The organism is Longispora sp. NPDC051575 (genome assembly GCF_040681875.1).
In the GTDB taxonomy this organism is placed as follows: domain Bacteria; phylum Actinomycetota; class Actinomycetes; order Mycobacteriales; family Micromonosporaceae; genus Longispora.
Window position 1 is genome coordinate 115,344 of record NZ_JBFAZP010000001.1, and the last position, 114,615, is coordinate 229,958.

The window sequence follows — 114,615 nt, forward strand, 5'->3', positions numbered from 1 at the left end:
CCGCCACCCCCGCCGCCAAGCGCAAGCTGGTCGACAGCATCTGCTCGGAGCTGGTGACCCACGCGTTCATCGAGGAGACGATCTTCTACCCCGCCGCCCGCGAAGGCGCCCCGGACACCACCGACCACATCCTCGAATCCGTCGAGGAACACCACGTCATGGACTGGCTGCTCGCCGAACTCAGCGGCCTGGACCCGTCCGATGAGACGTTCGACGCCAAGGCCACCGTCCTCATCGAAAACGTCCGCCACCACGTCGAGGAGGAGGAGAAGGACTGGTTCCCGCTCGTGCGCAAGGCCCTCGGCCGCAAACGCCTGGTCGAGCTCGGCGAACAGATGACCGCCGCCAAGCCCAAGGCCCCCGCCTCTCCCCTGGCCCTGGCGTCCGCCAAGAGCTGACCTGATCGGTCGGGTCGACCCTGCCACCGTGCGTGCCGACGCGGCCCACCCCGTGATGGACACCGGGCCGTGGATCTTCGGCCACAACGTGCTGCCGCCCGCAGGCGTCATCGACCGGGTCGACCCGACCGACGAGAGGTGTACGTCACCCACGGCCGCGATGTGATCGCGGCCGAGCCGGAGTTCGACCCGGTCGGGTACTCCGAACTCCGACCGGTACCGCGAACCGGCTCGCCGACCTGCCCGAAGGAGTTCCGCCATGGCCACACTGCGCGCGCTCGTGCTCGGCTGCACCCTGAAGCCGTCCCCGGCCCCGTCGAGTTCCGACCAGCTGGGCCGCGAGGTCCTGGCCGCGCTGGGCGAGCACGGGGTGGAAGGTGACCTGGTGCGCATCGTCGACCACGACGTGCGCTTCGGGGTGTCCGTCGACGAGGGCGACGGGGACGGCTGGCCGGCGATCCGGGCGAAGGTCATGGCCGCCCACATCCTGATCATCGCCACGCCGATCTGGATGGGCCAGCCGTCCAGCGTGTGCAAGATGGTCCTCCAACGCCTCGACGCGGAGCTCTCCGAGAAGGACGAGGAGGGCCGGCTGCTCACCTACGGCAAGGTCGGCGCCGTCGCGGTCGTCGGCAACGAGGACGGCGCGCACCACACCACCGCCGAAGTGCTCCAGGCCCTCAACGACGTCGGGTTCACCGCCCCCGCCGCCGCCTGCACCTACTGGGTGGGTGAGGCGATGGGCAAGGTCGACTACAACGACGCCGGCCCCAAACCCGACACCACGGGGGCTACGACCAAGACACTGGCGGCCAACGCCGCACACCTCGCGCGCCTCCTGGCAGACCGGCAGTACCCGCCCAGCTGACACCGGTCGTCCAGCACGTCCGGCTCACGCCGGTCGCGTTCAGCTCCACCCGGGTCCCGGATGGAGCTGAAGTCCGCGCCTCGCCGGTCGGGCGCGGCGCCTAGACGCGCGGGGCGGTGTGCCACATCGTGCAGCACTGCCAGGTGTTGGCCCCGTCCCCGTCGGCGCGCAGCCACCGTACCTGTCCGGACAGGTTTTCCGCGCACTCCGGGCAGCGGTCGTCGTCGGGGGCGTAACTGGGCCAGTGCGCCGCCCATCCGCCCACCGGTCCGTCGATGCGGGTCCAGACCGGCACCGCCCCGCACAGTGCGCGGAGTTGATCTCCCGCCCACACCAGGGCCTCGACCTGCGCGGCCGGGTCGGCGTTCGGCGACGCTATCCAGGGCCGCATCCCGCTTCCGGCGTCGGTGCACAGCACCCAGCCGGGCTTGTCGTAGGCCCAGTGGAAGCACAGCACGTACTCGGCGTTCATGCCGGCAGTCCTCTCTTCTCGCGGTGTTCGGCGCATCGCCTCCCGCGCCTTCCGCCTGGCTGGCATCGACCGCGTCGGGATTCGTGGACCACGGCCGGGGCCGTCGCCACTGCTGCCGGAGTGTGGCCGGTGGGGGGTGCGGGCCGGCGGGTGGCACACGATGACGCGCACCGCGCCCGCCGGCCACACCGCCCCACCAGCCTGTGGCGGCGATACCCGCCGCATACCCGGGGCAAACACCCCACTACCCACGATTCTGAGGGCGTCCGCGGTCAGGGATCTGGACCTGCGGGTTTGGAACAGGGCGCAACGGGATACACAGCAGGTGGCCGTGAACACCTCCGGCCAGAGGCCGCCGAGGCGTCGCTCGTGGTTTGAGGGGGCTGCGGACGACGCGGTGGCCTCGCCGACCGCGCGTGGGGCGACACCTGGGCGGTGTCGCCCCACGAACCCGGCCGGGTCGCCCCACGAACCTGGCCGGCAACAGCCCCGGACCACGAGGGAAGTCGGATGTCGAGCTGGGTAGGTATCGCCGCCGCGAGCTGGGGCGTGGTCATGGGCGCCGCCCCGGCGCTGCAGATCCGCAAGATGATCCGGGCGGGCGGAGCCGAAGAGGTGTCGCCCAGCTACTTCGGTCTGTTGATCGTCGGATTCGTCCTGTGGATCGCCTACGGCATCAGCCTCGGGGACTGGGCTTTGATCGTCCCCAACACGGTCGCGCTCACCACCGCCGTGGGAGCGTTGGCGGTCGCCCTGTACTTCCGCCGCCGGCACCGCCCCGACGACTCGCGGCCCGCATAGCCAGCTCGACTTCCCCTGCGTGCGCGTGCTTCCAGGAGGGACACAGGTAGGTGCGGACCGACGGCAACCAAACTCGTCGCCCCGGCAAGTGACCGGTCGAGGGAAGCCAACTCCTCCAACGCATCCGGCCGGGTGCGGTCAGCAGGACACGCAGGTCCGCGCCGCCGGGAGGACCTCCAGGCGCGCCGCATCGATCTGTCGAGCGCACCGCTCGCACGCGCCGTAGGTGCCGGCCTCGAGCCGGTCCAGGGCGGCGCGCAGCTCGGCGACCCGGCGCGCGGCGCGGTCGATCTCGATGTTGCCGGTCTGCTGGGAGGCGGCGGCCTCGGCCAGGTCCGCGGCATCACCGGCGAACGCGACGGCGTGGTTCCCGTCGTGCAGTGAGCGGGTGGTGGCGTAGTCGGCGTCGGCGACGGCCAGCTGCGTCGAGAGCGTGACGCCGACCGTGGGGATGACGGGGGTGAGCATGGCGGTCATCGCGACTTCCTTCCATCGGAGATTGCAGATGCGATACCCGGCGTGGCCGACTTCACACCCTCCTCCAGAAATTATGGAAACGAGGACGTACGCCGCCGATGACCCTTGGGGACGGCGCGGTTGACTCACACGGCGTGGGATGGCGGTCGGTGGAGGATCCGGCTAGTCCTCGAGGAACCGACCGAGCGCGGCGGCGAGCTGTTCCGGTGCCTCCTCGGCCATATGGTGCCCGGAGACGATGGAGTGGCCGGTGACATCGTCGGCCCAGTTCCGCCAGATCGGCAACGGGTCACCGTAGAGGTCCTCGGTGTCGTCCCGCGTGGACCAGAGCATCGTGACGGGGCAGCCGATCCGGGTACCCGCCGCACGATCTTGTTCTTCGTGTTCGAGATCGATGGTGAGCCCCGCCCGGTAGTCCTCCAGCATGGCCCGCACGACGGCGGGATCACGGGTCGCCCGGCGGAACTCGCGGTGGTTCTCCTCCCCCATCGCGTCGGGATCCCCGGCGTACCACCGGTCGGGGTCGGCGTTGATGACCCGTTCGGGGGTGTCGGGCTGGGCGAAGAAGAACCAGTGCCACCAGCGGGTCACGAACATCACGGTGATCCGCGACAACCGTTCACTGATCGGCAGGGCATCGAGGAACGCCACCCGGGTCACGGCCGCGGGATGGTCCAGGACGAGCCTGAACGCGACCGCCCCACCCCGGTCGTGACCGGCCAGCGCGAACGTCTCGTGTCCCAGGGCGGCCATCACCGCGACCATGTCGGCGGCGACCGCCCGTTTGGAGTAGCCGCTGTGGTCGGCTGTCGGCGCCGGCCCCCGGGAACGGCCGTAGCCGCGCAGGTCGGGACAGACCACGGAGAAACCCTCGGCGACCAGCAGCGGGGCGGCCCTGTGCCACGTCGCCGACGTGCGGGGGTGACCGTGCAGGAGCAGCACGGGCGGACCCGTGCCACCGTACCGGACGAAGATAGAGGACTCCCCCAACTCGATCCGGTCCTCGGCGAACCCCTCGAACATCCCGCACCCCTCTCCGTGCGACCCCGGCCCTTGACGGGTCCGGCGTCCCCGGTCTCCTGATACCCGATCATGGCGGGAAAGACACTCCGTGCCATCGGGCGCTTTCCTTCCCGTACACGCGGCTGCGTGTTTGACAGGAAGGCATACGCGGTATGTAGGGGGGAATGCCCGGGTGAGGAGTGCCGGACGACAGAGCACGAGGGCGCCGCCCGGGTCGCGGACCCGGCGCCGTCAGCGACGAGGAAGGCCCGCCATGAAAGACAGACCCGCCACCGACAAGACCGGGACTCCGGACAGTACGAGCGTGGAACAGGCCGCCAGTGGCAACGATCTGGCCCGGCCGGACGGGCGGGAGCCGGAGGACATCCCGCGCCCGGACGACGTGCCGTCGGACAGCAGCGACGGCGACACGTGACCGGAACGGCCGTGGGGCGGACCCGGTGATCGGTCCGCCCCGCCGCCGTTCGCCCGGGTCCGGCTGATCCCGCCGCGCCCACGCACCGGTCCCGGTGCCCGGCTCCTCGATATCCCCGAACAGCGAACGCACCCCCAGGTGGCACGGGTTTCCCCCTGTCGGAACGAGGGTAGAGGTCAGGCAGATGTCGATCACTCGACACGACCTGTCACTGGGGGTGGAACGTGAGGTTGCCGACCGCGCGGGGTCCGCTGTCCGGGGCTCTGCTCACCACCCTGGGATCAGCTCCGGGCACGCACAGGCGCGGCTGGCCGGCCGTGGACAGCGCCGAGCCCCTGACGGACGAGGATCTCCAGTTGGCCCTGTTCGTCTGCTACGAGCTGCACTACCGGGGCTGGGACGACGTCGCCGAGGACTGGGAGTGGGACCCTGTGGTCCTGACGCTGCGCGCCCGGCTGGAGGCGCCCTTCGAGGCGGCCCTGAGGGCCGAGGCCGGCACGCAGCCGCCCGTCACCCCCACCGGGCTCGCCGACAGACTCACCGCACTGGTGGGTACGTCGCGGGGTCCGTCCCTGGCCGGGTACATGCAACGGCACGCCACCCTCGGGGAGTTCCGGGAGTTCGTGGCGCACCGGTCCGTCTACCACCTGCGCGAGGCCGACCCGCACTCGTGGGCCATCCCCCGCCTCGACGGCCGCCCGAAGGCCGCCCTGATCGAGATCCAAGCCGACGAGTACGGCGGCGGGCGGCTCGAGCGGATGCACTCCGAACTGTTCCGCACCACGATGGACCAGCTGGCTCTGGACTCCACCTACGGGGCCCACGTCGACGCCGCGCCGGCCGTCACCCTCGCGCACAGCAACGTCATGTCCCTCCTCGGCCTGCACCGCCGGCTGCGGGGCGCGGCGCTGGGACATCTGGCCGCGTTCGAGATGACCTCGTCGATGGCCAACCGGCGCTACGGCAACGGACTGCGCAGGCTCGGCGGCGGCCCCGTCGCCACCCGGTTTTACGACGAGCACGTCGAGGCCGACGCCGTACACGAACAGATCGCCGTGCACGACCTGTGCGTCGCGTTCGCCGAACGGGAACCGCACCTGGGCGGCGACGTCCTGTTCGGGGCGGCCTGCGCCCAGATCGCCGGAAGCGTCACCGCCACGCACCTGCTCGACCACTGGAAGGCCGGCCGGACCTCCCTCCTGCACGCCCTGCCACCCTGCCCGGACGACCTGCTCGGCGCGGCCGCGTGAACCGCGTCGGACGGATCCGCGAAGCCGCCGCCCGGGGCCTGCGCCACCTCGCGGCGGTTGTCGAGGCACGCCCGGGGTCCCGGCCGGAGCAGCGTCCGCAGCCGTCCGCAGGGGACATTGTGCCCTACACCGATGGCCCGCTCCTCGTCCGCGGCGACGTGCCGCTGCACAGCGTCGACGGCCGGGCCATCGACCCCGGCCGGGTCACGTACGCGCTGTGCCGGTGCGGCAAGTCCGGGACCAAACCGTTCTGCGACGGCACCCACAAGGCCGCTGGGTTCCAGGCCCCCAGCGGACGACAGGACCCTCGGCACCAGAACCGCCCGGAACGCTGAGAACGAGGAGGACGACCATGGGGCTCGGATACTTCCTGTCGAGCGAGGAGTTCACTCCCGCGGAGCTGATCGCCCAGGCCCGGATGGCCGAGGCTGCCGGGTTCGACCGGCTGTGGATCAGCGACCACTTCCACCCGTGGAACGACGCCCAGGGACAGAGCCCGTTCGTCTGGTCGGTGATCGGCGCCCTCTCCCAGGTCAGCACCCTGCCGGTGACCACGGCCGTGACCTGCCCGACCGTGCGCGTGCACCCGGCCGTCATCGCCCAGGCCGCCGCGACCAGCGCCGTACTCCTCGAAGGGCGTTTCGCTCTGGGGGTCGGCTCCGGTGAGGCGCTCAACGAACACATCCTGGGCGACGCCTGGCCGCCGGCCGACATCCGGCTCGACATGCTCGAAGAGGCCGTGCATGTCATCCGCGAACTGTGGGCCGGCGGGTTCGTCACCCACCATGGCCCGCACTACACCGTCGAACACGCCCGGATCTACACCCTGCCCGACACCCCGCCCCCGATCCTCATGTCCGGATTCGGCCCCAAATCCATCGAACTCGCCGGGCGCATCGCCGACGGGTTCATCAGCACCCGACCCGACGCCGACGCGATCGCCGACTTCGGCAAGGCCGGTGGCACGGGAAAACCAACCGAGGCCGGGTACAAGGTGTGCTGGGCACCCACCCACACCGAAGCCCTCGACATCGCCCACGAGCGCTGGCCCAACGCCGGCCTCCCCGGCGAACTCGACCAGGTACTGCCCTCACCCCGACACTTCGAGCAGGCCTCGACCCTCGTCACCCGCGACGCGCTCGCCGAAAAGATCACCTGCGGCCCCGACATCGACGCGCACGTCGAGGCCTACCGGACCTACGAGAACGCCGGATTCGACCGCGTCCACGTCAACAACATCGGCCCGTACCAGAAAGAGTTCTTCGACTTCTACCGCACCACAGTGCTGCCACGGCTGTAACCGGTCGTGTCGATCCAAGGGAAACGTTCACGAAGGAGTCCGATGACCAACCCTGCCGACCACGAGGCGGAGACCGGCGAGTCGCCCAAGGCCCGCGTCGACCGGGAGACCATCGAACTCCTCAACGGGCTACGGGTCATCCTCCCCGGCGTCCAGGTGCTCTTCGCCTTCCTGCTGGCCGTTCCGTTCGCCACCGGATTCGCCCAGGCGGATGCCTTCCAACGCGACGTGCTCCTGGTGACCGCGGTCGCGGCGGCCGTGTCCACCATCCTGCTGATCGCCCCCGCGGCCCAGCACCGGGTGCTCTTCCGCGCCGGCGCCAAGGAGGAGCTGCTGCACCGCGCGAACCGCTTCGCCGTCGCCGGCACCCTCACGCTCGGCGTCGCGATGATCGGCGCGCTCCTGTTGATCCTCGACTTCGTCTTCGCCCGCGGCATCGCCATCGGCGTGTGCGTGGCCGTCGCCGCGCTGCTGGTGTGGTCCTGGCAGATCCAACCCGCGATCATCCGACGCCGATCCTCGAGGACCTGACCGCCGCTGTTCGCCCACTCCGGTACTACGACGTGTCCGAGGTGTGGTCTGTCCCGGACCGGGCGAGCTAGCTGGTGTCCCCTGGACCGCCGCGCCGGCTGGCCCGCGTGCCACCTGGCCGCTCGGCGACGTGCGGTCAGGCCACCCGCGCGGGTGTCGCGTGCGAGGGCCGGACCGTCACGTCGAGCCTGCGGGGCCGGAGCCCCGTGGTGGCCCGGAACCGTTCGAGGCTCGCGTCGACGTGTGCCCGCACCTCCGTGATCCGCGCCCCGGGCGCGGTGTCCAACCGGATCCAGAACTCGGGTTCGGGGGCGTCTCCGGTCAGGGCGACGGACACGGCGGTCACGAGCCGGCCGGTGGCCAGGTCCCGTTGCAGCGCGTGGGCGAGCGCCCTGCTCCGGGCGGTGGTACGGCCGGGGAGCTGCTCCGCGGTGAGCCCCTCCGTCGGGGCGTGCGGACCGGGACCTGCGGGCGGGCGGTGGACCTGGACGTCGAGGACCGAGTAGACGCGGCCGGTGCGCTGCCCGCGCAGGACGAGGTCGTGCAGCGGCCGGGCCGCGCGGCGACGGAGTTGGGCGCGCAACAGCCACAGTCCGCCCAGGGCCAGGAGGACCCCTGCCGCGATGACCAGTACGAGCCCCCAGGTGGTGTGTCGTCGCCACAGGTCCAGGATCCGGTCGCCGAGCAGCGGGTGGTCCGGGTCGAGCGCGCCGAACCGGCCGGTGTGGGCGGCGATGCCAGCGGCACCAGCGGCGGTGAGGCCCACTCCGAGCGTCGCCCACAGCACCCGGTTCGTCGTGTCGGTCACGGTGTCCTCCAGCGGGTCAGGCGACGCGGCGGGGGCGCGTCATGCGGATACTGACGTGGTCGGTACCGGGGGCCGACAGGTGTGCCAGCTCCTCTTGTACCACCTTACGAACGGCCGGCCGGTCGTCTCGCCGACCGGAAGCGGTGACGGCGACCTTCCAGCCGCGCCGCAGCCTGGCACGGGTGACCGTGACCGCCGGTATCCTGCTGACCGCCTCGACGAGGTGGCGTTCCGTGGCGCGGCGCTGCACGTGCCAGCCGTCGGCGACGGGCAGCCGGTCGGGGGCCCAGCGGCGCAACTGGACGACGAGTACTGCCAGACCGAGTACGACGGCAGCGACGGATACGGCCAGCACGGGGGTGTCCGCCCAGTGGGTGGTGGTCGCGGTGTCGTACCAGGAACGGCGCGGCACGATCCACGCCGGCCGGTCGGCGGCCACCAGGATCCCCTCGACGGCCACGACGATCCCTCCGGCGAGGAGGGCGAGCGCCAGCAGGACGGACACGAGCCGGTTGAACAGGCGCATGGTTCCCCCGATCAGGAGTTGACGTACCGGCCACGGCGCCGGTCGGGACGGCCGGTCGTGCGCCCGACGGGAGCCGGGCGCTGACCGGGGGGCGCGTGCCGGGTCGCGCAACGCACCGTTTCCCGTGGTCAGGAATCGGGCAGGGATTCCAGTTCGAGGTCAGCGATGTGCACGAGCACCGTGCGGGTGTCGCCGTGCTCGGCCAGCACGGCGGCCGCGGCCCGGTGCACCTGTTCGGCGATGGGTCCGGCGGGGACCGCGTCGAGGACGACATGGATCCGCACCTCGTCGCCCGCCAGCCGGATCCCGGGCACGCTGCCACCCCGGAACTGGGTCGTCACCGCCACCGGCCCCGCCGAGGCGCACCGTGCGACCCCGGGCACGGCGGTGACGGCGTCGCGGAGCTGCCCGGCGAGCTGGCCCGGCGGAGTGGTCGAACCCGACCCGAACGACCCCGCCGGCGGAGTCCCCGCCGCCGGTGACGACGTGGACGTCCTCACTGGACGCGGGACTCGGGCGCCTCGTCGGCCGTGTCCCCTTCGACGAACACGTCGTCGACGTTGACGTTGACTTCGACGACCTTCAGGCCGGTCATGGTCTCCACCCGGTCGATGACGTTGCGGCGAACGGCGTCGGACACGTCGACGATGCTCTGCCCGTACCAGGTCACGATGTCCAGGTCCACGGCCGCCTCACGTTCGCCCACCTCGACCGAGACGCCCTGCGACGGCGCCTCGCTGGTGCCCGGCACCAGGGCCTTGAGCTGCCCCATCCGGCGCGACAGGCCCGAACCCATCGAGTGCACGCCCGGAATCTCCCGGGCGGACAGTCCCGCGATCTTGGCGACGACCCCGTCGGCGATGCTGGTCTTGCCGGTCTCCGTGATCAGCTGCGACCGCGACGGCGCTCCCTGCGGACGGCGGGCCAGCGTGCCGGTGTTCGTCCGGTCGAGCGCCCGGCCGTCCGGGGACCTCGGCCCGTTCTTGGCGGGCTCTTCGGCCCGGTTCTTGAGGTCGTCCCTTGCCTGCGTCGCTGCGTCGGTCATGGCGAAACCGTCCCCTCGTGTGTGGTTGTCCACTCGCGTGTGTTCGTCAACGGGCCTTGCTGCGGGATCCGAACCGGTCGACCAGTTCGGCGACGTCGACCTGGCCGTCGAGCACCCGGCCGACGAACCAACCGGCGACACCTACCCCGACTGCGGCGACGGCGGCGCCGAAGCCGGCCACCGCCCAGACCGCGACAGTGAGAAACCCGACCAGGAAACCGAACTGCTGGCGAGACATCACGCCCCCTCACGACGGGTCGCGGCAACACGATCGACAATGGCAACGGACCGCAACTCCACCGACACTAACCGTCAGGCCCGGTACTCATCGACGATTGGAAGATCTCCTATGGATCCGGTAATGCGCCGTCCACGGAGCCGTGACCGTGGTAATGCCGGCATCACACCCGGGGGTCGCTCCGAGGGAAGTTATCTGACGATATGCGCCCGTATGCCCTTCAGGGCGGGCGCGGGCGCGCGTCCGGTCAATCGGTCAGGAGACGGATCACGGCAGGACCCATCCGGCGGCGTACTGCCAGGTCCGCCGGGTCCTCGCCCTCGCGCAGCCGGGCCGCGACGACGGTGCCGGCGTGGTACAGGTCGACGATCCGCGGGTCCACGTAGGAACCCCGGGTGACCGCGGGGGTGTTGCCAAGCAGTTCGGCCGTCTCGCGCATCACGACTGTCACCAACTTTCGGCGGGCGGTGGCCGCCTCCGGGCGCGGCCGGATGGCCAGGAGCGTGGCGGCCAGCACCGTGGCGTGCCAGGTACGGAAGTCCTTGGCTGTCAACTCCTCGCCCGTACTTGCGCGCAGGTAGTCGTTGATGTCGGCGCTGCGGACGTCGGCCCACGTGCGGCCGGCGCGGTAGGCGAACAGCTCTTCGTCCGGCGCCGCCCGGCCCAGCAAGGTGCGCACGAGCCTGGCCAGCAACGGATCCTCGATGTCCTGGTCCACGGCGACGCCGCTCTTGGCGGGGAAGCGCAACGTGACCGTCGCACCGCGGACGCGGACGTGGTCGCGACGCAGGGTGGCGAGCCCGAACGAGGGTTCGTCGCCGGTGGCGTAGGACTCCCCTCCGATCCGCAGGCACGCGGAGTCCAGGATCCGGACGCAACCGGCCAGTACCCGGTCGCGGGTCGGACCACGTTCGGCGAGGTGGCGCTCCACGTCCGCACGCAGCCTGGGCAGGCGTCGGGCCACGTGGAGTACGCGGTCGAACTTCGCCCCGTCACGGCGGGTCCGCCACGCGTCGTGGTAACGGTACTGCCGGCGGCCGGCCGCGTCCGTGCCGACCGCCTGGATGTGACCGGCCGGGTCAGGGCAGATCCACACCTCCCGCCACGCGGGCGGAATCGCCAGAGCGGACAGGCGCTCCAGTACGTCGGGATCCCGGACCGGCGTGCCCGCCGCGTCGGAGTAGGTGAAACCCGAGCCGCGCCGCCGACGGGACCAGCCCTTCGTCCGCGGATCGCTCCGCCTCGTCCGCATAGGTCACGTACCCCTCTCGGCGTTGTTCCCGGGGCTCTAGGTTCTGGTGCCCGGCGTCGGGTCATCGACAGCGTCGGGCGACCCGGTGGCCGGGGAGTCCGGCCCCTGACCAGGGCCCGACCGGCCGCCGAGCACCGGCACCGCCGGGTCGTCCTTGTCCGCGGCGTTGGCCACATCGGGTCGGGGAAGGGGGCTGTGCTCTTCGCGCGGATCCTTGCTCATGACTCCTCCTGGCTGGTTGGTCTGCTCGGCCGAGACCTCCGCCGGCCGGGGTCTCACGCCCACCGACTACCCCGACCCGCCGTCCTCCACACCTGCGGTGCGACCCGCCCGATGGCCGCGACGCCCCGTCGTCGAGTGGGGCAGGCACCCCCGTCTCGTTCGACGCGGACGTACCGCTCACCCTGCGCGTCGCCCTCCCGCACCTCGCGAGTGCCCAGGTGTCGCGGCTCTGCGGCCCGCACGCACGGTCAGCGTCTGCCGGTGCTCGGCGGCTGGTCCTTCCCCTTGGAGGAACCGCCGCGCCCAACCCCGAAAACAAAAGCCTCCATAGGTGTACGCAACGGGCATTGCTGGTACTGCGGTTGGACCGACCTTCCGAGGAGGCCCGCCGTGACGGTGGCGCGTTCGGGTAGTCGCCGACGAGGGGGTTTCCGATCGCCGTTGGTCGGGTAGGGGGCAGCGGGCCGGCTCTGGCGGTGCTTCGAGTGCGCGCGGCCCGGTTAAGATCATGCCGGGGCCGGCGCGGACGCCGGGCGGCTTGACGGTGTTCGTCACAGGGGCGGGGGGAGTTCGGCATGGCGGGCCTTCCGGTCCTGGATCGCATGCGGCCCGGGGACCACGTCTGCTGCACCTTCACGACCGATTCCCAACGCCTAGACCTGACGGCCGCGTACGCCGACGCGGGGCTCCGCGATGACCACAAGATCGTCGTGTTGTCCGACGCGTGGACGCCCACCCAGGTCCTGGACGGGTTGGTCGCGCGCGGGGTGCCGGCGCGGGCCGCGGTCGCCTGCGGTCAGCTCGAGGTCCGTTCGGCGGACGACTACCTGCCCGGCGGGGAGTTCGACCCCGCGGCCAGCATCTCCGGCTGGAGAACACAGGCCGAGGCGGCGGCCGGCGCGGGCTTCCTCGGGTTGCGCGTCCTGGGCGACATGGCCTGGGCGGTCCGACCGGTGCCGGGCGCTGACCGCCTGGCCTGGTACGAGGCGCAGGTCAACCGGGTGTTCGCCGCCGGCTACGCGATGGCCATGTGCCTGTACGACCGGCGGCTGTTCGACCCCGCGCACCTGGACCTGATCGCGTCGGCGCATCCGGGCACCCACCATGCCGGCACATCGGAACCGGGGGTCGTGGCGCCGTTGATGCGGTTCGGTCACACCGCGAGCCCGCCCAGGTTGGCGTTGTCCGGTGAGGCCGACGTGTCCAACCGGCACGCCCTGTCCGCCATGCTCAACGCCCTCCTGGACGGCGCCGACGCGGCGTCGCCCACGCCGGTGACGGTCGACGTGTCGGGGCTGACGTTCGCCGACGCCTCGGCGGTGCGACTGCTGATCCAGGCCGCTGCCGCCGCCCCCTCGGGCATCCGGCTGGAAGGGTGCACGCCGCCGATGGCGCGCCTGGTCGACCTGGTCGGCGGTCTGGAGTCAGGCGAAAGCGGCCGGCTGGAGATAGTCTTCGGCGAGGGGGTGGCCGCGTGATGGTGACGCCCGCCAGCGCGATCGACGAGAGGCGAGGTGACCTGCGATGAGTTCCGGCCACCTGAGCCACGACGCGTTGTTCTACGACACCGCAGAGGACTTCGCCGCGGCCCTCGTTCCGTTCCTGTCCGAGGGACTCGCCCGCGACCACGCCTGCGTCGTGGCGAGCACACCCGCCAACACAGCACTCCTGCGCCACGCGCTGGGCGCCGACGCCGACGGGGTCGTGTTCCTCAACCGCGACGAGTGGTACCGCAGGCCCGAGACAACGGTCGCCGGCTGGCGGCGACTTCTCGACTCGGCGCTCGCCGACGGCCGCCCGCAGGTCCGCATCGTCGGGGAGGTGCAGTTCGGCGACCCCGGCCGACACCCGACCTGGACGCGGTACGAGGCCGCGCTCAACGCCCTGTTCGTCGGCACCCCGGCGTGGATCGTGTGCCCGTACGACCAGCGCGGCCTGCCCTCGGAGGTCCTCGCGGACGCCCGCCGCACCCATCCGCACGTGTGGACCCCGCGCCGCAACCGCAGCACCCACTACCTCACGCCGGACGAGCTGCTCGCCACGACCCGCGACGCGATGCCCGCCGTCCAGGGTCCGCCCCAGCTGATCCTCGACGTCACCGGCGACGGCGCCGGCCTGCGCCACCAGCTCCGCGAGACAGCGGCGCGGGCCGGATGGTCCAGTACCCCTCGGATCGATGAACTTCTGATCGCCGTCTCCGAGGTCGCGACCGTCGCCGCGCGCCACGGACACCGGCCCGGCACCCTGCGGGTCTGGGCGCACCCCGCCTCAGTGGTCTGTGAGATCGTCAGCACCGCCGGCGCGCCCACCGACGCGCTGCTCGCCTACCGGCCCCCGCCGGCGAGCCCCGGCCAGCACGGTCAGGACCTGTGGATCGCGCACAACTTCACCGACGCGCTCACGATCGACACCAGCGGGGACACCACCAGGGTCCGGCTGGCCATCACCGCCCGGTAGGGCGAGCCGGCCCCACTCGTCGTGGCATCTGGCCGGCTCCGGGCCGGTGGCTGTCGCGCGGCCGGGTCGCACCGGACCGCCGGGCGAGGCAGTTCACGCGTGGAGCGGGCGGGGCAGTTCAGGCCCTGGGTTCGAAGACGCGCACCGTCAGACCGCGGGGCGTGCTGGTCCATCGGGTGCCCGGGAACAGGGTGCGCACGAGCCACAGGCCCCGGCCGCTGGTCTGGCCCGGATCGGGAAGAGTGCTGGGCAGCGTCTCGGGGAGTCCGGGGCCGGTGTCGGCGACCTCGACGGTGAGGCCCTCGCGTCCGACGTGGGTGGTGAGGGTGCCGGTGCCGCCGCCGTGGCGGACCACGTTGACGACGAGTTCGTTGACCGCGAGCACCAGCTCCTGGCCCCGCGCCTCGGCCAGCCCCGCCAGCCGGGCGGCCTCGAAGACCAGGAGACGGGTACGCGCCAACTCGTCAATGGTGAACGGCGCGCTCACGACGATCGGGCCGACTTCGGAGACGAGGCCTGGCGGAGAGGACTGTTCGCCCCGGTCGTTCATGTCCGTACCGCCTCCGAGTCCCGGGCGAGCGCCCGTCCTGACTCTAGTACCCACCCGCCCGCCGCCCAGTCGAAACTTTCCGCGAACCGGTCCACGTTACCCGTTCGGAGCGGCGGGGAGAGGCGTTGCCCGCACGTCCCCAGTTCCCTCTACGCGGTCCCACTCGGATGGCGGGCGGCGGCGGCACTGCCGTCGCCCAGCGTCCGCAGTCCGGTGAGTTCCAGCAGCCGGGCGACGATCGGCTGAGGGTACTCCAGCCGCAGCCACCCACCGCGGCCCTCGGCGACATGCGCGGCGAGGACGAACGCGGTCAGGCCCGTCGCGTCACAGAAGTCCAGCCGGGCCAGGTCCACCACGATGCGGGGCTGATCCAGTTCCTGCCCCAGGGTGGCCAACCGAAGGCGTAGTTCGTCAGAGTTCACGTGGTCCAGTTCCCCGGACAGGTGCACGATGGTCACCAGATCGAAGCTGGCGACCGTGACAGTAAGGGACACGACTGCCTCAAAGAGGGTAGATCTCCGACAAAGGAAGCGACGTCGTCGGTACGCCGGGCGACCCCGGCGACGGACCGATCCGTCGTGCCGTCGAGACCTCACAACAACCCCGCTCACCCCGCGGGTGCGAACGTGGACTGCCCGCCAGCGTACGCCAGGAATCGGCTCCGAGGTCCTTGCCCCGCTGACCGCTCATGTGCCGCAGCCCAAGATCGCCAGTGAACATCCACTCTCCTGGCAGGCGGCTACTCGCTGAGGGCGTCCAGGACTCCGGTGACTGCTAGCACCCGGCGCACCATGCCCGACGCCCCGGTGATGACGACGCCGACGCCCAGGACCGCGGCGGAGCGGCGCGCGGCCATCAGGGTTCCGATGGCTCCGGAGTCGAGGAACACCGTGTCCGACAGGTCGACGACGACCCGCTGCACACCGGCGGTCCGCGCGGCCCGCCCGATCGCCTCGGCCAGCGCGCCGTGTACGGGCAGGTCCACGTCGCCCGCGACGACGACCACGACCTCGCCGCGCACACCTGGGCGCTGGCTCACCTCACCGTTTCGCACGACTCGACACTGTAGTGAGTCCAGCCCCGATCTTCCATAGTTCCGGCGAACATTTGTGACGCTACTCGCACCATATTTCCTCACCCTGTTGCTGGCGTGAATATGCCTTGGTCGCTGCATTATTTCGGTTGCGCGTAGGCGACTATTCCTGCACGCAGGAGGTGGGGTCAGGGAGTTGCGCCCCGGAGAGCGGGTAGGTGTCGCCACCGCCCAGGTGGGCGTCGCGCCGCCGGAACGGTCCTGGCCACTGGCCGGACCTCTGGCCTTGGCCCGCGCCGAGATCGCCGCCTGCGCGGGCACCCGTCGCCCGTGTCGAGACGGGCTATCACTAGCACCTGGACGGCGACGGTCCGGACTCCCATGACCACCTGTGGTGCCTGAGGCACGCGTTACCCGAACCTCACCGACGCCCACCACGGCTGTTGTGCGTCGGGGCGATCGCCGCTGGTTGGACCGTGCTCCGGGCCACACCACTCCCCTACCTGCCGGAACGTCCCGCCGACGTCCCGCCCCAGGACTTCCACCCCTGACACCCGGACCGCCCCCGACATGGCCAGCGGCCCGCCCGTACATGCCCGAGAAAATCTATAGACACTGGAGTAGATATGCATACGGTCAGGTGTTAGCTTTACTCTCGCTGAAGCGAGCAAGAGTCCATGTGGGGTGACAGAGACTAGTTGCCCGTTCGAGTGGATAGGCAGGTCGGGGGCGAAACACCCGGCCGGCCGAGCCGCCCGTCGGAGGAGGGCCGCGTGACCGGTCTGGCCATGTGCCGACCGGCTGCTCGCCATCCTCGACGCGCGTGGGAGACAGCCGAGGTCACACGGGCGGCACGCCGCCAGCCCCGCTCGCACCTACCAGCGGTGTCCGGGCGGGGCGAGGCCTCGGGTGCTCAGCAGACGAGCCTGCCTGGCGTCAGGTGCCCGATGACAACGTCACTCGACTCCTCGGGCGCCGATCCCGGTGACCTCAGGGATCGGGTGTCAGCGGTGGACGTACGCGGCGAGGCCGCCGAACTCCTCGCTGGCGATGAACACCGACCGGACGTTGATGAGCGCCTCTTCGACGTGGTCGGGGCATCCCCAGGCCGCGTCGCCCCAGGAGTCGGCGATCTTGATCTCGGCGGGTTCGGCGCAGCTGGAACCGCCTCCGAGCTGGCATTGCTCGGGGTGCGGCAACGTGGCCTGCGCGGCGGCGGCGGCGCGCAGCTGAGTGGTGAGTTCCGCGGCGGCCGTGGCGCGACGCTCGGCGGCGGCCCGCAGTTCCTGTTCCGCTCGTACGGCCCTGGCCAGGTCGTCGTGGGCCGACCTGGCGAGCGCTTCGGCGGTTCGTTGTGCCTGTTCGCTGTGGTGGCGTTCGATGGCCAGGGCTGCGGTGCCGGCGAAGAGGCGGGTGAGGGCGAGGTCGGTGTCCTGTGGGATGCGGGGGGTGCGGTGGTACATGGCGAAGGTGCCCAGTAGTCCGCCGTCGCGGGCCAGGATCGGTGTGGACCAGCAGGCGGCCAGGTCGGCCCTGGTGGCCAGGTTCTTGAAGTCGGTCCAGAGGGGGTCGGTGGTGATGTCGGTGACGATGACGGGTTGGCGCCGGTGGGCGGCGGTGCCGCAGGATCCGACGCCTTCGCCGGTGGCGATGCCGTCGATGGCCTGGTTGTAGAAGTCGGGCAGGCTGGGCGCGGCGCCGTGTCGTAGGTGCAGGCCGTCGGGATCGGCGAGGAGTACGGAGACGAGGATCTCCTGCGGGGCGAGGTTCTCGATGCACCGGGCCATCCCGTCGAGTACCTCGGTGAGGGGCGCCTGACGGGCGATCTGCTCCAGCAGGGCACGGTGCTCGGCCATCAACCGTTGGGCATGCTTGACCTGGGTGGTCTCCACTCCGATCATGCGGACCCCGGTCACGTGACCTTCGGCGTCCCGATACGGCTCGAAGGTGAAGTCGAAGAACGCCTCCCGCGCCTGGGCTCCGGCGTCCACAACGACCTGGACGTCGCTGGAGGTGCGGGGCTCGCCCGTGCGGTAGACCTGGTCCAACAGGGCGATGAGCCCCTGCTCCGCCAGATCTGGCATCAGGTCGACGAGCGCGACCCCGGTGCGTACCCGTTCCTCGCCGAAGGTGGTGACGAACGTCGGGTTCGCTGTCTCCACCAGATGCTCCGGCCCCGCGAGCGAGGCGAAGACCGCAGTGGATGGGCCGAACAACGACCGCAGGTCCTCCTGGTCTTCCTGTCCGGCAACCGCCGGCTTCCCAACGGTCGGCCGCTGGCCTGATACCGCTGTCATGGTGTCGCCCGCCTCTCAGCCGCTATGCGTGGATGGTCGAACGGGGGCATACGTACTTGGTTCGTGGCCAACTTTCAGGCCTCGTGAAACCGGAGGGAGACCCGGGACGGGTCCCCCTCCGGAGGTCGGAGTCCTCGGTCCAGTCAGGTGAAGATGCTGACTCCACCCGGACCGACCAGCAGGCCGACCACGATCAGGACCACGCCCCACAGCAGTTGGCGCCGGAACAGCGCGACGATGCCGGAGACCACGAGCACTACAGCCAACAGCCACAGGATGAATGTCATGGTCGTACTCTTCCCGAATCCATCCGGCCGTAAACACGGTTAACAGTGGCTGCCCCGTCGAACCGTGTGCAGCCCGAACCCCCGACGGGACGAGCCCTCCTTCTGTGGACGGGGAGTGACCCCGGTCGCGTCGGACCGGGCGCCCAGCCGGCGATCTCAGAGGGCGAACGACCAGACGCGCCTACGAGGTCGGCGACCCGTCGAATGGTTTTGTCAGGGGTGGGGGTTAGCCTGCCCGGACAGGATCGTCCCAGGACCAGGAAGGTGTCATGAAGCTTCTCCTCACGGACTCGGGCGTCAAGAACGCGAGCATCCGCGACGCACTCGTCGACCTACTCGGAAAGCCGATCGCCGAGTCCGGTGCCCTGGTCGTCCCGACGGCGTTGCACGCCCAGAAAGGCGGGGCCGTCCTGGCGGCCCGCGCGATCAGCGGCGACCTGGCGCCCATGGCCCAACTGGGGTGGAAGTCCCTCGGGGTCCTGGAGCTCACCGCGTTGCCCAGCATCGGCGAGGAGCTCTGGGTCCCCCTGGTCCGGGAGGCCGACGTCCTGCTGGTCCAGGGCGGCGATCCGATGTTCCTGTGCCACTGGATGCGCGAGTCCGGCCTGGCGGACCTGTTCCCCACGCTCCACGACACCGTCTACGTGGGGCTGAGCGCCGGGAGCATGGTGATGACCCCGCGGATCGGGCAGGATTTCGTCCGCTGGAACCCGCCCGGGGGCGGCGACCGGACCCTGGGGGTGGTCGACTTCGCGATCTTCCCGCACGTGGACTACCCGGGCATGGCGACCAACACGATGGCCCACGCCGAGAAGTGGGCCGCGACGATGCCGATGCGGGCTTACGCCATCGACTGCGAAACGGCCATCAAGGTGATCGACGGAGACGTCGAGGTCATCTCCGAGGGCAACTGGAGGCAGCTCAACCCCTGACGGGGCGCGCGGCGGATCGGCGCCTCCGACCCCGGTGGCGACGTCACGTCCGGTGTCGTCGCGTTCCACGATCCCCGAGCGCGCTGGCGCCATGGTCGGTGCCGGGTCGGGGCGGGTGCGCGAACAGGTCGACCAGGTCCTCGTAGCGCACGACGCACAGCGCGCCGACCAGCCCGGCGGTGGACGCGACCAGTACGCCGCCGAGCGGCGTCGGCCCGTCGCCGAGCACGGCCGCGCCGAGGCCGGCCCCCGCCGCCGCCAGCAGGATCAGGTTGCGGACCACGTGCCGGCGGGTCAGGGGCGTGTCCGCCGCGCCGAAACACCGGCACACGGCGCCGGTCCTCGCCCGCACGGCCCGCCACACGGCCAGGGTCAGCACGGCGAACAGCGTCGCGGCGAGCGCCTGACCGGCCACGACGGTCGTGGGCACCGCCAGCAGCACCGGGACGACGGCCTCCGCGGTGACCGTCGCGACCGCCGCCACGGGAGTCCACCTGCCGGGCACCAGGCCGAACGCGGGGATGGTCGCCGCGAACCGCCGGAACGCGGCCCGGCCGCGCACCTTGCCCGCCACGGACGTCAGCAGGACGAGCCCCACGAGCACCCGGGCCGCCACGGCCACGTATTCCATTGGTTCTCCCTATCGGATCGGTCGGACCACGACGCCGACGAGCGCGTCGGCCACGACGTAGCCCAGGCTCCGGGAGTCGTGGCTGCGACCGGGGTTGTCGCCGAGGACGATCAGCCGGCCGGCCGGCACGACCTGTTCGTCGACGGGGATGTCCGGCGGCACGGGATCTCCGGGCACGGCGACGGCACGTTTGACCAGCAGTCCGCCGGTCGGGTCCTGGGGATCGGCGGAGCCGGCCGTGGCGAACACGACGACGTCGCCCCGGCGGATCCGGCCCAGTCCGGTGCGCCGGACGAGGAGTCGGTCGCCCTGGTCGTAGGTGGGACGCATGCTCGGGCCGTGGACGGTGACGACCAGGAGGCTGGCCCGCAGCATCCAGCCGGCGGCGCCGAGAACCGCCGCGAGGAGGACTGTCACGACGGCGGGGATCACGGCGACACGTCCTGGTAGCCGGCCGCCTGCGTCCGGAACAGGCGCGCGTAGCCCGCGTCGGCGGCGACGAGTTCGTCGTGGGTGCCGTGTTCGGCCACCCTGCCCTCGGCGAGGACGACGATCGTGTCCGCGTCGCGGACCGTGCCGAGCCGGTGGGAGATCAGCACGCTCGTGCCGTGGGCGCGGTGTTCGCGCAGGCGGCGGTGCACCTCGTGTTCGGCCTGCGCGTCGAGTCCGGAGCTCGGCTCGTCGAGGATCATCAGGTCGCGCTGGTCGCGCAGGAACGCCCGGGCGAGGGCGAGCCGCTGCCACTGGCCACCGGACAGCAGTACCCCGGTGTCGGGGTTCTCCCGGTCCGACTCGTCGACGAACATCCGGGACAGCCACGTGTCGTACCCGTGGGGAAGGGTGTCGATCGTCGGGTGCATTCCCGCCCGGTCGGCCGCCGCCACGATGCGGGGCCGGTCGTCCAGGGCGGTGACGTCTCCGAGGCCGATGTTCTCGGCGACGCTCAGGTCGTACGCCATGTAGTCCTGGAAGACCGCGCCGATGTGTTCGCGGAACTCGGCCACCGGCAGTTCCCGGAGGTCGACGCCGTCCCACAGGATGGCGCCCCGGGTCGGGTCGTAGAAACGGCAGAGCAGCTTGACCAGGGTACTCTTGCCCGCTCCGTTGAGCCCGACGAGCGCCGTGGCCCGCCCCTGGGGGATGAGGAGGTCCACTCCGCGCAGCACCCACGGTTGGTCCTCGCCGTAGCGGAACCACACGTCGCGCAGCTCGATCCCGGTCCGCAGCCGGGGTACCGGGCCGGATCCGGTCGCCACCACCAGGTCGGGGACCGTGGCCTCGATGTCGCGGTAGTGGCCGAACAGCAGCATCGCGTGGTGGGCCATGCCGATCCGGTGGGCGATGCCCTGTGACGCGAGCTGTACTCCGGCGACGGCGGCGAGGAACACCGAGACGTCCCCGATCGACTGCCGGCCGGCGGCGGCCAGCAGCACGGCCCAGACCAGCCCGCCGCCCGCGACGGCGGCGGTGAGGCCCGCGAGCAGCCCCTCGGTGCGGGCCTCGCGCCGGTCCTGCCCGGCGATGGCCGCGTTGGCCGCCGACAACTCCACGAGCATCCGGCGGCGGAACAGGTCGCCCAGCCCGAGGAGCCGGATCTCCTGGGCGGCGGCCAGGCTCCCGAGCAGCTCCGCGTAGAAGTACTCCCGGCGCTCGTGGGGCGAGATGCTCCACAACACGTCGGCCCGTGACCGGCCGAGCCGGAGCTGCGCCCAGAGGGCGGGGGCGGCCGAGGCGACGACGACCGCGGCCATCCACGGGTTCACCACCAGGAGGGTGCCGAGGAAACCGACCATGGTCAGCGCCGACTGCGCGACGCCGAGGCCGTCGTCGACGAGGCGGCTCGGGCCCGACCTGCCGGCCTGCTGCGCCATCCGGAGCTGGTCGCGGAAGGCCGGGTCCTCCAGCCGGCCGATGCCGGACAGCCGGTTCATCGCCTGGTACAGCCGGTCCATGGAGAGCACGCCCACGACCCGGTCCAGTCGGGCGCGCAGGTACTGCCCGACCACCGGCAGCAGCCCGCCGAGCAGTCCGACCGCCGCGAGCCCGACCGCCACCGGGAGCAGCGACCACCGGTCCCCCGCCGCGCCGCCGTCGAGCCGGTCGAGCAGGACCTTGGTGCACCAGGCGGCGGCGACCGGGAGCAGCCCCGCGACGGCGGTCACGGCCGCGTACCCGAGCACGACGCCGCGCCCGGACTCCCAGGTGAGCCGGGCCGCGGCGGCGAGATCGCCGAGGACGCGCCGGCCCCCGACGGCCACGGTCATGAGGCCGGGACCGGAACCGGGAGCGCCTCGATCTGGTACCCGCTCGCCACCACCACGCCGTCGTCGACCAGGCACAGCGCCGGGTAGCCGCTGACGCCGAAGGCCTTGTTCACGGGTCCGTCGTCGGTTTCCACGACCACGTCGGCCACCGGGCGCAGGCTGGTGAGGAGGTCCGCCACGTCGGCGTCGGGGCCCACGGCGACGGCCAGCACCCGGCCGTCGAAGCTCCGGGCGTACTCCAGGAACTGCGGCAGCCGCTCCTTGCACGGCTCGCACGTCGGCGAGAAGAACCCGACCAGCGTCGGCCCGTTCAGCGTCGCGTCCGTCACCGTCGTGCCGGTGGTGGTCGTCGCCGCGAAGGCGCCGATCGCGGTGCCGGCCGCGAGCATGATGTCGCCCTGGTGACCGCCCGCCACCTGTTCGAGGGTCCGGGTGTGTTCCCGTAGCCGGCGGATCACGCCGAAGGTGAGGAAGAGGTTGAGCGCGGTCAGGAGGCCGACGAGGATGACGGCCGCTGCCAGGATTGCCATGCCAGTGCTCCTTTGCTCGGGGAGCGGCGGCCGCCACCGGGGTGCCGGCCGCCGCGGAGATCACTAGCAGTGGCGCGTGGTCCGGTAACAGGATCCGCAGAACGTCTTGCACGCCCCGTTCGTGGAGCAGTGCTTCTCGTACTGGTAGTTGCCGCTGCAGTAGCAGTACTTGTAGAACGGGTCCGGCGGGCAGCCCGCACCGACGTTGGCCTTCGGTACGAACGCGCCCAGCAGGCGGTCGCTGAACGTTCCCAGCATCGCGCGCATGCGTCGCTCCTTCCCTCGGGTGCCGTGGACGACACCGACCGTGGAAAAGCTAGGTTCGACGACAATGCATGTCAATGCGAGGACAGGCGGGTTGTTAGCGAGTTGTGAGCGCTCCGGGCGACCCTTTCGGTGGACCACTCCGCCGCCCCCGCTTGGCCTCGCCACCAGGTAGAACCCTCCACCACCCCACGGATCCGCGCGCTCCGACGGCACCGACGCGCCGGCCGTCCGCCTCGCCCGCCGTGGGCCCGGAGCACCATGGGCCCGGACCACCGCCCGGGGTCACCGCCCGGCGCGCGCGGGTGGCTCCAGACCGTGCGGCCGGTCGACGCCCAGCCCGGTACCCACCTTGGGCCACAGGTCGTCCAGCCGCTCCCGGACCCGGGGATCGCCGGCGGCGGCCAGTTCACCGATCAGGTTCTTCGCCTGCTCGGTGCGGCCCACGTCGATCAGCCAGCCGATGTGTTGCCACCGCGCGGTCGGGTCGCCGGACTGGGCCGCGTCCTCCCACATCGGATCGATCTCCCCGGCCCGGCCGCGCAGGAGCAGTACGTCGCAGAGTTTGAGGCGCGCGGCCGAGTCGCCGGCCCGGATGGCGGCGCGGCAGTGCTCCTCGGCCTCGGACAGTTCGTTGCCGGCGATCAGGAGGTCCACCAGTTGCTGCCGGCAGCGGTGGTCGCCGTCGGCCGCGCCGGCGGACAGCTGGGCCTCGGCCTCCTCCGGGCGGGCGGCGGCGAGGTACAGGGCCGCGAGTCTGCGCCGGGCCGGAGCCTCGCCCCGGGCCGCGCCGTCGAGCAGGACGCGCTCGGCCTCCTCCGGGCGCTGGGAGCCGAGTTCGAGGTCGGCGAGCTGGACCCGCGCCTCCGGGTCGCCGGCGGCCACGGCCCGGGCGAGCAGTTCCCTGGCGCCCCCGACCCGGCCGGTGCGGGCCAGGAGGCTGGCGTGCTGTCGGCGGGCGGGCAGGTGACCGAGGGCCAGTGCCCGGGACCAGGCCGACTCGGCGGCGGCGATCTCCCCCGCCCGTTCGAGGCAGGCGGCCAGGTGGGCGTGGGCGTCGGGCACGTCCTGCCGTACCGCCTCGCGCCACAGCCGGGCCGCCTCCCCGGGACGGCCGCGCGACTCCAGGAGTTGCCCGAGCCGCAGCCAGGGCACAGGGTCGGCCCGGTCGAGCGCCGCGCGCCACAGCCGTTCGCCGTCCTCGACCCGGCCCTGGTCGGCGAGCAGGTCCGCGAGCAGGTCGCGGGCGGCGGCGTGCCGGGCGGCGAGCGGGCCGAGGAGCGTTTCGGCGTCGGCGGCGCGGCCGTGCGCGGCCAGGTGGTCGGCGAGCCGGAGCGCGGACCTCACGGAACCCCGGTCGCTGGCGGCCGACCACAGGCGCTCGGCGTGCCCGTCGTAGCCGCGGTTGTACGCGCTCTCCCCGGCCCGGTGCGTGTCGTCGAGTTCGGCCAGCTCCTCGCAGGCCAGCCAGACGGAGGCGGGGACCGGGTGCGCGTCGCGGGCCGACGCGCCGTGCTGGAGGAGGTAGTCGGCCAGGACCAGGCGTCCGTCGGCGGACGGGGCCAGTGGTGCGACGGCGCCGTACACCCGGGTGGTCGCGTGCCGCAGCGCGGCGGGCAGCCACTGCGCGGGGGTCCGGTCGGCCTCCACCTCGGACAGGTACCCGGCCGCCGCGTCCCGGAGGAAGTCGCGGCCGAGCGGGGCGCGGACCCCGATCCGGGCCGCGTCGACGGCGGCGGTGATCACGGCCCAGCTGTACGGATCGGGCGCGTTGTGCCACCGGCTGGCCAGTTCCCGCCCGAGCGCGAGCACCTGGGTCAGCTGGCCCGGCTGGGTATGCAGCGCCTCCTGGACCCGGGGGTCGCGCTCGGCGACCGTGCGGGCCGCGCGCAGTTCCCGGGCCGAGAACCGGTCGGGGATGTCGATCAGGGTGGCCCGGTTCAGCAGCCGCACCTGGTGCGCGTACTGGTCGTGGGCGCCGTCCTCGGGCAGGGTGGTGATCGCGACCCGTTCGGTGGCCGACAGGGTTCCGATGACCAGGACCCGCCGGTGCGTGTCGGCGAGCAGTTCGAGCAGTTCCACGCCCTGGTCGGGCTGGTCTGCCAGCAGGGCGCCGACGCGGTCCAGCCACACGACGGTGCGCGGCGGGCAGGTCAGGGTCCGGAGTGCCTCCAGGCTGCCGGCCTTGCGCAGTCGCCAGCGGCCGACCCTTTCGCGCAGCACCTCGTAGGCGAGCCGGGACTTGCCGCTGGCCGCGCCGCCGACCAGGAGGACGATCCCGCCGTCGGCCGTGGCCTCCGTGACGGCCCGGTCCAGGGCCGCGTGCGCGTCCCGCCGGACGTAGCCGGGCAGCGCGCCCCGGGGTGTGGTCTGGATGCCGAAGTATCCCGGCAGGGCGCGCCGGACCCGCAGGTCCACCCCGGCGACCGGCACGAGGGTGGGCTCGCCCCGGCCCGCCAGCACCTGCTGACCGAGGCTCAACAGGACGGCGGAGGCGATGGCCGCCGCCCAGCCGGGCCAGGGCAGTTTGACCGCCGTGGCGGCCGTGCCGGCCGCGACGAAGAACAGCGGCGTGTACCGCCACCGCGAGCGCCACCAACGGGCCAGCACCGTGGCTACCAGCTGAAGATCTGCTTGAGCTTCGCCGTGGCCGAGCGGACCACGTCGGCGGACTTCTTGAAGCCGTTGCGGTCGAGGAAGTCCGCGACCCGGTTCTTGGCCTTCGCCTCGTGCCGCTCGCCGTCCCCCGTGATGACGCGGTTGCCCTTGTCCGCGTCGTCCTTGTTCTTCTTGAGCTTCTTGCGTTGCTTGCGCATCCGGTCGACCTCGTCGCGCATCGCACCCGTCAGGGCCGCGTTGCTGCGGGTCAGTTGGGCGATCTGCTTCTCGAGGTCCGCGACGCGCTGCTGTTCGCGGGCGGTGCGCTTGTTCTGGCGCTCCACGGCCTGGGCGGCGGCCTCGCTGACCGCGTTCTGCCAGGAGCGGATGGTGTCGCCCGGCAGGTTGGCGAGCACGGCATCGAGGAGGCCGAACATGTTCCAGCCGGTCAGCGCGTCGTAGGCGATGATCTGGTCCAGTTGGAACGCCGGGGTGCCGGACCCGTGCCGCAGGTCGCGGAGGAACGCCGCCCGGGCCTGCTGCACCGCCTCCTGTTCCTGGGGGCTGGCCGGGCCGAGGGTGGTGGAGATGTCCACCGGTTGGGTGACCCCGTCGACCTCGACGTTGAGCATCGACAGCCGGTTGAAGCCGATCACGATCCGGTTCGCGGGCACCCCGCAGTCCAGGAGCACCTTGACGGTGCGCAGGGTGGGCAGGCTGGCCGGGCGCGGCGGGGTGGTGATCACGATGAACCCGTGTGCCCGCTCCACCTGTCGGCGGTACATGTCGCGGTACTCGCGGTCGCGCTGTTTGGAGTCCCCGAAGCCCGGCAGGTCGACGATGTCGATGTTCTCGCCGCTGGCCCGCCACTGGTACAGCTGGTCCTGCGCGGTGCCCCGCTCGTAGTGGCCGACCGCGCTGACCTGCGAGCCGAACAGCGTGTTGATGGTGGTGGACTTCCCGACGCCCGTCCCCCCGCAGATCAGCACGCACGGCTTGCGGTCCGTCGGGAAGCCTTTCCGGTAGTCGTCGATGACGTCCGACCAGTCGGTGCCGCCGGCCATGAGCCTCTCCTTGTCCTCGGTGCGGTCACCGCTTCCGGCGGGTGACCAGGGAGTCGAGCGACGCGGCGACGAGCCGCCCCAGGTTCCACCCGGTACGGGCGTCGTACGGCAGCAGTTGGGCCACGGTGACGCCGCTGCCGGGCACCCCGGCCAGGAGGTCGCGGGCGACGGCTCGTCGGAGGCGCTCGATCACGGCCAGCGACTGTTCGTCGGGCTCGCCGCGGGTGGGCAGGCGCAGCGGCGTCATGCCCTCGCCGGTCTCCACGTTCACCGTCTCGATCCGGTTGAGCCCGACCACGATGCGCCGGGGGGCGAATCCCCCTCGGATCACGTCCTTGACGACGCGCAGGGTCGGCATGCCGGCGGGGCGGGGCGGCGCCGCGATCAGCAGGACCCCGTCCACTCTGGACGCCTGGTGCCGGTAGACCGGACGGTTGCGGTGGTCGTGCGCCTTGGAGTCGCCGAGGCCCGGCATGTCCAGCAGTCGGATGCGCCAGCCGTCCAGCGTGTACAGGTGGCCCTGGACGGAGGTCGTGCCCCGCGAGACGTGGCCCACGGCCCCCGCCCGCCGGCCCAGCAGGGTGTTGATCGTGGTGGTCTTGCCGGCGCCCACCCCACCGCCGACCATGAGGGTGATCTCGCGCCGCCAGGGGCGGCCCGGGGACAACCGGCGCAGGGAGTCGCGCACCGCGGTCAGGTCGACGTCGACTGTCTCCATGGCGCACCTCGCCAGCCCTGTCGGGAGGCGCTGCCGGGCCGGCGCCAGGGACCGTCAACCTAACAAGGGACCGCCGGAGGGGCCTATCGGGAAACCGACATCCGGGTACCTACGTCAGCGCGGCGACGGCGCCCCAGGTCGCGAATCCGAACAGGACCGTGCCGGCCGCCGCGCCCGTCACGGCGCTCTGGGTCAACCCCGACACCCTGCTGACGGGTACGGAGGCGAGCGCCACCACGGTCAGCAGCGCGCCGAGCGCGTACAGGGACGGGCTCCGCAGCACCGGGGCCATCGGCCAGAAGTGCACGCCGACCACCAGGCAGATCCACGGCGCGAGATAACGCTGCCGCCCCCACAGGGCGATCCCGGCGGCGCCCAGGGCGGCGATCCCGAACTCGACGCCCACGATGATCCCGTACTGCCGCATGGCCCCCGGCTCGCCGAGCGCGGAGCCCGTCGACCAGTTCCGCCACGCGACGACCGCGCCGACGGCGGCGACCAGCAGACTGGCCACCGAGCCGGCGGTCAGCGGGGCCTTCCACCGGGTCGGCGGCCGTTCCTGGGCCCAGCCGAACCAGCTGGACGCGAAGAAGCCCAGCACCGCCGCGGTCATCGCGCTGTCCCGCAGGTACGACATCTCCGACCCCCATCTGTTGATCTTGTTCAACAGGCTACAGGGGGCCGTCGGCACCGTTCCGGGGAGCCGGTCGCGTCCCGGCCGCCGGTCACGGCAGTTCGAAGCCGCCCAGCCGCGCGTGGTACTCGTGCCCCATGTACTCCGAGTCGCTGCCGACCAGCAGCCCCCCGGGATAGGCGACCAGCGCCTCCACCCCGACCCCCCGGTCCTTGGTCGGGTTCCACGGCAGCGCCTTGCCCGTCTCGGGGTCGATCGCGCCGATCCCCACCCGGGGCACCGCGCCGGGACCCTGGCTCTTGTTGCGCCCGTAGGTGTTGTCCAGCCACTGCTGGTGGCCGCCGACGTACACGGCCGTGCCGGTGACCGCCACCGACAGCAGCGTGTTGCCGCCCGTGTGGTTGACCCAGGTGGGCGCGTGCAGGCCGTCGCCCTCGGTCTCGAACCGGGCGGCCGTGTCGCACAGCTTGTGGGGTTCGTTGAGGTGCCCGCTGGTGACGACGACGAAGTACGAGCCGTCGGGGGCGAAGTCGAGCCCGCGCAGGTACGTGCTCGGCGACCAGATGCACGCCGAGTTCTGGTAGGCGTGGGTGTTCCAGCCGCGCAGTACCGGCAGGTCCTCCGACACGTCGACGAGCGCCAGGTTGTACCGGTCCTCGCCCTCGACCCGGGTGAACGACCCGTCGATCAGCAGCTGGGTGTCGTCCTCGGAGACGGCCATGTGCTCGACCCGGACCAGTCCGCCGGCCGGCCGCTCCAGGCCCAGTTCGAAGCCGCGGTCGGGCGCGCCGGTGGTGGCGTCGAGCCGGGCCAGCGCCGCGCGCCACACCCCGGAGATCTTGCTGAACCAGCCGGAGACGTACAGCCGGTCGCCCCGGGACACGAGGTTGTGCACCTCGCCGTCGGCGATCGTCCCCGCGAAGTCGGTGCGCACCGCGCCGGTCCGGATGTCGAGGCGGGCCAGGCCCCGGCGTTCGCCGCCGTTGACCGTGGTGAAACCGCCGCCCACGTACACGGTGCCGTCGGCGCCGGCCGCCAGCGCGTACACCGTGCCGTCGAGGTCGGGGGCGAAGTCGGGCAGGATCTCCCCGGTGCCGAGCCGGAACGCGAACACGTGCCGGCGGTCGAGCACCGCCTGGGAGAACGCCGTGCGGACCTGGGTGAAGTCCCCGCCCACGACGGCGATGTCGCCGACGACCGCGATGGCGAACACCGTGCCGTCCAGGACGTGCGGGGTCCACCGCATCGGGCGCTCGGACACCACCGAGGACTGGGCCTCGTCGGCGGTGGCCGGGCAGGGGGCCAGCAGGGCGGCGAGCGCCAGCGTGGCGGCGGTGAGCGCGCGGGGCGCGAGCCAGTCGCGATAATTCACAAAATGTACTTTATGCGAAGAGTCCTAGGGAGCGTCGGAGCCGCGCCGGGAGACTACGGGCGCACCGGCGGGGCCCGACTCCCCGGGCACCGCGCGTGACGGCGGACCGGGCGCGCCGGACACCGGGGCCGGGTCGCCGGGCACGCCGCCGGTGGACGCCGGGCGGGCGGGGATCAGCAGGGCCAGCGCCGCCCCCACGAACACGATCCCCGCGCCGAGATCCACGGTCGCCTGGACGCCCAGCACCTCGCCGAGCGTCGCCCCACCGAGCGCGCCGAGCAGCCCCGCGCCGGACTGCAGCGTCAGATACAGGGCGGAGACCCGGCCGAGGACCTCGTCGGACGTACACCGCTGGAGGTGGGTGTCGATCTCCACGAAGGCGCAGACCGCCGGCGGCCCGAACAGCGCGAACAGCACGCCGGCCGCGAGAACCCCCGGCGCGTTGAACGCCGCGAGGAACACCACGCCCAGGACGCCGAACGAGACCGCCAGCGACCAGCGGAGCGGATACCGGCCCACGATCCGCCGGCTCAGCGGCGCGCCGACCACGAAACCCAACCCCAGAGCCCCGAGCAGCAGTCCGAGGGTACGGGAGTCCGCGCCCAGCACCCCGCTCGTGTACGGCACCAGCAGCGCGGTCAGCACCGCGTTGCCCAGGAAGAAGGCCCCCGCCGCGCCGAACACCGCCGGCAGCCCGGCCGTGCGCCGGACGTGCCGCCAGCCCGCCGCCAGCTCGGCGCGGAACCGCCCGAGCACAGCGCCCTCGGCACGCGGCGGCCGCGCCGGGTCCGGCGTCCGGATGCCCGCGATCAGCACCGCCGACACCAGGTACGTGGCGACGTCGATCGCGACCATCCACCCGAAGCCGACCAGGACGTAGAGCGCGCCGCCCAGCGGGGCGCCGACGAGGCGGACGACGCCCCGGGCCAGCGCGCCGAGCGAGTTGGCCGACACCAGGGCGGAGCCCCGGCCCACGAGGGCGGGGACGAGCTTCTGCCGGGCCGGGACGAAGAACTGGCCAATGGCGCACTCCAGGGCCAGTACCAGGTAGATCAGCCAGACCAGGTCGGCGCTGCGGACCGTCAGGAGCAGGGCCACCGCGCCCGCCCGGAGGATGTCCGCGCCGATCATCACCAGTCGGGGGCTCCACCGGTCGACCAGCACCCCGGCCAGCGGCCCGACGAGCACGGCAGGGAGGGTCTCGGCGACGACGGTCAGGCCCGTGGCCAGGGCGGAGCCGGTGAGGTGCCAGACGAAGTACGGCGCGGCGATCACCAGCAGCCAGTCGCCCAGACTCGACAGCACCAGCCCGCCGAGCGAGAGCCGGAAATCCCGGTACCGCAACGCCTCCCACATGGCAGAACTCCCCCGTCGTTAGCACTCTCGTGTCGAGAGTGCTAACCATGCCACCCGGTTGGCGCGCGGACAAGACCCGACGGGACCGTGAACTGCGATGGATAGCGCGGGTTCGGAAAAGTGTTCTGAGTTCGCCCGAATCGCAGCCGGACATCGGACAGAGCCAGTCCGGCGACAACCGTCCATGATGGACTGTGTGGCCGGCGGGTCCGGAACCGTGCGGCCGCGCTCCTGGTTGAGGGGATCAGGGGCACGGCCGTACGCTGGACGGGAGCCGCCGAGCCGGCGAACCACGGATCCACGCAGCCGGCGGCGTCCGGCCCTCCTGCCCGACGGGGCTACCGCAGAGCGCTGATCGCGGTGGCGATCGCGGTGATCAGGGTGGCGATGGCGCTCAGAAGGCCGATGACGTGGCAGGGCGTGCATCGGTCCCAGATTCGGTGTGGCCTGTTCGGCGTGACGCTCATGGAGACTTCCTTCCAGGTACTCGGCGGATCGGTGGCTGGGCCGGAGGACGGGAACGCCGGCCGGGCGGATCCTGACCGCCCCAGCCGACGAGCAATGGACCCCTGGCCGCGCCGGTCCCGCTCCGACCGCCGCTCTCAGGTGTGCGGAGGCCGGTCAGGTGGGGTGCGGTCGTGTTCGGGGCACCGGTACCCCCGTCCCCCGCACGCGGAGCAGGTGGTGATCACCCCGCCTGTCCCCTCACATTCCGCGCACTCCAGCAGCGGTCTGTTGCATCCGATCCGGCGGCAGTTCATACCCGGCCCCTTTGCCCTCGCCGTTGGTGTCCTACCACCAATCTGGCGGTCGACCGGGCCGGCGGCCATGCCGTGCACCGGACACTTTCGCTGCCATATGTGGCCGGTGGCACCGATAGGGTGGGACACGGGGGCGAAGTCACCACACAGGAGGATCAACCGTGGCCAACACATTCCGGGAGTCGCTGCGCGAGTTCCGGAACCGCGCGGAGATCACCCAGGAGGACCTGGCCCTGCGCTCGGGGGTGAGCGTCCGCACGATCCGGGGGATCGAGCGCGGCGAGCGCACCAACCCCCGTGCGGACACCGCGCGTCAGCTCGCGGACGCGTTGCACCTGTCGGCCGACGAGCGCAGGGAGTTCTTCGCCCTGGCCGCCGGTCCCGAACTGGTCGACCCCGCTGGCGACGGCCCGGCCGTCCCGCCACGCCCCGCCGTGCCCCGGCAGGCGCGACAGCCCGACCATCTCGCGCTGGCCGCCGAGGAACTCGCGACCGGCGTGGGGATCCGGTTGCGTCGCGAGTACGAGCACCAGCAGATGCACGATCCGTTCCCGTTGCCGGTCCGCTGGACGCGGGTGCACGGCGAGGTCAGCGACCACCTCGACAACATCGACGCCCCGACGACCGGTGACCGCGCGAACCAGGTCGACCTGGTCGGCGACTTCAGCGAGATCACCGAGCTCTACCGGCGGTTGCCGACCGGCAGACTGGTGGTGCTCGGGCCCGCGGGCTCCGGGAAGACGATGCTGGCGACGCGGATGACCCTGTCCCTGCTCGAGGACCGCGAGCGGGCGCACCCCGTCCCCGTGACCGTGAACGTCGCTTCCTGGGATCCCACCAGGACCCGGTTCCGCGACTGGCTCAGCGGGTCCCTGATCCGGGACTACCCGGGCCTGGCCCGGACCACGCCCGGCGGCCTGACCCTGTCCGCCACCCTCGTGGGTACCGACGCGATCCTGCCGGTGCTCGACGGATTCGACGAGATCGCCCCGGGTCTGCGCGGCCCCGCGCTGCGGGCGCTCAACCGGGCCAAGCTCCCGATCGTGCTGACCAGCCGTCCCGCCGAGTACGACGAGGCCGTCAGCCTGGCCGACGTGCTCACCGCCGCCGCCGTCATTCGCCTGGACACCCTCACCCCGGGCGACGTGGCGCACTACCTGCCCCGCGCCACCCGCAGGAACCTCGGCTCGGCGCCCGGGGTCGACGCGCGGACGGTGTGGTACCCGGTGATCTCCGAGATGACGGCGGAGGGGCCCGGCTACGCCGGAGGGAACGTCGCCACGGCGTTGCGTACCCCGCTGATGGTCTCCCTCGCCCGTGCCGTCTACAGCGACACCCCGGGCCGGGACCCCGCCGACCTCCTGGACACCGGCCGGTTCCCCGAGTCGACCGACATCGAGGAGCACCTCCTCGCCAGCTACGTGCCGACCATGTACACCGACCGGCCCGCGACGGGAGCGCACCGCGACTTCGGCCTCGACCACGTTCTGCGGTGGCTCAACTATCTCGCCCGGCACGGAACCACCCGGCACGAGTCCGGCATCGCGTGGTGGGGACTCGGCAGCACCGTGCCGATCTGGGCGCGCGCCGTCCTCGTCGGGCTCGTGTGCACGGTCACCGTCGCGCTCACCGTGATCCTCGTCGGCGTGCCCCTGTCCCTGATCGCGTACGGCGCGACCGAGGAGAGCTTCACGAAGGCGGTATCGCTCCAGTCCGTCAGCGGGCTGCTCAACGGGGTGGGCGCCGGAGTTCCGCTGGGGCTGCTGTACGGCCTCGTGCACCGGTTCCGTGGACCCACCCCGGTGCCGTCACGCGTCCGCCTGCGGCTCGGGCGGGGAAGGCACCCCGGCGCGATCCCGCTCAGCCAGGTCCGCACCAGAATGGCCACCGCGTTCGCCGGTGGCCTCGCGCTCGGCGCGGCCATGGGACTCGTGATCGAAGCGGTCACGCGGACAGCACTGGTCCCCATCCTCCAGGCGACGGCCGCGTTCGGCGGCGTGTTCGCGGTCGCCGCGGCCGTCGCCGTCGGATTCGTCTCCTGGTTCGAGTCTCCCGCCGACGCCGACGCCGCCGCGAGCCCCGTCGACTCGCTGAAGGCCAACCGCGACGCCGTGCTCACCCAGATGCTGATGGGCGGGCTGACCTTCGGCCTCGTCGTCGCGGTGGGCACCTACGCGGTCGAGGACGTCACGCTCCCCGTCCTGCGCATTCTCGCCTCCCGGCTGACGAACGGCGAGTTCTCCTACTCGGGCGACCCCACACACGGCGCCGGCACCGGCATCGTCAGCGGCATCGTGGCCGCGTTCGCCTATGCCATGATCCTCACCGCCTGGGGACAGTGGCTGATCCTCGCCAGACTGTGGCTCCCGCTCACCGGACGTCTGCCCTGGCGGCTGCTCACCTTCATGGAGGACGCGTACGACCGTGGCGTCCTGCGCCGCTCCGGACCCGTGTGGGAGTTCCGGCACGAACGGCTCCAGCACCACCACGCCCAGACCGGACCGGAACCCGCCGGGAACCACAGCCACGATCCGCCGGTCGGAGCCTAGGACCCGGCGCCCCGGTCCACCTGGGACGGGATCGCGGCGTGCGCGGCAGCCAGCGCCAGGTACCCCTCGGCGTTGGCCTTGATCAGTGACCGCTCGTCCTCCGTCAGCTCGCGGCGCACCTTCGCCGGCACCCCCGCCACCAGCGACCCGGCCGGCACCCGCATGCCCTGCGGCACGACCGCCCCGGCGGCGATCAGCGAACCGCTCCCGATGTGCGCGCCGTTGAGCACGGTGGCGCTCATCCCGATCAGGACGTCGTCCTCGACGACACAGCCGTGCAGGACGGCGTTGTGGCCGACGGTGATCCGGTCGCCGAGCACGGTCGGGAAGCTCGGGTCGGCGTGCAGGGTGCAGTTGTCCTGGATGTTGGTGTCCGCGCCCACGGTGATGGCCTCGGAGTCGCCGCGCAGCACCGCGCCGTACCAGACGCTCGCGCCCGCGCCGAGCGTGACCGCGCCCAGGACCACGGCGGTGGGGGCGACGTACGCCGTGGGGGCGACGTCGGGCGTGCGGCCCGCGACGGCGGCGATCAGTGGGGTGGTCATGGTGCTCCATCCGGGGTGGGGTGGGCCGCGCGCGCGGCCGTGTCGGGACATTCTGCGGGCTCCGGGAAGCGGGCCGGGCGGCCGGGGTGCGGGTTCTATGCTGCGGGGGTGACTACCGCTCGGCGGCCAGCGTCGCGAGCACCCGGCGGAAGGCCGCCCAGTCGTCGGCCCCGACGGCGGACCGCCAGCGCGCCTCGGTCTCCTCGATGATCTCCAGGATCCGGCCCTGGAGCCGCAGGCCCCGCTCGGTCGGCCGGACGATCCGGGCCCGCCGGTCGCGCGGGTCGACCTCGACCTCGAGGAACCCGGCCTCGCGCATGGCGGCGACGAACTCCCCCAGCGACTGCTTGGTCATGCCCACCCGGGGGGCCAGCTCCGTGGGGCGCATGCCCTCGGGGGGCGTCAGCGACAGCAGGCGCAGGTGGGAGCCGCGCAGGTGGTGCGGCTCGTCGGCGACCTCGGCCTCCATGGCGCGTTTGCCGACGCTGAGCGCGGCACCGAGCAGGTCCAGGACGTGCGGGCGCGGTTCGCCATTGACCAAACTCATAAGGCAGCCTTACTATCGGCGTATACCGTCAGGTAGCCTTACCTTACTATCTCCCCCGGTGGTGCGCCATGGTCACTGAACTCCCCGAGTCCGAGCTGCGGTCCGCCGTCGCGACCCTGCTGGGCGGCGCGGTCGACCCCGGCCCGTGGTCCACCGAGCCGGTCGCGTACGAGTCCGGCTCCCCCGCCACCGGCGACCTGCTCCGGGTCCGGGGCACCGCCGCCGACGGCCGGCGCTGGTCGGTGTTCGTCAAGGTGCTCCAGCACGCCCGGCACTGGCCCCGGCTGGACCAGGTCCCCGCCGACGTCCGGGAGTGGTTCGTCCGGGACTTCCCGTGGCGCCAGGAACTCGACGCCTGGGCGGAACCGTTCGCCGGACGGCTGCCCGCCGGGGTCCGGGTGCCCGAGCTGTACCGGCTGACGGAGCTGCCCGACGACCGCGCGCTGCTGTGGATGGAGGACGTCGACGCGGTACCCGACGCGGAATGGACCCCGGACATGTTCACCCGGGCGGCCTTCGCGCTCGGCGGGCTCGCCGCCCTGCGCAGCACCCCCGAAGTCCTGGCCAGCACACCGCTACCCCCCGGGTTCGCCCTCCGGGTGTACGTGAACGGCAGGGTGCTCCAGGCCGCCGTGCCGGTGCTCTCCGACGACGCCGCGTGGCGCCATCCACTGCTCGCCGAGGTCGACGACCGGCTGCGGGCCGACCTGCTGCGGCTCGCCGACGCGCTCCCCGCCGTGCTCGACCGGCTCGACACCCTGCCGCGCGCGTTGCCGCACGGCGACGCCAGCCCGCAGAACCTGCTGGTCCCCCGCGACTCACCGGCGGAGTTCGTCGCCATCGACATCTCCTTCCAGTGCCCGCTGGCCGTCGGGTTCGACCTCGGCCAGCTGCTGGTCGGGCTCGCGCACGCCGGACACCTGCCCGCCGCCGCGCTGCCCGGCATCCACGCGACACTGGTGCCCGCCTTCGTCGCGGGCATGCGGGCGTCCGGCGTCGACGCCGACCCGGCCGACGTCGCCTACGGGTACGTCGGCGGCCTGGTCGCGCGGGCCGCGTTCACCTCGCTGCCGTACGAGCTGCTCGGTGCGCCGGTGACCGACGAGCTGCGGGCGCTGTTCCGGCAGCGCGCGGAACTGTGCCGGTTCATGGCCGACCTGGGCCTGGAACTCCTCGACCGCTAGAACACAAACCATGCGACGGGTACCGGGGCGGTGCCGGCCTGATCGTCCCCGGCAGCGCCAGCCCCGACCGGGTCGGTCAGGCCTGTTCCCAGTCGGCGACGCTGAGGGTCTCGCCGCTGTCGAGCAGTTCCAGCCCGCGCAGCGTGTTCGGCGACGTGTTCTCCGGCGGTTCCTCCATCGGGAACCAGCGGACCTCCGCGCACCGGGTCGGGTCGGCGTTGATCGGCGTGTCCTGCACGGCCGGCACGCTCAACGCGTGGAACACGAACGCCATGTTGGCCCGCTCGGGGCCGTGCCTGCGGTGGATCACCCCGACGAACTCCAGCTCCTCGGCCGTGAGCTGCACGCCGATCTTCTCCCGGGCCTCGCGGATCGCCGCCGTCAGCACGTTCTCGTCGCCGGAGACCGGGCCGCTGGGCACGGACCACTGCCCCGAGCTCTTGTGCTGGGCGAGCAGCACCTCCTCGTCGCGGGTGAGGATGATCAGGACGCCGAGCGCGTGAAGATGGGCCACGCCGACAAGGCTACGACCACCGGCCGGCTCCGGCCGACCGGGACCCGCCGGGCACCCCGACGGGAAAAGCGACGGGCCGCCCCCGTCACCGTGCAGCGCCGCCGACGCCCGGCGTGCCGTTGCCCGACGGGCCTCGTCCGGGGCGGGTGTCGACGCGCCCGCCGGACCCGCGCGGCCGGCACGCCCGAGACGACCGTGGGTCAGTCGACGACGCGGATGCGTACCCGTCGGTTGGCCTTGCCCTTGTTCTCGACCTTGACGAGCTCGATCCGGCCGATCTGCCGGGTGGACGCGACGTGCGTGCCGCCGTCGGCCTGGGTGTCGAGCCCGAGGATGTCCACGATCCGGATCTCCTCCTCGCCGGGCGGGATCAGGTTCGTCTGGGTGCGGATGATGTCGGGGATGGCCAGGGCCTCCTCGCGGCCCAGCACCCGGACGTCGACCCGGCGGTCGGCGGCGATCTCCACGTTGACGGAGGCCTCCAGCAGCGCCTTGAAGTCGGCCGGAACCTCGGGCAGGTTGAAGTCCATCCGGGCCTCGCCGGGCTCCATGTTGCCGCCGGTGACGAGCGCCCCGAAGTCGCGGAACACCACCCCGCACAACAGGTGCAGCCCCGAGTGGGTCCGCATCAGCCGGCTGCGCCGCTCGTCCGCGACGGCCCCGGTGACGGCCGTGCCGACCGGCGGGAGCGGGTCGCCCTCGGCCGGCAGCAGGTAGAAGTCCTCACCCTTGCGGGTGCCGACGATCCGGGTCTCGACACTCTGCCAGAGCAGCACGCCGTGGTCCGGGGGCTGGCCGCCGCCGCCCGGGTAGAACGCGGACCGGTCCAGCACGATGCCCTCGGGGCCGGACTCCAGGACGACGCAGTCCCAGGTCCGCAGGGTCGGGTCCAGCAGGTCGAGGCGGTCGGTCCGACCGTGGTGTGTGATCCCCATCTCAGCAGGGTATCGCGGGCCGCGCGCCGGCCCCGAGCCGGTGGGGCGGGCACCGGCGTCGCGGGTGGCCGCCGACCACTGTGGCCGGTCAGCCGCCCTCGGACGGGCCCGGGTACCTCGGGTGCGGTTCGTCGCGCGGGTCCGGATCCCGTGGGGCCAGGAAGCCGAAGAGGTCCGTCGACTCCTCGGGCTCCGGGGCCTCCGGCGCGTCGGGCGGGTCCGGACGCTCGGCCACGGCCCCCGGACACACCACCCCGCTCACCGGCCGCAGGCGTCGCGGCCGGCGCCGGTCCGCGTCCGCCCACGCCGAGTCGATCGTCGCCAGCAGTTCCTCGATGCCGCCGGACGGGTGTGGTGCGCTCATCAGCTGTCCTCGCCTCCGTGCCGCAGGGTCGCGGGCTCATCCTCACCGACGCGGGCGGGGCGGGATCGTGACGCGACGAGCGGCCGGGGACCTCGTTCGCCATCTGCGACACGGGGTCCGGGGGCGTATCCGGGCAGGTCGGTGGTTCGTTGGAGGTGAGTCCCCGGGAACGCGCGACGCGGTCCGCCGGCACCCTGGGACCTGGGTGCCGGCGGACCGCGGGGTCACCGGCGCGCGGCGCGCACCTTCCACACGACGCCGCCGATGACGAGTACCGCGAGGATGGCCGCCACGGCGTACGGGCCCCAGTCGAAGCCCTCCGTGCCGCCCGGCGTGCCCGGTGCGGCGACCTGCTTCTCCTGGAAGACCATCACCGGCTGACCGGCGACGGCCTCGACCCTGGCCTGGGCGTACGCGGCGACCGGCGCGCCGGCCTCCACCGAGACGTCCCAGACGCCCGCCGGCAGCGCGGCGGCCGCGACGAGCACCCCGGGCCGGCTGGGCACCGCGCTCAGGTAGTCCGGGCCGGCGAGCCGGCCGTCGGTCGAGGACGCCGTGACGACGGCCGCGATGCCCTCGAGCACCGGATGGTTGTCCTCCACCCAGGTGCCGGTGACCTCCAGCCGACCCTGGGCGTCGGCCGTGACCACCAGTCGCATCTGCTTGCCGTGCGCCCAGCCCGGCTCCGCCCCGAGGAGGGCGGAGGCCAGGCCGAGCACGACGGCGAGCACGAACCCGATGACCCGTCTCACGAGGAGGTCAGGCTCCAGCGCTGGGCGCGGGCCTGGGACGGGGCCTGGAGTACCAGCTGGCCGCCCTCCCCGATCCCCACGTCGAATCCGCCGAGCGACAGCGCGTACCCGTCGGGGTTCAGGGTGAGCTTCCACCGCTGACCGACCGCCTGCGCGTCGCACGTGTGCTGGACGAGCGGCACGCCGGCCGCCGCCTGCCCGAGGGCCGACACGCACTTGCCGCTGGCCACCGAGCGGATCTGCAGGGTGTCCCCGGCGGCGGGTACGAGGACCCACCGCTGGTTGGCGTAGCCGTGCGGCGCGTACGCGATGATCGGCGCGCCGTCGGTGCGCCGGCTGGCCGTCAGGTCGACGTTCTGCCCGGTGTACGCGTTGGCCATGGTCAGTTCCTTGCCGGTCGGCGCGCTGGCCGCCGCGGTGCGGAAGGTGACCTCGGGGGCGTACGCGGCCGAGCCGACCGTGATCGAGACCCGGTACTCGGTGCCCGGCCGCAGACCGGTGACCCGGACGGCGGTGGACCCGGTCGTGCCGATCGCCCGGCCGTTGAACACGACGGTGTAGCGGGTGCCGGTCGCGCCGGCCGGCCAGGTCAGTCCGACGCTGGTCTGCCGGATGTCGCGGACCGTGACCGTCGGGCGCGGGGTGCCGGACTTCGTCGGGGACGGGCCGGCGGTCTGGGTCGGCTGGGCCGACGCGCTCGGGCTGGGCTTGGCGGTGGGCTTACCGGTGGGCGAGGGCCCGGTGCTGGCCGACGGGGACGGCGACGGGTTGGGGTTCGGACCGCCGGTGCCGGTGATCAGCCAGCCGCTGTTGGCGACGTTCCAGTTGGTCGCCAGGTAGCTGCCGGGCTTGGCCGAGGTGGTGAAGTAGTCGTCGTTGTTGCAGTCGAGACGGTCCTCGTTGGCCTTGTCGGTGCACACGGTGCGCATGACCGTGCCCGCGCCGTCGTTGTAGCACATGAGGTCGTAGTCGTCGGTGCAGTGCCCGTACTCGGTGTGGTTCGGCGAGTTGTTCTGCACCGAGCCGAGGTTGTGGGTCAGTTCGTGCGCGGCGACGGCGGCGCCCCAGCAGCCCGAGTCGACCCGGGAGTAGGAGGCCACGTTGTTGTTCGTGTTCTCCTGGCCGGGGCGGTGGTCGGTGTAGAGGGTGCCGATGCCGCAGTACACCTTGGACTCGGCGAACAGCACGTACTTGCGGTCCTTGGCGGCGTACCCGAGCTTCTTCAGCGCGTTGATCGTGGCGTCGAAGTTGCCGAACGAGCCGGCGGGCAGTTCGACCGCGAGCACGTCGACCGCGCAGTCGGGGGTGGTGACGAACCGGACGTGCCGGGAGCCGCCGGTCTGCTGGGCGCTGGAGTCGTAGATCTTCTCGATGCCGGCGGACCAGGTGCGGAACGAGTTGACGTACTCGTTGAAGCGGCTGGCCTTGCCGGACTCGTAGCCGTAGAGCATCTGCACGCGCTTGCCGGTCCGGCCGTCGCCGTCGCACACCACCCCGGAGGCGGCGGGGGCGATCGGCGCGCCGGGCGGGGTGTCGGCCGCCGCGACGAGCGGGCTGTCCCCGGTGACGGGGGCGAGCGCGCCGACGCTGGTGGCCAGGTCGGTGACCGACGGCAGGGCGAGCACGCCGGGCGCGGGGGCCTTGTCCGCGGGCCTCGCCGCCGCGACCGGCTTGACCTCGCCGCGCGGGTTCAGGCCGGCCGGGGCCGGGTCGGGGCCGTGGCTGCACAGGTCGGAGCCGCCGACGAGGTACTCGCCGACGCACTTGTTGCCCTTGGGCGCGGGCCGCAGACCGTCGAAGACCAGACCGGCCCCCGGGTCGTCCGCGGGCACGCCGATCAGGGGTTCGGGCCCGGAGGCCTTCGCGCTGATCAGATCGCCCCACGAGCTGTCGGTGAGTGTGGGGGTGACGGACAGTCCCAGCACGGCCACGAGGCCGGTGACGAACAGTATCCGCCGGAGACGACGCTTCTTGGGTGCCGCATGGGTGCGCGGCAGGGGGGATGACACTCGATACCCCTTAGGAGAGGGAGTGAGGGATCGGTCACCGGTCACCTTATGGTCGTTTCGGCCAGGCTCGAAACGTCCTTAGAGAGATTTAAAGACCGGGCCGAACACCACCTCGATGGGTACTGAGGCCATGACGTTCCGTGAGTTTTCGCGCCGCCGGGTGTGACGGAACGTGCGCGTCACGCCGGGCCACCCGTCACAGCGCGCGACGGTCAGCCGGCGAACATGCCCTTCGGCGGAGCCGGGGAGGGCACCGCACCGGCGTCGGCGACCGGGCGCGCGCCGGCGGTGAAACGGTCCAGTTCCGCCCCGTGCAGCAGCCGCGCCGGGAACGCGTCCCGCGCCGCCGCCGTGGCCAGTTCCGCCACGGGCAACGGATCGGAGCTGGCGACGAGGACGACGTTGCCGAACCGCCGGCCGCGCAGCACCCCGGGCTCGGCGAGCAGGCACACGTCGGCGAACACGGCCCGCAGCGTGGCGACCTGGCCCTTGGCGAAGGTCAAAGGCGCGCCGTCGGCGAGGTTGGCGACGTACCGGCCGCCGGGGCGCAGGACCCGGGCGACCTCGGCGGCGAACTCGGTGGAGGTAAACGGGGCGGGCACCCGGGAGCCGCCGTAGACGTCGGTCACGACCAGGTCGTAACGGGCCGGGCCCGAGGCCTCGACCGCCGCGCGGGCGTCGCCGACCCGGACCCGGATGTCGGCTCCCCTGGGGGTGGGCAGCACCCGGCGGACCAGGGCGACCACGGCCGGGTCGAGTTCGACGACCTGTTGGGCGGAACCGCGCCGGGTGACGGCGGTGTACCGGGGCAGGGTCAGCGCGCCGCCCCCGAGGTGCAGGACCCGCAGCGGCACCCCGGGCGGCGCGGTGGCGTCGACCACGGAGGCGAGCCGGCGCATGTACTCGAAGTGGATCGTCGCCGGGTCGTCCAGGTCGACGTGCGACTGGGGGGTGCCGTCGACCCGCAGCGTCCAGCAGCCGGGCTGGTCGGCGTCGGGGACGAGTTCGAGGTGGCCGTGCTCGCTGGGTTCGCCGATCGCGGCGGGGCCCCGGGACCTACCCACCGAGGGTCCCGGGCCCGGGCGTCCAGTGCTCCGCGAGCAGCCCGAACAGCACGTCGTCGGTCCACTCGCCCTTGATCCAGGTGTAGGCGGGCCGCAGCCCCTCGCGCCGGAACCCGACCCGTTGGAGGAGCCGGGCGGACGCCGCGTTGCGCGCGTCGCATTCGGCGGACACCCGGCGCAGGCCCCGGCCGAACAGGTCGGCGAGCACGGCGCGGACGGCCTCGGTGGCGTACCCGTGGCCCTGCCGGTCGGCGGCGAGCGTGAACCCCAGGTCGGCCCGCATCCTGTTGTCGTCCAGCCGCACCCCGACGTCCCCGACGAGGCAGCCGTCGGCCCGCAGCTCCACGGCGTACTGGAACCAGCCGGGCTCCGAGGGGTCCCCGGTCGCGAAGGACCGGGCCAGCGCGACGGCGTCGGTCTCCGACAGCGGCGGGGTCCAGGACTGGTAGCGGGCCACGGCGGGGTCGGACCGGTACGCGGCCAGCGCGGGGGCGTCCGCGGGCCGGAAGCGGCGGAGGATCAGGCGTTCGGTGTCCAGGAGCACGTGAGCAGTATGCCGCGTGTGTCCGGGACAGTTCCCGCACCATCTGACAATACATTGACAGTGATGATTCTCTCAGGGTGCCGGGCGCTAGCGTGACCCCGACAACGTGAACCGAGCGCACATTTCTCCGGGGAGGGCCGATGCCGGTGGGCGGGCTGGAGAGCCTGGTCTCTCCGTACGGGCTGGTCGGGCAGGTGGCCCGGTTGCAGATCGCCGACGGCGAACCCCGGTTCCCGGTGGTCAGCGGCAGCGTCGGCGACCTCGGCGCGGTCCTGGACACCCAGGCCGGGTTCGGCGCGCACGACCCGGGCATGGGCAACATCGACGGGGCGGGCGGCGACCTGGACCCGGAGCGCGCGGCGTTCCTGGCGATCGCGGAGTCCCTGGAGCGGTACTCCTCCTGCGCGTGGCGGCCCGAGCGGATGGTCTGGGCCTCCGCCCGGGACCTCGGGGTCGACCTCGCGCGCTGGCCGGCGTGCTCGGCGGCGGAACTGGCCGACCCGGGCGGCACCCTGCTGGCTCAGGATCCGGACGGGCCGATGCGCTGGGTCGAGGGGTACTCGCTCACCCACGACCGGCCGACCTACGTGCCGGCGCTGCTGGCCTGGCTGAAGAACCCGCCGCAGTCGCGCGCCGAACGGTTCGCGCACATGGTGTCCACCGGCTGCGCCACGCACACCGACCCGGTCGCGGCCGTGGTCGGCGGGCTGCTGGAGGTCGTGGAGCGCGACGCGATCACCCTCGCCTGGCTGCACCGGCTCCGGCTCCCCCGGCTGGAGGTGCTCCCCGGGGAGCTGACCGCCGAGCAGGAGCGGGCGGTCGCGCGCGGCACCGTGGAGCACCTGCGCACCGTGCTGTTCGACGCGACCACCGACCTGGGGATCCCGGTGGTCTACGGGCTCCAGCTCGCCGACCACGACCCGACGCTCGCCCAGCTGGTGTCCGCCACCTGCGACCCCGACCCGGGCCGCGCGGTCGCCAAGCTGTACCGGGAGGCCACGTCCGTCCGGATCGCGCTGCGCAGCATGATCGCGACCGGCGCCCGGGACTACGCCGCCGACACCGTCAGCGTCGTCGCCGGGGCGCTGCGGATGGGACGGCGCGAACAGCGGCCCCGGTTCGACTTCCTGCTCGACGGGGAGCGCCCCGCGCACACCCTCGCGGACCTGCCCCGGCCGCCCTCGACCACGCCCACCGCCGTGCTCGGCTGGCTGCTGGACCGGCTGTCCGCGCGCGGCTGCGAGGTGATCGTCGTGGACCTCACCACCGACGAGGCCGCGCAGGCCGGCTCGACGGTCGTGCACGTGCTGGTCCCCGAGCTGATGCCGCTGTCCTTCGACCCGTACGCACGCTACCTCGCCCACCCCCGGCTGTACGACGGGCCGGCGCGGATGGGGCACCCGGCCCTGGCGGAGGAGGAGCTGAACCGTGACCCGCAACCGTTCGCCTGAGGAGGGGCCGTGACCCGCCTGACCGTGCTCGCCGCCGGGGACTTCGGGGCCGCCGTGGCGTCGCGGCTCGCCGACCGGTACCCCGGCAGCGAGGTCGTCGACACCACCACCCGCGAGCACCTGGCCGACTGGCCCGCGCTCGACGTCCTCGTCCTCGCCGCCGGGTACGACGAACCGCCGCTGGTGGAGATGGTGGAGCGGGCGGCGTTCGCGTGGCGGCGGCCGTGGTTCCCGGTGCTGCTGGAACACTCCCAGCTGCGGTGCGGGCCGGTGGTCGTCCCCGGCGTGACCGCGTGCCACGTGTGCTTCCGGCGGCGGCGGCGCCAGCACGCGAAGAGCCCCGAACTGTGGGCGGACACCCCGGCGCCCGTCCTGCCGGGGACCCGCGAGCGGGTGACGGGCTGGGCCCGGTACCACGTGGAGCTGGGTTTCGGGTTGGCTGTGCGGGCCGTGGCCGACGCCGTCGAGCCCACCCCGGAGGCGCCGGGCGGCTGGGTGCGGACCGTCGGGCTGGTGGACGGGGGCGTGCGGCGGGCCGGGGTGGTGGCGGTGGACGCGTGCGGGCGGTGTCGCGACGCCTCGGCCCGGCCGCGCAGGACCGCCGAGCTGGTGGCGACCCTGCGGGCGGCGGTCGCGGCGGGGCGCGGGGCCGACGGGCGCCCCGGAGATCGGCCCGTCCGGTCCGGGCACGTGGACTCGGGGGAACGGTGATGGCCGACCAGCCGATCAGCGCGCAGACGATGGCCCGCGCCGCGACACACGACCCGCAGTTCGCGGTGCCCGCCCGGCCCCGGGTCCGGCGCGGCCTGGTGATCCGCCGGTACGACGACCGCCTGGTGGTCGAGGGCACGCCGACCCGGCACGTGCTGCGGGGCCGGGCCGCCACCCAGCTCGTGCCCCGGCTGCTGCCCCTGCTCGACGGGGTCCGCGACCACGCAGCGGTGGCCGCCGAGCTGGGCGTGAGCACCACGACCGTGTTCACGGTGCTCAGTCTGCTGTGGACCTGCGGGGTGGTCGAGGAGGCCGCGCCCGACACCGACGTGTCCTGGGTGCCCGGGCCGCTCGCCGACTACCTGTCCCGGATCGGCGACGCCACCGAGGCCAACGCCGCCTGGGAGGGCGCCGCCGACCGCCTCGCGACCGCCCGGCTCCGGCTCACCGGCGACCCGCGCCTCGTCGCAGCGCTGCGCACCGCCCTTTCCGGGACCGTGCCGCGACTCGACGCCGAGGACCCGTCGCTGGTGGTCGTCTGCGTAACCCCTTCACACCCTCTCGACCGGGTACTGGCCGCCGCGTGCTGGAACCAGGGCACGCCGCTCCTGCACCTCGGCCTGTCCGGTGACGTGGTGGAGATCGGCCCGTACGTGGACCGCCGGCTCGGCCCGTGCCTGGACTGTCTCCTCGACCCCGCCGCCGCTCCCGGAGGGTCCACAGTGGATGACCTGGGGTTGGCCGCCGCGTTGGCCGCCGCCGACCTCGTCGCGCTGCTCGGCCGGGCCACCCGGGTCGGGCTGCCCGGCCGGTGGCGGCGGATCGGGCTGACCCGGCTGGCCCAGTCCGGGCGCAGCGGGGTGAGCCGGCCCGGCTGCCCGGCGTGCTCGACCGTGCCCGGGGAGCCCCGGCCGGCCCCGGTGTCCGCGCGGTACGAGGCGGCCGTGGCGCTGCCGCCGAAGGAGTACGCCGACGTCAAGGCGCACCAGGTGCACTACCAGCCGGCGAACGTGGCCCTGCAGCGCGGGCACAAGACGTGGCCGGTCGCGCCCCGGCAGAAGATCCCGCCCGCCGACCTGGGCCTCCTGCCGACCGACGCGGGGCTCCCGCCCGCCGGTGTCGACGGTCCACGGCGCGTCGCCCCGCTGGACGGCGAACGCCTCGCGCTGCTGCTGGCCGTGGCCGCCGGATGGCAGCACGAGACCCCCGACCGGGTGTGGCGGTGGACCGCCAGCGGCGGCAACATCGGCTCGGTCGTGGCGCACGTCCTCGTCCGCGACCTCGACGGCGTGCCCCCGGGCGTCTACGGCTACGTGCCCGCCGGCCACGAACTGGCCCTGCTCCGCCCGGGCCGGCCGGCCGCCTGCTCGCCGGACTGCGGCGCGCCCGCCTGCCTGCTGTTCACCGGGGACCTGCCCCGGGTGGCGTCCAAGTACGGGGCGTTCGGGCTGCGGGTGGTGCTGCTGGACGCCGGGTGCGCCCAGGCCGCCGTGCTGACCGTCGCCGGGGCGCTCGGGGTGCCGGCCCGGCCGGCCGTGGACCTCGACGACGAACGGCTCGGCGACCTGCTCGGCATCGACCTGGACGCCGAACCGGTGACGGCCGTGATCCACCTGGGGGAACCGATCCGCACCGGATCCCACGCGACCGGCCACGGCGAGGAGTCACGATGAGCGCGATCAGCCTGACCGTGGACGTGCTCCGCTCGTTCCGCGAACCGGGTGCTCCGACCGCCCCGGGCGCCCGTCCCGCCACTCCCCCGCCCGACGCGATCGGCCCGCCGGTCCCGTTGCCGGCCGCCGCCGCGCCCCGGCCCGGCCTGCTCGCCGAGGTGCTCACCCACCGCCGCGCCATCCGGCACTTCCGCGCCGAACCCGTCGACCTGGCCACCCTGCTCGGCGCGGTCGCCGACGGCATGGCCGCCGACCGGGCCCGCTGGCCGGGCGAGCACCCCCTGATCCCCGTGCTGGTCGCCCAGCACGTGGCCGGACTACCCCCGGCCGTCTACCGGCTCGACCCCGGCGGCGCGACCGCCACGCCCGTGATGGCCCTGGCGGGCCGGGCCGCGTACGAGGAGCTGACGTTGCAGAAGGAGTTCGCCACGGCCGGCGCGATCGTGTCGCTGCTCGGCGACCTCGACGCGGCGGACTCCGCGCACGGCGGGGCCGGGTACCGCACCCTGATGACCCGGGCGGGCGGGGCCGGGTACCAGATGTGGCTGTCCGCGATCTCCCACGGCCTGGTCGGCAGCGTCTTCGCGGGCTTCCTGCCGGCCGCGGTCCGCACCCCGCTGCGCTGCGACGGGGTCACCCGGCACCAACTGTTCGCGCTGGCGGTCGGCCCGCCCGGCGCGGACCCGTCGACCTCCGCCGGCACCGGTCCGGCGGACGTACCCCAGGAGAGGGGGTGAATCCCATGGATCTGGAACTCGAGCTGTTCGCCGAGGTCGCCGACGGCCCGTTGGTGATCGAGGAGCTGCCCGACGGCAACTCGCTGTCGGTGGTGGCGTGCGTCATCAGCTGCGTCGTGACGCACGCGTGCGCCACGGAGTGTCTCGGCACGGCCAGCACGGTCACCTGCGGACCGTGCGCGTCGTCCGTCATCGGGCACTGAGCTAGGGAATCCCCGGCTCCGGGCTGTCATCACCATCCCGGAGCCGGGGACCCGCACGCAGTATGCCCCGGGCGGGCGGTCCGCCGGGGACCCGGAGGTCTCCGGCGCCCGCCCTGCGTCGCGTGATCACGTCCGGTCCGCCGGAAGCCCGCCGTGAGCCGCACGCCCGGCTCCAGACCCCGGCCGGAAGGAGGACCGTGGCACATCCGCGCCTGCGCGACGGCGTCCAGCTGCTCGTCGGCATGGACGACCTGCCGTTGGCCTACGACGGCGGCACCGGCCGCTACCACCGGCTCAGCGGCGCGGCGGTGGCCACGTTGCGGCTGCTCGACGGCACCCGGTCGACCGAGGAGGTCGCCGGGCTGCTCGCGTCCGCCCGGCGCCAGGAACCGGCCACCGCCCGGGCGGAACTCGACCTGTTCCTCGGGACACTCGACCGGGCCGGCCTGCTGCACGGTACGGCCGCGCCGGTCGCGGTTCCCCGCCGTCGTTCGCCGCTGCTGCCCCGCTTCGTCGTGACCCGTTCGCTCCCCCGACTGCTCGAACCCGTCGCCGCCCCGCTGCGGACCGGTCGGCGGGCCGCCGCCGCCATGGCGGTGCTCGCCACGGCCGGCACCGTCGGCACGGTCCTGGGCGTGGCGGGGTTCCTGGCCGCCGCCCGGCCGCCGGACTGGAGCGTCGCGTTCGGGATCGCCGCCGTGCTGCTCGTGCTCCAGGTGTGCCTGCACGAGGCCGCGCACGCGCTGGTCTGCCAGGTCCAGCGGACCCCGGTCCGGGGCGCGGGATTCGCGCTGCTGCTGTGGCTGCTGCCGGTGGCGTTCGTGGACCGCACCGACGCGTACCGGATCCGGTCCCGGAGCGGTCGGCTCGCCCTGACCCTGTCGGGGCCGCTGTGCGACGGGGTGTGCGCGGGCGTCACGGCCGCGCTGGCGCTCACCGGGCACGGCGGGGACGTCGCCGGGCACCTGCTGGTGTTCCAGACGTTCGCGCTGCTGCTCAACGTCAACCCGTTGCTACCGGGCGACGGGTACGTGGCCGCCGAGGTCGTGTTCGGGCTCGTCGACCCGCGCGGTCGGGCCCTCGCGCTCCTGGGGCACGCGGTGCGCCGCCGGGCGTTGCCGCCGCACCTGGCGAGCCTGCCCGCCCGTACCCGTCTGGTGTTGGGGGTCTACGGGGTGGCCTGTCTCGGGTATCTGGTCCTGGTGGCCGTCGCCACGGCGAAGGCGCTGCTGTCACTCGGCGCCTGGCTGCTGACCTAGGCGGGTTCATCCCTTGTGGACTCCCTGGTCGACACCGGGGCCCCGTGCGCGGCACCGGTGGGTGGGCGGACCCAGGTGGTGGTCCGCCCGCCCGGACTGCGCGTCTAGCCGGCGTTCTTCCCTCCCAGGTTCTTGCCCTTGTCCCGCATCGTCGTGGTCTTGTCCGCCGCCTTCTCGGCCTGCTGGCGGGCCTGGGTCGCCGTGCCCTGCTGGGCGGACGCGGCACCGTTCTGGGCCATGCCGTCGCTGAACGTCGCATGCATGTCCGTGTCGTCGTCGCGCGACATCCCAGGCGCCGGCATCCCCGGCTGTCTGTTCTGCCCGGACATGTCCGGGCGCTGCGGATCGGACCGGTTCTTCTTGCCCATGTCAGCCTCCTTCGTGGCTGCCCACCACGCTAGGAGAACCGGACGGGTCCCAGCAGGCGAAAAGAGGTACATCCCCGAACCTCACCGACGGGCCCCGCCGCGCCGGACCGGCCCCGACACGCCGGTTTCCCGACACGCGCCACCACCTTCGAATCGTCGGCGGGAGCGTCGTAGTCGGGCGCTCACCAGACGTAGTCACAGGGGCCCCAAACCTCCCCCGGACGGGTGGGAACCGTGTGCGAACGGCCACGAAAACCCGCCAGGACTTGGCGACCATCGATGTCACCCGCCAGGGTGGGCAGGCCCAGTCCCCCGACCACGGAGGGTGTCGCGTGCGACATACCAACGAGACCGAAGAGCTGGATGGCCCGGGTAATGCCGCAGGTCACAGCACTCTCTTCCTGAAGATCACCACCTGGCTGCGCCGCTCGGAACTACTCCGCGTGACGCGCCGGCACTACATAGCCGCCGCCGTCCTGCTCGTCGCCGGCCTCGTCGCGGCGGTCACCTCGCTGCACCAGTCGCCCGCCGCCCCCTCGGCGGCCGCCGACAAGCCCCGGGCCGTCGCCGACCGGGCCGACCGGGCCCAGCGGGCGGCCAGCCCCGCGCCCACCACGGCGGCACCGCCCCCGGCCGCCGCGCCCGCGCCGAAGCCCGCGTGGGTCGCCCCCGTCGGCCGGTACTCGTTCACCAGCCCCTTCGGCCAGCGGTGGGGCGCCGCGCACGTCGGCGTGGACCTCGCGGCCGGCACCGGCACCCCGATCATGAGCGCCGCCGCCGGCACGGTCGTCCTCGCCACCACCTACGACTGGGGCGGCTACGGCTTCGCGGTCGTCGTCGACCACGGCGGCGGCATCCAGACCCTGTACGGCCACAACTCGCGGGTCGATGTGACCGTGGGTCAGCACGTCGAGGCCGGGCAGACGATCGCGCTGATGGGCAGCACCGGCAACTCGACCGGTTCGCACTGCCACTTCGAGATCCACACCGGGGGTGGCGCGGTGCTCAACGGCAACGCGATCGACCCCGAGCCGTTCATGCTCGCGCACGGCGTGAACCTGCGCACCCTGGCGCAGCCGGTGGAGCCCAGCCACTAGCGGGTGGCTCCGGCCCGCACCCCCGGGCCGACGAAGGCCCGCCGCCGGTCGGGCGAAAGGCCCGCCGCTGGCCGGTGGGGGCCGATCCCGGGCTGGCGACAGACCCGCCGCTGGTCGGCATACGCCGGTCCCCCGAACCGGTGAAAGGCCCGCCCCGGACCGGTGAAGGTCCAGGGCGGGCGCGGACCACGAAGGACCCCGACTCCCCCGTGCCGGGGTCCTCCGTGGTGGTCTACAGGACCTGCCAGTCCGGCTGGGTGCCCCGGATCAGCGGCTGCCGGGTGCCGTCGGCGCGGACGAGCACGATCCAGTTCGCGCCGTCGCGTTTCGCCACCACGAGCAGGGCGTCGCCCGCCGGGGACGGCGCGGGCTGGGCGTCGCCGTCGTCACCCACCAGCCGGTAGTCCCCGCCGGTCGGGTTCGCCGAGTTGACCTGCACCGGCGTCCACGTCTGGCCGTCCCCGGTCTCGCGCTGGGTCGTCCACAGCACCCGGGAACCGTCGGCGGTGAAGGCCGGCGTCGTGGAGTAGCCGGGCAGGGCACCGCCGCCGCCGTGCACGCCGAGCGTGGTCTCCGCGTTCGTCGTCAGGTTCAGCACCGTCAGGCAGTCGTCGTGGATGCCGTCGCACCCCGTGCCCGGGTACGCGATCAGGGTGCCGTCCGGCGACCAGGCCACCGAGCGCGACTCCCGCAGGTTCGACGGGCCGGCGTCACGGGCCAGGGGCTCGGCCGCGGTGACCGTCGCGTTCTGGTCGAAGCCGACCCGGACCCGGTACAGGTAGCCGCCGTCGAGGAACGCCAGCCACCGGGCGTCCGGCGACCAGGCGGGACCGCTGGCGTGCCGGCCGTGCGTGACCTGCCACCGCGACACCTCGCCGTTCTCGTAGATGTTCGCCAGCCACAGGTCACCGGCGTGCACGTACGCGAGCTGGGAGGCGTCCTTCGGGGACCACCGGGGCCACGAGGACAGGCCGTCGCGGGTGACCTGGCTGGTCGTGCCGTCCTCGGCGCGGACGTGGATGTTCCCGTCCCGGGCGAAGGCGACGGCCCCGGCCGCCCCGGGCGCCACGGCGTGCGCGGGGGCCCCGACGGCGGACGCGGCCGCGCAGGCGACGGCTGCCAGGGTGATCCGGGCGAAGAACCGCACGTTTCCTCCAACATCGGTGTGACTGGGCGAAACCCACGCTAACCCACCGAAGCTGGACCGTCTCGAATGTGGGAAAACTGACCGCCCGGGTTGACAGCACCGGCCCGGCCGGGTGACGCTGGGCCCGTCAGGCGCGCCCGAGCGGGCGCGGCCGGGGCGGAGAGGCGCTGCGACGGACCGGGTCCGCCACGCTCGGCCCCGGTTCGGGAACAAGGGCGCCTCCTTCCCCGGAGGCCAACCATGACTTCCCCCGTCCTCGTCGGCCGGGTGGCCGCGCTGTGGCGCCACCCCGTCAAGTCCATGGCCTCGGAGGCACTGTCCGAGGTGGACGTGTCCTGGCACGGCCTCACCGGCGACCGCCGCTGGGCGTTCGTCCGCGACGACGTCGCCCGCAACGGTTTCCCGTGGCTCACGATCCGCCAGCGGCCCGACCTGGTCCGGTACCGTCCGACGTTCACGGAGCCCGACCGGCCCGACTCCTCGGGTGTGACCGTGGCGACCCCGTCGGGCAAGGAGTTCGACGTGCTCGACCCGGTGCTGGCCGCCGAGCTGGGCGTCGGGGTCCGCGCGATGAAACTGGACCGGGGCACCTTCGACGCCCTGCCGCTGTCCCTGCTCACGACCCGGACCGTCGCCGACCTCGGCACACTGGTCGACGCCGACCTGGACATCCGCCGGTTCCGGCCCAACCTCGTGGTCGAGGCCGTCGGCGACGCGGAGTTCCCCGAGGACGCCTGGGTCGGGCGGGGCCTGCGGATCGGCGGACTGCGGATGCGCGCGGACCGGCGGGACAAGCGGTGCGCCATCGTCAACGTGGACCCGGAGACCGCCCACCGCGACCCCGGGATCCTGCGGACCGTCGCGCGCGAACGGGACCTGTGCCTCGGGGTCTACGGTTCCGTGGTGGAGCCGGGGCGGGTCGCGGTGGGCGACGCGGTCCTCCTCGACCCCTGACACACCCTTTTCCGGGTACTGGCGGGACGCGCCCCGAAACTCCCGTGCCCGCACGCCGGCCGGCCGATAGCGTCCCCGCCATGGACACTCCCGCCCCGTTCGACCTGGCCGAGTTCTACGACGCGTACCCGCGGGTCGAGGAGGAGTTCCAGGCCGACCTCGACGAGAGCCTCGACCCCAGCGGCCCCGAGCTGCTCTACGACCTGGTCGCGGACCTGGGACTACCGGCCCGCGCCGATGTCCTCGACGTCGGCTGCGGCGAGGGCGGACACTCGCTCCGGCTGGCGGACCGGTTCGGCTGCACCGTGCGCGGCTTCGACCCCGTGGCCCGCCACGTGGAACTGGCCCGCGCGGAGCTCGCCGGCGCCCGGCCCGAACTGCGGGACCAGGTCTCCTTCGCCCCGGGCTCCGCCGGCTCACTCCCGGTGCCGGACGCGTCGGCCGACCTCGTCTGGTGCCGCGACGTCCTCGTCCACGTGACCGACCTCGACGCGGCGTACGCCGAGTTCCGCCGCGTCCTGCGGGACACCGGCCGGGTACTCGTCTACCAGATGTTCGGCACCGCCCGCCTGGAACCGCGCGAGGCGGGCTGGCTGTTCGGGACCATGGGCGTCGTCCCGTCGAGCGCCGACCCGGGCCGGACGGAGAGTGCCATCGCGTCGGCCGGCCTGCGGATCGACACGTGCCGGGAACTGGGCACCGAGTGGGGCGAGTTCGCCGAGGAGCGGACCGGCAACGGCGGCCGGCAACTCCTGCACGCCGCCCGGCTCCTGCGCGAACCCGGACGCTACGCCGGGCGGTACGGGCAGGGCGCCTACGACATCATGCTGGGCGACTGCCTGTGGCACGTGTACCGCATGATCGGCAAGCTGAGCCCCCGGGTGTACGTGCTGTCCGTCGCCTGAATCGACGGGTGCCCGGCCGTTGTCCACCGCCTGACCTGTGGGCCGTGCAGCGTTGGGCCGGCGGTGGGGTGGTGGCTGTCAGGCAGTGGGGTGGAGTGGCGGCCGTCCGGCAGTGGGATGGGGTGGCGGCCGTCCGGCAGTGGGGTGGCGGTGCGGTGGCCGCCGTCCGGCAGTGGGGTGGCGGTGGGCTGGCGGCCGTCCGGCGGCGGGCTGTGGGCCGTTCGGCGGGTGGGTGCGCGGGGCCCGTCGCCGTGGGACGGGTGGTGTGGGCTGTTGTGGACCGCCGAACGGCCGGTGTAGGTTGGCGCGCAATATCAACACCAGGGCAGGGACCATCCCCATGACGCGCTTCACGATCACCATCACGCCCGACGACGAGGCGCTGGCGACCACCAGTGTGCGGGTCGACGCCTCGGACTCGGTGGTGCACATCACCGAGCTGCTGATCCGGGCCGGGGCGGGCGGGAGCCTGTCCGCGGAGCAACTGCCGGCCGTGAACCTGGAACTGTTGCTGCGGGCGGTGACCCCGGCGATCGTGGTGACACCGGCGGCCGGAACCGTCGCGGTGGAGTCCGGGGTGTCCGGTGTGGACGCCGCACCGGCGAAGGCGCGGAAGCGGTCGGCGGCGGGGGCGCGCGCCGGGCGGGTGGTGTCGGCCGAGGCTGTGGTGCCATCGGGTGTCCAGGAGCCTGCGGCGGCGCCGGCTGTCGAGGGGCCGGTAGTCCAGGAGCCCGCTTCTGTGGCGCCTGCGGTCGTGGCGCCGGCACCGGCAGCGAAGCGCGGCCGGCGTAAGGCCCCGGCAGCGACGGCGGACGGAGGCGGGACGGAGAAGCAGGTCGCTGGTGTGGAGATCGCGCCGAAGGAGACCAAGCGGTCCCGTTCCAAGGCTGTGGCGGCGAGCGTGCAGGACGTGCCCAAGGGCAAGTCCAGGACCAAGGGCAAGGCGAAGCCCGAAGCCGCGCCCGCGGAGGTTGCCGATGCGGCTGTCGCCGTCCCTTCCGGTGAGGCCAAGGTCGCCGCACCGCGCGCCCGGAAGACCACAGCCAAGTCTGCGAGCAAGAGCGCGACAAAGGCACCTTCGGCTTCCGCCCCGGCTTCGGCGCCGGCACCAGCACCGGTTTCGGCTCCGGCTCCGGCACTAGCTCCGGCTCCGGCTCCGGCTCCGGCTCCGGCTCCGGCTCCGGCCGCAGGCTCGGACACCGCTGAGGCCAAGCCCAAGGCCGCCCGCAAGCGCGCCGAACGCTCCGCCCCCAAGCCCGCCGGTAGGCAGGCCCAGAAGGCGATCCCCGCCGCCGACGTCGACCCTGCCACCCCGCCGGCCGACGCCTCGGCCAGCGGACGGGTCTACCGGCGGATGCCCGACGACCTGGCCGAGGTGTTCGCCCAGGCCGGCACCGTGACCGGCGTCGCCGACCACTACGACGTCCCCCGGCACACCGCCCAGAACTGGGTCAGCCGCGCCCGCAAGCAGGGCTCGATCGCCGGCTGACGAAGGATCCGCCCGTCCGGAGCCGGGAATGCGGTCGACCTGGTGCGGGGAGGAGCCCGAAGGGGTCATCGCGAACGCGACGAGCAAGTCACGCTGCTAGCGGGCAGACGAGGACCGGTCCTGCCAGTCCTCGGTCGAGATCCGACCATAGAAGGCGAACCGCAGCCCAACGAGGTTGTCGACAGACCTGCATCGGGTCCTTTGGCGCCCTCGCCTGTTGGGTTGGCGGATCACCAGCCCAGCGGGCACGCCAGCAGGGCCTCCGATTATGGTGCTCTAGCTTCCTCGGACCTCCAGTTCATCGGACATGGTCCAGGCGGTGCCTCCGTCAACTTCCACCTTGACGTAGCGTCCGATGGTGTTGACATTGATCTGGCGGTAGGTCTTCGACTGGACCTTCAGCCCGATCGCCGGGGCGTCGATGGTGCTGGTCAGCGGACTCCCGTCGGCGGACGCATACCCCTCGCGCTTCAGACGACAAAATCGATGCCATGTTTGGAAAGTAGATGTGAATCCCGTGGTCAGACTACGTATCATTCTGGTTCTCGCATCGACCTGCGGACTGGCGGGATGCGGTCCGACCGAGCTTCCAGCGCTCGATACGCGGCTCGCCGGAACTCACTCCGTGGTCGCGTCACAGATTGTCAAGCACGTCGGCGACGATTCTCCGAAGAAGATCGGACCGATCTCTGAGAGGAGTCGCCCCCTTGTGCTGCTGGGAACGTGCCTCGGCGGCGGCGCACTGACCGCAAAAGGCATTGACGACAAGGGAAACGTCACGGTGACAACGACGCTCCGGTGCGACGGCACGATACCCCCAGGGATGATGCTCAACAGTCAGCCCCATGGGGTGTCTTCCTACCGGGTTGTCCCTGTACTCCAGGGTAAGGTGACGGCCTGGGCGATGGCCATCGTCGAAGCCAACTGAGATAGGTCAGGGTGTCGTCGCGACGCATTGCGGCGACACCCTGTTCCCGCCACCCAACCGCCGATCGACCGTCGAGGAGCTGATCCGGGATCTGGGCGCGTGCGCAACCAACGACACGCCCGGTAACGAGGGCATGCCCGAGGCTGTGGGCACCGGCTTCCGGCGGGCCACGACCGGCGCCCGGCGGGCAGGTCACCGCCGTTCGGGGTACCCGTCAGATCTGGGTCAGGTATTCGGCCAGTTCGGTTTCCGACGTCGTGACCAGGCCGATGTAGCCGTCGGGTCGGACGAGGACGTGGCCACCCGTGCCGTAGGCGTCGCGGATGTGGCCGCCGTCGTCGACGAGGTCCGTGCCGACCCGCAGCCGGCGGACGTCGGGCATCCCGAGGTCGGTGCCGGGTGCCCCCTCCAGCGAGAGCAGGGTGCTGTGCGGGCCCCGGTACACGTCGAACAGGCGGGTGGCGGTGCCGTCCGGCCTGCGGCACGGCGCGTCGGGGGCCCGCTCGCCGCCCCGGTCGCCCCGGGCCAGCGGACCGCCCGCATAGGACAGCAGCAGCTGGCTGGTCTCCTCGTCGCGCTTGTACGCCTTGCGCCCGCCGCCCTTGGCCGCCAGGTCGTGCAGCCGGGTACTCAGCCCGAGCATCGCCGCCGCGACCGGCAGCCGCTCCCCCTCGTAGGTGTCCAGCAGCGCCCCTGGGCCTCCGGCGAGGACCCGGGCGAGCTTCCAGCCGAGGTTGTAGGCGTCCTGCACCCCGGTGTTGAGGCCCTGTCCGCCGGCCGGGGAGTGCACGTGCGCGGAGTCGCCGGCGAGCAGCACCCGGCCGTCCCGGTACCGTTCGACCATCCGGATGTTGACCCGGTAGACCGACGCCCAGGTGACCTCGGTGAGGCGGATGTCGCGGCGGCCGGACCGGTCGAGGTACCCCTGGAACGTCGCCAGGGAGAAGTCCGGGTCCTCACCGGGTTCGAGCGGGGCGGTCAGCTGGAACGTGTCGGTGCCCGGCAGCGGGCACATCGTCACCCGGACCCGCAGTTTCACCGGGTTGATCCACACCTGCCACCGGTCGCGGGGCAGCCCCTCGGCCTTCACGTCGCCGAGCAGCATCCGCTCGTCCTCGCGGGTCTCGCCCTGGAACCCGATGCCCAGCGCCTTGCGGACGACGCTGCGCCCGCCGTCGGCGCCGACCAGGTAGCGGGCCCGCACGGTCCGGCCGTCGGTGAACGTCGCGGTCACCGCCGCCGCGTCCTGGGTGAAGCCGGCCAGTTCGACGCCGGTCTGCACGGTGCCGCCGAGCGACGTGAACCGGTCCAGCAGGATCTGTTCGGTGCGCCACTGCGGCTGCATGAGAGTCATCGGGTACGGCACGGCGGCGCTCGGGGCGCGCTTCTTGTGCATGTGCGCCGTCCACACCGGAACGCGGCCGGCGTTGATCCGCAGCGGCGGGTACACGGCGCCGGTGCGGAGGATCTCGTCGATCACGCCGAGGTCGTCGAAGACCTCCAGGGTGCGCGGTTGCAGGCCCTTGCCGCGCGAGCCGGCGAGGTGCGCGGACCCGGGGTCGCCGGTGCGGCCGGTGACGGCCTTCTCCACGACGCGGACGGACACGCCCCGGCGGGCCAGGTCGATCGCGAGGGTGAGGCCGGTGGGGCCGGCGCCGACGACGAGGACGTCGGCGTCCAGTTGCTCAGTCATGATCGGGACGGTAGTGCGGCGGGCTGACAGGGGGCTGACGTCGACTGACATCCCGGGTGTGCCCGACCTCCGGCGCCCGTCCGTCCATCCGAGGGAGCGACGCGGAGCGACGCGGAGTGACGCGGAGCGACGCGGAGTGCCGGCGGCCGGCGGCGCGGCGCGCGGGCCACTGACCCGGCGGGTGGCTACTGGCCCCGCAGGGCCCGGGTCAGGCGGTCGGCGAAGTCGGCGGGGAGCGTGCCCCCGTTGTCCAGCGCCTCCCGGACACCGGCCCGGAACACCTCGCTGAACCGCCAGTAGTGCGGCGTGACCGGGCGCGGTCGCGCGCCCTCGATCGCGGACAGCAGCGTGCGGGCGTAGCTGTAGCGGGCCATGACCTGCGGGTCCTCGTACACGATGCGCTGGGTCGCGGCGAAGCCGCCGCGTTCGAAGAGCAGTTGCTGGGTACGCGCCGAGGTGAGGTACGCGATCAGCGCCCGCGCGGCGGCCGGCCGGGCGGAACCGCTGGCCACGGCGAGGTTCTGGCCACCGAGCACGCTCGGGCCGGGCAGTTTCGACACGGCGAACGGCAGCGCGCGCCCGCCGGTGTCGGGGCCGTCGGCGAGCCGCCGGTAGGCGACGGGCCAGTTGCGCAGGAGCACCACCTTCCCGTCCCGGAACGCGGTCGTGCTCTGGCTCTCGTCGAAGCGCAAGGACTCGGGCAGCAGCCGGCTCGGGTTGCTCGACCGCGCGTCCTCGGCGAGCGCGCGGACGGCCTCGCGGGCCCGGTCGTCCAGGGCGACCCTGCCGTCCACCAGGATGTGGCCGCCGGCCGCCCAGACCGCCTCGAACGTGTTGACGGTCAGGCCCTCGTAGTCGCCGAACTGGCCGGTGTAGCCGGAGACGAGTTCGCGGGGGCGCGCGGGGTCGGACAGTACCCGGCTCATGTCCGCTCTGGCCCTGGTCCAGTCGCCGGGGGCCTCGGGGACCAGGTCGGAGCGGCGGAACAGCAGGCCCGCGTCGGTGTTGAAGGGCAGCGCCCACAGCCGGCCCTCGTACCGGCAGGTCTCCAGCGGCCCGGTCAGGAACCCGGTGGTGTCCAGCCCGCGTTCGTCGAGCGGGGCGAGGTAGCCGGCGTGCGCGAACTCCGGGGTCCAGGTGACGTCGAGGTTGTAGATGTCCACATCGGAGCGCCCCGACCGGGCCTGGGACACCATCTCGCTGTGCTGGGCGTCGGCGAGGCCGGACACCTGGCGGATCTCGGCCGGGTGGTCCGGGTACATCCGGTTCCACTGTTCGACGAGGACCTGTCGCTGGCCGCCGGCGCTGTCGTCCCGGCCGCTCATGATGACCAGGCGGCCCTTCTCCCACGCCGCCGGGTCGGGGCGCAGGGCGTCCGCCCCGAGCCACGCCGCACCGGCCAGCAGGACTCCGACCAGCACTCCCGCCGTGAACCGGAACCGCCGGACCCGGGCCCACGCTCCCCTAACGGTCACCGCGACCTCCTCCCCACACCGCGCCGAACACGTCGCGCATGGTCGCGTCGACCGTGGCGAAACCCGTTTCCCGGCACGCGCCCCCGGTGGCCGCGGTGACCTCCGCCACGGCGCCCCCGCAGTGCGCCTCGCCGACCGCGACCACGAACACCCGCACGCCCCCGCCCCGGACCTCGTCGAGGAGCCGCGCCGCCGTGTACGTACCGGACGTGTCCTCCCCGTCCGTGACCACGACCAGCGCGGCGACCGCCGAGTCGTCCCGTCCGGCGCGCAGGGTGGCGACCCCGGCGGCGATGGTCGGGTACAGCGGGGTCGCGCCCGCCGGGGACACCCCCGCGAGGGGGTCGGCCGTCGGCGGCGGGCGCGGGCCGACCGGGGTCAGCTCCCGGAGACCCGCCCCGGCGAAGGTCCACACGCCGACCGTGTCGCGCGGGCCCATCCGGGCGAACGCGCCGCGCACCGCCTCGCGGGCCACGTCGAACCTGCTGCCGCGCGCGCCGCTCACCGGTTCGGCCATCGAGCCGGAGCTGTCCACGGCGAGGAGGACCCGGCCGCCCCGGTGCGCGAGGTCGTACGCGCCGAGGGTGGCCGCGACGGTGTCCTGGGCCGGCGGTTCGCGCAGCACGTTCGCGCCGGGCAGGGCGCCGCGCCGCTCGTCGACCGGGGCCGAGACGCGGTGGCCGGGCCGGGGGCGCAGTCCGGTGCCGGCGAGGGCGCGTTGCCCCTCGTCGCCGGTCAGCCAGTCCCGGAAGGCCGCCACGGTCCGGCGCTGCACGGCCGTGGTGTCCGTCCAGCCCAGGGCTACGAACGGGTGGTCGAGGCTGCGGGTGTCCGTGGGGTAGTACAGGACCAGGGTGGACGGGGTGTCGGTCCGGCCGCAGCGGTCCCCGACCGGGTCGCCCCGGTTGAGGCGCACCAGGTCCCGTTCGCTGGCCACCACGGCGGTGCGGCCGGGGCCGAGCTCCCGTAGTCGGCACAGCTGTCCGGCGGCGTCGTCGATCGGGTAGCCGCCCGCGTCCAGGGTGCGGTCGATCCACCGCTCGATGTCGCGGGGGTCCGCGCCCGGGTACAGCACCGTCGTGGCCAGGGCGGCCGGGCCGGAGCCGCGTCCCGGGGACGCGCGGAGCAGGCCCCAGTCGCGGGACCGGGCGTCGGCGAGCAGCTCCCGCCAGGTCGTGGCGTTGCGCCGCTCGGTGGCCGTGATCGGCACCGCCGCCTCCGGCACGCCCAGCACCAGCGGGGACGAGCCCAGGCTGCCGGCGTCGCCGAGGTCCAGCACCCGGCCGAACAGGCGCAGGTCGGCGCGGACAGCCGCCACCTCCAGGGACGAGTCCGGCAGCCAGACGTCGGGGCGGGGCCGCTCGCGGCGGTGCTCGGCGGACCACTCCGACGCCAGGGCGACCCGGGCCCGGTCGGTGGGGGCCGCGTAGACGTACATGCTGACGGTGGGGCAGCCCTCGACGGCGCTGCGTTCCTCGTACGCGTCGGCGACCTCGCGGGCCGGGGCCAGGCCGTCGGGGGTGGTGAGGACCTGGAGCTGTTCGGGGTACGCGCAGCCGTAGGTCCACAGGGCGACCGTCCGCAGCGTGAAGGGCAGCACCAGGTAGCCGGCGGTGACGATCAACGCGACGGCCAGCGCGTACGGCAGGAGGCGGCGGACCGGGGCGGCCCCGCGTCCCACCTTGCGCAGGACCAGGTCGAAGTCGGCGGCCAGCGGGTCGACGAGCACCGAACCGACGGTGCCGAGCACGAGGACGACGCCCGCGACCCAGAACCACAGGGTGGGCGCCTCGCGGGTCGGGAGGTCGACGAGCCAGCCGCCGATCGCGCTCAGGGCGGCGAACACGGCGATCGGGACCCAGGCACGCCGGGGACCGCCCTGACCGACCATGCGCGGATCGTCTCCTCGCCGTTGCGGATCGATACTCCCCACTATATTCGGCGGGTCCGACACCGACCGCCCGCGCGCTGTCGGCTGGGAGACCCGAGAAGGGCCACAGCCGACGGGTACGGCAGGTCGGCCCGTTCCCGGGTTGTCCAGCCGGCCCGGTCGGCGATCGGTTCACCGTGGCGGGTCACGCCGCCAGCGGTAGGTGCGCCCGGGTGCGGCCGGCCGGCTGTGGTGACGCGCGTGAGCTGCCCGGACCCCGGCCTTCGCCGCCGCCCCGGGTCGGCGGGTCCGTGGCCTGCGGGGACGGGGTGGGGTCAGCGGGGCGGGTGGGACGCGTCGTAGGCGGCGAGGGCGCGCCTGTCGGCCCGCAGCCGCCACGCCTGCTCCAGGAGGGCCGCGACCTCCGCCCAGTCCGGGGCCGTGTCGAACAGGTCGACCCCGACCCAGTGCCGCACGTAGGCGGGTGCGAAGTACCGGTCGGGGTCAGCGGCGACCAGGGACTCCAACTCGCCGGGCGGGGCCTTGACGCACAGGGCGAGGCGGCCGTCGCCGTGGTGGTCGACGAACAGCCACGCGATCCGCTGGCGGCCGAGCAGGAAGCCGGTGTGCCCGAAGGAGTCCTCGACGAGCACGCCGGGCACGGTGGCGACGAGGGCGACCAGGCGGTCCCGTACCCGTCGAAGATCTTCGTCTGTCCAGCTCCCGGCCATGGTCACCAGCCTAGGCGGTGCCCTGTCGATCGGGGAGCCAGATCATGATCGCTGCGATGACAACGCAAGCACGACAGATGAATGTGCGCTCGGCGGGTTGCCAGGTCGCGCCACTGTTTCCGCGATCACCTCGTGTGTTCAGCCGTTAGGGTGACCGTGGCCTGAACGACAGTGTTGCAGGCTCGACAGACGGCGCCATGTCGAAGTGGTCTCCGGGTGGTGGGGACCGAGAACGCGCTGCCGCCCTGCAAGGACGGCGTCGTACACAGCCACAGCGGCGTGGAGATCCCCACGATCGCACAGGACATGTGCGAGCCGGCTGTACGTGGTCAGCGTCATCGGGTGATCCTCGCCCAATACTCGCCGCTGAACACTCGCGGTTGTACGGTACGCACTCTCAGCGGCGGCCAACGAGCCTCGGTCGTGCAGCACCTTTGCGAGCTGGCTCAAGGTAAGTAGGGAATCGCGGTGATCTTGCCCCAGGACCCGTCGTTGAGCGTCACACACGGTGTTGTACTCGCACTCGGCGGCATCTAGCTGGCCACGCTTGTGCAAGACTCGCGCAAGATCGTGACGCGTGCCTAGTGTACGAGGGTGATCCTCGCCGAGTACGCGGCGTTGACTCGCCAGAACGACCTGAAAGGCCGTCTCTGCAGCCTCGAGTTCGCCGCGGTCGAGCCATACGCGGGCAAGCATGTGTCGGCTGTTCATCGTCAAGAGGTGGTCGCGGCCCCGGGCAGCTTCATTGATGGTGACTACCTCTCGCCATTCAGCCTCGGCGCTGTCGAGCCAGCCGCGATCGTAGAGGAGCATCGCCAGCTGGTGGCGGGTGGCAAGGGTATCCGCGTGCACATCGCCGAGCACGAGCTGCCGATCGGCGAGCACCCCTCGATACTCGGCATCAGCGGCTTTGAACTGCCCCCTCACATGCACAATTGCCGCGAAGGAATGACGCACGGCCATGATGCCGAGGTGACGGTCACCGAGAACAGTCCGGCAACTGGCAAGAGTCCTCCTATGCCCTGCCTCTGCCTGGCTGTATAGGCCCCGCGCACGTAGGTAGTTGCTGGTCATGAGCATCGCGTCCGTGATGTGCTCCGCCGTCTCTCGAGCCAGGTCCGGAAGACTCCCAACAGCACCCACAACCGAGAACGTGTGAGGGGCCAGAGACTCCCAGATGGCCCAGCGCTCGGGATCTTCGGCAGACAGGGCTCCTTCATCCTCAGTCGATCGACGCAACACAGCAGCCGCCATGGCCAGATAACAGGTATCCCCGCCCACAGCATCGCGTTGATGGCGGCCAATCTGACGGACCAGCGGATGGATCGTCAACATGTGGGATGTGGCTACTTCGGGGGTGCCGGCATCCCATCCAGGGAAGGCAAGAGGCAGGTCGACGAGGCCGAGGTGGGCCAGAGCCCGCAGCAGCCGCCACAGCCTCAGGCCATCTATTCCGTCGAACAACTCGAATGTCGCCAGTGTGTCCGGATGCAGAATCAGCCCAACGGGGATCGGCGCGTCACCCAAGTGCGACAGTAGCCGAAGCAACGGCCGCGCCTGGAAAAGGCCCCGTCGGCCGAGGAGATCCAGCGACATCTCCCAGGTTCTGCCTACGACAGCGCGGGACTGTTCGCTGGTCCAGCCCGAGCTGCCGATTCTGACGCCGAGCACCTCGTCGAGACGTCCAGCTTCGAGTAAGGACTGATACCGGCTGAACGTGGAAGTCGAGACCTGCCACGGCACAGCCATCGCCTCCGCGATGTATGAACCTGCGAGTCGCAACGCCAGCGGTAAGCCACCCAGCCGGCTTGCCAATGCCTCGGCTTCCCTCACGGTGCCCGCACCAGTACCAGTGTGATCGAGCAGAATCTGTGCGCTGACCCTGGCGGGCAACAGCGGGATGGGATGCAGCCGGCACCATGCACCCCATACGTCAGCATCGCCTTGGCGGCTGGTCACGATGACGTGCCCCTTGTCTGAGCTCGGCGAGCGCAGCCAACCGGTCGCGTCCGAGAACGCGTGGCCCGATCCGGCAAGGGACTCCGGCTCATCGGCGTTGTCCACGATCAGGAGCCACCGATCATTGGACTGGTCGAGAAGACGCCAAAGGAGGTCCGTGGCGCTGTCGACACCAGACCAGGCCCGGTCTATCTCCTCACTCCCTGCGCCCAACCGCGAGGCCACGTGCCGCATGCCCGTCTGCAGATCATTCGTCGTCCCGGCCGATACCCACCACACGGCCACACGGCGACGGACAGCCCATTGAGCGAGCATCAGGGCGACCGTGGTCTTGCCACAGCCGCCAAGGCCGTACAAGATGTGCACGCGTGGCCCCGCAACGCGGCGGTTCAGCAAGTTGGTCAGACTTCTGACGAGCCCATCACGGCCGTGGATTGGCTTGTCGATCCGCCCGAAAGGCACCTCGACCGTCGACGTGCCGGCCCCCGATCCGCTAGCGGATCGCGGCACACCCGAATGCGGCTTGGGTACGGCTTGCCGGACTGGCGCTTTCGACCACCGCTGTATCAGGGCTGAGACCAACGCGACAACGAGGCCGCCCACGCCAGCAATCCAACTCGACCGCTCGACCCACATCCACCCGTTGCCTGAGTCGGAACTCAAACGGAAGACAACCTGCCAGCGCAACCCGACAGCCGCAACCAGCGCGATAGTGCCGGCCAGACCTAGCACCAGTGAGATCTGCACCCAGCGCTTCCGACTCGCCTTCGCCATGAACAGTCTCCGCCAGTCAAGATGCAGACATACCGGTTGAAGGAAGTCTTGCATGTCGATGCCACTTCGGGACTGTCTGTTAGCCGTCCATGGTCTGTGGAGGACACCGCCCAGGCGGCGCGCCCCAGACCGCGCGGCCACAAGACATGGGTCCGCGCGGCCCCGGCATGCGGGGCCGCGCGGTTGCGGGTCCGGGGGATGGCGGCACCGTCCCCAGATCGTAGGACTACAGCGTCAGGGTCCAGCTGTCGATCGTGCCGACGTCGGCCGCCGCGGCGTCCTGGACCTGGAGCTTCCAGGTGCCGTTGCGGACCTCGGTGGACAGGTTGACCGTGTAGGTCTGGTTGATGTTGTCGGCGCTGCCGCCGGCCCGGTTGTGCAGGATGTACGTCGAGCCGTCCGGCGCGACGAGCGTGACGACCAGGTCACCGATGTAGGTGTGCAGGATGCTCACCGCGACCGTGCTGGTGGCCGAGGCGTTGCCCGTGCAGCCCGCGAGCACGATGCTGCTGGACACCGTGGCGTTGTCGGGGATGGCCACGTCGTTCCCGTTGGTGCCGGAGCAGCCGACCGGCCCGCCGCCGCCCAGGTTCAGCGTCCACGTGTCGATCGTGCCCACGTCGGCGGTCGCCGCGTCCTGGACCTGGAGCTTCCACGCGCCGTTGGCGACCTCGCTGGACAGGTTCACCGTGTAGGTCTGGATGATGTTGTCGGCGCTGCCGCCGGCCCGGTTGTGCAGCACGTAGGCCGTGCCGTCGGGGGCGACGAGGCTGACGACCAGGTCACCGATGTAGGTGTGCAGGATGCTCACCGCGACGGTGCTGGTGGCCGTGGCGTTGCCCGTGCAGCCGGAGATCACGATGGTGCTGGTGACCGTGGCGTTGTCGGGGATCGCGACGTCGGAACTGTTGGTGCCCGAGCATCCCGGCGGCCCGTTGACCGTCAGGGTGTACGTGGCGGTGTGCACCGCGACGGTGCCCGTACCGGTGATCGTGATCGGGTACGAGCCCGGCACGACCGAGCCGGTCGTCGTGATCGTCGCCGTGGACGAGGCGCCCGAGGTGACGCTCGACGGGGCGAAGGTGACCGAGACGCCGGCCGGGGCACCGGTGGCGCTGAAGGTCACGGTCTGGGCGGCGCCGTTCGTGGTGGCGGTGCTGATCGTGCTGGTCAGCGAGCCGCCCGGGTTGACCGAACCCGAGGTCGGGGACGCCGACAGCGAGAAGTCCTGCGAGAAGCACGGCGCGTCGTTGCCGGCCACGTTCACCGCGGTCCACGCCGCCTGGACGGCCTTGTACTCCAGCGAGCAGCTGCCGTACAGGTCGGTGGCCGCCGTCAGGGTGTACGCCCGCGAGGTGTTCGCCGGCGTGGTCGTGTTGACGTAGGAGGTGTTCGACGTGAAGTACGCGTCGAGCGCCTTCCACCAGATCTTCTCGGCCTTCGTGCGGCCGATGCCCACGACGCCCGGCGCGGAACCGCAGATCGGCGACGTGCCGTACGCGGTGGCCCCGGTGCCCTCGGCGAGGTTGAAGAAGAAGTGGTTCGCGACACCCGAGGAGTAGTGCACGTCGACGTTCTTCGTGCTGGTCGACCAGCAGCCGTGCGAGGAACCGTCGAGCGTCGGGTTGTACATGTACCGCAGCGGGGTCCCGTTGCCGTTGATGTCGATCTTCTCGCCGACGTTGTAGTCGCCCGGGTCGGCGGCGTTGGCGGCGTAGAACTCGACCATGTTGCCGAAGATGTCCGAGGTGCCCTCGTTGAGGCCGCCGGACTCGCCCGAGTAGGTCAGGCCGCCGGAGACCACCGACTCGGTGACGCCGTGGCTCATCTCGTGCCCGGCCACGTCGATCGACACCAGCGGCTTGTTGTTGCCGTCGCCGTACGTCATCTGGGCGCCGTCCCAGAACGCGTTCACGTAGTTACTGCCGTAGTGCACCCGGCTCGGCACGCCCGCGCCGTTGCCGAAGATGCCGTTGCGGCCGTGCACGTTCTTGAAGTAGTCGAACGTCATCGCCGCGCCCACGTGCGCGTCCACGGCCGCCGACTGCCGGTTGGCGTTGGTGCCCGTGCCCCAGGTGTTGTCGGGGTCGGTGAAGTTCGTGCACGTCGAGGAGCCGTTGTTCATGTCGCACGTGTTGCCGTTGCCGTGCGACGGGTCGATCATCGTGTACGTGCTGCCCGACAGCGTCGTGTCCACCGGCACCGAGCCGAGGTAGAGGCTGTTGCCCGTGCCGACGGCGTGCTTGACGTCGTCGAACGAGCCCCGCACCGCGCCCGTGCGGGCGTCGGTGACGACATGCAGCTTGCTCGGGGTCTGCCCGTCGGGAGCCAGGCCCTCCACGACCGTCTCCCAGGCCAGGGCGCCGCGGCCGTCGGCGGCGTCCACGATCAGCTCGGGCGTACCCACCTTGGCGGCGGAGCCGTGGAACTGTCCGCGCGCGGCCTTCGCGGCGGCGGCGGCGGGCACGTCGGCCCGGGTGCTCAGGGTGAGCGGGGCGGCGAGGCCGTTGCTGGCCCCGGTGAAGGCGCCACCCGCTCCATTGTGGACGATGAAGTCGCCACCGTAGACCCGCAGGCCCTGGTAGGTGCGCGTGTAGCGCACGTGCGAGGCCCCGTTGGGGTCGAGGACGGTGCGGTAGACCTGGTATGCGTCGCCGGACCCGCCGGCGAAGTCCGCCCGGTGGGCGGTGAGCGCGGCGGTGGCCGCGGTGAGGGCGTCACGTTCGGGGTTGTGGGGGGCGGCCGTCGCTGTCGTGGACACGCTGGCCAACAGGCCAGCCGACAGGACGACGACCCCCAGTGCGGCGATGGAACTTCTCATGACGAGTCTCCTAGCCGAGAGGGGCAGCGGTGTCACACCGCTGAGACATCTGTAACAGTCGATGTCTACTCGTGTAAAGACTCTTCATGTTTTCGCTGTGTCAACAACCTCTCAGCGGAGCGTCACTTGGTGTACTTCGCCACGAACCGCTCCGGATCCTTGTCCCGGAACGTCAGGCCCGCGCCCGACGGGTGCTCCGCGTAGAACGCCAGCCACTGCTGGGCGAGTTCCGCGCGCAGCTCGACCGTCGCGTGCCGGCGGAAGTCCGGCAGCGCCTCGTCCTCCTCCTCGCCGAGGTGCTCGGTGTTCTCCCGGCGGGCGTCCCAGACCGCCTTCCACCACGCGTCAGAACCGATCTCATGGGTACGCGACGCCGCGATCGCGTCCCGGATCTTGTTGTGGTCGCCGATCGCGTCCTCGGTCTCCTCGTCGGCGTCCGGGCCGCCCCGCCGGACCAGGTGCGGGTACAGGATCCGCTCCTCGGCCTCCGCGTGGATCTCCAGGTACAGGGCCAGCGGCTCCCACACGGCGCGCTGCTGCCCGACGTCGGCGGCGTCGTCCAGCCGGGCGAAGCCGCGCCGGAAGGCCGCGTGGTCGTCGAGGATCAGCGCCGTGATGTCGTCCATGGTGGTCCGCCCGTCTGCCGGTGTCGTCAGTGCCACCAGGAGATATCCCGGGGCGGCCCGGGTCAAACATGCCGGCCGGCGGGTGCGGTGCCGGGCGCGGCGGATCCGGCCGTGACGGGCGGGACCGCGTGACGGGCGGGGGCCGGCCGTGACGGGCGGGACGGGCCGTGACCCGTGGGCCCCGGGCGTCAGATCCAGCCGTGCCCCCGGGCGACCCGGACCGCCTCGTGCCGGTTGGCCGTGCCCGTCTTCCCCACCGCCGAGGACAGGTAGTTGCGCACCGTCCCCGGCGACAGGGCGGCCCGGCGGGCGATCTCCTCCACCGGCGCGCCCTCGGCGGCCAGGGCCAGCACATCGGCCTCGCGGGGCGTCAACGGACTGGCCCCCGCGCTGATCGCCTCGGCCGCCAGCTGCGGATCCACGTACCGGCCGCCGCCGTGCACGACCCGGACCACGGTCGCGAGGGTCTCGGCCGAGACGGTCTTGGGCAGGAAGCCGCGCACCCCGGCGGCCAGCGCGCGCCGGAGGTGCCCGGGCAGGCCGTGGCTGGTCACGATCACGGTGCGGCAGGTGGGCAGCTCGGCGTGCAGGGCCGCGGCCACGGCCACGCCGTCGAGGTCCGGCATCTGGAGGTCGAGCAGGGCCACGTCGGGACGCAGGGCGCGGGTCATCGCCAGCGCCTCGGCCCCGGTGGCGGCCTGGGCGACCACGAGCAGGTCGTCCTCCAGGGCCAGCAGGGCGGCCATCGCGCCCCGGACCAGGTGCTCGTCGTCGGCGAGCAGGATCCGGATCGGGGTGGCAGAGACCCCGCCGGCTCCGGGGCCGGGGCCGGGTGCCGGGTCCGGCGGGCCGGCGCCCACCCCGGTCGGGCCGGGTGCCGGCGTCACGGCCGGACCCCCGGGGCCACGGCCAGCGTCAGCGGTACCTCCGCCGCCAGCCGGAACCCGTCCGGTGGCCGCCGGCCGGCCGTCACCGTGCCGCCCAGGCCCCCGACCCGTTCGGTCAACCCGGTCAGGCCGCTGCCGAACCGGACCCGGGCGTCGGCGGGCACCCCGTCGTTGTCCATGGTGAGCGTGACCTCCCCGGCCCCGGACCGGCGCAGCGTGATCACGCACGAACGGGCCTCGCTGTGCCGCAGCACGTTGGTCGTCGCCTCCCGCACCACCCAGCCGAGGGTGCCCTGCACGTCCGGGGGCAGGTCGCCGCCGTCCCCGACCACCTCGCACGCGATGCCGGCGGAGGCCAGCAGCGCCCGGGCCCCGGACAGTTCGACGTCGAGGTCGGCGGCCCGGTACCCGCCGACGACCGCCCGGAGTTCCGCCAGGGACTCCCGCGCGATCCGGCGGACCTCCAGCATCTCGTCGGTGGCCTCGGCCCGGCCGCGCCGGGACAGCTGGGCGGCCAGTTCGGCCTTGAGCGCGACCACCGACAGGGACCGGCCGACCACGTCGTGCAGGTCCCGGGCGAAGCGCAGCCGCTCCTCGACGACGGCGAGCTCGGCCTGCACGTGCCGGGACCGGTCCAGTTCCCACAGCACGCCGAGCATCCACGCCGAGACCCGGCTGATGACACCCGTGACCAGGAGCAGCATGGCCATGCCGACCGCCGCGCCCAGCGGGCCGGCATCGCCCGCGGCGACGGAGAGCGCGTACACCCCGGCGCAGGCGAGCAGTCCCGCGGCGATCGTGACCCGGGGCCGCACGGCGGTGGCCAGGGCGGTCAGGAACGCCACGATCAGCATCAGCGGGAGCGCCCCGCTCGGACCGGACGGCTGGCCCGGCGCGGCGTCCGGCCAGGCGAGCAGCGCGCTGGCGCACCCGGCCACCGTCAGGGTCCCGGCCCCGGCGATCAGGCCGAGCGGCCGGTCGCGGCGGCCGAGATAGTGGTCGAGGCCGGCGCGGACCAGGAACGCGCACACCAGGGCGTGCACGGCGGCGAACGCGCCCGCAGCCCACACCCCCGTCCCCCCGGCGTCGGCCCGCGCGGCCCCGGCGACCAGGAACGGGGCGGCGGCCAGGTTCAGGTAGAAGGAGATCCGGACGCACAGGTCCACCCGGGCCGCCAGGCCGCGCGAGCGCCACCACCCCGTCACGCCCATCCGCGCCGCCCTCCTGTCGTCGTGTCCCCCGAGTATGGTCGGTCCCCGCCGGTGCCGGGCACCGACGGGGACGCTCCGCCGGGTGGCCCGTGGATCCTGGCCGGCGGGACCCACGAGCCACAACCTAGGGCTGGAACAGCATTTCCGGGTACCGGGCCGACGGCCGGTCGAGCAGCCCCGAGTCCCGGCACAGCAGGTACCTGTCGAAGTAGGCCCGCAGGTAGACCCGCTGCACCGCGATCGACCGGTCCCCGTCGATGGTGCCGAGCGCGGGCTCCAGGTCCGGTACCCGGGCCTGGGGCAGCAGCACCTGGTAGTCGGTGAACGACATGTGACCCGAGCGGGCCAGTTCCAGGCGGTGCCGGGGGCCGCGCAGCCGGGACCACAGCGCCGTCCAGCTCGGGTCGTCGCCGGGCGCGCCGAGCAGCAGGAACGGCCGGTCCAGGCCGCCCTCGACGACCGTGCCGGAGACCGTGCCGTCCAGGTCGGCGCCGACCTTGACCCGCGGGTCCTCGAACATCGTCTGCGCGGCGGCGGCCCCGCCCAGGGAGTGGCCGACCATGCCGACCCGGGACAGGTCCAGGGCCCCGGCCAGGCCGCGCGGCAGCGGACGGCGTTCCTCGTCCGGGTTGTGCCCCCGGTCGAGGGCCGCCAGCCGGTCGAGCGTGAACCGGGTGTCGGTGACCCGGACCGCGAGGGCCTTGGCGACGATCCGGTCCATGTCGGCGGGGTCGGTGGGCACGGGCAGCGCCTGCTGGGCGAGCCGGCCACCCGGGAACTCGACCACCCTCGCGTCGTGCGGGTGGTCGATCGTGACCACGACGTAGCCCCGGCTGGCCAGGTCCTCGACGAGCGCGGTGCTCGACGTGCGCTCCTGGCCCATGCCGGGCGAGTACACGATCACCGGGTGCCGGCCCCGGTCGACCGGGGCACCCGTGTGGGCGTGGGTGACGGGCAGCGCCACCGGCGAGCCGGGCGGGTTGAGGACGGCCCCCACCCCCGGGGTCACCCACGGGGCGCGGGGATGGCCCCGGACGTCACTGGCCGGGTACCAGATCTGGACCATCAGTTCGCGGGCCGGCTCGGTCGGCACCCACGGGTCGGGGCGGGACCGGTCGACGAGGTGCAGGGACACGGTGCCGACCCGCTCGGGGCCGGTGGGCGCGGGCAGGACGAGCTGGAAGGGGGGCTCCGGGGTGGCCGGGGCCGTGGCGGGCAGCGCGTGGACGAGGCTGAGAGCCGACGCGAGGGCGAAGGCGAAGACACCACTCATGGGTACTGAGTCTTCGCGCCGGCCGACCCCGGCCGTAGTGCCGTTCCGCACCGGTATCGGTGAGGCTGTCACGGCCGACCGGTGACACCTGTCATACCCTCCCACGGCCTACACTGACCGGCGAGGTGACCGCCGCTGACGGCGGCGGCTCCCGACATCTGACGATGCCCGTGGATATTATTGTCTAATGTGGACTTGGCTTGCTGCCGTCGCGTACGTCCTACTGACCGGGGTCATCACGTTCGCCAAGACGTATCTGGACGAAGCACGGGGCGAGAAACGTTGGGCGGAGCACCTGGCACGCGAGCGCGCCGAGGCCGAGGCCGACGTCGCCGCCGGGTCGGTCGACGAGCTGGACGTCCTGTCACTGGCCTACCTCGCGGCCGACGGCTGGAATCCCCGTGACCGGATCACCGAGGTGATCCTCGCCCGCCTCGTCACGAGCGGCATGATCCGGCGGCTCGACGAGAAGCGGTACGCCGACGACGAGCCGCGCTGGGTCCTGGAGGGCGCGCGACCGGAGGACCACACCGACCTGCGCGACCACGACCCTCCGCGGCCGATCTTCGGAGCCCCGAACCCATCGCTGGTCAACGGCAGAGCTTTTCACCTGAGTGATCTGAGACCGACGGGGGCGCGGCTCGACAACAAGGTCGAGCGGCTGGCGGCCGCCGGCTACCTCCGCCCGGAGCGGCTGGAGTTCCCCGGCGAGTGGAGCCGGCTGCACCCACTCTCGGCCCTCGCGGCCGGTGCCGCGGTGCCGGTCGGCGCGTGGCTCGCCCTGGACCACGCCTGGTGGCGTCTGGCCGTGGTGGTCGTGTTCGGACTGATCGCCGGGTTCGTGGCACGCCCGCACATGACCTTGGGGCGCTGGCTGCCGGAGATCACCTGCCGGGGCGAGCGCGTCGTGGCGTTGGCCCGGCAGCGGTACGCGGATCTCGGCCCGTCCCGCCCGCGCGAGGAGCCGCGCACCGTTCGGGAGGCGGAGCTGGCCGTCGCGCTGTTCGGCACGTCGGTCCTGCACCAGATCAATCCCTGGATCGTCCTGGACCGCAGCTGGCGGCCACCCCAACCCGACACCTCGGACGGCCACTTCTAGTGGCGTCCCGTGATCACTCCCGGGTTCCGTGGTGGCCGGGTCACGACGATCGCCCGCCGCGCGCTCCCCCTGCGGGTGGCGACGTTCACGAAACGTGGCGGGTTCCGACGGCTGGTGGGCGCGGCACGGCACCGGGGGCGTCGCGCAGGGTGCGCAGCGCCCGGGTGAACGCGCCGGCTCCCCCGCCGAGGGTCGCGAAGAACGCCCGGTCGCAGGCCTCGACCGCGACCACGGCCCGGTTGGCCAGGGCTTCGCCCTCGGGGGTCACGGCCAGGGCCCGGGCCCGGCGGTCCGTCGGGTGCGGCAGGCGGTGCACGAGATCCTGGGCCTCCAGGGCGCGCAGCACCTGGGAGGTCATCATCGGGTCGGTCGCGGCGTGGTCGGCCAGGTGCTTCTGGGTGACCGGCCCGTCGGTGGCCAGCCACGTCAACGACGCCAGCAGCACGAACTGGACGTGCGTCAGCCCGAACGGCTTCAGCGCCGCCCGCTGGGCCGCCTGCCAGCGGTGGGTGACCTGCCAGAGCAGCAGGCCGGGGCTGTCGGCGGCCTCGGGGAAGTCGGTGGCCAGCCGGCGGTCGTGCCCGGTCACGCCGCGCCGACCATGGCCGCCCGGATGGACCGGAAGTCCTCCCGGGTGAGTTCGAGCAGACCCCGGCGCAGCGCGTACCCCCAGTTCGGGTCGGCGGTCAGGTCGAGGTCCGCGAGGTCGTGGACAGGGGTCTCCGTCGGGTCCGGCACGTAGCGGATCCTACGGCGCCACGGCTGGAAGTCGCCCTCGTCGGCCTGCCAGATCTCGTCGTCGGCGACCACGCCGATCGCGGTGAACGCCCGGAGCGGGTCGCCGCCGCGCAGGCTCGTGCGGGGCGAGTAGTAGACCAGCCAGTCGCCGGCGGACAGCCGGGCCAGGCCGGTCCGTTTGCCGTGGCCGAGCTGGGCGATGCCGAGCGCGGTGCCCCGGAGCACGTGGTCGCGGCAGACGACGCCCAGCCAGAACCTCACGCGGCGCCCTGCCGCGCGGTGTCCGCGCCCCGGCCGGCCGCGACGGCGGCGAGGCGGTCCAGGTCGGCCTGGAGGCTGGCCTTGATGCCCTTGCCGAGCACCAGGTTCCACAGCCGGCCGAGCGGCCCGGTCAGGTCCACGGTCACGGCGACGCGCGTGCCGGCCGGGGTGCGTTCGACCAGGTGCCGGAACGTCAGCCGGGCGCCGAACAGCGTCGAGACGTCGGTGAACTCGCGGTCGGGCACGAGCGCCGCCACGACGAACCGCACCTTCGGGCCGCCCTTGGGCTTGAGCACGCCGGTGGCCCCGGGGACGAACGGGCCGTCGAGCCGGACCCAGTCGGTGTCGGTGTTCCATTCCGGCCAGGTGGCCATGTCGGCCCAGCGGTCGAAGAAGGCCGACGGGGCGGCCGGGGAGGTGACTTCTGCCTGCGCGATCATCATGAAACAACTATGCGCGCTTACTATCTTTCCGTCAAGTCGGGGGCCCGGGCCGCTCGACCCGGTGTCCCCGGCGCTGAGCCCGCGCGGGTCGCCGACTCCTCCCCTCTGCCCGGGCCCGGCACACAACCGAAGCGAAGGTCCGCCCGCGCGCCGTGGGGAGCGCGCGGGCGGACCGTGTGGTTCCTCGTACCCGTCAGAACTCGGTCTTGACCGTCACCCCGGAACAGGTGCCGACCGCGTGCAGGCTGACGTAGTGGGTGCCGGCCCGCGGGTTGCCGACGGTCAGCGTCTCGCTGTTGTTCGGGCCGGTCGAGCGGCTGGTGTAGCTGGTGGTGTACGCCCAGCTGCTGGAGTTGTAGTAGAGGTCGCAGTTGCCGGCACCCCCCGAGGAGGTGATCCGCAGTTGGGCGGTGCCGGCGGGGATCACGAGGTAGAAGTAGTCGTAGTTGCCGGTGGTCGCGCCCCGGTTGGTGCGCTGGCAGTTCTTGCCCAGGGTGCGGATGTCGCCGCCCGTGCACTCGGGCAGGCTGCCCGACCCGACGGTGACCGCGCGGCTACTGGTGCCGGTGGCCCCCTTGTTGTCGGTGACGGTCAGCGTGACCGTGTAGGTGCCGGCCGTGGTGTAGGCCTTCGTCGGGTTGGTGGCCGTGGACGTGGTGCCGTCGCCGAAGTTCCACGAACGCGACGAGATCGTGCCGTCGGAGTCCGTGGACCGGTCGGTCAGCGCGACGCTGAGCCCCGTGACCACCGCGTCGAACGCCGAGGTCGGCGGGATGTTGGTCGGGGTGCCGCCGCCGGCGCACGCCCCGGCCGCGCACGCGGTGAGCCAGGTGTTGAAGTCGGCGTCGTACCGGGTGCCGATCGTCGAGTTGTAGTAGTTGTAGCCGCCGGTGTAGTCCCCGGTGCGGAACTTGCCCAGGATGGTCAGCACGTCGGAACGGTGCTTCTCCAGCATGTAGCGCACCGCCAGGTAGCCCCAGTTGTAGGTCCGGGTCTGGTTCGTGTTGGCGTACGTGGTCTGGAACAGCGTGCTCAGCGCGTACCGGTGCGTGCCCGCCTCGGTGATAGCCGCCGTGTAGTCCTCGCCCCGGTAGCCGTAGGAGACGTACTCGGCGAAGCCCTCGATCCACCAGATGTCCGGGACGACCTGTCCGGCCCCGAAGTCGCCGTACATGTTGTAGCGGCCGTCCAGGTAGTGGGTGTACTCGTGGTTGAGGTTCCAGATCGCGAAGGTCGGGCGCATCCACTCGGCCTCGTAGGCGATGAACCGCGCCTGGTTGCCGACGACGGACGGGTCGCCCTCCAGGTACATGCCGCCGTTGTTCGTGTCGATGCCGAAGATGGCCCCGGCGTACATCTGGTAGTCGTCGCTGCTGTCGAACGCGACGATCTCGATGTTGGTGTTGCGGTCGTTGGCCACCGGGCCGGGGTCGGCGACGATGGCGTGGAAGTACGCGTCCTGGTTCTGCACGCTCGTGCACGTGGCGGCGAGTTCGGCGGCCGTCATCGACTGGGCGCGGATCGTGTGCCCCGGGTCGCAGACGTGCGTGATCGGCAGCGCGGCGGCCTTGAGCCGGTTCGCCAGGTCACAGATGCCGTAGTAGGAACACTGCGGCCGGTCGTAGAAGTCGGCCATGCCCGCCACGGCCACCCACAGCCGCGCCTTCGGCCCCGTCATCGCCGAGGCGGTGAGCAGCCCCTTGGCCAGCGGCCGGGTCTTCGCCTGCAACGCCGGGTACTGCAGGAACCGGCCCAGCTCCAGCCCCGCGTTGGAGTCCAGGATCGCCCAGTCCCCCGTGAGCAGGTCGAGGTGGTTCGCCGCGAAGGAGTACAACGCGTCCAGGATGCTCGGGTCGGCGGTCACGGCCGCGCCCAGCCGGGAGTCGTTGTGCCCCCGGAACAGCGCGACGTACACGTTGTTCGTCGCCCCGAGCATGTTCCGGTACGGCGAGTAGGTGCCCGTGTTGAAGGCGTTGAGCAGCCGCTTCAACGGCGCGAGGTACCGGGCCGCCTCCACCGTGCAGTTGATCAGGATCAGCGACTCCGACAGGATCGCCCCGTGCGCGTCGTTCACGTCGAGCAGGTGCGAGTTCGCGTAGAACGCGTCCAGGCCGGCCCGCATCGCGTTCTCCAGCGGCGCGCCGTACGGGATGGTGGGCTGGTTGCCCCACTGCACGTAGTAGCCGGCGTGCAGGAACAGCGCGAGCTGCTCCAGGCCGGCGGAGTTGGTGCCGTTGTAGGTGACGGCCGAGTCCCGGTACGCGTTGGCGACCGTGACCATCTGGGCCTCGCGGAACACGTCGTACACGGCGGTGCCGCTGAGCGAGAACAGGGTGTTGATGCAGGTGGTGGTGTTCGTCCGCACGTAGGTGACGAGCGCGGCGCCCGTCTTGGAGCCGAAGTCGGACGGGGCGCAGGCGGCGGCCGCGAGGCCGGCGTTCGCCGTCGACGGACGGGTGTCCGCCAGGGACGGCGGGAGTTCCGGCCGGGCCTTCTGGGTGCCGTGCGCGGGGGCGGTGCGGTCCGCGGTGGCGGTGGCCGCCGGCGGGGCCGGTGCGCGGGTACCGCCGGCCTCGATCCTGGTGGGGCCGGCCTGGGCGGGCGCGCTGGTCAGGGCCAGGCCCGTGACGAGGGCGGCCGTGGTGAGCAGGGCCAACAGGGTGCGTGTTCGGGTCGGTCTCGTTGTCACTGGGGTCTCCGAGAGGGGATCGGTCCGGCCCCGGTCGGCCGGTGCACGAAACGTAAGGTGTCACCCATCACGTCACAACCGTGCTTAGTGTCCTGTTCACCTCGGACAGCCCGAACCTTGCCGGGAGCCTAAGAGCGGTGCTCGTATGAGGTATCGGTGGGGCTGGATGGCCGGGTCGCCCTCGTCGTCGCCGGACAGGCCGACCTTCAGACCCCGCCACCGTCGGGGTCGGGGTCGGGGTTGAGGTCGCGGGCGGGTTGGGGTCGGGGTCCGGGGCGCGGGCGGGGCACGGTCGGGGTCGGGGTCGCGGGCGGGTTGGGGTCGGAGTCGGGGTCGGAGGCGCGGGCGCGGGCAGGGCGCGGTCGGGGTCGGGGTCGGTCTCAGGCGACCCGCGGATGGGCCTCCGGATTCGCCGCCCACCACGGCCCGTACACCGGGCTCCGCTCGGCGTGCTCCGTGTACACCCGCGCCGCCGCGAGGAACACCCGCTCCGCCACCGCCGCCGACACCCGCGACCGCCGCCACACCACCAGCAGCTGCCCGTACATCGGGTTCCCCGCCAGCCGCCGCACCGCCACCCCGGCAGTCGACAGCGACGTCGGCCCGACCAGCTCCACCGCCTGCCCGGACTCGATCAGCTGCCGGCCGCCCCCGCTCGGCACCTGGAACCGGACCCGGGGGTCGAACCCGGCCCGCCGGCACGCCGCCCGGAACTGGGCCAGCGTCCCGTCGTCGGCCCCGCACGGCCCGATCCACGCCTCCGCCGCCAGGTCCGCCAGCTCGATCTCCTCGCGCGCGGCGAGCGGATGGTCGGCGGACAGCGCCACACAGCACGGCGTCCGGGCCACGAACAGCCGGTGGGCCAGCTCCGGGACCGTCACCGCCTGCCGGTCCTCCGGGGTGCCGACCACCGCGATGTCGAGCCGGTCCTGGGCCAGCGCGTCGGACAACGCGGCGGCGGACGGGTCCACGTACAGCGTGACCTCGCGTTCCGGCAGCTCGGCGGCCACCTCCCACAGGATCGCCGCGTAGCACTCCATGTGCGGCAGTCCCAGCCGCAACGGCGCGGCCGGCCGCAGATCGCCCTGCGACAGGTCCCCGACGAAACCATCCAATTCGGCCAGTACCAGCCGGGCCCGGCGCACCGCGCGGTCCCCCAGCGGCGTCGGGACCACGCCGAGGCGGCTCCGCGCGAACAGCGCCCCGCCGAGGGAACGCTCGACGCGTTGCAGCAGGGCCGTCAGCGCGGGCTGCGACACGGCCAGGTGGCGGGCGGCGCGCGAGAGGCTCCCGGCTTCGGCGATCACGCAGATCGCGCGCAGGTGCCGTACCTCGAGATCCATAGACCAACGTTATACACGCCGGTATGACCGCGCGTCCCCGTCGCGTGCGAGGCTGCGGGTGCGCGCCGGCGGTGCCTGCACCGCGAGGTCGGCGGCGGTAGGGGTGAAGGCCGTCGGCGCGCGACAGCGGCTGTCACAGGGCCGCGAGCGCACGACGGCGGCTGTCACGGAGCCGCGGACACACGACAGCGGCGGCCGGCGCACGCCGGTGCCGGTCACGGGACGGGAGCGGGCACATGACGAACATCCTGCTCATCGACGAGGACACCGACCGCCGCCAGTCCACCGCCACGAACCTGACCGTCCGGGGGTACCACGTCTCGGCCCTCCCCCTGCACCACGTCGGCGAGGTACTGTCCGACCTGTCCCAACCCACCCACGGCCGCCCCGACGTCGTGGTCATGAACCCGTACGCGCACGGCGTCGACAGCCTCCTCGTCCTCCGCCTCGTCCGGCTCGCCTCGGGCCGCCCCGTCATCGTCTGCGCCGCCGGCCAGCCCGACGCCGAGGTCGTCCGGATGCTCGACGCGGGCGCCGACGGCTGCTGGACGGAACACGTGACCGCCGCACTGGTGGACGCCCAGGTCACGGCCGTCCTGCGCCGCGTACCGTGCCCGCCGCCGCCCCGGGCCCGGGTCGTGGGACAGCTGCACCTCGACGTCGGCGCCCGGGAGGCCTCGCTGCGGGGCGCTCCCCTGCACCTGACCCAGGCCGAGTTCGACCTGCTGGCGTGCCTGAGCGAACACCCGGGCCGGGTACTCCCCCGCGAACTGCTCGCCACCCGGCTCCGCCTGGACCGGCCGTCCCCCTCCTGCCGCAGTATCGACGTGTTGTTGTCGCGGTTGCGTTCCAAGCTCGGCGAGAGCGCCGCCCGGCCGCGCTATCTGCACAGTTCCCGGGGGTTGGGGGTGGCGCTGCGCGCGCCGGACGACGCGACGTCCCGGGGTCCGGCCAGCTGACGGGCGTCACCAGGTGCCTGGCCGGTCGGCCGGCGGTCGTCACCACGGACCCGTCGCACAGCTCCCCGCGGTCCCGTCGCGCTTCACCTCCCCCTCCGCGAGGGGCGAGCCGTAGGGGGCGTCGACCGCGAAATCGGTCCCGTTCGTGTCGTCGAGCGCCCTGGCCTCGTCGGCGGTGACCGCTCGGGCGTACAACCGGAAGGTCGTGGCCGTGTCGGCCGGGCCGCCGAAGCAGATCTTCGCCGACTCCCAGGTGCCGTCGGACTTGAACGTGACCGGCTGCCCGTAGTGGTACCGCCCGCCCGGGGGCTGCACGAAGATCACCGCGTGTTTCGTGGCCGGCTCGGGCCCGGTCCCCTTGACGATGGAGTACCAGTGCACGGGCGCGGACCGGTCGAAGGCGAACTTCGGGACCGGTGGCACGGTCGGAACCGGCGTCGGAACCGGGTTCGGCCATGTCGGCTGGACCGGTCCGGGTTGCGGGCCCGGCGCCGGGGGGCCGCTGGAGCCGGGGCCCGTGGCTGGCGGGGCGCTCGGCGGGAGCGGGGTCGCGGGCGCGGAACTGGCCGGGGGTGTGGTGGTGGTGGGCGGGGCGGCGCGCTGCATCCAGACCGGCACCACGGCGATGACGAGCAGGCCGAGGAACCCGCTGGGCACCAGCCACTTCAGCCACCGGACCCACGGCTTCTCGGGCGGCTGCGTCGCCGGGTTGTGGGGGTCGACCATGACTACCTCCCGCAGGCGGCACACTGGTCGTTCCATGGTGCCGCCGAGACGCCACACTGGACAGTCGCACTACCGACAGCCCACCACACACAAACCGCATTCGACGGGTACCCGGGGCCCACAGCCTGCCCTGGCGAGGTTGGGCGCCCGCCGGACGGGGAACTCCTGCCGGGGGACGCCTCCACCGGGTAGCCGAGGCCTCGGAGCCGGTCCACGGCGCGCCGGACGGTGCACGAGGACGGGCTCCCCGGGGCAGACCCGGTGGACGTGGAGGGTCGTGCGGGTGCGGGCTAGCGGGATCGCCCGACGAAGAACTCGGCGTTCGTCACCCGGCCGCTGAAGGCCGTCGCGGTGAAGGTCGTCGGTTCGGGGTGCAGGGTGACGCCGTTCTCGTCGAGCCGGGTCGGAGAGGTGAAACCCATGGCCATGCCCATCCGGCCGTCGCACCCGACGGTCATCGAGCCCAACTTCCGGGTTCCGCCCACCACCTCGACCCGCACCGTGCCACCGCCCTCACAGGCCGCCCACAGCCTGTAGGAGCCGCCGGGGAGCTCCAGCGGCGGGGCGCCCATCTCCCACGAGCCGGCGAACTCGAGCGCGAGCAGCCGATCACTGGCCTCGAACTCCGCCCGGGTCGGCATCCGGCCGTCCCGGCCACCGAGGGGTCCCGGCGCGCACATCTTCGCGCCGGATTCCAGCTCGACACACTCCCCCTCCGCCGGCCAGGCGTTCCGCGCTGTCGGCCACAGCGCGAGCCCGGCCACCACGGCCACCACGGCCGCGCAGACCGCCCACCACACGGCGCGCTGTCGACGGCGCGACGACTCGAGGGCATCCAGCATCGCTTCACAGTACGCACGGCGGCCACCGGGCACCGGCCGGTGCTGGCGCGGGCACCCGCGGGCCGGCGGCCGACACCGGGCGGACGGCCCGCGGGTGTGGACCCGAGGGAGCTTGATCGGAGACACCCCGAGATCCGGTGGCCACCCCCAACGGTGGGAACGACCCCGGGTCTCAACGACGGACCGGGCCTTCCGGTGCCCCGAATCGGGTCGCGTCGCAGATAGTGAAAAAGGACCCATCCGGTACGGCGTCGGCAACGAACCGAATCGGGCGACGCCCGCGCCCGTACCCCTCGGAGGTTCTTCATGCGTCTTCTGCGCCGCCGCCGGTCCGACCGGCAGTCCTGGTCGGCACTGGCCGACACCGCCCGCCGGGTCCTCGACGACCACCACCGCCTGGAGGACTCGGGGGTGTGCGCCGGCTGCGCGCACCATTTCGGCCGGTCGACCGTGTGGCCGTGCCCGGCCGTGGACCTCGCCCAGCTGACCCTGGCGCAGGAGGCCCGCCGGCGGTGACCCCGGCGTGACATCGACACCCTTGACTACCCCTTGCGGGGCGGATCCCCCTTGACGGGCCACTTCGGACGTGCGTACGGTTCGACCAATTTAGTAAACCTTCCTAAATGAACTCGGATCGCCTCCCCTCAGCGCACCGTCCGTCCCGGAAGGACCCACCCCTCATGCAACGCATCCGCTCCCTCGCCGCCGCGTCCGTGGTGGCCGCCGTCGCTGCCGCCAGCGCCGCGTTCCTGTCCGGCTCCGCGCCGGCCCAGGCCGCGCCCACCCCGCTGCCGGCGCACGTGTTCGCGCCGTACTTCGAGGCGTGGACCGGCGACAACCTCGCCACCCTGTCCCAGCAGTCCGGCGCGAAGTACCTGACGATGGCGTTCCTGCAGACCCAGACCAAGGGTTCCTGCACCGCCTACTGGAACGGCGACCCCGGCATGCCGATCGCCAACTCCACGTTCGGTGCCGACATCGCCGCCGTCCGGGCGACCGGCGGGGACGTCGTGCCGTCCTTCGGCGGGTACACGGCCGACCACAACGCCACCGAGATCGCCGACAGCTGCACCGACGTCAACGCCATCGCGGCGGTGTTCCAGAAGGTCGTCACCACCTACAACGTGACCCGGATCGACCTCGACATCGAGGACAACTCCCTGACGAACACCGCCGGCATCGACCGGCGCAACAAGGCCATCAAGCTCACCGAGGACTGGGCGGCGGCGAACGGCCGGACCGTGCAGTTCGTCTACACGCTGCCCACCACCACCCGGGGGCTCGCGGACAGCGGTCTGGCGGTCCTGCGCAACGCGGTCGCCAACAACGCCCGGATCGACATCGTCAACCTGATGACGTTCGACTACTACGACAACCAGCCGCACCAGATGGCCGAGGACACCAAGACGGCGGCCACGGGGCTGCACGCCCAGCTCCGGGCCCTGTACCCGTCGAAGTCCGCCACCGAGGTGTGGAACATGATCGGCGTCACCGAGATGATCGGCGTCGACGACTTCGGACCGGCCGAGACGTTCTACACCGCCGACGCGGTCACCGTGCTGAACTGGGCGCGGACCCAGGGCCTGGCCATGTTGTCCTTCTGGGCGCTGCAACGCGACAACGGCAGCTGCCCGGGCGGCGGGGCGGCCGACAACTGCTCCGGCATCCCGCAGACGACCTGGCAGTTCAGCCAGACGTTCGCGCCGTTCACGAGCGGCGGCACCACGCCGACCACGCAGCCTCCGACCACCGCGCCGCCGACCACCCGTCCGCCGACGTCGGCGCCGCCCACGACCCGGCCGCCCACGACCGCTCCGCCGACCAGTGTGCCGCCGAACCAGTGCACCGCGGCCGCCTGGAGCATCGCGACCGTGTACAACGGCGGGGCCCTGGTCTCGCACGCCAACCGGACGTGGAAGGCCGCCTGGTGGACCCAGGGCGAGACGCCGGGTACCGCCGCCGTGTGGCTCGACCAGGGCGCCTGCGGGACGCAGACCAGCGCGCCGCCCGGATCGTGCACGGTGGCCGCCTGGGTGTCCAGTCGGGCCTACAACGGCGGGACCGTGGTGTCGCACAACGGGCACCGGTTCCGGGCGAAGTGGTGGACGCAGGGCGAGACGCCCGGCGTGGCCGCCGTCTGGGAGGACCAGGGGGTCTGCAACTCCTAGATGGTGTGTGTCGATCGCCCGCTCCGCGCGTCGGGGCGGGCGATCTCCGTCCGCGCCGGGGTGGGCGGGGCACCACGCGGGCGGATCCGCGGTGGCGTCTCCCGGACCGTGGGAACCGTTCGGGCGTCCCGTTGCGATAGTGCGGTGTGACCACCCGACAGGAGGATCCGCGCGACGACGGGCAACTGCTCGCCGCCGTCGCGGACCACGACGCCCACGCCCTCGGCGTGCTCTACGACCGACACGCCGCCTGGCTGCTCCTGCGCCTGCGGCGACGCTGCACGGACCAGACCCTGATCGACGAGGTGCTCCAGGACACCTTCCTGTCCGTCTGGCGGGACGCCCGACGGTTCCGGGGCGGCGCCGTCGGCGCCTGGATCTGGACGATCGCCAGCCGCCGCCTCGTCGACGGCCTGCGCGCCTCGCACTCCCGGCACCGCCTGCTGGACCGGCTCCTGCGCCGGTCGAACCCGGTGGAGGCCTCCGCCGAGGACCAGGTGCTCGTCGGCCTCGCCCACAGCGACCTCGCACCGGCACTTAACCGGCTGTCGCCCGAGCTGCGCGCCGTGATCCAGGCGACCGTGCTCGACGGGCTGAGCACCGCCGAGGCCGCCGAGCTGCTCGGCATCCCCCGCAACACCGTCAAGACCCGGGCGATGCGCGCCCGGGTCCAACTCCGCCGGAGCCTGACATGAGCGCCCTCGAGGACTGGCACGTCGACGACGACCTGCTCGCGGCCTACGCCGTGGGCGACCTGCCCGCGGACCGCGCCTGGTCCGTCGAGGCCCACCTGCCCGACTGCGCGCGGTGCCGGGCGGGCGCGACCCGCCTGGTGGATCCCGCCCGGCTGTCCCGGCTGCGGGCCGACCTGGTCGCGGCGGTGGACGTCCGGCACCGGCCGGGCGAGGCGCTGCTGACCCGGGTGGGGGTGCCGGAGCACACGGCGCGGCTGCTCGGCGCGACCCCGGCCCTGCGGCTGTCGTGGTTGACGGCCGTGATCGGTCTGCTCGCGACGGCGGTCCTCGCCGCCTACGCCTGGGAGGGCCCGGGTGCCGGCCTGGTGTTCCTGGCCGTCGCGCCGGTGCTGCCGGTGCTCGGGGTCGCGGCGGCGTTCGGCCGGGGTGTCGACCCGACCTACGAGCTCACGCTGACCGCCCCGATCAATGGGTTCCGGCTGTTGCTGCTGCGGACCACCGCCGTGCTCGCCAGCACCGTCGCGATCGCCGTCGTGGGCGCGTGCACCCTGCCGGGGCCGGCGCCGACCGCGCTCGCGTGGCTGTTGCCGGCCCTGGCCCTGACCGCCCTGACCCTCGCCCTGTCCTCGGTGATCGCCGCGCCCGTTGCCGGGGCCGCCGTCTGCGCGGGCTGGCTCTGGCTGGTCGTGTCGGCCGAGTCCCGGCTGTCCACCGGCCCCGGCCAGGGCGGGCTCGTCCTGCTCGCCGTCGGGGCCGCCCTCGTCGTCTACCTGCGCCGCGCCCGGTTCGACACCGGTCCGGCGACCCGCACCACCCCCGATCCGGAGGCCACCCCATGACCAGCCCGTCCGTCGCCGTCCGAGGCGTCGATGTCCAGTTCGGCCGGACGCACGCGCTCCGCGACGTCACCTTCGGCCTGCACCCCGGCGTGACCGGCCTCCTCGGCCCCAACGGCGCCGGCAAGACCACCCTGCTCCGGCTCCTGGCCACGGCCACCCCGGTGCCGCGCGGCGAGATCCTGGCCCTCGGCCACGACGCGTCCACCGCCGCCGGGCGGCTCGCGATCCGCCGCCGCCTGGGCTACCTGCCCCAGGATCCCGGCTTCCACCGGCACTTCACGGCCTTCGAGTTCGTCGACTACGTGGCGATCCTCAAGGAGCACACCCGCCGCCGCGCCCGGCACGACGAGGTCCGCCGGGTGCTCGACCTGGTCGGTCTCGCCGACGTCCGGCACAAGAAGATCAAGGCGTTGTCGGGCGGGATGCGCCGCCGGGTGGGCCTCGCCCAGGCCCTGCTCGGCGAGCCGGCGCTGCTCCTGCTCGACGAGCCGACCAACGGCCTGGACCCGGAGCAGCGGATGCGGTTCCGGGAGCTGCTGTCCGACCTCGGCCAGAGCCGCACCGTCGTGCTGTCCACCCACCAGACCGAGGACGTGGCGGCCGTGTGCCAGCGGATCGTGGCACTGCACAAGGGCACGATCTGTTTCACGGGTACGCCGGAGGAGCTGCGCGGCAGGGCCCACGGCCACGTCTGGGTCGGCACCGAGCGCGCGCCGGGCGCCTGGGCGTCGTGGCGCACGGGGGCCGGCGGTCACCGCAGTGTCGGGGCGACCGCGCCCCCGGACGGCGTCCCCGTCGAACCGACCCTCGAGGACGGCTACCTGCTCCTGCTGGGCGACCCGGGCGTGACCGCGTGACCGCCGCGCTGGCCAGGGTGGAGACCTGGCGGCTGCTCCGGCACCCGTTCGTGCTGGTCGGGCTCGTGCTGAGCTGCTGGTTGCTGTGGCGGGAGATCACCGCGAACCGGCCCGTCCTGCACTTCCTCGACCTGGCGACCCCCACCGCCCTGATGCCGCTCGCCGGGGCGGCCCTCGTCGCGGCGAACCTCGCGACCCTGCGCGCCCGCCGGGACCACGCCGAGGACCTGTACGCGACCATGCCCGGCCGGCCGGTGCCCCGGGTCGCCGCGCACCTGGCGGCACTCCTCCCCGTGGCCCTGGTGGCCGTCGCGCTCGTGGCGGCGGGCGTGGCGTGGGCGGCCTCGGATCCGTACGCGGTCGGCACCCCCAGCCTCCTCGAACTGGCGGCCGGCCCGGTCGTCGTCCTGCTCGCCGGGACATTGGGCGTCGCGCTCGGCCGGCTCGTGCCGGTCCCGGTCGCCGGACCGCTGGCGCTCGTCGGCTGGCTGCTGGTCAGCATGGTCGTGTTCGCGATCGGCCCCGCGATCGGCCCCGGTGTGCTCTGGTTCTCCGCCCTGGTCCCGGACTTCCGCCCCGACGCCCCGCCGTCCGGCGTGGTCCTCGCCAGGCCGGCCGGGTGGCACCTGGTCTACCTCCTGGCGCTCGCGGCCGGGCTCGCCGCGCTGACCGTGGCCCGGGTCGGCGCCCGCAGGTCGGGGCTCGGCGGGTTCGCGGTGGCCCTCGCGGTCGTCCTCGCGGCGGGCGTGGCGCAGGCCGGCGCCGCCCCGGGCAGCGCGGCGGGCGACGCCCGGGTCGCGACCGCCGAGGCGGCGCTGCGGCAGAACTGCCAGGCCCACGAGTCGGTCACCTACTGCGCGTACCCCGGGTTCGAGGTCCGCGTGCCGCTCTGGCGCGACGTGGTCCGCCGGGTCCGGGACCGGGTGCCGGCCGCCGCCGCGAGTGCCCCGCTCCGGGTCGTCCAGCAGGCCCAGCACTGGGACGCCGCGTCGTCCGGCGCGACGGGCAGGCTGCCGTCGAACGGACCCGAGGATCCGGTGGTGGTGCCCGTGTCCTGGCCCGCCGGCGATACCGCGGGCTTCGAACGGCTCCGCCTCGGCATCGCGGTGGCCCAACGGTCCCTGGCCCTGCCGGCCCTGGGCACCGCCGGCCGCGAGGGGTGCCGCCCGGCGGCCGGCGGCGGGGTGGCGCTGTGGCTGGCCGCCGTGGCCGACCCGGGGGCGGCGGCCGCGTTGCGTGCGGACCTGAAGGACCTCCGCGACGCCGGCCCCGGCCTGCTCTATGTGAACTCGTCGCACAGTTCCCTCTCCGACTTCACGTGGGGCCGCGCCGAGGGCGAACAGGCGGTGCTGCTCCTCGACCGACCCGAGGCCGAGGTGCGCGGACTCGTGGCCGACCACTGGGCCCTGCTCGCCGCGCCCGCCGGCACCCTGGCCCAGGCGGCGACCGCACTCAGCCTTCCGGCCCCGGCATGCTGACCCCGGCCCTGCTGTGGCCGACCGCCCGGTCCGTCCGGTGGTGGCCGGTCCTCGTCCCGCCCCTGGCCGGCGTCGCGCTCCTCCAGCTGGTGCTGGACCCCGACGACCCGCTCGACGGAACCGGTCTGGTCCGGCTGCTGCGCGTCGTCACGGTCCTCGCCGCCGTGGGGCTCGCGTTCCTGCTCGACGACCCGAGCAGCCCCACGGTCGCGCCCGTCCCGGTGTCGCTGCTCCGCCGCCGGGCGACCCGGCTGGCCCTGGCCTGCCCGGCCGTGGCCCTGTGGTGGCTCGGCGTGGTGGCCAGCGTCCGATTGTGGCTGCCCGACACCCCGTGGCCGGTAGCAGCGCTGACCCTGGAGGCGGCCACCGTCGCCGTGGTCGGGTGCGCGGCGGCGGCCCTGGCCGGTCGCCGGTCGTCCGAACGTCGCGGGGCGGTGTTCGCCGCCCCGGCGGTGCTCGCGCTGGTCGGGCTCACGACGGTGCTGCCGGAGCCGGTGGCGCTGCTCGTCGCGCCGGACGATCCGGGGTGGGCGGCGGGCCACGTGCGGTGGTTCTTCGTGCTGTGCGTCGCGGTCGTCTGCTTCCTGGCGGCGAGTCGGGACCCGGCGCGTCGCTGACACCGCCGCCCGACGGAGGCCGTGGCTCGCCCGCCACCTCCGCTCAGCCCCTACCGAAGCCGGGCGAGGCGCTCACACCGCTGTGCAACGGGGTCGGCGACGCACCTGCCAGCTCCACCCGTGACCGGGCCTGGCACCGACACCGTTGCGCGGGGACTACAGCTCCTGGCTGTCGCGGTCAGGAGCGCGGAAGCCGACGTCCCCGTCGGTCCGCCCGCGCGCCCGCAGACGAGGTCCTCGGCGAGCGGCGCCTGGGTGCGACACGAAAGCTCGACGACGGGCCACCCGTGACTCGTGGTGCCCCGGGCGCGGCACTGTGGCAACCCGGACGCGACGTCGTGAAACTGTGGCGTCCCGGGTGCGGCACCGTGGAACCGTGCCGCACCCGGGACTGTTCGGCACCGCGTAAGGATGCCGACACTTTCTCATCGCGCGCCGCAAAGGACACGGGAAACATCTACGGGGAAACAATTCCCGGCGGCCGTTCACCCATTCCGGAAAAGGAATAGCCGCCCTTTCCCCTGTTCCGGGTGGGCGGCCGTCGCGCTGTCGGGCGCTAGCCGGGCCACCGGCCCAGGACGTGCTGCTCAAGGATCCGGTGCCACGCCGCGACGGGAGCGTTCCACCCGCGAACGGGAGCATTCCGCCCGGGAGCGAGAGTGACGAACCGCCGAGCAATCCGCCGTATCATCGCGTACCCCTCAATGGGCTTTGTTTCCTGGTGTTGAAAGAACAGTACGGCCGCCCCGTGGCGGCCGGCAACGCGATTTCACGGCCAATGGGCGGGCCTACACGGTCCGCCCACTGTGGTCGGCCGGCTCAGAACGGCAGGCGTTCGGAGATGGCGATCAGGTTGCCCTCCGAGTCGTGCAGCCAGGCGCCCTTCCCGTTGGCGTCCGTCACGATGCTGCCCTCGGTCTTGAACCCGGGCAGGTCGTACTCCTCGAACTGGACGCCGTGGGATTTCATGCCCCGCACCTCGGCCTCGACGTCCTCCACCTCGAAGGAGACCTGGGTGTGGGTGCCGCTCGGCTTGCCGCTCGACGTGAACAGGAAGACCTTGGTGCCCTCCGCCATGTCGTAGACCACCCCGCCGTCGACCTCCTGGGCCGGCTTGAGCCCGAGGTTCTCCGCGTACCAGCTCTTCGCCCGCTCCAGGTCCGATGCCGGCAGGGTCGCGAAGCCGCGTCCGGTAACCGTCATGTGAATCGCCCCATTTCATCCGTATTGGGCCTTATTTGAATCCTACTCGCGTCCGGGGCGCTGGCGGCGCGCGTCAGAAGTCTGTAACCAGTTTCGAACACTCCCCCGGCAGGGCGGGCCGGTCGGGAGTGGAGCCCGGACCGCGACGAGAACCGGGGAGCCGTTCCCACGGTCAACCGATCAAACACCCTTCATCGGGTACCGTGGCCCGCCGTCCACGCCAGCAGCTCCGCCACCGGCCACGTGTTGACGATCCGGTCGGCGCGCACCCCGCACCGGGCCGCCCGCTCGCACCCGCCGCGCAGCCAGTCGAGCTGCCCCGGCGCGTGCGCGTCGGAGTCCACCGCGAACAGGCAGCCGGCCTCCTCCGCCAACCGGAGCAGCCGCTTGGGCGGGTCGAGCCGGTCCGGCCGCGCGTTGACCTCCACGGCGACCCCGTGCTCGGCGCAGGCCGCGAACACCGCCGGCGCGTCGAACTCGCTCGGCGGCCGGGTCCGGCCACCCGCCCGGGCGGAGTCCGCGCGCACGATCCGGCCGGTGCAGTGCCCGAGGATGTCGACGTGCGGGTTGGCCACGGCCGCGAGCATCCGGGGCGTGAGCAGCTCCGACGGGTCCCGCAGCCGGCTGTGCAGGCTCGCGACGACCACGTCGAGGCGGCCGAGGAGCTCGTCGGTCTGGTCCAGGGTGCCGTCCGCGTTGATGTCGACCTCGATGCCGGTGAGGATCCGGAAGCCGGGCGGCACGGTCGCGTTCAGGGCCGCGATCAGGTCCAGCTGCTCGGCCAGCCGGTCCGCCGACAGCCCCCGGGCGACCGTCAGGCGCGGCGAGTGGTCCGTGACGACCAGGTACTCCCGGCCCAGCGCGATCGCCGCCGCCACCATCTCCCCGATCGGGGCGCCGCCGTCCGACCAGTCCGAGTGGGTGTGGCAGTCGCCGCGCAGCGCCGCCACGAGGGCCGAGGTCGCCTCGTCGAGCGGGGTGTCGGCCGTGGCCAGCAGCCGGCGCAGGTAGACCGGTTCCTCCCCCGCGAGCGACTCGGCCACGCAGCGGGCGGTGACCTCCCCGATCCCCGGCACCTTCGTCAGCGTGCCGTCGGCCGCGCGCCGGGCCACCTCGTCGGCCGGGAGCGCACCGACGGCGTCGGCGGCCTTGCGGAATGCCCTGACCCGGTACGCCGCCTCCCCCGCCCGTTCCAGCGCGAACGCGATCGCCCGCAGGTCGGCCACGGCGTCCCGAGCTGTCATGGCGGCCCCCTCCGGTCCCCCCGGCCCGCGCCCGACGCCGGCCGTCCACCTCCCCGAGCGTGCCACCCGCGCGACGTTCCGTGGCGGGAACGGGCCGGAGCCGCACCCGGCCGACAGGGGTACCACGCGTCGCGGGAATGTCGCAGGCCTCGTCTAGGGTGCCGGGCATGGAGGTCCATCACGAAGTCGCGGTCATCGTCCTCACCGACCGGGCCGGGCGGGTGCTGATGCAGCACCGTGGGCCCGACAAGCGCGTGGAACCGGAACGGTGGGGGCCGCCGTGCGGGCTGGTCGAGCCCGGGGAGGACGCCCTGACCGCCGCCCACCGCGAGTTGCTGGAGGAGGCCGGGCTGACCGCCGCGCTGAAGCCCTGTCGGGTGGTGGAGCAGGTCGTCGCGGGCGGCACCGGGGTCCGGTTCCACGTGTTCGAGGGCAGCACCGACGCCCGCCAGGAGGACGTCGTCCTCGGTGAGGGGCTGGCGATGGAGTTCCTGACCCGTGCGGAGTTCGGGACCAGGGAGCTGGTCAGCAACATCCGGGCGTTGCTCGGCCAGGAGTGACGGCACGGCCGACCATGGCCCGGGGCTCCGGGCCCCGGCCGGCCTCCGGGGCGCTACTCCAGAAGACGCACGGTGTCGCGCACCAGCGCGTACAGGCTGGCGGAGAAGAGCCCGACCAGGCCGGCACGGGCGACCCAGAGCGCCGCCGCACGGGCGCGCGCCGGGAGTGCCCACTCGCCGAGCAGCCAACCGGCCACCAGGACGGCCAGCACGGGGGCGAGGGGAATCCACAGGAGCAGGGGCGCCAGCGTCAGGACCCGACGGCCGCGCGCGAAGGGACCGTCCGGTGCGAGCCAGCGCTCCGCCAGTACGGTGAGCAGCGCCGCGTAGATCCCGGGGATCGCCACGAACACGGCGACGGCGAACAGCGGCGGCCGGAGCAGGATGAAGTCGACCCCGTCGACATGGACGACCATCGAACCGACGACGATCGCCGGCCCCAGCGACAGGGACAGCGCCCGGAACCATCGGGGACCGAACGCCACCTGGCGCAGTACCAGGTAGATCCCGCCGCCCAGGGCGCCGATCAGGGTCGTGGCGACCAGCAGGTTCGCCGTTCCCGACGGCGTGAACTGGCCGATCCGGAACCCGTCGTCGCTGATCACGCCGGTGGCGGTGGGGTTCATCGCCGCGAGCAGCCCCATGGCGAGCCGGCCGCCCACGCCGCCGACGAGCAGGCCGAGCAGGGCGCCGGCGGCGGTCGACGCGGACAGCCGGCGGGCCGCCCGCCCGGCCGCCGGGCCCCAGCGCGAACCGCCCGCGGACAGCTGTGTTCCCATCTCCACATCATGGGTCTGGCAGGGAACCGCGTGCGCGACTCAGGGGAATTCCGGCGTGTCCGGGCCGACCCAGGCCGGCAGCTCCGCGAGGGGTACGTCGCGGAACGCCGCCTCCACCAGGAGCCGCTCCAACGCCCACAGGTACCGCTCGATCTCCTCCGGCGGCAGGTACGCCGTGTCCGCCGTCAGGGACACGCCCAGCTGCCCGGGCTCCCCCTCCACGTGCAGGCAGAACCGGCAGACCAGCTGGTCGAGCTGCTTGGACCAGCCGACGGTCGACTCGGCCATCGCGGCTCGCACCTCCGCCTCGGTGGGCGGCGCGCCCGCGAACCCGGCCAGGTCGGCGAACCGGACGTCGTTGAAACAGCAGTACGGGTGCACGGGTTCGCCGCGTTCCTCGCCGATCCCGGCCACGGCCGCGTCGAGGGCGACCTGGTCGTACCGGGCGTGCCGGAACGACGTCAGGGCCGCCTGCCAGCCGGGGCGGAGCAGCTCGTTGAACGTGGCCGTGGTCAGGTCCAGCACGAACAGGCCGTCCTGGGCGAGCGTGCTGACCATGTCGCGGTCGGCGGCGGAGAACCGGTTGTTGACGATCGGCGTCATCGCGCACACCGGGCGCCCGGTGACGGCCCCCACGAGGGCGGCGGCGGCCGTCATGAGCACCGTGGAGCTGCTCGCGCCGTACCGGGCGGCCAGCAGGCGCGCCGCGTGGTCGGCGGCCCGGGAGGTCAGCAGGGCGCACCAGTACGGCCTCGGCCGGGGCTCGGCGCGGCGGTCGGTGAACATGGTGGGCGGGACCCGGCGGAGCCCGGTGGTCCAGTGCGCCAGGGCCGCGCGGCCCGCCTGCTGGCCGGCCGGGGACTGCTGTTCGGCGGCGAGGTCGAGGGGCTGGCGGCCGACGGGGGTGTGCAGGGCGCCGCGGACCAGGAGCAGGCGCAGGTCGCGGACGACCACGTCGGCGCCGTTGCCGTCGGCGGCGAGGTGGCAGAAGACGAGGACGACGGTACCCACCAGGCCGTCCTTCTTCAGGAACGCGACCCGCAGCGGCCACTCGGCCGGGTAGTCGAAGGTGACGTCCTCGAGCCGGTCGCGGACGGTCTCCGGGTCCTCGTCGTCGTCGAGTTCCAGGATGTCGAGGGTGCCCCAGGCGGCGACGCGTTGCCGGGGTTCGCCGGTGGAGTCCTGGAACAGGGTGCGCAGGGACTCGTGCCGGGCGACGAGGGCGGCGACGGCCCGGTGCGCGGCCTCGACGGGTACCGGGGTGCGCAGCGTCAGGATCCTGCCGAAGTTGAAGAAGTGGTCGCCGGGGACGGTGCGCATCACGGCGTTCCAGATGGCGCGCTGGCCCCAGGTCAGGACGTCCTCGCCGGCCCGGTCGCCCCGGAACTCCACGGTGCTCACGACAGCTCCGCCCAGGTCCGGACGGGCGCCGGCGCCGCGCCGGCCTGGTCGGTGTGCGCCGTGACGTGCGCGGCCAGGCCGTCGAGGGTGTGCAGGAACGTGGCGTCGGCGTCCAGGTCCAGCGACAGCCCGTACCGGTCCTCCACGGCGTCCACGAGCCGCAGGATGGTCAGGGAGGTCACGCCGATCTCCGGCAGGCTGTCGGCCGCCAGCACCTCGGCGGGGCTGACCTCCCCGTCGCTGGCGGCGCTGACCAGGGCCGCGAGCTCGTCTCGTACCGTCATCGGTGGTCCTTCCGTTCGATGGCCGCGACGACCCCGGCGATGGTGGGGGTGTCGTAGAAGACGTCGAGGGCGACGTCGGCGCCGAGCCGTTTGCGGATCCGGGCGGAGATCTGGGTGATGCTCAGCGAGTGCCCGCCCAGGTCGAACAGGTCCTCGTCGGGGCCGATGCCGTCCACCCGCAGCACCTCCTGCCAGATGTCGCGGACCGCGTCGGCCAGCGCCGACCCGCCCGGGGCCGCCGCGACCGGCGCGTGGGCGGGGGCGGGCAGCGCGGCCCGGTCGAGCTTGCCGTTGGGGGTCAGCGGCAGCCGGTCCAGCGCGACGAACACGCCGGGCACCATGGCCGGGGGCAGGGCGGCGGCCAGCCGGGCGCGCAGGTCCTCCGCCGGGACACCGCCCAGCGTGTACCCGACGAGCGTGTCCCCGCGCACCGCCACCGCCGCGCCGGTCACGCCGGGGCAGCCGAGCAGGCGGGCCTCGACCTCGCCCGGTTCGATCCGGTGGCCGCGCAGTTTGATCTGGTCGTCGAGCCGGCCGAGGAAGTCCAGGGTCCCGTCGGGGCGGCGCCGGGCGAGGTCACCGGTCCGGTACAGCCGCTCGCCGGCCACGGTCGGGAAGCGGTCGGCCGTGAGGTCGGGTCGCCGGTGGTAGCCCCGGGCCAGGCCGGTGCCACCGATCCACAGTTCTCCGGGGGTACCGGCCGGCACCGGTCGCCGTTCGTCGTCGAGCAGGTGCACGGTCGTGTTCGCGAGCGGCCGGCCGATGTGCACGTCCCCGGGGTCGTCGACCTCGGCGAGGGTGGACCACACGGTCGTCTCCGTCGGCCCGTACACGTTGAGCAGCCGTCCGACCCGGGGCGCCAGCTCGCCGGCCAGCGCGGTGCTGAGCGCCTCACCGCCGCACAGGGCGGTCAGGTCCCCGCCGCGCAGGCCGGAGTCGAGGAGCAGCCGCCAGCCGGACGGGGTGGCCTGGGCGACCGCGACGTTCTCCCGCCCGATCAGCCGGGCGACCGCCGCGCCGTCGCGGGCGTCGGACTCCGGGACGAGGACCACCCGGTCGCCGCCGACGAGCGGGCCGAGGAGTTCGAGGATCGAGATGTCGAAGGACAGGGAGGTCCAGGCCAGCCAGGCGTCGCCGCGCACCGTGGCGCGGATCGCGGCGAGCAGGTTGGCGAGGGCGCGGTGCTCGATGACGACGCCCTTGGGGCGGCCGGTGGAGCCGGAGGTGTAGAGCACGTAGGCGGGGTCCCCGGGGTCCGGGGCGTGGTCGACGGACCGCGAGGCCGCGTCCTTGTCCCCTTCCACCGCCGGGGGAACCTGCTCGACGAGTACGACCTGGGTCCCCTCCCCCGGGCGCTCGGCCAGCGCCCCGGTCGTCAGGAGCACCGGCGCGCCGGAGTCGGCCAGGATCAGCGCCTGCCGCTCGGCCGGGTAGCCCGGATCCACGGGCACGTACGCCGCGCCGGCCCGCCACACCGCCAGGACGCCGACCAGCAGGTCCACGGACCGGGGCAGCCGGATCGCGACCAGGGTGCCGGCGGTCGCCCCGGCGGCGCGCAGCCGTCGGGCCAGGCGGCGGCTGGCCGCGTCCAGCTCGGCGTAACTGACCCGCACGTCCCCGCACGACGCCGCGGGCGCGTCCGGGGTGGCCGCGAGCTGCTTGTCGAACGCGTCGAGCGCGGTGCCGTACGGGACCTCGACGGTGGGCCCGTGCCAGTCGACGGTGCCGGGCCGGCCGAGGTCCGCGCCCAGGTCCGCCACGGGGGTGCTGGGTGCGGACGCGGCGGCGGTGAGGAGGGCGAGCAGGTCCGCGCCGATCCGGGCCGCCGCCGGCCCGTCGAGCACGTCGGGGTCGTGGCGCAGGCTCACCGCCAGTCCGGGCCGGTGGTCGAGGATCTGGAGGTGCAGCGGGTTGCGGGCCGCGCCGCAGAACACCATCCGGTCCACGGTGGCGCCGACGTGCGGGAACGCCGGGTCGGGGCCGGCGGCCCGGTAGCTGACGGACACGTCGGCCATCGCGGACCGGGGGGCGAGCCGGCCGACGGCCCGGGCCAGCGGGACGGCGCGGTGCGGGTAGAGGGCGCGGAGGGCGGCGCGGGTGGCGGTGACCGTGTCGGCGAACGGGGCGGCCGGGTCGGCCGGGCCGGTGACGGGCAGTTCGTTGACGTACAGGCCGATCCGGTGCTGGTCGTCCGGGGTGCGGGTGGACAGGTCGACGGCGACGGTCGGCTCCGGGTTGCCGTAGAGCGCGAGGAGGGCCCGCACGGCGCCGAGGAGCAGCTCGAACCGGGTGACGCCGAGGGCGCGGGCCGCTTCGGCGAGGGCCCGGTCGAGTTCCGGGCTGATCGGCAGGTCGAGGGCCGCCCCCCGGCGGGGGCCCGCAGGCCGGGCTGCGGCGGTGCGGTGGCCGGGCAACGCGACGGCGGCGGGTTCGCGCCACCGTCCGGCCCAGAACTCCCGGGCCGCCGGCAGCGGATCGGCGCCGACCACGTCGTCCGGGTCCCGGTGGGCGCCGACCTCGGAGGCCGAGGGAACTGCGGCGTCGCCGTGCCCGGCCGCAGGACCTGAGCCGGCCGGGAGTCCCGGCGCGGACCGGGCCGTCGATCCGGGCGCCGTGGTGGCGCCCCCGACCCCCGCCGACGGCCCGCCCCCACGGCGCGCGTAGGCGGCGGCCAGGTCGGTCACCAGGATGTCCTTCGACTGCCCGTCGAACACGAGATGGTGCACGACCACCACGAGCACGTGGTCGTCGGCCCCCACGACCAGCGTGAACCTGGCCAGCGGCCCGGTCTCCAGGTCGAACGGCCGGGCCGTCTCGGCGGCGAGCACCGCACCGGGGTCGGCCCCGGCGAGCAGCGCGACCCCGGGAGCGACCAGCGCGGGTACCAGGACCGGTTCGCCGTCCCGGTCGCGCAGGGCCAGGCCGAGGGCCGGGTGCGCGGCGGCGACGTCCCGGCATGCGGCCAGCAGCGCGTCGGTGTCGAGGGGGCCGGTGAACCGGACGGTCAGGGCGAGGTGGTGGGCCGCTCCGCCGTACCCGGCGCGTTCGGTGATCCAGAGGCCGTGCTGGGCGGGGGTGGGGGTGGTCACCGTCGGGGCTCCCGTTCCGGTAGCAGAGTGCGGAGTTCGCGTTTGAGGACCTTGCCGCCGGCGTTGCGCGGCAGGGCGTCGAGGAGGAGCAGGCGGGTGGGGAGTTCGTGTTCGGCGAGCCGGTCGGTGAGGAAGCCGCGCAGGGCGCGCAGGGTGAGGCCCTCGGCGGCCACCGCCGGGTCGACACCGGTGTCGTCGGGGCCGGCCGCCGGGAGGCCCGCGCCGTCCCCGGCACGGTCGGCCGTCGGCGGGCGGGGCACGATCGCGGCGGCGAGGACCGTGCCGAGGACCGGGTGCTCGACGCCGAACACGGCCGCCTCCCCCACCTCGGGGTGCTCGTGCAGCGCCGCCTCCACCTGGAGCGTGGACACCTTGAACGCGCCGGACTTGACGACGTCGGAGTCCCGGTCGACGAGGTGCAGGTATCCGTCGGGGTCGAGGAATCCGAGGTCGCCCATCCGGACCCAGCCGGCCCGGAACACCTCGGCGGTCGCGTCGGGGTCGCGGTGGTAGGCGCGGGGCACGGGCGAGCGCAGCCACACCTCGCCGACCTGGCCGGCGGGCAGGGGTGTCCCGTCGGGGCCGGCGATCCGCAGTCCGCCGGTGGCGGGCCGGCCGAGGGAGGTGGGCCGGTCGGGGTCGAAGACCATGGTGGTCTGGGCGGGCGCGGCCTCGGTGGAGGTGTAGTAGTTGACGATGGTCGCGTTGGGCAGCGCGTCGGACAGTTCCCGGGCGACGGCGGGCGGCAGGGCGGCGGCCGTGGAGCCGAGGAGCAGGACGCTGGACAGGTCGTGGCGTTCGTGGGCGCGGGCGGACAGCAGTTCCATGGCCATCGCGGGGACGACGAACACGGACCCGACCTCGTACTCGGCGATCAGCCGGGCGAAGCGGCCCGGGGTGAACCTGCCCAGGACCAGGGCGGACGCCCGGGCGTCGAGGGCGTTGAGCAGCATGTTCTGGCCGGCGTTGGTGCCGATCGGGAACGCGTGCAGGAAGTGTTCGGAGTGCCCGAGGGGCCGGCGGCGCGGGTCGGTGGCGAACCCGTGGGTCAGGTTGCCGTGGGTGGCGGCGACCGCCTTGGGCTGCCCGGTGGTGCCGGAGGTGTAGAGCAGCTGCGCGAGGTCCCCGGGCGCGGGTTCGGGCAGCGGCCCGCCCGGCCCGGTGTCGAGACCCTCGAAGGGCAGGACCCAGAAACCACCTTCGGGGGGTACGAGATCCCGCCCGTGCACCACCCCCACCGCCGCGCTGTGCTCGAGGACGTGGCGCACCTCGGCGCGCGCCAGCCGGTCGTTGACGGGCACCGCCACCCCGCCGGCCGCGAGTACCCCGCAGTAGGCGACGGCGTAGTCGATCCACTCCCCGCCGGCGAAGGGCAGGGCGACGCGCTGGCCGGTCCGCAGTCCCCGGTCGAGGAGGGCCCGGGCGACGCTGGCGGACCGGGCGGCCCAGTCGGCGAAGGTCAGGGTGCGCGCACCGTGCCGGACGGCCACCCGGTGCGGTTGTTCGGCGGCGCGGGCGGCCAGTACCCCGGGAAGGGTTCTCATCGGCGGCGCTCCGCGAGCCGGCGTTGCCGGGCCTCGAAGCCGACGAGGTCGTCGGGCCGGGCGTCGGGCACCTCGTCGTCGAACCGGGCGAGCGCGCCGGTCCGGCGGGAGACGAGGACGTGCACGGCGATGACGACGGCGAACAGCAGGTACATCAGGGCGATGCCCCGGCCGGCCCCGGTGCCGATCACGGCCCCGAACGTGGAGGCCAGGGAGCCGCCGGGCGCCATCATGGGTTCGAGGAACTGGCTGGTGTAGGGGGCGACGACAAGCCAGCCGACGGGCAGGGTGGACCAGGCGACGACGGTGTTGAGGGCGAACACCCGGCCGTGGAAGCGCTGCGGCACCTTGACGAGGACGACCGTGCCGTAGATCCCGTTGACGAGCGTGATCCACAGGCTCATGCCGAAGCCGCCGACGGCGATCACCCACACCGTGGGGCTGAGGCCGGTGACCATGCCGAACGCGGCCAGGCCGAGGGCGCACAGCAGCATGGTGGCCACCCGGCGGTGCCGGGGCCCGCCCCAGGCTGTCATGATCAGGCCGCCGAGGAACGCGCCCGCCCCGGAGGCGACGGCCACGTGCGAGACGTCCACGAGGGTGCCGAACGACAGCACCAGCGGGGTGACCATGATGAACATCGGGGCGAGCACGATGTTGAGCAGCGCGAAGAAGCCGAGGATGGCCCGGAAGCCGCGCTGGCCCCAGGAGTAGCGCAGCCCGCCCAGGATCTCCTGGCCGAGGGTCTCGCGGCGCCGCCAGGCCATGGTGCGCGGGAACCGGACGAGGCACACGACCGTCAGGGCGACGACGTAGCTGACCACGTCGAAGACCAGGATGCCGCCGAGGCCGATCCAGGCCATCAGACCGGCCGCGCAGAGGGGTACGAGGACCGCCGACACGCCGCCGAACATCTGGAGCACCCCGTTGGCGTGCCCGAGGTACTGCTTGGGCACCAGTTGCGCCGTGGCCGACCCGTACGCCAGACGCTGGAAGGTGAGCGACACCGACAGGCAGACGATGAGCGTGTACAGGTGCCAGATCTCGATGTTGCCGGTCCAGACGAGCACCCCGAGCAGCAGCTGCGTACCCCCGGCCGCGCAGTCGCCGACGATCATCACCTTGCGCCGGCTGATCCGGTCCACGACGGCCCCCGCGATCGGGGCGACGAGCAGCCCCGGCACGAGCCCGAGCGCGGCGAACAGGGTGAACTGGGCCAGCGACCCGGTCTTCTGCAGGATCCAGATCGGGATGGCGAACTCGGTGAGCGCCGAGCCGAGGATCGAGGCGAGCTGCCCGATCGCGATCAGCAGGAAGCGGCGCATGCTGGGCTGCGGCCCGGTGGGCACGACGGTGGACGTGGAGTGCGACACGTCCTCGCGCCACCAGCCGGCCTCCTCGCCCCGGACCTCCCGGGTCAGGGGCACGTCGAGGTCGCGGTGCGCGGTGGTGACGATCTCGGCGAGCTCGGCGGCCCGGTACTTGAGGAAGAAGTGCCCCGCCTCCTCCAGCACCACGAGCGCCGAGTCGTCGGTGAGGAAGTGCCACTCCTTGAAGCGTTCCTGGTAGTAGTCGGTGGCCGGGTCGCGCTCGCCGGCCACGGCCACGATCGGGGCGCGCAGCCGGAACGCCTCGTCGCCGAACAGGCCGGTGAAGTACTCCTCGGCGTTGCGGGAGTCCTTGCGCATGTTGGTGATGATCTGGCGGGCCTGGGCGGGGTCGATGTCGCCCATGTCCACGCCGAGGGAGGTGAGCCAGTTGATGTCGCCCTGGTCGGAGCGCAGGCCGTCGAGCTGGGCGATCGAGGACAGCCTGCTCATGACGCCCTTGGGGCGGGCGAACGGGAAGATGGCCCCGATGTAGACGGCGTCGAGTTCGCGGCCGGCGGCCTCCAGGCGGCGGGCGATCTCCACGGTGAGCGCGGAGCCGACCCCGCAGTGCCCGTACAGCACCAGGGGGCCGTCGACCTTGGCCCGGATCTCCTCGACGCACCGGGCGGCCAGTTCGTCGAACGGCACCGCCTGCTCGTCGAGTCCCACGTCGTGGCCGGGGATGGCGACGGAGAACAGCCGGTGGCCGGGCGGCAGGGCGTCGGCGAGCGGCTGGTAGACCACCGCGCTGCCGCCGCCGTAGGGGACGCAGACGTAGCTGAGCTGGGCGGTGCGGGTCGGGCGGGTCAGCTCGTGCAGCAGGTCGCGGGGGCCGCGTTCCCCGTCGGGGACGTCCATGTACGCGGCCAGGTCGGCGATGGTGCGGTACCGGAACAGGTCCATCACGGACACGCCCGCGCCGACCTCCCGGCGCAGCCGCGCGACGACCTGGGTGGCCAGCAGCGAGTGCCCGCCGAGGTCGAAGAAGTCGTCGTCCACGCCGACCTTGTCGAGCTTGAGGATCGCGGCCCAGATCGTGGCGATCAGGGTCTCGGTGGGGGTGCGCGGGGCGGTGAACACGCTCGCGGCGTCCCGGCCGACGGTCGGGTTCGGCAGCCGGGCCCGGTCGAGCTTGCCGCTGGGCGACAGGGGCAGGGCCTCGACGGTGACGTACGCGCCGGGGACCAGCTGGTCGGGCAGCCTGCTCTTCAGGGCCGCGCGCAGGTCCGGGCCGGTCGCGTCGCCGACGATCCAGGCGACGAGCCGGTCGTCGCGGACCCCGGCGGCGGCGTCGCGCACCCCGGGCAGGGCGCGCAGCCGCGTCTCCACCTCCCCGAGTTCGATCCGCATGCCGCGCAGTTTGACCTGGTCGTCGATGCGGCCGAGGAAGTCCACCGTGCCGTCGGGGCGCCAGCGGGCCAGGTCGCCGGTGCGGTACAGCCGGCCGTGCGGGCCCTCGACGAACCGTTCGGCGGTCAGTTCGGGGCGGTTCCAGTAGCTTCGGGCCAGCCCGACGCCGGCCAGGTGCAGCTCGCCGGGGACGCCGATCGGGGCCGGGTTGCCGCCCGCGTCCAGCACGTACACCCGGATGTTCTGGATCGGTCTTCCGATCGGCACCCTCGACAGGCCGGCCAGGGCTTCCGGGGTGCACTGCCAGGCCGTGACCTCCACCGACGCCTCGGTGGGGCCGTAGAGGTTGTGCAGGGCGGCGGGCAGGGCCGCCAGGCAGCGCAGGGCCAGGTCGACGGGCAGTTCCTCGCCGCTGCAGATGATCCGGCGCAGCGAGGTGCACTCCCGCGCGCCGTCGGTGTCGAGGAACAGGGCCAGCATCGACGGCACGAAGTGCGTGACCGTGACGCCCTCCGTGGCGATGAGTTCCCGGAGGTAGTCGGGGTCGCGGTGCCCGCCGGGCCGGGCCAGCAGCAGCCGGGCGCCGCTGATCAGGGGCCAGAAGAACTCCCACACCGACACGTCGAAGCTGGCCGGGGTCTTCTGGAGTACGGTGTCCGCGCCGTCGATCGGGTGCTCGCGTTGCAGCCAGTGCAGCCGGTTGACGATGCCCCGGTGGGTGTTGACGACGCCCTTGGGCCGGCCGGTGGAGCCGGAGGTGTAGATCGAGTAGACGGCGGAGTCGGCGGTGGCCAGGTCGGGCAGCGCGGCGCCGTCCCGGCGGGAACCGACGGCCAGGTCCTCCAGGTACAGGGTCGTCGGGCCGGTCAGGGTGCCCTTGCGCCGGGTGAGCAGCACCGGGACGGCCGCGTCCTCGAGCATGAAGGCCAACCGCTCCGGCGGGTACTCCGGGTCCAGCGGCACGTACGCGCCCCCCGACTTGAGGATGCCCAGCAGCCCGGCGACCAGTTCCACGGACCGCTCGGCGGAGATCGCGACCAGCACCTCGGGGCCGACCCCGAACAGCCGCAGCCGGCGGGCGATCCGGTTGGACCACCCGTCGAGCTCGGCGTAGGTGAGCGTGCGGCCCTCGCACTGCACGGCCACCGCGTCGGGCGTGCGGGCCACCTGGGCGGCGACGAGCCCGTGCAGGGTGGCCGTGTCCGGGAACTCGGCCGTGGTCGCGTTGAACGTGTCCAGGGTCAGGGTCCGCTCGGCCGAGGTCATCAGGTCGAGGTCCGCGACCGGCGCGGTGGGGTCGGCGACCACGAGGCGCAGCAGCCGGTCGAGGTGGCCGGCCATCCGCTCGACGGTGGCCTCGTCGAACAGGTCCACGTTGTACGTCAGGGACACCGACAGACCGTCGGCCTCCTCCGCGACGTACAGCTCCAGGTCGAACCGGGTGGCCGCCGCCCGCCAGCCGTAGCCGCTGACCGCGAGCCCCCGGGTGCCGGTCCGGCCGGGGTCGGCGTAGTTCTGCACGGCGAACAGCACCTGGAACAGCGGCGAGCGCGCCGGGTCGCGGGGCAGCCGCAGCTCGGTGACCAGCTGCTCGAACGGCAGCTCCTGGTGGGCGTACGCGTCCAGCGCCGTCTCCCGCGCCCGGCCCAGCAGGTCCGCGAACGTCGGCTCCCCGCCCAGGTCGCACCGCACGGCGAGGGTGTTGACGAACATGCCGATCAGGGGCTCGACCTCGCGGTGCGACCGACCGGCGACCGGGGTGCCGACGGCGAAGTCGGTGCTGCCGGAGTACCGGCCGAGCAGGGCGCCCCACGCGGCGAGCAGCGTCATGTACAGGGTGGCCCCGTGCGCGCGGCCCAGCTCCCGCACCCCCTCGGTGAGGGCGGCGTCGACGGTGAACCCGTGCGCGGCCCCGACGTACGTCTGCTCGGCGGGCCGGGCCCGGTCCGTGGGCAGCGCCAGGGGTTCCAGGCCGGTGAGCTGGGCGCGCCAGTAGGCCAGGTCCCCGGCCCGGTCGGCGGTCCGGCCGCGCTGCCAGGCCGCGAAGTCCCCGTACTGCACGGCCGGCTCGGCCACCGGGGACGGGTCGCCGGCCGCGAAGGCCGCGTAGTCGGCGAACAGCTCCCCGGTCAGCACGTCCACGGACCAGCCGTCGCAGGCGATGTGGTGCACGGTGAGCACCAGGACGTGCTCCTCGGGGCCGACCTCGACCAGCAGGGCGCGCAGCACGGGCCCGTCGGCGAGGTCGAACGGCTCCTCCGTCTCGGCCAGCACCCGGGCGTCGGCGTCCCCGACGGCCCGGCGCAGCTCGACCCGCACCACGGGCTCGACGTGCGCGACGGGCACCCCGTCCTCCGTCGCCGGGTACCGGGTCCGCAGCACCTCGTGCCGGGCCACCAGCGCGTCGAGCGCCCGGCCGAGCGCGTCGACGTCCAGCGGCCCGCCGAGCCGGCGCACCACGGGGATCGAGTAGGCCACGGTGCCCGGCGCGAGCTGCTCCATGAACCAGACCCGCTCCTGCGCGTACGACAGCGGCGGGTTGCCCGGCGCCCGGCGCGGAATGCCGTCGGCCACCGCCGTCCGCGCCCCCTGCAGTCGCCGTTCCAGCAGCGCGCGTTTCGCGGCCGAGAGTGCGGACACCTCAGTCATGCGGTCCTCCCTGGAGCAACAGCTCCGCCTCCTCGTCGGAGAGCGCTTCGAGCTGGGCGACGATCAGGGCCTCGACTTCGGCGGCGAGCCCGGCGACGGTGGGATGGGCGAACAGGGTGCGGACCGAGACGTCCAGCTCGGCGGCCCGCAGCCGCGCGACGACCCGCACGGCCAGCAGCGAGTGCCCGCCGAGCGCGAAGAAGTCGTCGTCGGCCCCGACGTGGGCGAGCCCGAGCACCTCGGCCCAGATGCCGGCCACCAGGTCCTCGGCGGCCGTCGCCGGGGCCCGACCGGGGGCCGGCGGCGCGGGCGCGGGCAGGGCACGGCGGTCGAGCTTGCCGTTGGCGGTCAGCGGCAGCCGGTCCAGGGTCACGAACGCGGTGGGGACCATGTGCGCGGGCAGGGTCGCGGCGAGGTGGGCGCGCAGGTCGGCGTGCGGGGCGTCGCCCACGACGTACCCGACGAGCGCGCCGTCGCGGACCACCGCCACCGCGCCCCCGACGCCGGGGTGGCCGAGGAGCCGGGACTCGATCTCGCCGGGTTCGATCCGGTAGCCGCGCACCTTCACCTGGCCGTCGAGCCGGCCGAGGAAGTCGAGCTGGCCGTCGCGGGTCCACCGGGCCCGGTCCCCGGTGCGGTAGAACCGTTCGCCGCCGAGGGTGACGAACCGGGCGGCCGTCAGCTCGGGCGCGCCGAGGTAGCCGTCGGCCAGACCCGGACCCCCGACCCACAACTCGCCGGGTACGCCGGGCGCGGCGAGCCGGCCGTCGTTGTCGCGCACCGACACGGTGGTGCGGGCCAGCGGCCGGCCGATCGTCGGGCGGACCCCGGCGGGCGCACCGTCCGCGCGGGGCCCGGTCAGCTCGGCGGCCGTGGCGATGACGGTGACCTCGGTCGGCCCGTACGTGTTCACCAGGCGGACGTGCGGGAACCTGTCCCGCCACGCGGCCACCGCCTCCCCGTGCACCGCGTCCGCGCCGAGGACGACGAGCCGCAGGCCGGGCGGCCAGGCCACGGCGTCGAGGTCGGCGACGAGCTCGTGCCAGTACGGGGTCGGCAGGTCCAGGACGGTCACCGCGCGGCCGGCCGGCGAGGCCAGCAGCTCCGGCAGCCCGGTGCCGCCCTCGGGGAGGACGAGCAGGGCCGCCCCGGCCGCGAGCGCGGGCCACACCTCCTCCACGTGGGTGTCGAAGCTGATCGACGCGAACTGCGGGACCCGGTCGGCGGGGGTCAGCCCGTAGTCCTCGACCATCCACGGGATCCGGACGGCCAGGGCCGCGTGGCTGACGACGACGCCCTTGGGGCGGCCGGTGGAGCCGGAGGTGTAGATGACGTAGGCGAGCGGGCCGGGCGCGCCGCCGGAATCCCGGTCGCCCGGGTCCGTCGCGTCGGGTGGCAGGGTGCGCGGGAACCGGGTGGCCTCCCGGGTCACGACCAGGGCGGCGCCGCTGTCGGCGAGCATGTGGTCGAGGCGGTCGGCCGGGTAGTCCGGGTCCAGGGGCAGGTAACCGCCGCCGGCCTTCCACACCGCGACGAGCGCCACGATCTGGTCGGCGGACCGGTGCAGGCAGACCCCGACGATGCCGCCGGGCCGCACCCCGTCGGCGCGGAGCGCGGCCGCCAGCCGGGCCGCGCGGCGGTCCAGCTCCCCGTAGGTCAGGACCCGGTCGCCGTCGAACACGGCCGGCGCGTCGGGTTGGGCCGCGGCGCGCCGCTCGAACAGGTCCAGCACGGAAGCGACCGGGTGTCCGCCGTGGTCGGGAACCGCCGCGGCCCGCTCGTCGGCGCCTCCGGACTCCCGGCCGGCTTCCGCCGCGCGGCCGGCCTGTGCCGGAGCCGGGTCGGGGCCCGTGCCGACGGCGGTCAGCCAGGCGAGTTCGACGGGGGTCGGATCGACCAATGTGGACATTCGGGCCGCCGGATCGGAGCCGACGGCCCTCAGGAGACGCGCGTAGCGGCCGGCCAGGGTCTCGGCCGTGGCGGCGTCGAACAGGTCGAGCCGGTACCCGAGGCTCAGGTTCAGCGCGTCCGGCTCGCGCCAGGCCTCCAGGTCCAGGTCGGTCTTGACCGAGCGGTACCCGGTGTCGAAGCCGTCGAGGGCCACGCCCGCGGGTGGCTCCGCCGGCGCACCGTTCTGGTTGTGCAGCACGAACATCGTCTGGAACAGGGGCGTGCGGCTCAGGTCCCGGTCCGGCCGCAGCCCGGTGGCCAGCCGCTCGAACGGGATGTCCTGGTGGGTGAACGCGTCGAGGACCGTCGCGCGGGTCCGGGCCAGCAGCTCCCGGAACGTCGGGTCCCCGGACAGGTCCCCCCGCAGGACGAGTGTGTTCAGGAAGTACCCGATCATGGGTTCCAGCTCGACCCGGTCCCGGCCCGCGACCGGCGAACCGACGCAGATGTCTTCCTGGCCGGCGTGCCGGGCGAGCAGCGCCTGCCAGGCGGCCAGGAGCAGCATGAACAGGGTGCAGCCCTCGGCCCGGGCCACGGCCTCCAGGTCGGCGGCGAGGCCCGCCGGCAGGTGCAGGCCGACGGTGCCGCCCGCCGAACCGGGCAGCGCCGTCCTGGGCCGGTCGGTGGCCAGGTCCAGGACGGGCGGGTCCGCGAGCTGCGCGGACCAGTAGGCGAGTGCCGCGCCGTCGGGCCCGGAGCGCTGCCAGTGCGCGTGGTCCGGGTACTGCACCGCCAGCGCCCGCCTCGGCTCCCGCCCGCCGAGGTGCCCCAGCAGCTCGTCGAGGAACACGTTGACGGACACCCCGTCGGCGACGATGTGGTGCACGACCAGGCACAGCACGAAGTCCTCCGCGCCGAGCCGCAGCACACTGACCCGCAGCAGCGGCCCCGTGGCCAGGTCGAACACCCCGCTGGTCCGCTCCGCGACCAGCACCCGCGCCCGCCGCTCCACGTCCGACTCCCCGCCGGGACCGGCGGCCTCCCCTACGGGACCGACCTGCCGCGCCCGGTGGCCGGCCGGCTCCGCGCCATACGGGCCGTCGGCGCGGTCCGGCCCGACGTCAGGCGAACCACCCGGCCCGGCGCCGGTCGAGCCGCCGGAACGGCCCTCCCCGGCGACCGGCGGACCGGTCAGGTCGAGGCGTTCGGCGTGGAACGGGGCCGGCGGGTCCACGATCGCGAGCGGGCCGTCGGGGCCGGCCACGAACCGGGTCCGCAGGCTCTCGTGCCGGGCGACGATCGCGGTGAGCGCCCGGTCCAGCACGTCCGGGTCGAGCGGCCCGCGCCACCGCCGCGCCGCGCACATCGTGTACGCGGGATCGCCCGGGTCGAACTGGTCGAGGAACCACAACCGCTCCTGCCCGTACGACAGCACCGGGGCCGCGTCGGCCGGCCGGACCCGGAGCGGCTCCGCGCCGCCGGCCAGCCCGTCGACCACGGCCGCGAGGCCCTCCAGGGTCGGGTGCGCGAACAGTACCCGGATCGGCACCTCCCGGCCGAGGGCCGCCCGCAGCCGGGCGGCGACCCGGACCGCGTGCAGGGAGTGCCCGCCGAGCCCGAAGAAGTCGTCCCCGGCCGCGACGTCGGCCGCGCCGAGCAGTTCCGCCCAGATGCCGGCGACCAGCACCTCCGTGGGGGTGGCGGGCGCCCGCCCGGCGGGGCGCGGCCCCGGGGCCGGCAGCGCGCGGACGTCGACCTTGCCGGCGGGGGTCAGCGGCAGCGCGTCGAGCACGACCACGACGGAGGGCACGAGATGCGCGGGCAGCCGCTCCGCCGCGTACTCCCGCAGCTCCGCACCGGTCAGCGCCGCCACCGGCTCCGGCCCGCCGGCCACCGGGCCGGCGTCGACCACGCCGGCGCCGCCCGGGCCGGGCGCCGCCACCACATACGCCACCAGGGCCCCGTCGCGCACCACGACCGCCGCCCGCGACACCGCCGGGTGCTCCCGGAGCCGGGCGGCCACCTCGCCGGGCTCGACCCGGTGCCCCCGGACCTTCACCTGGTCGTCGAGCCGCCCCCGGAACTCCAACTGCCCGTCGGACCGCCACCGGACCCGGTCCCCGGTCCGGTAGAAGCGCCCGCCGCCGACCGTGACGAACCGCGCGGCGGTGCGTCCGGGATCGTGCAGGTAGCCGTCGGCCAGGCCCGCGCCGCCGAGGTACAACTCCCCCGGCACCCCGGGCGGCACGACCTGTCCGGCCGCGTCGAGGACCAGCACCCGGCTCCCCGCGAGCGGCCGCCCGATCGCGGGCCAGGACCCGTCACTCGCCGGGTCGAGGTCCGTGGCGGTGGCGATGATCGTGGCCTCGGTCGGGCCGTACGTGTTGACCAGGCGGATCCCGGGGAACAGCCGTCGCCACCGGGCCACCGCCGTCCCGTCCACCTGTTCCCCGCCCAGGATCACCAGCCGCAGCGCCGCCGGCCAGGCCACGGTGTCCGCGTGCGCGACGAGTTCGTGCCAGTACGCGGTGGGCAGGTCCAGCACCGTCACGTCGGAGAGCCGGGGCAGCGCGTCGGTCAGGGTGCGCGCGCCGTCGGGGAGCAGCACGACGGTGCCCCCGGCGGCGAGGGTCGGCCAGATCTCCTCGGCGTGGGTGTCGAACGCGACGGACGCGAACTGCACGACCCGGTCGTCGGGGGTCAGCCCGTAGCCGGGGACCATCCAGGCAACCCGGGCGGCGAGGGCGGCGTGGCCCACGACGACGCCCTTGGGCCGGCCGCTGGATCCGGAGGTGTGCAGGACGTAGGCGGCCCCGGCGTGCCCGCGCCGGCCGCCGACGGGTCGGGCGCCGTCCTCGGTCAGCAGCGCGGCGACCCCGGTCTCGGCGACGATCTCCGCGCGCCGGCCCGCCGGGTGCCCCGGGTCGAGGGGCACGTACCCGGCGCCGCACCGCCACACGGCCAGCAGCGCGGGCACCAGGTCCAGGGACCGGGGCAGGCACACGGCGACCAGGTCACCGGGGATGACGCCGACGCCGCGCAGGTCACGCGCGAGGGTGTCGGCGCGCGCGGACAGCTGCGCGTAGCTCAGGGAGATCGCCCCGCACCGGACGGCCGGGCGGTCGGGGTGCCGGCGGACGGCGAGCGCGACCAGCTCCGGTACCCGTCGGTGGTCGGGAAGGTCTTCGCCCTCGCCCCAGGTCGCGAGCTGGTCCACTTCGGACGGCACGAGCAGCGGCAGCTCCGACATCCGGGCGTCCGGGTCGGCGAGGACGCCCGCCAGCAGCAGTTCCCACCGGTCGGCGAGCGCGGCGACGGTGCCGGGCAGGAACAGGTCGGTGCTGTAGGCGAAGCCGACGTCGAGCCGCTCGGGGCTGACGAACACGTCGAGGGACAGGTCGAACTTGACGTGCTGGTCGCCGGGGTCGGCGTCGATCCCGGGGAAGCCGGGGCCGGCCCGGCCGCCGAACAGCCGGGCGTCCACGTCGGCGTCGGTGCGGTGGAAGCCGAACATGGTCTGGAACAGCGGGGTGCGGCTCGGGTCGCGGTCGACGCCCGGCTCGGCGACCAGGCGCTCGAACGGCAGCGCGGGGTGGCCCATGGCGCCTAGGAACGCCGTCCTGGTCGCGGTCAGCACCTCCCCGAAGGTCGGGTCGCCGGACAGGTCGGCGCGGACGACGACGGCCGAGGTGAAGTACCCGATCAGGGGTTCGAGGTCCTCGTCGTCGCGGCCGAGCACCGGGGTGCCGACGCACAGGTCGGTCTGCCCGGTGTGCCGGGCGAGCAGGACCTGGTACGCCGCGAGCAGCACCACGAACGGCGTGCACCGCCGCTCCCGGGCCAGCCGGGCGACGGCGTCGAGGGTGCCGGCCGGCAGGGTGCGGTGTTCGAACGCGCCGCGCGAGGAGCGCACCGGCGGGCGGGGCAGGTCGGTGGGCAGGTCGAGGACGGGCGGGTCGGCGAGCCGGGCGCGCCAGTACCCGAAGGAGGGTTCGTCGTCGCGGTCCCGCTCGGCCCGGGCGTGGTCGGTGAACCGAACGGGCAGCGGGTCGGGGGTGCCGCCGTCGTAGAGGGTGGCCAGCTCGCGGAGCAGCACGCCCATGGACCAGCCGTCGGCGACGATGTGGTGCACGACGAGGCACAGCACGTGTTCGGCGGGCCCGAGCCGGAGCACGGTGACCCGGAGCAGCGGCCCGGTGCCGAGGTCGAAGCGGGTGTTGGTGCGTTCGGCGGCCAGGGCGTAGGCGGTCGTCTCCCGGGCGGGGTCGCCGGTCAGGTCGATCAGTTCGAGGGCGACGGGGCCGGGCGGGGCGACGCGTTGGACGGGCAGGCCGTCGACCTCGGGGAACGTGCTGCGCAGCGGTTCGTGCCGGGCGGCGATGGCGGTGAGCGCCCGGGTGAGGGCGTCGAGGTCCAGCGGGCCGTGTACCCGGCTGACCTGGTTGATGTTGTAGGCCGGGTCGCCGGGGTCGAAGCGGTCGAGGAACCAGAGGCGTTCCTGGGCCAGGGTGAGCGGAGCGGTCTCGTGCACCACGGTCGTTCCCCTCGGGTCGTCCGGTCGTCGACCTGAGTCACCGTAGGGCCTGCCCGAAGAAACAGTCAAGAGTCTTAACTAAAGATTCCGTCCACTGTCGACCGTGACAAATCCACTATAGATCCATCGGTATCACTGCACCCTGTTTCCGCAGGTCCCGGGGGCCGGGCGGAGATCATCACCAACACCCAGAAATGCCTCATCGGGTACGTGTCTCACCGGGCCGGCAGCTTGGCCACCGTGACGAAGAAGTCGTCGATCTGCCGGACCACCTCGATGAACCGGTTGAAGTCCACCGGCTTGTTCACGTACGCGTTCGCGTGCAGCTGGTAACTGCGCAGCACGTCCTCCTCCGCCCGGGAGGTGGTCAGCACCACGACCGGGATCGTGGCCAGGTCCGGGTCGGCCTTGATCTGCGCCAGCACCTCGCGGCCGTCGTACTTCGGCAGGTTGAGGTCCAGCAGGATCAGGTCCGGCCGGGGCGCGTCGGCGTGCTCGCCCCGGCGGAACAGGAAGTCGAGCGCCTCCATGCCGTCGCGGGCCACCCGCAGGTCGTTGCGGACCTTGTTCTCCTCGAACGCCTCCCGGGTCATCAGCTCGTCACCCGGGTCGTCCTCGACGAGCAGGACGGTGATGGGCAGGGGCGTGGTCATGTGGTTCTCCTAGCGAGGTGGGACTGGACTGCTGTGGTCACGCGGCTGGCGCCGCCGGCTCGGGTTCCGTCGGGTCGGGTTCCGTCGGGTCGGAGGCGAGCGGGGTCGCCGGCAGGGTGAACACGAACCGGGCCCCGCCGGTGTGCTCCGGGTCCAGCCAGATCTGCCCGCCGTGGTGCTCCACGATCTTCCGGCACATGGCCAGCCCGATCCCGGTGCCCCCGTAGGCGTCCCCGCGCGCGTGCAGCCGCTGGAAGATCACGAAGATCTTCTCACCGAACTCGGGGGGTACGCCGATCCCGTTGTCCGTGACCGCGAACCGCCACCGGTCCCCGTCCGCCTCGACCGTGACCCGGACGTGCGGCACCCGGTCCGGGCTGGCGAACTTCAGCGCGTTGCCGATCAGGTTCTGCCACAGCATCGTCAACAGGGTCGGGTCCCCCGCCACCGTCGGCAGCGGGTCGCGCTCGACCGTCGCGCCGGTCCGTTCGACCCGGTCGGCCAGGTCGGTGACCGCCTGGTCGCACACCCGGTCGAGGTCCACCGGCTCGGAGTCGTCGTAGACCCGGCCGACCCGGGAGAACGCGAGCAGATCGTTGATGAGTACCTGCATCCGCTGCGCCCCGTCCACGGCGAACGCCACGTACTGCCGCCCCCGGTCGTCCAGCAGCTCCCCGTACCGGCGCTCCAGCAGCTGGCAGAACGAGGCGATCTTGCGCAGCGGCTCCTGGAGGTCGTGGGAGGCGACGTAGGCGAACTGTTCGAGTTCACCGTTGGAGCGCTTCAGGTCGGCGGCCTGCTCCTCCAGCTGGGCCCGGGCGGTGTTGGAGAACGCCAGCTCCTGCACGATCTGCCGGCGCATGCCCTCGACGTCCCCGGCGAGCGCCGTCATGTCGGCGGGCCCGTCGACGGTGATCGGACGGTCGTACGCGCCCGCGCTGACCGTGCGGGTCGCGTCGCCGAGCTGCCCGAGCGGCCGGAGCACGCCCCGGCGCACCAGGGACGTGACCAGCATCCCCGCGAGCAGGAACGTCGCCAGCATCAGGCCGAACACGGTGTTCTGCCAGCTCTGCGCCGCCGCCACCTCCGCCCGGATGTCGGTGCGCGCCTGGGCCAGCCGGGAGTCCAGCGTCCCCAGCGCGGTGCGCACGTCGTCGAACACCGTCTTCCCGCCGTTGACGGCCGGCTCCGGCGCGGCCTCCCTGCCGCCGAGCGCGATGGCGTCGATCACCGGGACGGCGACGTAGTTCCGCCAGGTCCGGGCGTGCGTCTCCGCCGCGCTGACGGCCGCCAGGTCGGCGGTGCGGCCCTTGAGCAGCCCCCGGAGCTCGCCCAGCGCGGCGTTCTCGGCCTCGATCCCCGACGTGTACGGGCCCAGGAAGGTCTGGTCCCCCGTCAGCACGTACCCGCGCAGGCCCGTCTCCTGGTCCAGCATCGCCCCCCGGAGCTTCTGGCCGGCGATCCGGGCCGGGCTGATCCGGTCGGTCAGCAGGTCGCTCACGGCCGCCGTGCGCCGCATCGCCAGGCCCCCGGCGACCGTGGCCGCCAGCAGCACCACCGCCAGGACGCCGAACCCGACGGACATCAGCCCCGACGTCGGGTACCGCCGCCATCCGCGTGTCGCCACGGCAGTCACCCCCTCCAGTCCACGTACAACACGGCCAGGTCGTCGTCGTTGCGGCCGGCGTCGTCCGCGTTGACCCGCTCCACCAGCTCGTCGACGAACCGGTGGGGGTCCGCCCGCTCCAACCGGTCGGCGAGCAGGGCCAGGCCGTCCACGCCGAGCCGGTCGTCCCCCGGCCCGGTCTGGCAGTCGGTCAGCCCGTCGGTGTACAGCAGCAGCCCGCCGCCCGGGGCCACCCGGACGTCGTGCGCGCGCCACACCGCGATCCCGGGCAGCAGCCCCACGGGCATCGCGGGCGGCACGGCGGACGCCCGGACCCCGGACTCCTCGACGAGCAGCGGCGCGGGGTGCCCGGCGAGCGTCACCCGGGCCGTGTACCCGCCGGTCGGGTCCGGAGGGCCGAGTTCGAGCATGCACAGGGTGGCGTACACCCTGTCGTGCAGACGTTCGGCCAGGCACAGGGTCTCCAGGTGCCCGCAGAGCGCGGCCGGGTCGCTGATCCCGGCGAGGACCAGGGACCGCCAGGCGATCCGCAGGCCGACCCCGAGCGCCGCCTCGTCGGGGCCGTGCCCGCTGACGTCGCCGATCAGGGCCCGGACCACGCCGTCGGGGGTCTGGACCACGTCGTAGAAGTCGCCGCCGAGCAGGGCGCGCTGCCGGCCCGGCTCGTACCGGGACACCACCCGCAGCCGGGGGTCCGCCACCAGGGGCCGGGGCAGCAGGCCGCGTTCGAGGCGGGCGTTCTCCTCGGCGCGCAGGGTGGATTCGCGCAGTTCCCGGGCGGAGGCCTCGGCGGCCTTGCGCTCGATCGCGTACCGGATCGCCCGGCCCAGCAGCTCGCCCTCGACCCGGCCCTTGACCAGGTAGTCCTGGGCGCCCTCGGCGACGGCGGCCATCGCGGTGCCCTCGTCGTCGAGGCCGGTGAGGACCAGGACGGCCGCCTCGGGGGCCTCGCGGAGCACCCAGCGGACGCCGGCGAGGCCGTCGCTGTCGGGCAGGTTGAGGTCCACCAGCACGCATTCCGGCCCGTCGGTGAGCGCCTCGGCCGCCTCGGTCAGGGTCCGGCACCAGGTGAGGGTCGCGGCCAGGCCGCTGTCGACGAGGAACTCCTCCACGAGCAGGGCGTCGCCCGGGTCGTCCTCGATCAGGACCACGGCGACCGGCGCGTGGGCGGACCCGGGCAGCGGGCCACCCCGGACCTGCGGTGCCACCATCTACGCTCCAGGTTCGCGGGTCATCGGCTGTCAGGCGTGCTGTACGGGCGGACCCGGTCCTGGAAGAGTACGGCGGCGGCGGGAGCTACCGGCAGCCGCGTCGCGCCATCTGCCGGCTCACGCGCGCGGCGTTCCAGGCTACGCCGGCCAGAGCGGTCGCGAGCAGGGCCGCGGGCAGCACGGTCGGCGCGCCGGACGCGACGACGAGCACGGGGACCGCGAGACCGGCGAGCGCGTACCCCACCACGAGCCAGATCCAGAGCCGCGGCCGGGGCCTGCGCATCCGCGCGACGAACCTCGGGTCGTCCGTCTCCAGGAGGCTCTCGATGGCCTCCAGTCGTCGCCTGTCGTCCTGATTGAGCATCCCAGTCCCCTAATGCCCGCGAAACCGATTCACCTTGCCGATTCTCTACCCAGACGGGGTCCGGTTCAATCAGCGTACGTGCTGAGTCTGGCCAGAATCTCCCCCGCGCCCGGCAACCCCAGCTCCTCCAGGACGGCCGCGGCCTCCCGCCACGCGGCCCGGGCCGCCCCCACGGCGCCCGTTTCGCGGTACTCGTCACCCAGGCGGGTCAGGGTGTCCGCCTCGGCGGGGCGCTGGCCGAGCGCGCGGTACCCGTCGAGGGCCTCCCGGTAGCAGTCCGCCGCCGCCCCGTGCTCGCCGAGCTCGTGCCGGACGTGGCCGAGGCTGTGCCAGGTGTCGGCCACGCCCTCGCGGTCGTCGAGGGACCGGTGCAGGTCCAGCGCCCGGTGGCACCAGGACAGCGCCGCCGGCTGGTCGCCGAGCAGCGCGTGGCACCAGCCGATCGCGGTGTGCGCGCGGGCCTCGCCGGTCCGGTGGCCGGCCCGCCGGTAGTGCTCCAGGGCCCGCTCCGCCGCGTCCAGCGCCTCGGCGTGCTCCCCCCGCACCTCGGACAGTCCGCCCAGGTCCAGGTACGTCTTGCCCTGGCTGGCCTGGTCCCCGACCCGTTCGAACAGGCGCAGCGCGTCCCCGTGGTGCCGGCGCGCGTCGTCCGGGCGGCCGAGGACGGCGGCGGACAACGCCAGGCCCCGGTGCGCGTACGCGGTCGCCCCCGGGTCCGCCGTCCGCTCCGCCGCGCCCAGGGCGGACCGGTGCATCGCGTGGTGCTCGTGCCGGTGGCCCTGCCGGAGCAGGTAGTCGCACATCACCCACGCCAGCTGCCAGCTCTCGGTGTCCAGGCCCAGTCCCGCCGTGAGGTCGTCGGCCGCCCGCAGCACCCCGTGCTCGGCCGCGAACCAGGCCAGGGCCTCCGCCGCGTCCGCCGGGTGCTCCGGGGTGACCCCGGGGCGCGGCCCGGCCAGGGCGATCCGGGTCCGGCCCGGTTGCAGGCGCAGGGCCGCGCGGAAGCCGGAGTGCAGCAGGTGGTCCAGCCAGCGGAGCGCCGCCGCGTCCCGGACGTCCGGCGGGTCGTGCAGGTCGGCCAGTTCGGCGGCGTAGGCGCGCAGCAGGTCGTGCGGCGCGTACCGGCCCGGGGCGTGCTCGGCGACCAGGTGCGCCCGGGTCAGCTCGGCCAGCGGGGCGGCGATCCCGCGCGGGGACACCCCGGCGAGGCTGGCCAGGGCGGGCCGGCTGATGTCGGGGCCCGGGTGCGGGCCGAGGAGCCGGAACAGCCCGGCGGCGGCGGGGCTGACCGCGCGGTACGACCAGGAGAACACCGCCCGCACGTCGGTACCGGGGTCGCCGCCGTCCAGCGCGTCGAGCGGGCCCCCGGCGGCGCGGAGCTCGGCGGCGAACGCGGCCAGCGGGAACTCCGGGTGCATCGCGGCCCGCGCGCCCGCCACCGCCAGGGCCAGGGGCAGCCGCGCGCACCGCTCGACGATCTCCTCGGCCGCCCCGGGCTCCCCCTCGACCCGGTCCTTGCCGAGCCGGTGGATCAGCAGTTCCCGGGCCTCCCCGGCGGTCAGCGGGCGCAGGGGCACCGGGCGGGCGCCCTCGGTGGCGACCAGCGGGGTGAGCTGGTCGCGGCTCGTCACGACCGCGACGCAGCCGGGCGCGCCGGGCAGCAGCGGGCGGACCTGGCCGGCGTCGCGGGCGTTGTCCAGGACGACGAGGAACCGCCGGCCGGCCAGCGCGGCGCGGTAGGCGGCGACCTGGCCGTCCAGGGTCGCCGGGATGCGCGGCGCGGGCACGCCGAGGGTGGCGAGGAGGCCCCGGAGGGCGTCGGACGGGTCGAGCGCGCGGCCGTCGGGGGCGAAGCCGCGCAGGTCCACGTGCAGCTGGCCGTCGGGGAAGCGGGCGGCGGCGCGGTGCGCCCAGTACACGGCGAGGGCGGTCTTGCCCACGCCCGCCGGGCCGCACACCACGGCCAGGGCCCCGGTCGGGGTGGGGTTGCCGGGGCCGGGGAGCAGGTCGTCCAGGGTGGCCAGCGCGTCGTGCCGGCCGGCGAACCCGGGCACGGCGGCGGGCAGGCCGGCGGGGACGGGGTGCGGGGCCTCCGGGCCGGGCCGGCCGGCGGGGATGCGGGGCGCGACCTCCGGTGCCGGTTCCGCGTGCTCGAAGGCGTGCTCCAGCAGCGCGTACCGGGGCCGCCAGTACTCCTCCACGCCCGTCCGCAGCGACAGCCGCGCGGTCCGGCCGTGCTCGACCGCGTGCGCCCGGACGCCCTCGACCAGCGCGGCCACCACCCGCCAGTCCGGTGGCCGCCGGACCCGGCCGGCGAGGATCGCCCCGACCTGGCTCTTGCCCAGCCCCGCCCGCCGCGCCAGCTCCCGCAGACCGGGGCCGCCCGCCTGGGTCCGCAACAGGCGCAGGTCGGCGCACAGCGAGGCCAGCAGTTCCCGCGCGGGATCCTCCATGGTGGACACCCCCTCCGGCTGTCCGGTGCCGTC

At 73.5% G+C, this 114,615-nt stretch carries 104 protein-coding genes (1 of these 104 cut by a window edge); 35 read left to right on the plus strand and 69 right to left on the minus strand.

Translation table 11 applies throughout. From position 1 onward, the window contains the following. The 3 genes from AB0M43_RS00445 to AB0M43_RS00455 all read left to right on the plus strand — a co-directional run. Window positions 1–398, plus strand: partial view of a hemerythrin domain-containing protein gene (locus AB0M43_RS00445; protein WP_363719689.1) — the 3' portion only. Its footprint begins 94 nt before the window's first position; only the last 398 of its 492 coding nucleotides appear in the window; its start codon lies off the left edge, out of view; its stop codon occupies window positions 396–398. Window positions 399–426: 28 nt separating this feature from the next. After that, window positions 427–564, plus strand: a complete 138-nt coding sequence (locus AB0M43_RS00450; RefSeq protein WP_363719691.1) for a hypothetical protein — start codon at window positions 427–429, stop codon at window positions 562–564. A gap of 93 nt (window positions 565–657) precedes the next feature. Next, on the plus strand, window positions 658–1,266 hold the full coding sequence (locus tag AB0M43_RS00455) for an NAD(P)H-dependent oxidoreductase (RefSeq protein WP_363719693.1): 609 nt from the start codon (window positions 658–660) through the stop codon (window positions 1,264–1,266). A gap of 100 nt (window positions 1,267–1,366) precedes the next feature. On the opposite strand, the gene AB0M43_RS00460 is transcribed toward AB0M43_RS00455, so the two are convergent. Further along, window positions 1,367–1,738 (minus strand): hypothetical protein, encoded by a 372-nt coding sequence (locus AB0M43_RS00460; RefSeq protein ID WP_363719696.1) that lies wholly within the window; start codon window positions 1,736–1,738, stop codon window positions 1,367–1,369. Between the two features lie 510 nt (window positions 1,739–2,248). Between AB0M43_RS00460 and AB0M43_RS00465 the strand changes: the two genes are divergently transcribed. Then, on the plus strand, window positions 2,249–2,539 hold the full coding sequence (locus tag AB0M43_RS00465; RefSeq protein ID WP_363719698.1) for a SemiSWEET family transporter: 291 nt from the start codon (window positions 2,249–2,251) through the stop codon (window positions 2,537–2,539). Window positions 2,540–2,677: 138 nt separating this feature from the next. Here the strand turns inward: AB0M43_RS00465 and AB0M43_RS00470 are convergent, their stop codons facing one another. Continuing rightward, window positions 2,678–3,016, minus strand: a complete 339-nt coding sequence (locus AB0M43_RS00470) for a TraR/DksA C4-type zinc finger protein (protein ID WP_363719700.1) — start codon at window positions 3,014–3,016, stop codon at window positions 2,678–2,680. 162 nt (window positions 3,017–3,178) lie between these two features. Then, the gene (locus AB0M43_RS00475; protein ID WP_363719702.1) at window positions 3,179–4,039 is read right to left on the minus strand and encodes an alpha/beta hydrolase; all 861 of its coding nucleotides are present in this window, start codon (window positions 4,037–4,039) and stop codon (window positions 3,179–3,181) included. Between the two features lie 253 nt (window positions 4,040–4,292). On the opposite strand from AB0M43_RS00475, the gene AB0M43_RS00480 reads away from it, so the two are divergent. From AB0M43_RS00480 to AB0M43_RS00500, 5 genes are all read left to right on the plus strand, one after another. Then, entirely contained in the window at window positions 4,293–4,454 is a 162-nt protein-coding gene (locus AB0M43_RS00480) for a hypothetical protein (protein WP_363719704.1), read from the plus strand. A gap of 224 nt (window positions 4,455–4,678) precedes the next feature. Beyond that, window positions 4,679–5,704 (plus strand): iron-containing redox enzyme family protein, encoded by a 1,026-nt coding sequence (locus AB0M43_RS00485; protein WP_363719706.1) that lies wholly within the window; start codon window positions 4,679–4,681, stop codon window positions 5,702–5,704. Window positions 5,705–5,823: 119 nt separating this feature from the next. After that, window positions 5,824–6,039: a CDGSH iron-sulfur domain-containing protein gene (locus AB0M43_RS00490; protein ID WP_363719708.1), complete on the plus strand. Its 216-nt coding sequence runs from the start codon at window positions 5,824–5,826 to the stop codon at window positions 6,037–6,039. Window positions 6,040–6,056: 17 nt separating this feature from the next. Further along, window positions 6,057–7,004, plus strand: a complete 948-nt coding sequence (locus tag AB0M43_RS00495; protein WP_363719710.1) for a TIGR03557 family F420-dependent LLM class oxidoreductase — start codon at window positions 6,057–6,059, stop codon at window positions 7,002–7,004. A gap of 42 nt (window positions 7,005–7,046) precedes the next feature. Then, window positions 7,047–7,535: a DUF6328 family protein gene (locus AB0M43_RS00500; protein ID WP_363719712.1), complete on the plus strand. Its 489-nt coding sequence runs from the start codon at window positions 7,047–7,049 to the stop codon at window positions 7,533–7,535. Between the two features lie 136 nt (window positions 7,536–7,671). Here the strand turns inward: AB0M43_RS00500 and AB0M43_RS00505 are convergent, their stop codons facing one another. The 7 genes from AB0M43_RS00505 to AB0M43_RS00535 all read right to left on the minus strand — a co-directional run bounded on the left by AB0M43_RS00505 (window position 7,672) and on the right by AB0M43_RS00535 (window position 11,626). After that, the gene (locus AB0M43_RS00505; protein WP_363719714.1) at window positions 7,672–8,343 is read right to left on the minus strand and encodes a hypothetical protein; all 672 of its coding nucleotides are present in this window, start codon (window positions 8,341–8,343) and stop codon (window positions 7,672–7,674) included. A 16-nt stretch (window positions 8,344–8,359) separates the two neighbouring features. After that, the gene (locus AB0M43_RS00510) at window positions 8,360–8,869 is read right to left on the minus strand and encodes a hypothetical protein (RefSeq protein WP_363719716.1); all 510 of its coding nucleotides are present in this window, start codon (window positions 8,867–8,869) and stop codon (window positions 8,360–8,362) included. A 128-nt stretch (window positions 8,870–8,997) separates the two neighbouring features. Beyond that, window positions 8,998–9,369: a hypothetical protein gene (locus AB0M43_RS00515; RefSeq protein ID WP_363719718.1), complete on the minus strand. Its 372-nt coding sequence runs from the start codon at window positions 9,367–9,369 to the stop codon at window positions 8,998–9,000. Next, entirely contained in the window at window positions 9,366–9,914 is a 549-nt protein-coding gene (locus AB0M43_RS00520) for an Asp23/Gls24 family envelope stress response protein (RefSeq protein ID WP_363719720.1), read from the minus strand. Before AB0M43_RS00520 ends, AB0M43_RS00515 begins: the two co-directional genes overlap by 4 nt. Before the next feature lie 46 nt (window positions 9,915–9,960). Beyond that, entirely contained in the window at window positions 9,961–10,152 is a 192-nt protein-coding gene (locus AB0M43_RS00525) for a hypothetical protein (protein WP_363719723.1), read from the minus strand. A 247-nt stretch (window positions 10,153–10,399) separates the two neighbouring features. Beyond that, a complete protein-coding gene (locus AB0M43_RS00530) occupies window positions 10,400–11,404 on the minus strand; it encodes a DNA topoisomerase IB (RefSeq protein WP_363719725.1) in 1,005 nt (334 codons plus the stop codon). A 36-nt stretch (window positions 11,405–11,440) separates the two neighbouring features. After that, window positions 11,441–11,626, minus strand: coding sequence for a hypothetical protein (locus tag AB0M43_RS00535; RefSeq protein ID WP_363719726.1), 186 nt, complete (start codon window positions 11,624–11,626; stop codon window positions 11,441–11,443). 575 nt (window positions 11,627–12,201) lie between these two features. On the opposite strand from AB0M43_RS00535, the gene AB0M43_RS00540 reads away from it, so the two are divergent. Beyond that, a complete protein-coding gene (locus AB0M43_RS00540; protein WP_363719728.1) occupies window positions 12,202–13,104 on the plus strand; it encodes an MEDS domain-containing protein in 903 nt (300 codons plus the stop codon). Between the two features lie 46 nt (window positions 13,105–13,150). Next, entirely contained in the window at window positions 13,151–14,083 is a 933-nt protein-coding gene (locus AB0M43_RS00545; RefSeq protein WP_363719730.1) for a sensor histidine kinase, read from the plus strand. A gap of 118 nt (window positions 14,084–14,201) precedes the next feature. On the opposite strand, the gene AB0M43_RS00550 is transcribed toward AB0M43_RS00545, so the two are convergent. From AB0M43_RS00550 to AB0M43_RS00570, 5 genes are all read right to left on the minus strand, one after another. Continuing rightward, window positions 14,202–14,633 (minus strand): ATP-binding protein, encoded by a 432-nt coding sequence (locus AB0M43_RS00550; RefSeq protein WP_363719732.1) that lies wholly within the window; start codon window positions 14,631–14,633, stop codon window positions 14,202–14,204. Between the two features lie 149 nt (window positions 14,634–14,782). Then, on the minus strand, window positions 14,783–15,127 hold the full coding sequence (locus AB0M43_RS00555) for an anti-sigma factor antagonist (protein WP_363719735.1): 345 nt from the start codon (window positions 15,125–15,127) through the stop codon (window positions 14,783–14,785). A gap of 245 nt (window positions 15,128–15,372) precedes the next feature. Then, a complete protein-coding gene (locus AB0M43_RS00560; RefSeq protein ID WP_363719737.1) occupies window positions 15,373–15,687 on the minus strand; it encodes an STAS domain-containing protein in 315 nt (104 codons plus the stop codon). 983 nt (window positions 15,688–16,670) lie between these two features. Next, window positions 16,671–17,828 carry a GAF domain-containing protein gene (locus tag AB0M43_RS00565; protein WP_363719739.1) on the minus strand — a complete coding sequence of 386 codons (1,158 nt, stop codon included), beginning with the start codon at window positions 17,826–17,828 and terminating at the stop codon, window positions 16,671–16,673. Between the two features lie 278 nt (window positions 17,829–18,106). Next, window positions 18,107–18,250, minus strand: a complete 144-nt coding sequence (locus AB0M43_RS00570) for a GPGG-motif small membrane protein (RefSeq protein WP_363719741.1) — start codon at window positions 18,248–18,250, stop codon at window positions 18,107–18,109. Window positions 18,251–18,519: 269 nt separating this feature from the next. On the opposite strand from AB0M43_RS00570, the gene AB0M43_RS00575 reads away from it, so the two are divergent. Then, complete coding sequence (locus AB0M43_RS00575; RefSeq protein WP_363719743.1) at window positions 18,520–19,182, plus strand: Type 1 glutamine amidotransferase-like domain-containing protein; 663 nt, start codon at window positions 18,520–18,522, stop codon at window positions 19,180–19,182. A gap of 43 nt (window positions 19,183–19,225) precedes the next feature. On the opposite strand, the gene AB0M43_RS00580 is transcribed toward AB0M43_RS00575, so the two are convergent. The 12 genes from AB0M43_RS00580 to AB0M43_RS00635 all read right to left on the minus strand — a co-directional run bounded on the left by AB0M43_RS00580 (window position 19,226) and on the right by AB0M43_RS00635 (window position 31,080). Then, complete coding sequence (locus AB0M43_RS00580; RefSeq protein ID WP_363719745.1) at window positions 19,226–19,813, minus strand: MauE/DoxX family redox-associated membrane protein; 588 nt, start codon at window positions 19,811–19,813, stop codon at window positions 19,226–19,228. Window positions 19,814–19,822: 9 nt separating this feature from the next. Next, the gene (lepB, locus tag AB0M43_RS00585) at window positions 19,823–20,245 is read right to left on the minus strand and encodes a signal peptidase I (protein ID WP_363719747.1); all 423 of its coding nucleotides are present in this window, start codon (window positions 20,243–20,245) and stop codon (window positions 19,823–19,825) included. After that, window positions 20,242–22,077 carry an ABC transporter ATP-binding protein gene (locus AB0M43_RS00590; RefSeq protein WP_363719749.1) on the minus strand — a complete coding sequence of 612 codons (1,836 nt, stop codon included), beginning with the start codon at window positions 22,075–22,077 and terminating at the stop codon, window positions 20,242–20,244. Before AB0M43_RS00590 ends, lepB begins: the two co-directional genes overlap by 4 nt. Continuing rightward, a complete protein-coding gene (locus AB0M43_RS00595; protein ID WP_363719751.1) occupies window positions 22,074–22,607 on the minus strand; it encodes a TlpA disulfide reductase family protein in 534 nt (177 codons plus the stop codon). Before AB0M43_RS00595 ends, AB0M43_RS00590 begins: the two co-directional genes overlap by 4 nt. 63 nt (window positions 22,608–22,670) lie before the next feature. Beyond that, window positions 22,671–22,874, minus strand: a complete 204-nt coding sequence (locus tag AB0M43_RS00600; RefSeq protein ID WP_363719753.1) for a hypothetical protein — start codon at window positions 22,872–22,874, stop codon at window positions 22,671–22,673. Window positions 22,875–23,156: 282 nt separating this feature from the next. Continuing rightward, entirely contained in the window at window positions 23,157–25,481 is a 2,325-nt protein-coding gene (locus AB0M43_RS00605; RefSeq protein WP_363719755.1) for a hypothetical protein, read from the minus strand. Window positions 25,482–25,486: 5 nt separating this feature from the next. Continuing rightward, a complete protein-coding gene (locus AB0M43_RS00610; RefSeq protein WP_363719757.1) occupies window positions 25,487–26,533 on the minus strand; it encodes a GTPase in 1,047 nt (348 codons plus the stop codon). Between the two features lie 25 nt (window positions 26,534–26,558). Then, a complete protein-coding gene (locus tag AB0M43_RS00615) occupies window positions 26,559–27,251 on the minus strand; it encodes a GTPase (RefSeq protein WP_363719760.1) in 693 nt (230 codons plus the stop codon). 109 nt (window positions 27,252–27,360) lie between these two features. After that, window positions 27,361–27,888: a hypothetical protein gene (locus tag AB0M43_RS00620; RefSeq protein WP_363719762.1), complete on the minus strand. Its 528-nt coding sequence runs from the start codon at window positions 27,886–27,888 to the stop codon at window positions 27,361–27,363. An 88-nt stretch (window positions 27,889–27,976) separates the two neighbouring features. Beyond that, a complete protein-coding gene (locus AB0M43_RS00625) occupies window positions 27,977–29,257 on the minus strand; it encodes a delta-60 repeat domain-containing protein (RefSeq protein ID WP_363719764.1) in 1,281 nt (426 codons plus the stop codon). Window positions 29,258–29,281: 24 nt separating this feature from the next. Continuing rightward, complete coding sequence (locus tag AB0M43_RS00630) at window positions 29,282–30,613, minus strand: MFS transporter (protein WP_363719766.1); 1,332 nt, start codon at window positions 30,611–30,613, stop codon at window positions 29,282–29,284. Window positions 30,614–30,951: 338 nt separating this feature from the next. After that, window positions 30,952–31,080 carry a hypothetical protein gene (locus AB0M43_RS00635; protein WP_363719768.1) on the minus strand — a complete coding sequence of 43 codons (129 nt, stop codon included), beginning with the start codon at window positions 31,078–31,080 and terminating at the stop codon, window positions 30,952–30,954. 455 nt (window positions 31,081–31,535) lie between these two features. On the opposite strand from AB0M43_RS00635, the gene AB0M43_RS00640 reads away from it, so the two are divergent. Then, window positions 31,536–33,923, plus strand: a complete 2,388-nt coding sequence (locus tag AB0M43_RS00640) for a helix-turn-helix domain-containing protein (RefSeq protein ID WP_363719770.1) — start codon at window positions 31,536–31,538, stop codon at window positions 33,921–33,923. Here AB0M43_RS00640 and AB0M43_RS00645 read toward each other — a convergent pair. Next, window positions 33,920–34,468 (minus strand): gamma carbonic anhydrase family protein, encoded by a 549-nt coding sequence (locus AB0M43_RS00645; protein WP_363719772.1) that lies wholly within the window; start codon window positions 34,466–34,468, stop codon window positions 33,920–33,922. The genes AB0M43_RS00640 and AB0M43_RS00645 overlap by 4 nt on opposite strands. A gap of 112 nt (window positions 34,469–34,580) precedes the next feature. After that, window positions 34,581–35,015 carry a MarR family transcriptional regulator gene (locus AB0M43_RS00650; RefSeq protein ID WP_363719774.1) on the minus strand — a complete coding sequence of 145 codons (435 nt, stop codon included), beginning with the start codon at window positions 35,013–35,015 and terminating at the stop codon, window positions 34,581–34,583. A 68-nt stretch (window positions 35,016–35,083) separates the two neighbouring features. Between AB0M43_RS00650 and AB0M43_RS00655 the strand changes: the two genes are divergently transcribed. Beyond that, window positions 35,084–36,199, plus strand: a complete 1,116-nt coding sequence (locus AB0M43_RS00655; RefSeq protein WP_363719776.1) for a hypothetical protein — start codon at window positions 35,084–35,086, stop codon at window positions 36,197–36,199. Between the two features lie 76 nt (window positions 36,200–36,275). Here AB0M43_RS00655 and AB0M43_RS00660 read toward each other — a convergent pair whose 3' ends face one another. The 7 genes from AB0M43_RS00660 to AB0M43_RS00690 form a co-directional block, all read right to left on the minus strand. Continuing rightward, entirely contained in the window at window positions 36,276–36,713 is a 438-nt protein-coding gene (locus AB0M43_RS00660) for an NUDIX domain-containing protein (RefSeq protein ID WP_363719778.1), read from the minus strand. 200 nt (window positions 36,714–36,913) lie between these two features. After that, window positions 36,914–37,648 carry an alanyl-tRNA editing protein gene (locus AB0M43_RS00665; protein WP_363719780.1) on the minus strand — a complete coding sequence of 245 codons (735 nt, stop codon included), beginning with the start codon at window positions 37,646–37,648 and terminating at the stop codon, window positions 36,914–36,916. Between the two features lie 88 nt (window positions 37,649–37,736). Beyond that, window positions 37,737–38,012 (minus strand): hypothetical protein, encoded by a 276-nt coding sequence (locus AB0M43_RS00670; protein WP_363719782.1) that lies wholly within the window; start codon window positions 38,010–38,012, stop codon window positions 37,737–37,739. Window positions 38,013–38,236: 224 nt separating this feature from the next. Then, window positions 38,237–38,764 carry a hypothetical protein gene (locus AB0M43_RS00675; protein ID WP_363719784.1) on the minus strand — a complete coding sequence of 176 codons (528 nt, stop codon included), beginning with the start codon at window positions 38,762–38,764 and terminating at the stop codon, window positions 38,237–38,239. Then, window positions 38,761–40,773 (minus strand): RICIN domain-containing protein, encoded by a 2,013-nt coding sequence (locus AB0M43_RS00680; RefSeq protein WP_363719786.1) that lies wholly within the window; start codon window positions 40,771–40,773, stop codon window positions 38,761–38,763. Before AB0M43_RS00680 ends, AB0M43_RS00675 begins: the two co-directional genes overlap by 4 nt. Before the next feature lie 212 nt (window positions 40,774–40,985). Continuing rightward, entirely contained in the window at window positions 40,986–41,837 is an 852-nt protein-coding gene (locus AB0M43_RS00685; protein ID WP_363719788.1) for a fused MFS/spermidine synthase, read from the minus strand. Continuing rightward, window positions 41,830–42,381 carry a GNAT family protein gene (locus AB0M43_RS00690; protein WP_363719790.1) on the minus strand — a complete coding sequence of 184 codons (552 nt, stop codon included), beginning with the start codon at window positions 42,379–42,381 and terminating at the stop codon, window positions 41,830–41,832. The genes AB0M43_RS00685 and AB0M43_RS00690 overlap by 8 nt, the downstream gene beginning before the upstream one ends. A 140-nt stretch (window positions 42,382–42,521) precedes the next feature. Between AB0M43_RS00690 and AB0M43_RS00695 the strand changes: the two genes are divergently transcribed. From AB0M43_RS00695 to AB0M43_RS00720, 6 genes are all read left to right on the plus strand, one after another. Then, the gene (locus AB0M43_RS00695; protein ID WP_363719792.1) at window positions 42,522–43,832 is read left to right on the plus strand and encodes a YcaO-like family protein; all 1,311 of its coding nucleotides are present in this window, start codon (window positions 42,522–42,524) and stop codon (window positions 43,830–43,832) included. Between the two features lie 9 nt (window positions 43,833–43,841). Further along, window positions 43,842–44,543 carry a TOMM precursor leader peptide-binding protein gene (locus AB0M43_RS00700; RefSeq protein WP_363719795.1) on the plus strand — a complete coding sequence of 234 codons (702 nt, stop codon included), beginning with the start codon at window positions 43,842–43,844 and terminating at the stop codon, window positions 44,541–44,543. After that, window positions 44,543–46,216, plus strand: coding sequence for a tpaE (locus AB0M43_RS00705; protein WP_363719797.1), 1,674 nt, complete (start codon window positions 44,543–44,545; stop codon window positions 46,214–46,216). The genes AB0M43_RS00700 and AB0M43_RS00705 overlap by 1 nt, the downstream gene beginning before the upstream one ends. Next, the gene (locus tag AB0M43_RS00710) at window positions 46,213–46,953 is read left to right on the plus strand and encodes a nitroreductase family protein (RefSeq protein WP_363719799.1); all 741 of its coding nucleotides are present in this window, start codon (window positions 46,213–46,215) and stop codon (window positions 46,951–46,953) included. Before AB0M43_RS00705 ends, AB0M43_RS00710 begins: the two co-directional genes overlap by 4 nt. A gap of 5 nt (window positions 46,954–46,958) precedes the next feature. After that, window positions 46,959–47,156, plus strand: a complete 198-nt coding sequence (locus tag AB0M43_RS00715; protein WP_363719800.1) for a hypothetical protein — start codon at window positions 46,959–46,961, stop codon at window positions 47,154–47,156. Window positions 47,157–47,353: 197 nt separating this feature from the next. Continuing rightward, a complete protein-coding gene (locus AB0M43_RS00720; protein ID WP_363719802.1) occupies window positions 47,354–48,415 on the plus strand; it encodes a PqqD family peptide modification chaperone in 1,062 nt (353 codons plus the stop codon). Window positions 48,416–48,519: 104 nt separating this feature from the next. On the opposite strand, the gene AB0M43_RS00725 is transcribed toward AB0M43_RS00720, so the two are convergent. Next, window positions 48,520–48,783 (minus strand): hypothetical protein, encoded by a 264-nt coding sequence (locus AB0M43_RS00725; protein ID WP_363719804.1) that lies wholly within the window; start codon window positions 48,781–48,783, stop codon window positions 48,520–48,522. 332 nt (window positions 48,784–49,115) lie between these two features. Between AB0M43_RS00725 and AB0M43_RS00730 the strand changes: the two genes are divergently transcribed. Then, complete coding sequence (locus AB0M43_RS00730) at window positions 49,116–49,880, plus strand: M23 family metallopeptidase (protein WP_363719806.1); 765 nt, start codon at window positions 49,116–49,118, stop codon at window positions 49,878–49,880. 232 nt (window positions 49,881–50,112) lie between these two features. Here AB0M43_RS00730 and AB0M43_RS00735 read toward each other — a convergent pair whose 3' ends face one another. Beyond that, window positions 50,113–51,027: a hypothetical protein gene (locus tag AB0M43_RS00735; RefSeq protein ID WP_363719808.1), complete on the minus strand. Its 915-nt coding sequence runs from the start codon at window positions 51,025–51,027 to the stop codon at window positions 50,113–50,115. 240 nt (window positions 51,028–51,267) lie between these two features. Between AB0M43_RS00735 and AB0M43_RS00740 the strand changes: the two genes are divergently transcribed. The 4 genes from AB0M43_RS00740 to AB0M43_RS00755 all read left to right on the plus strand — a co-directional run bounded on the left by AB0M43_RS00740 (window position 51,268) and on the right by AB0M43_RS00755 (window position 55,303). After that, window positions 51,268–51,981, plus strand: coding sequence for an MOSC N-terminal beta barrel domain-containing protein (locus tag AB0M43_RS00740; RefSeq protein WP_363719810.1), 714 nt, complete (start codon window positions 51,268–51,270; stop codon window positions 51,979–51,981). An 80-nt stretch (window positions 51,982–52,061) separates the two neighbouring features. Then, window positions 52,062–52,886, plus strand: coding sequence for a class I SAM-dependent methyltransferase (locus AB0M43_RS00745; protein ID WP_363719812.1), 825 nt, complete (start codon window positions 52,062–52,064; stop codon window positions 52,884–52,886). Window positions 52,887–53,226: 340 nt separating this feature from the next. Further along, the gene (locus AB0M43_RS00750; RefSeq protein ID WP_363719814.1) at window positions 53,227–54,375 is read left to right on the plus strand and encodes a hypothetical protein; all 1,149 of its coding nucleotides are present in this window, start codon (window positions 53,227–53,229) and stop codon (window positions 54,373–54,375) included. A 517-nt stretch (window positions 54,376–54,892) separates the two neighbouring features. Next, window positions 54,893–55,303, plus strand: coding sequence for a hypothetical protein (locus AB0M43_RS00755; RefSeq protein WP_363719816.1), 411 nt, complete (start codon window positions 54,893–54,895; stop codon window positions 55,301–55,303). A gap of 214 nt (window positions 55,304–55,517) precedes the next feature. Here the strand turns inward: AB0M43_RS00755 and AB0M43_RS00760 are convergent, their stop codons facing one another. The 10 genes from AB0M43_RS00760 to AB0M43_RS00805 form a co-directional block, all read right to left on the minus strand. Beyond that, window positions 55,518–56,996, minus strand: coding sequence for an FAD-dependent oxidoreductase (locus AB0M43_RS00760; RefSeq protein WP_363719818.1), 1,479 nt, complete (start codon window positions 56,994–56,996; stop codon window positions 55,518–55,520). Between the two features lie 185 nt (window positions 56,997–57,181). Then, window positions 57,182–58,471 (minus strand): extracellular solute-binding protein, encoded by a 1,290-nt coding sequence (locus tag AB0M43_RS00765; RefSeq protein ID WP_363719820.1) that lies wholly within the window; start codon window positions 58,469–58,471, stop codon window positions 57,182–57,184. Next, window positions 58,461–60,362, minus strand: a complete 1,902-nt coding sequence (locus AB0M43_RS00770; RefSeq protein WP_363719821.1) for a VWA domain-containing protein — start codon at window positions 60,360–60,362, stop codon at window positions 58,461–58,463. The genes AB0M43_RS00765 and AB0M43_RS00770 overlap by 11 nt, the downstream gene beginning before the upstream one ends. 314 nt (window positions 60,363–60,676) lie before the next feature. Continuing rightward, window positions 60,677–61,072, minus strand: a complete 396-nt coding sequence (locus tag AB0M43_RS00775; protein WP_363719823.1) for an MmcQ/YjbR family DNA-binding protein — start codon at window positions 61,070–61,072, stop codon at window positions 60,677–60,679. A gap of 138 nt (window positions 61,073–61,210) precedes the next feature. Further along, on the minus strand, window positions 61,211–63,778 hold the full coding sequence (locus AB0M43_RS00780) for a tetratricopeptide repeat protein (protein ID WP_363719825.1): 2,568 nt from the start codon (window positions 63,776–63,778) through the stop codon (window positions 61,211–61,213). Between the two features lie 253 nt (window positions 63,779–64,031). Further along, entirely contained in the window at window positions 64,032–66,626 is a 2,595-nt protein-coding gene (locus AB0M43_RS00785; RefSeq protein WP_363719827.1) for a M4 family metallopeptidase, read from the minus strand. 122 nt (window positions 66,627–66,748) lie between these two features. Further along, window positions 66,749–67,288 carry a hemerythrin domain-containing protein gene (locus AB0M43_RS00790; RefSeq protein ID WP_363719829.1) on the minus strand — a complete coding sequence of 180 codons (540 nt, stop codon included), beginning with the start codon at window positions 67,286–67,288 and terminating at the stop codon, window positions 66,749–66,751. Window positions 67,289–67,440: 152 nt separating this feature from the next. Then, window positions 67,441–68,043: a response regulator transcription factor gene (locus AB0M43_RS00795; RefSeq protein WP_363720909.1), complete on the minus strand. Its 603-nt coding sequence runs from the start codon at window positions 68,041–68,043 to the stop codon at window positions 67,441–67,443. Window positions 68,044–68,135: 92 nt separating this feature from the next. After that, the gene (locus AB0M43_RS00800; RefSeq protein WP_363719831.1) at window positions 68,136–69,350 is read right to left on the minus strand and encodes a histidine kinase; all 1,215 of its coding nucleotides are present in this window, start codon (window positions 69,348–69,350) and stop codon (window positions 68,136–68,138) included. Window positions 69,351–69,474: 124 nt separating this feature from the next. After that, entirely contained in the window at window positions 69,475–70,623 is a 1,149-nt protein-coding gene (locus AB0M43_RS00805; RefSeq protein ID WP_363719833.1) for a hydrolase, read from the minus strand. Window positions 70,624–70,810: 187 nt separating this feature from the next. On the opposite strand from AB0M43_RS00805, the gene AB0M43_RS00810 reads away from it, so the two are divergent. Beyond that, window positions 70,811–71,722, plus strand: coding sequence for a hypothetical protein (locus AB0M43_RS00810; protein ID WP_363719835.1), 912 nt, complete (start codon window positions 70,811–70,813; stop codon window positions 71,720–71,722). An 85-nt stretch (window positions 71,723–71,807) separates the two neighbouring features. On the opposite strand, the gene AB0M43_RS00815 is transcribed toward AB0M43_RS00810, so the two are convergent. The 5 genes from AB0M43_RS00815 to AB0M43_RS00835 form a co-directional block, all read right to left on the minus strand. Beyond that, complete coding sequence (locus tag AB0M43_RS00815) at window positions 71,808–72,311, minus strand: MarR family transcriptional regulator (RefSeq protein ID WP_363719837.1); 504 nt, start codon at window positions 72,309–72,311, stop codon at window positions 71,808–71,810. After that, complete coding sequence (locus AB0M43_RS00820; RefSeq protein WP_363719839.1) at window positions 72,308–72,721, minus strand: EVE domain-containing protein; 414 nt, start codon at window positions 72,719–72,721, stop codon at window positions 72,308–72,310. Before AB0M43_RS00820 ends, AB0M43_RS00815 begins: the two co-directional genes overlap by 4 nt. Then, the gene (locus AB0M43_RS00825) at window positions 72,718–73,164 is read right to left on the minus strand and encodes an SRPBCC family protein (protein WP_363719841.1); all 447 of its coding nucleotides are present in this window, start codon (window positions 73,162–73,164) and stop codon (window positions 72,718–72,720) included. Before AB0M43_RS00825 ends, AB0M43_RS00820 begins: the two co-directional genes overlap by 4 nt. Window positions 73,165–73,357: 193 nt before the next feature. Beyond that, window positions 73,358–75,853: a collagenase gene (locus tag AB0M43_RS00830; RefSeq protein WP_363719843.1), complete on the minus strand. Its 2,496-nt coding sequence runs from the start codon at window positions 75,851–75,853 to the stop codon at window positions 73,358–73,360. 380 nt (window positions 75,854–76,233) lie between these two features. Beyond that, the gene (locus tag AB0M43_RS00835; RefSeq protein WP_363719845.1) at window positions 76,234–77,196 is read right to left on the minus strand and encodes a LysR family transcriptional regulator; all 963 of its coding nucleotides are present in this window, start codon (window positions 77,194–77,196) and stop codon (window positions 76,234–76,236) included. A 236-nt stretch (window positions 77,197–77,432) separates the two neighbouring features. Here AB0M43_RS00835 and AB0M43_RS00840 point away from each other — a divergent pair, with 236 nt between their 5' ends. Continuing rightward, the gene (locus AB0M43_RS00840; protein ID WP_363719847.1) at window positions 77,433–78,155 is read left to right on the plus strand and encodes a response regulator transcription factor; all 723 of its coding nucleotides are present in this window, start codon (window positions 77,433–77,435) and stop codon (window positions 78,153–78,155) included. Between the two features lie 39 nt (window positions 78,156–78,194). Here AB0M43_RS00840 and AB0M43_RS00845 read toward each other — a convergent pair whose 3' ends face one another. Together AB0M43_RS00845 and AB0M43_RS00850 are read right to left on the minus strand one after the other, a co-directional pair. After that, the gene (locus AB0M43_RS00845; protein ID WP_363719849.1) at window positions 78,195–78,881 is read right to left on the minus strand and encodes a hypothetical protein; all 687 of its coding nucleotides are present in this window, start codon (window positions 78,879–78,881) and stop codon (window positions 78,195–78,197) included. Window positions 78,882–79,171: 290 nt separating this feature from the next. Then, the gene (locus AB0M43_RS00850; protein WP_363719851.1) at window positions 79,172–79,723 is read right to left on the minus strand and encodes a hypothetical protein; all 552 of its coding nucleotides are present in this window, start codon (window positions 79,721–79,723) and stop codon (window positions 79,172–79,174) included. A 306-nt stretch (window positions 79,724–80,029) separates the two neighbouring features. Between AB0M43_RS00850 and AB0M43_RS00855 the strand changes: the two genes are divergently transcribed. From AB0M43_RS00855 to AB0M43_RS00885, 7 genes are all read left to right on the plus strand, one after another. Continuing rightward, window positions 80,030–80,239 (plus strand): hypothetical protein, encoded by a 210-nt coding sequence (locus tag AB0M43_RS00855; RefSeq protein WP_363719853.1) that lies wholly within the window; start codon window positions 80,030–80,032, stop codon window positions 80,237–80,239. Between the two features lie 164 nt (window positions 80,240–80,403). After that, a complete protein-coding gene (locus AB0M43_RS00860; RefSeq protein ID WP_363719855.1) occupies window positions 80,404–81,891 on the plus strand; it encodes a carbohydrate-binding protein in 1,488 nt (495 codons plus the stop codon). 146 nt (window positions 81,892–82,037) lie between these two features. Then, a complete protein-coding gene (locus AB0M43_RS00865; protein WP_363719857.1) occupies window positions 82,038–82,586 on the plus strand; it encodes an RNA polymerase sigma factor in 549 nt (182 codons plus the stop codon). Beyond that, window positions 82,583–83,425 carry a zf-HC2 domain-containing protein gene (locus tag AB0M43_RS00870; protein ID WP_363719859.1) on the plus strand — a complete coding sequence of 281 codons (843 nt, stop codon included), beginning with the start codon at window positions 82,583–82,585 and terminating at the stop codon, window positions 83,423–83,425. Before AB0M43_RS00865 ends, AB0M43_RS00870 begins: the two co-directional genes overlap by 4 nt. Continuing rightward, window positions 83,422–84,282 (plus strand): ATP-binding cassette domain-containing protein, encoded by an 861-nt coding sequence (locus AB0M43_RS00875; RefSeq protein ID WP_363719862.1) that lies wholly within the window; start codon window positions 83,422–83,424, stop codon window positions 84,280–84,282. The genes AB0M43_RS00870 and AB0M43_RS00875 overlap by 4 nt, the downstream gene beginning before the upstream one ends. Next, window positions 84,279–85,760 (plus strand): hypothetical protein, encoded by a 1,482-nt coding sequence (locus AB0M43_RS00880; protein ID WP_363719864.1) that lies wholly within the window; start codon window positions 84,279–84,281, stop codon window positions 85,758–85,760. Before AB0M43_RS00875 ends, AB0M43_RS00880 begins: the two co-directional genes overlap by 4 nt. Then, window positions 85,754–86,377 (plus strand): hypothetical protein, encoded by a 624-nt coding sequence (locus AB0M43_RS00885; protein WP_363719866.1) that lies wholly within the window; start codon window positions 85,754–85,756, stop codon window positions 86,375–86,377. The genes AB0M43_RS00880 and AB0M43_RS00885 overlap by 7 nt, the downstream gene beginning before the upstream one ends. 819 nt (window positions 86,378–87,196) lie before the next feature. On the opposite strand, the gene AB0M43_RS00890 is transcribed toward AB0M43_RS00885, so the two are convergent. Both AB0M43_RS00890 and AB0M43_RS00895 read right to left on the minus strand, forming a co-directional pair. Further along, window positions 87,197–87,580: a VOC family protein gene (locus AB0M43_RS00890; protein WP_363719867.1), complete on the minus strand. Its 384-nt coding sequence runs from the start codon at window positions 87,578–87,580 to the stop codon at window positions 87,197–87,199. A 191-nt stretch (window positions 87,581–87,771) separates the two neighbouring features. After that, on the minus strand, window positions 87,772–88,824 hold the full coding sequence (locus AB0M43_RS00895) for a PHP domain-containing protein (protein ID WP_363719869.1): 1,053 nt from the start codon (window positions 88,822–88,824) through the stop codon (window positions 87,772–87,774). A gap of 167 nt (window positions 88,825–88,991) precedes the next feature. Here AB0M43_RS00895 and AB0M43_RS00900 point away from each other — a divergent pair, with 167 nt between their 5' ends. Continuing rightward, entirely contained in the window at window positions 88,992–89,384 is a 393-nt protein-coding gene (locus AB0M43_RS00900) for an NUDIX hydrolase (protein WP_363719871.1), read from the plus strand. 53 nt (window positions 89,385–89,437) lie between these two features. Here AB0M43_RS00900 and AB0M43_RS00905 read toward each other — a convergent pair whose 3' ends face one another. From AB0M43_RS00905 to AB0M43_RS00960, 12 genes are all read right to left on the minus strand, one after another. Beyond that, complete coding sequence (locus tag AB0M43_RS00905; RefSeq protein WP_363719873.1) at window positions 89,438–90,163, minus strand: hypothetical protein; 726 nt, start codon at window positions 90,161–90,163, stop codon at window positions 89,438–89,440. Between the two features lie 39 nt (window positions 90,164–90,202). Then, window positions 90,203–91,564: a condensation domain-containing protein gene (locus tag AB0M43_RS00910; protein ID WP_363719875.1), complete on the minus strand. Its 1,362-nt coding sequence runs from the start codon at window positions 91,562–91,564 to the stop codon at window positions 90,203–90,205. Then, window positions 91,561–91,848, minus strand: a complete 288-nt coding sequence (locus tag AB0M43_RS00915) for a phosphopantetheine-binding protein (protein ID WP_363719876.1) — start codon at window positions 91,846–91,848, stop codon at window positions 91,561–91,563. Before AB0M43_RS00915 ends, AB0M43_RS00910 begins: the two co-directional genes overlap by 4 nt. Further along, window positions 91,845–94,937, minus strand: coding sequence for an amino acid adenylation domain-containing protein (locus AB0M43_RS00920; RefSeq protein ID WP_363719878.1), 3,093 nt, complete (start codon window positions 94,935–94,937; stop codon window positions 91,845–91,847). The genes AB0M43_RS00915 and AB0M43_RS00920 overlap by 4 nt, the downstream gene beginning before the upstream one ends. After that, entirely contained in the window at window positions 94,934–96,481 is a 1,548-nt protein-coding gene (locus AB0M43_RS00925; protein WP_363719880.1) for a class I adenylate-forming enzyme family protein, read from the minus strand. Before AB0M43_RS00925 ends, AB0M43_RS00920 begins: the two co-directional genes overlap by 4 nt. Further along, window positions 96,478–101,850 (minus strand): amino acid adenylation domain-containing protein, encoded by a 5,373-nt coding sequence (locus tag AB0M43_RS00930; RefSeq protein ID WP_363719882.1) that lies wholly within the window; start codon window positions 101,848–101,850, stop codon window positions 96,478–96,480. Before AB0M43_RS00930 ends, AB0M43_RS00925 begins: the two co-directional genes overlap by 4 nt. Then, the gene (locus AB0M43_RS00935) at window positions 101,843–108,274 is read right to left on the minus strand and encodes an amino acid adenylation domain-containing protein (protein ID WP_363719884.1); all 6,432 of its coding nucleotides are present in this window, start codon (window positions 108,272–108,274) and stop codon (window positions 101,843–101,845) included. The genes AB0M43_RS00930 and AB0M43_RS00935 overlap by 8 nt, the downstream gene beginning before the upstream one ends. 215 nt (window positions 108,275–108,489) lie before the next feature. Further along, complete coding sequence (locus tag AB0M43_RS00940; protein ID WP_363719886.1) at window positions 108,490–108,927, minus strand: response regulator; 438 nt, start codon at window positions 108,925–108,927, stop codon at window positions 108,490–108,492. A gap of 37 nt (window positions 108,928–108,964) precedes the next feature. After that, window positions 108,965–110,554, minus strand: coding sequence for an ATP-binding protein (locus AB0M43_RS00945; RefSeq protein WP_363719888.1), 1,590 nt, complete (start codon window positions 110,552–110,554; stop codon window positions 108,965–108,967). A gap of 5 nt (window positions 110,555–110,559) precedes the next feature. Continuing rightward, window positions 110,560–111,765, minus strand: coding sequence for a SpoIIE family protein phosphatase (locus tag AB0M43_RS00950; protein ID WP_363719889.1), 1,206 nt, complete (start codon window positions 111,763–111,765; stop codon window positions 110,560–110,562). 85 nt (window positions 111,766–111,850) lie between these two features. Beyond that, window positions 111,851–112,129 (minus strand): DUF3040 domain-containing protein, encoded by a 279-nt coding sequence (locus tag AB0M43_RS00955; RefSeq protein WP_363719891.1) that lies wholly within the window; start codon window positions 112,127–112,129, stop codon window positions 111,851–111,853. A gap of 65 nt (window positions 112,130–112,194) precedes the next feature. Further along, window positions 112,195–114,582, minus strand: coding sequence for a tetratricopeptide repeat protein (locus tag AB0M43_RS00960; protein WP_363719893.1), 2,388 nt, complete (start codon window positions 114,580–114,582; stop codon window positions 112,195–112,197). Between the last annotated feature and the right edge of the window lie 33 nt (window positions 114,583–114,615).

Coding starts and splice junctions, on each gene's coding strand:
- AB0M43_RS00870 (WP_363719859.1), top strand. CDS start 82,583: ATGAGCGCCCTCGAGGACTGGCACGTCGACGACGACCTGCTCGCGGCC.
- AB0M43_RS00520 (WP_363719720.1), bottom strand. CDS start 9,914: ATGACCGACGCAGCGACGCAGGCAAGGGACGACCTCAAGAACCGGGCC.
- AB0M43_RS00925 (WP_363719880.1), bottom strand. CDS start 96,481: ATGAGAACCCTTCCCGGGGTACTGGCCGCCCGCGCCGCCGAACAACCG.
- AB0M43_RS00590 (WP_363719749.1), bottom strand. CDS start 22,077: ATGACCGTGGCCGTCGGGGGCCGGCGCGTCCTCGGCGATCTCGCCGCC.
- AB0M43_RS00725 (WP_363719804.1), bottom strand. CDS start 48,783: ATGGGCAAGAAGAACCGGTCCGATCCGCAGCGCCCGGACATGTCCGGG.
- AB0M43_RS00705 (WP_363719797.1), top strand. CDS start 44,543: ATGGCCGACCAGCCGATCAGCGCGCAGACGATGGCCCGCGCCGCGACA.
- AB0M43_RS00890 (WP_363719867.1), bottom strand. CDS start 87,580: ATGACGGTTACCGGACGCGGCTTCGCGACCCTGCCGGCATCGGACCTG.
- AB0M43_RS00630 (WP_363719766.1), bottom strand. CDS start 30,613: ATGTGGGAGGCGTTGCGGTACCGGGATTTCCGGCTCTCGCTCGGCGGG.
- AB0M43_RS00465 (WP_363719698.1), top strand. CDS start 2,249: ATGTCGAGCTGGGTAGGTATCGCCGCCGCGAGCTGGGGCGTGGTCATG.
- AB0M43_RS00655 (WP_363719776.1), top strand. CDS start 35,084: ATGGTCACTGAACTCCCCGAGTCCGAGCTGCGGTCCGCCGTCGCGACC.
- AB0M43_RS00915 (WP_363719876.1), bottom strand. CDS start 91,848: ATGACGGTACGAGACGAGCTCGCGGCCCTGGTCAGCGCCGCCAGCGAC.
- AB0M43_RS00710 (WP_363719799.1), top strand. CDS start 46,213: ATGAGCGCGATCAGCCTGACCGTGGACGTGCTCCGCTCGTTCCGCGAA.
- AB0M43_RS00455 (WP_363719693.1), top strand. CDS start 658: ATGGCCACACTGCGCGCGCTCGTGCTCGGCTGCACCCTGAAGCCGTCC.
- AB0M43_RS00745 (WP_363719812.1), top strand. CDS start 52,062: ATGGACACTCCCGCCCCGTTCGACCTGGCCGAGTTCTACGACGCGTAC.
- AB0M43_RS00530 (WP_363719725.1), bottom strand. CDS start 11,404: ATGCGGACGAGGCGGAGCGATCCGCGGACGAAGGGCTGGTCCCGTCGG.
- AB0M43_RS00535 (WP_363719726.1), bottom strand. CDS start 11,626: ATGAGCAAGGATCCGCGCGAAGAGCACAGCCCCCTTCCCCGACCCGAT.
- AB0M43_RS00760 (WP_363719818.1), bottom strand. CDS start 56,996: ATGACTGAGCAACTGGACGCCGACGTCCTCGTCGTCGGCGCCGGCCCC.
- AB0M43_RS00650 (WP_363719774.1), bottom strand. CDS start 35,015: ATGAGTTTGGTCAATGGCGAACCGCGCCCGCACGTCCTGGACCTGCTC.
- AB0M43_RS00695 (WP_363719792.1), top strand. CDS start 42,522: ATGCCGGTGGGCGGGCTGGAGAGCCTGGTCTCTCCGTACGGGCTGGTC.
- AB0M43_RS00610 (WP_363719757.1), bottom strand. CDS start 26,533: ATGGCCGGCGGCACCGACTGGTCGGACGTCATCGACGACTACCGGAAA.
- AB0M43_RS00840 (WP_363719847.1), top strand. CDS start 77,433: ATGACGAACATCCTGCTCATCGACGAGGACACCGACCGCCGCCAGTCC.
- AB0M43_RS00550 (WP_363719732.1), bottom strand. CDS start 14,633: ATGAACGACCGGGGCGAACAGTCCTCTCCGCCAGGCCTCGTCTCCGAA.
- AB0M43_RS00835 (WP_363719845.1), bottom strand. CDS start 77,196: ATGGATCTCGAGGTACGGCACCTGCGCGCGATCTGCGTGATCGCCGAA.
- AB0M43_RS00905 (WP_363719873.1), bottom strand. CDS start 90,163: ATGGGAACACAGCTGTCCGCGGGCGGTTCGCGCTGGGGCCCGGCGGCC.
- AB0M43_RS00635 (WP_363719768.1), bottom strand. CDS start 31,080: ATGAGCGTCACGCCGAACAGGCCACACCGAATCTGGGACCGATGCACG.
- AB0M43_RS00620 (WP_363719762.1), bottom strand. CDS start 27,888: ATGTCGTACCTGCGGGACAGCGCGATGACCGCGGCGGTGCTGGGCTTC.
- AB0M43_RS00855 (WP_363719853.1), top strand. CDS start 80,030: ATGCGTCTTCTGCGCCGCCGCCGGTCCGACCGGCAGTCCTGGTCGGCA.
- AB0M43_RS00960 (WP_363719893.1), bottom strand. CDS start 114,582: ATGGAGGATCCCGCGCGGGAACTGCTGGCCTCGCTGTGCGCCGACCTG.
- AB0M43_RS00475 (WP_363719702.1), bottom strand. CDS start 4,039: ATGTTCGAGGGGTTCGCCGAGGACCGGATCGAGTTGGGGGAGTCCTCT.
- AB0M43_RS00785 (WP_363719827.1), bottom strand. CDS start 66,626: ATGAGAAGTTCCATCGCCGCACTGGGGGTCGTCGTCCTGTCGGCTGGC.
- AB0M43_RS00885 (WP_363719866.1), top strand. CDS start 85,754: ATGCTGACCCCGGCCCTGCTGTGGCCGACCGCCCGGTCCGTCCGGTGG.
- AB0M43_RS00955 (WP_363719891.1), bottom strand. CDS start 112,129: ATGCTCAATCAGGACGACAGGCGACGACTGGAGGCCATCGAGAGCCTC.
- AB0M43_RS00875 (WP_363719862.1), top strand. CDS start 83,422: ATGACCAGCCCGTCCGTCGCCGTCCGAGGCGTCGATGTCCAGTTCGGC.
- AB0M43_RS00845 (WP_363719849.1), bottom strand. CDS start 78,881: ATGGTCGACCCCCACAACCCGGCGACGCAGCCGCCCGAGAAGCCGTGG.
- AB0M43_RS00600 (WP_363719753.1), bottom strand. CDS start 22,874: ATGCGCGCGATGCTGGGAACGTTCAGCGACCGCCTGCTGGGCGCGTTC.
- AB0M43_RS00495 (WP_363719710.1), top strand. CDS start 6,057: ATGGGGCTCGGATACTTCCTGTCGAGCGAGGAGTTCACTCCCGCGGAG.
- AB0M43_RS00715 (WP_363719800.1), top strand. CDS start 46,959: ATGGATCTGGAACTCGAGCTGTTCGCCGAGGTCGCCGACGGCCCGTTG.
- AB0M43_RS00510 (WP_363719716.1), bottom strand. CDS start 8,869: ATGCGCCTGTTCAACCGGCTCGTGTCCGTCCTGCTGGCGCTCGCCCTC.
- AB0M43_RS00895 (WP_363719869.1), bottom strand. CDS start 88,824: ATGACAGCTCGGGACGCCGTGGCCGACCTGCGGGCGATCGCGTTCGCG.
- AB0M43_RS00930 (WP_363719882.1), bottom strand. CDS start 101,850: ATGACTGAGGTGTCCGCACTCTCGGCCGCGAAACGCGCGCTGCTGGAA.
- AB0M43_RS00775 (WP_363719823.1), bottom strand. CDS start 61,072: ATGGCCGGGAGCTGGACAGACGAAGATCTTCGACGGGTACGGGACCGC.
- AB0M43_RS00670 (WP_363719782.1), bottom strand. CDS start 38,012: ATGAGCGCACCACACCCGTCCGGCGGCATCGAGGAACTGCTGGCGACG.
- AB0M43_RS00570 (WP_363719741.1), bottom strand. CDS start 18,250: ATGACATTCATCCTGTGGCTGTTGGCTGTAGTGCTCGTGGTCTCCGGC.
- AB0M43_RS00940 (WP_363719886.1), bottom strand. CDS start 108,927: ATGACCACGCCCCTGCCCATCACCGTCCTGCTCGTCGAGGACGACCCG.
- AB0M43_RS00645 (WP_363719772.1), bottom strand. CDS start 34,468: ATGACCACCCCACTGATCGCCGCCGTCGCGGGCCGCACGCCCGACGTC.
- AB0M43_RS00770 (WP_363719821.1), bottom strand. CDS start 60,362: ATGGTCGGTCAGGGCGGTCCCCGGCGTGCCTGGGTCCCGATCGCCGTG.
- AB0M43_RS00750 (WP_363719814.1), top strand. CDS start 53,227: ATGACGCGCTTCACGATCACCATCACGCCCGACGACGAGGCGCTGGCG.
- AB0M43_RS00575 (WP_363719743.1), top strand. CDS start 18,520: ATGAAGCTTCTCCTCACGGACTCGGGCGTCAAGAACGCGAGCATCCGC.
- AB0M43_RS00545 (WP_363719730.1), top strand. CDS start 13,151: ATGAGTTCCGGCCACCTGAGCCACGACGCGTTGTTCTACGACACCGCA.
- AB0M43_RS00500 (WP_363719712.1), top strand. CDS start 7,047: ATGACCAACCCTGCCGACCACGAGGCGGAGACCGGCGAGTCGCCCAAG.
- AB0M43_RS00480 (WP_363719704.1), top strand. CDS start 4,293: ATGAAAGACAGACCCGCCACCGACAAGACCGGGACTCCGGACAGTACG.
- AB0M43_RS00810 (WP_363719835.1), top strand. CDS start 70,811: ATGTGGACTTGGCTTGCTGCCGTCGCGTACGTCCTACTGACCGGGGTC.
- AB0M43_RS00460 (WP_363719696.1), bottom strand. CDS start 1,738: ATGAACGCCGAGTACGTGCTGTGCTTCCACTGGGCCTACGACAAGCCC.
- AB0M43_RS00580 (WP_363719745.1), bottom strand. CDS start 19,813: ATGGAATACGTGGCCGTGGCGGCCCGGGTGCTCGTGGGGCTCGTCCTG.
- AB0M43_RS00470 (WP_363719700.1), bottom strand. CDS start 3,016: ATGACCGCCATGCTCACCCCCGTCATCCCCACGGTCGGCGTCACGCTC.
- AB0M43_RS00825 (WP_363719841.1), bottom strand. CDS start 73,164: ATGATGATCGCGCAGGCAGAAGTCACCTCCCCGGCCGCCCCGTCGGCC.
- AB0M43_RS00805 (WP_363719833.1), bottom strand. CDS start 70,623: ATGAGTGGTGTCTTCGCCTTCGCCCTCGCGTCGGCTCTCAGCCTCGTC.
- AB0M43_RS00950 (WP_363719889.1), bottom strand. CDS start 111,765: ATGGTGGCACCGCAGGTCCGGGGTGGCCCGCTGCCCGGGTCCGCCCAC.
- AB0M43_RS00860 (WP_363719855.1), top strand. CDS start 80,404: ATGCAACGCATCCGCTCCCTCGCCGCCGCGTCCGTGGTGGCCGCCGTC.
- AB0M43_RS00525 (WP_363719723.1), bottom strand. CDS start 10,152: ATGTCTCGCCAGCAGTTCGGTTTCCTGGTCGGGTTTCTCACTGTCGCG.
- AB0M43_RS00595 (WP_363719751.1), bottom strand. CDS start 22,607: ATGGCAATCCTGGCAGCGGCCGTCATCCTCGTCGGCCTCCTGACCGCG.
- AB0M43_RS00615 (WP_363719760.1), bottom strand. CDS start 27,251: ATGGAGACAGTCGACGTCGACCTGACCGCGGTGCGCGACTCCCTGCGC.
- AB0M43_RS00800 (WP_363719831.1), bottom strand. CDS start 69,350: ATGGGCGTGACGGGGTGGTGGCGCTCGCGCGGCCTGGCGGCCCGGGTG.
- AB0M43_RS00740 (WP_363719810.1), top strand. CDS start 51,268: ATGACTTCCCCCGTCCTCGTCGGCCGGGTGGCCGCGCTGTGGCGCCAC.
- AB0M43_RS00665 (WP_363719780.1), bottom strand. CDS start 37,648: ATGGGGATCACACACCACGGTCGGACCGACCGCCTCGACCTGCTGGAC.
- AB0M43_RS00900 (WP_363719871.1), top strand. CDS start 88,992: ATGGAGGTCCATCACGAAGTCGCGGTCATCGTCCTCACCGACCGGGCC.
- AB0M43_RS00850 (WP_363719851.1), bottom strand. CDS start 79,723: ATGCTGGATGCCCTCGAGTCGTCGCGCCGTCGACAGCGCGCCGTGTGG.
- AB0M43_RS00540 (WP_363719728.1), top strand. CDS start 12,202: ATGGCGGGCCTTCCGGTCCTGGATCGCATGCGGCCCGGGGACCACGTC.